This is a genomic window from Paenibacillus konkukensis (genome assembly GCF_023523925.1).
In the GTDB taxonomy this organism is placed as follows: domain Bacteria; phylum Bacillota; class Bacilli; order Paenibacillales; family NBRC-103111; genus Paenibacillus_S; species Paenibacillus_S doosanensis.
Window position 1 is genome coordinate 3,372,672 of record NZ_CP027059.1, and the last position, 115,343, is coordinate 3,488,014.

Genomic DNA, 115,343 nt, shown 5'->3' on the forward strand with positions numbered 1-115,343 from the left:
CGACCGTCTTTCCCGTCTCTCCATATATAATAATCCCGATAAGGATTGTCCTTGGACTTGCGGGACTCGGCGAACCATACATGCTCGTCGGAGCTGTGATTGACCACAAGGTCCATAATCAGCTTCATGCCGCGGCTGTGCAAGCCGGCGAGCAGCTGCTCCCAATCGTCCAGCGTGCCGAATTCGTCCATAATGCTTTGATAATTGCTGATGTCGTAGCCGTTATCGTCATTGGGGGATTCATACACCGGAGAGAGCCAGATGACGTCCACTCCGAGTTGTTTTAAATAATCCAGCCTCGAGATAATGCCGGGAATGTCTCCGACGCCGTCCCCGTTGCTGTCCTGAAAGCTGCGGGGATAGATCTGATAGACGACGCTTTCTTTCCACCAGGTTCGATTCATGTTGTTCATGCTTCAAGCTCCTATCCGCTTAATGTTGTTCTGCCCTTTTATTTCACAGCGCCCTGCGTAATGCCGTTAATAATCCATTTTTGCGCAATCAGGTAGACGATGACCATCGGAGCGAGCGCCAGCAAGTACGAGGCGAACGCCAGGTTAAAGTCGGTGCTGAATTGCCCTTGGAACACGTACTGCACCAGCGGAAGCGTGTAGGACTCCGGCTTGCCGAGGATAATCAGCGGCAGCATAAAATCGTTCCACGTCGACAAGCAGCTCAAAATGACGATCGTGGCGTTAATCGGCGCGAGCAGCGGGAAAATAATGCGCCAGAAGGTGCCGTAAGTCGAAGCGCCGTCTACCGTAGCGGCCTCCTCCAGCTCTATCGGTATCGTTCTGATATAGCCGACGTAGACAAAAATGTTGAACGCGAGTCCGTACACGATGTACAGCACGATCAATCCCGGCATGTTGTTCATATGCAGCGCCGTCGTCAGCTTGACGATCGGAAGCATAATAATCTGGAACGGAATGAACATCGCGCTGATGAAATAAAAATATAAGCCTTTAAAAAAGGGTTTGTTCATATTCCGCGCGATCGCATAGGATACGAGCGAATTGGTCAAAAGAATAAAAGCGACGGAACATACCGTAATGACCAAGCTGTTCCTGAACGCCGAGAAAAAGTCGGTCGCTTCGATGGCATTCGCGAAATTCTCGAAATGCAGTCCCGTCGGCAGCGAAAAGACCGATTCGGCCATCTCTTCCGGGTTTTTGAGAGCGATGGCGACAGCCATATATAAAGGGAACAAAATGAGCAGCGATCCCAGTGCGATCAATATTGTGACGACCCAGTTCGTGGATTGTTTGGTCATTAGGCACCCATCTCCCGTTTCTGCAAAAATTTAAGCTGTATGACGGAGATGACCACAATAACGATAAAATAAATCACGGCGTTCGCCGATTGGTAAGCAAATTCTCCGCCTTGGAAGCCGCCTTGATATATCAGGAACGCGATGGACTGAGTAGCGCGTCCGGGTCCGCCTCCCGTCAAAGCGACGATCTGGTCGAAAACCATCAAAGAGCTTTTCATAGCCAGCACCATATTGATCGTGAAAAAGGAGGAAATCATCGGAAACGTAATTTTCCAAAACGTCTGCCATTTGCCGGCTCCGTCCAAGTCGGACGCCTCGTAAATATCTTGAGGAATCGTCTGCAGTCCTGACAAATACAGAATCGTGTTAAAAGCGATCCCCTGCCATACCGCCACGATCACGATTCCGATCCATGCCCACTGCTCGTTGCCGAGAATGTTCGTTGACAGAAATTCGCTTCCCAGCTTCTCTCCCCACACAGGGATTACGTTGGAAAAAATATAATTGAAAATATAACCGACAATCAGAACGCCGAGCACGTTGGGAAGAAAATAAACGCCCCGAAAAAAGTTGCGGAATCTGATCCGCGAATTAAGCCCCAATGCGATGAGCAAACTGATCACATTGATAAGTATAGTAACGACGATAGCGTATTTGAATGTGAACGCATACGAATGGATCACATTGTCGTCTTGAAATAGGCCAATGAAGTTTTTGAAGCCGACGAAGTCGTAGCTTTCGCTGTATCCGTCCCAATTCGTAAAGGCGTAATAAACGCCCTGCAAGGCCGGAAACGTATGGAAGGCGAAAAACAACAGCAACGCCGGCACAGCCATACTGTAAAACGCCGCTTTTCTCGAAACCATGGTGATCCTCCTTTAATCCATAGGGAGAGGGCGCCTCGCGGCGCCCTGCATCTGCAAATTGCAGCGGCGCTTACTTGCGGCTGGCCACTTTGTCCCACTCGGTATCAAATTGCTTCACGTAAGCATCTACATCTTTTTTCTGCAAATAGCTTTGAATAATCGTATCGGCCTTCACAGCGCCCGGAATGTAGTGGTCGGAGAAATCTTCAATGGCGCCGCTCGCAAACGAGGCGTTCAAATCCTGCACGCTGTCATCGGTTTGATTCACATTTTTTACAGCGGAGAACGCTTTTTGCTCATCGATATAAGTTTGCACATTTTCCGGCTTCAGCATAAATTCGATGAATTTCTTGGCTTCTTCGGGATGCTTGCTGTTTTTGGAAATCGTCAGCAGCGTATCGACGCCGGAAATGACTTTATTTTTGGCCGGATCGTTCGTAGCCGGTAACGTGAATACGCCCAGATCGATGTTCGGATTCGCTTTCTTAATTTCCGGAATCGCCCATACGCCCTGCAAATACATGGCGGATTCGCCTTTGGCGAATGCGGTGTTGCCGTCGTTATAGCCTTTACCCATCATATCTTTCTGTCCGAAATCCAGCAGCTTGAGCTGCTTGTCGGCCACTTCGCGGAATTCCGCGCTGTCGAACTTGACGGCGCCTTGAGCGCGTTTCTCATAAAAATCGATGCCCAGGATGTCCGTCGACAAGGAGTTAAACGGCACCATCACGGTCCAGGAATCTTTAATTGTCAAATAAAACGGCGTTTTGCCGGCATCCTTAACCTTTTGCGCGGTTGCGATCAATTCATCCCATGTTTTCGGAATGGTGAGACCCAGTTCTTTAAACATCGTCTTGTTGTAAATGACGCCGCTCGCGTTGGCCGTAAACGGAATACCGTACAGCTGGTCGGTGCCCGTCAGCTTTTTCAGCATGTTAACATAGGAAGGCTGAATGTTCGAGACGAGAGCGTCGTTCGAAAAATCGGCGAACAAGCCGCTTTTGGACAGCTGCGCGAACGTATCCGTAGCTCCGAGACCGATAATATCGGGCACGTCCTTTTTGGCTACGCGCGTCTTGAGCACCGTTTCCGCATCCGGCGGATTGACCTGCGTAACGGTAATGTTCGGATTCGCATCGTTAAACTTTTTGATCAATTCATCGAAGGATGCCTTCGCTTCCGTCTTGTTCTGGAAAAACTCCAGCTTCACTTTTTCCCCTTTACCCGCGTCGGCCTGACTGGAAGAAGCTTCGTTGTTGGTCTTTGCGCCTCCGCAGCCTGCAATGACCGAAAGGGCAAGTACGCTGGAAACAATAGTCGTCGCTGTTTTTTTCATTTGAGGAGACCTCCATTTTTTATAAATAAAATCGCAATATTCGAGATTAGTAAACGTTTAATCAAAGAAAATAATGGAATAAGCCGCTATATCTTGCTCCGCATCACCGCCTTTATGAAGTAAACTGGGGGATTTCTCATAGATCAACTGCTATATTACGTTAAAAATGACCATCATGAGTTAAACGTTTACTATATTTGGAGAAAAAGAAGCCCTTTTCAAGGCTTGGATTTTACGGTTTGCCGTTCTACCAAATGATGACTGACAATGCTGCTCGCCACTTGCGTCGAACCTTCTTCGATGAGTGCGATTAATTTCTCCGACGCCATTCTGCCCATCATGGTCAAAGGCTGATGGATGGTCGTGAGCGGCGGATAGACCATTCTGGCGAATTTCAAATCGTCGTAGCCTATGATCGAGAGATCGTCCGGAATGCGCAGCCCCTGCTCGAAAGCGGCACGCATCGCGCCAATGGCCATCTCGTCGCTTGCCGCGAACAAAGCCGTAAAAGAAGGCGCTTCCGCAAGCAGCCGCCGCATCGCCAGCCGGCTCGCCTCCAGCTCGAATTCGCCGATCGCCACCAGCGATTCGTCGTACTCGATTCCATTGTCGGCCAATGCCTGACGGTACCCTTCAAAGCGCGGGTAGCCGGCTATCTGATCCTTCAGCGAACCGCTGAGCATCGCGATCTCCCGGTGCCCCTTCTGAATGAGATAGTCCGTTGCGTGATAAGCCGCTTGCCGGTCGTCGACCTTAACATAAGGAATCGTATATTTCTGAGACATGGTGTTGACAAGAATGACGGGAACCCGCATTTCCTTAATGACTTGAAAATATTCGTCCTTAAGCACTTCGCTCGTGAACACGATGCCGTCGACCTGCTTCTCCCGAAGCACCTGCAAGTACTTCATCGTCCGCTTGCCTTCTTCCGCGGTGTTGCATACAATGACGCTGAACCCCTTCTCTTGGGCGATTTCCTCGATACCGCGAAGAATATCCGATGAGAAGCTGCTCGATACGTCGGGAAACAGGACGCCGATCGTCTGGGTTCTCTTGTTCACAAGCCCTCTGGCAATCGCATTGGGCTGATACCCGAGCTCTTCGACCGCCTGCATCACCTTCTGCCTGGTCTTGTCGGAATAGCCCGCGAGGTTATGAAGCACTCGGGAAACCGTGGCGACGGAAACGTCCGCAGCCTTGGCCACATCTTTTATTGTCGGAGGATTCATAACGTAAATTACCTTCTTTACTAACGTCGTTTCAGTTGCGTAAACGTTTAAGTAATCTTAGCATAGACTTCCGCTCCGATTTTGTCAAATCCCTTTACAAAATTTTATCTTGACGGTTTCGTGGAATTCGTGGAAAATATACCCTGTAAGCGATTACTCAGTTGTGTAACGGGTAGAGTCCATGAGAAAACCCGGATGTTACATTCTCTCCTTGCGGGAATGATAACGTCCGGTTTTTTATTTTTAGCGGGTCCGTTACCGGCAGAAAGGAGGCCGCAGCGACAGCGTAAACCATTTTCCCTATGTTCTTTGTTGCCCCATGAAGCGAAAGCTAGAAACGAATTCCGTCTGCTTAACGGATTAACGGAACCTTCGCATGCCGCATAACCGACGTTAAGCGTTCGGGGCAGTCAAGCGATCATGAACTTATCCATTTGGAGGAGGTATTCTAATGTTCCCAAGTACAACGTCGAGATTGATGAAACGGCCGTTCAAACTGCTTTTATCCGTCATGCTCGCCATGCTTATGTCCGGTGTCGCCGTCCTGCCCGCCTTTGCGGCAACCCCCGCGAAAACCGTAAACGCTTCGGCCACGCTCGCCTATAATCTGAAGGGACTTAAGCATAATCTGGCCGTGCAAAAAGCTTATATCGCTTCAACGTATCTCTACGTCACCCAGCGTTCCGGGGGAACGGTCTATCTGTCCCGGCTGCTGATGAGCGGAAACAACGCTACGTATGTGGATGAAATGACCATCACCAATGCCGGCCACGGGCAAACGCTGGATATGTATACGTACAATGGCATAAACTATTTGTACTTCAGCTCCAAAGCCGACCCGGCCACATCGTATTACTGGTCGCTCCAGGTAGCAAGACTGGAATATAAAGCGGGCGCAACCTACGATTACACTGATCTTCATCGGTTCACCTATATGAATTACGCCGATAAAACCGGCGCGAGATTGGGCGACACGTACCGCGTCGATGCCGGCGGCAACAGCAATTACACGGTGTTCCGCGTGCAAACGGCAGACGGCGGCGTCACCTGGTCCATCTATGACACCGTAGCGTTAAACCAGCTTCTCGACAGCAACGAGCAGGTGCGCATGGACAGCGCGGCCGCAGTCAGCGCCTGCATCACCAGCTTCACGCAATCGGGCAGCGCTATTGTCCGGCCGAACGGATCGTTCCAGGGGGTCGATATGCTCGATAAAACGGAAATCTATACGTCCGGCGGCGCGGAAGGCGATACTCCGCAGATTGCCATGATGTCCAATACCGGAGCCTATAAAACCCTTGTCAACATTACGAACGTCGGAACCCACGAAATCGAGGGCGTGCAGACGAAAAACGGCAACGTGTACTTCAATATCGTGACCGACCCGACGAACAAGAAAGATACGCAGCAAATTTATTACGTTCCGGATAGCCTATTTTAAGGAAGAGCAAAGTTTGGAATTGCAAGAAACCAGCAAACTCAAGGGTTTGCTGGTTTCTTGGTGATTGTATAATTGACGACTATCGTTTATAAACCGTCTTGCCGTTTAGCACCGTTTCTCGAATATCCAGCTTTCCGCCGGAATCCGGATCATCGAACAATGTCAGGTTAGCGGTCATTCCTTCGGCAATCCTGCCCAGCCTGTCAAAGCCCATAACGGTCGCGGGGCGGATGGTTGACGCTTCGATTGCCTCTCCGAGGCTAATACCTGTTAGCTGAACCGCTGCCGCAATTCCCCAATCAAGAGCTTGTGCCGAACCGGCTAAAATATCGGGATTTGCCGCCGTAGTCAGCCTGCCGCTGGGATGCAGTTCTACTTCCGAGCCTATGCTGCTCTTGTAGCATCCTGCAGGCATGCCGCCGAATTTCACGCAGTCGCTGACGAAGATCGCTTTATCGCGTTTAGCCCGAATCATTGCCTTCAATACGTTAGGAGCAAGATGATGACCGTCCGGTATGAAGGTTGCCCACAATCCGTCGTTGGCAAGTTGATCCCAAATATAGTTCGGATGACGCGGCAGCATTGGATGAGAACCGTTCCCCAAATGAGTGGAGAGAACCGCGCCCGCTTGAACAGCCGCTTCAATCTGTTCCGTCGTCGCCTTCGTATGCCCCAAGCTGACAACAATGCCCGACTCGGCCAATTTGCTAATAAATGGAATCGCGCCGTCCCGTTCGGGTGCGATTGTAACGAGACGAATCCGGTTGCCCGATGCCGCCTGCCATTCAGCGAATTCCGCCCAATCCGGATTGCGGATATGCTTCTTGTCATGGGCTCCGCGCGGACCGTCTTCTTCGGACAAATAAGGGCCTTCGAGATGTATGCAGGGTACGCAGGCTCCGGCCATCTCCGATGATTCGCATGCTTCCGCTATGGCGGTTAATGCCTGACGGATGCGCTCGAAGCTGCCGGTTATTACGGTTGGCAGGTAGGTCGTCACTCCCCTTGCAAGCATAGCGTTAGTTACACCGATAACATCCTCGGCCGTTGTCACTTCCCCATTGAAATCAAACCCGGCGAAGCCGTTCACTTGCAAATCTATCCAGCCGGGGGATATCCACGGAGCATTCTCCTGTTCGCCGATCTCGGTCACAGACCGAATAACGCTCTTGTCCGCTGTAATTTCAACATACTTTCCCGTCCCCGCGAGTCTTCCTCTCCATTTCAACGTGTATGCACCTTCCCCTAACATAAATCCTTGCATCGTAATTTATTTAAACTGAGCTGGAGTAGAAAAATCGATAGTTTTCACCCGTTCGTCCGCATCAAGCGTTGCCCGCATGGCGGCTAAAATATCATCGGCACGCAGAATAGCTTCTTTGCCGTATACCCGATTTAAAAAGTCCTCGGTAATCTTCAAGGGGGGCATATCCGCCTCCACTCGGGTCGGCGGTTCCCCGTCTGTCACGTACATATAGATCGGTTGTTCGGAAACTAAAGGATCTCCTGCCAAACGAAGCTCGGCGCACCCTTCCGTACCTACAACGAAAATTCGGCAATCGCCCCATGTCCAGCTCTTAAGCGGGGTATGCCAATCTGCATAAAGCTGCGCAAATATCCCGCCCTCTAACAGTACCTGCAAACCAACGGCGTCGTAAAAAGCCGGATATTCCGGCAGCATGTTTTTGCTCATATAGCCTTCCGATCCGATGATCTCTCTTCCCGTCAGCCAGCGCAGGAGATCAAAGTCGTGAATGAGGAGATCAATCAAGATGCCGCCTGACTGCTCCTTTGAAAAAAACCACCGTGGCCTTTTATCCGCCATGAGGCGGTGCGGCTTGCGCATCCCGATGCTGACTATCCTTCCTAACGTCCCGCGATCGATTTGTTTTTTCAACGAATAGATCGGCGGGTTGAAGCGTTCCGTCAGCAGCATTCCGATCTGAATAATTCCTCTTCTGCTCACCGCTTCCAGACGGCGGTAACCGTCTCTGCTTATGACAACGGGCTTGTCGAGCATGATATGTTTGCCCGTTCGTTCGCATATTTCCACGATGTCTATTTTTTCACTGTTAATCGCAGCGCAGCCGACGATATCGATTTCAGCGGCAAGCATGTCGTCCATGCTGTTCGCGAGCGGAATGCCGAACTTATCGGCAATCGATCGTGCGATGCTGTCCTGATCCGGTTCATAAATACCGGCGCATTCGTGACCAAGCTCCAGCATTTCTTGAATAAACGTAGCGATATGAGCATGCTGGCATCCGATAACAGAAAACAGATGTTTGTTCACAGTTTATCTCTCCTCGGTTCGTTAGTGCATACCGCGACAACGGCGATCAGATTCGATTTCAATCCATTACGAGAAGTGAAAAAACAAACCCGCTTTGCAAGCGGGCCATTGGGGGTTCAGCATATCAGATAAGCTTGTTGCGGCTTATTTTTTGACTGCCACGGTGCTGCGCTCGATCAGCTTGGGCTGCAGCACAATGTCAATCTCCGCTTGCCCCCCTCCCATCAGCTCCATCAGCATGTTGTACGCCAGCTTCCCCATCTCGTAGCTCGGCTGATGAATGGTCGTCAAAGGCGGTGCAATCATTTGGCTGAAATCAATATTGTCGAAACCGACGACGGACATTTGCTCGGGTATTTTCACGCCATGGGCAGTCAGTTCATTGATAACCCCTAAAGCTGTCATGTCGTTGCAAGCGAATACGGCCGTTGGCAGCTCGTCAAGATCAAACAGCCGCCGCGTAAGCAGCTTCCCGTTTTCGAATTCGCCTCTCGTCTCATCTCCTTCGGCGGGCTCCGACACGTTCACCAGCCGTTCCTCTACGGCAATGCCCGCATCCTGCAGCGCGTCGCGGTATCCGTCAAAAATGCTTTGTCTGCTCGGACGGTCCAAAGGCGCGGTAATAAAAGCGATACGGCGATGGCCTTTGTCCAGCAAATATTGGGTCGCCATATATCCGCCTTTGCGGTAATCAAACTTGATTTGGAAAACGTCCTGCAAATCGATCGGCTGATCGATAGCGATAACCTTAAGTCCCAGCTTTATAAGCCTGGTCAATAATGCGCGGTTGAACGAAATCGACGAAAGGACGACGCCCTTCACCTGATTCTCAAACAATTTTTCCAGATACTCGTCTTCCTGCTTCGGATTTTGCAAGGAATTGCACAAGAAAACATGATAATTGTTTCTGCGCGCCATTTCTTCGATACCTAGGACGACCGAAGAATAAAACGGGTTGCTGATCGTCGGAACGATGACCCCGATCGTCATGTTCTTATGTGTTTTCAGCTGCTTTCCGACCATGTTCGGAATATAATCATGCTCTTCGGCAAGCCGCTCAATTTTTTTTCGCATATCACTGCTTACCGGATAGCTGCTTTTGCTTAATACTCTGGATACAGTAGCTGGAGAAACGCCGGCGATCCGGGCGATATCGTGAATGGTTACGCGCTTTTTCATGGAAGATCACACGATCCTTTAATTATAGTAATCGATTGCTTTTCAATGGCTTTACTATAACAAAAAAACCGGATCGTTGAAAGCAGCTCAGCCTCGGCGCATGTTCACTACTCTCCCTCAAAGGCCATGGCAACCTCCGATTTCAGCTCATGCGAGCGGTATATGCCCTCCAGAACTGCAATGACATCTCTGGAATATATCATCGAGCATTCCGGTTCGCGCTCCTCTTCGATGCTTGCAAGCAGCTCACGGAACTGAAGGACGAAGGGGGCCGCTGCGCGAGGCACCGGGATTTGTTCGTACGCACCATTGCGGCTGATCCACACACCTTGGCCAGGAATGACCTTCACCATCGCTTTCGTGAAAACAAGCTCAAGCTCGTTCCTCGGCACGCCGTCGTACCCCGATTGCACAATGGTGGAAGGCATGCCCCGCTCATTCTCAAGGAAGATCACCCCGCTGCCCTCTACGTCCCCTGCCGTTCCGTAATGGCTGAGCGAGGCACGGACCTTGACGATTTTCGCATTTCCGAGCCACATGATCCGATCGACGGAATGGGAGCCCAAATTAAACAGGATGCCGCCTCCCGAACGCTGCTTATCGAGAAACCACGCCGGCCGTTCCGTTGTGTAGTAGGCGGTGTGGCGCGTGTCATTCATCATGACGAGAGGTCCCCATCGCTGCGCTTCGTCTTCAATGAGCTTTTTCGCCAGCAAGTTTTCCGCAAGAAAATGCTGTGTATGGCCGACCATCAGTCGAACGCTGCTGCGCCGTACGGCATCGATGATATCGTTGCATTGCTGCGCATTCAGCGCCATCGGCTTCTCCAGAAGCACGTGGCAGCCCGCCTCCGCGCAAAAGACCGCCGCTTCCTTATGCAAATGATGCGGCAGCGTAATGACGACGATATCCGGCTTCTCCCTCAGCACCATTTCGCGGTAATCCGTATACGCGGTAATGCCGGACGCCTTGGACAGCAGCTCCGCCCGATCGATCCGGATATCCGCTACCGCGACAGGCTTCAATCGCTCCCGCAGCTCGCTCAGCGCCTTCAAATGGCCTTCGGCATTATGCCCGGCTCCTACAACCGCTACCCTATATGTCATTTGGTTCACCGCTTTCTTCTCTGTCGCGTTCCCGTGGTTACAGATTTTATACTTGAGAACTTTCTATCGACGCTTCGGCCGCTTGTTCATCACGCTTCTAACAGTCCGGCATCCACCGCCGAAGCGGATTCACGGTCGAGATAAAGCGTCCACTGCGGATGAGTTTTTAAAATCGTGGAAGGAATGTGATTCGTCAGCTCATTTTCCAGCGTAAGCTTGATCGCGTTCGCTTTCACCCGATACGGTACGCACGATAGGATGACGGCGCTTTTCAAAATTTGCCGGATGCTCATCGTAATGGCCTGCTTCGGAACGTCTTCGTTCGAAGGGAACCATCCTTCGCCCACCTGCTGCTGCTTGCAGGACTCGGCAAGATTGACGACCAGATACGGCTCCTCGGTATCGAAATCGGCCGGCGGATCGTTGAATGCCACGTGCGCGTTTTCCCCGATGCCGATCAAGGCGAGGTCGATCGGCGCTTCGGTCAATCGCGCGTTCAATTCTTCAATATTGCGGCGGATATCGCCCTCGCCGTTCACCAATGCATACCGCTCGACAGCGACGTGGGCCAAGAACCGCTCCTTCAAATATTTGCGGAAGCTGGCCGGATGCGTCTCCGGCAAATCGACGTATTCATCCAAATGAAACATCTCCACCTTGCTCCAATCCAAATCCGCTTCAACAAAATGCTTAAAAAAATCGAGCTGCGACGCTCCCGTGGAAAGCGTAAGCCGGGCTCTGCCGCGCTCCTTGATCGCAGCGCGCAGCACTTCCGCCGCATGGATAGCCGCAGTTTTTCCCAATTCATCCGAGGTGTTAAGCACTTTTACTTCCATCTTGTAATAGCCTCCCTTAGTTTTCCCGTGGTAAATCCCGGAGGACAACCGGTTCGATTTCATAGATATCGATTTCTTTTTTTGAACATAGCAAGCAAATAAATCGGTTTCATCGTTTCCATTCATCTTGATGTCGTAGAAAAAAATCACTGATGCGCCATGGTTACAAGCGCCTAGCCACCGGTTCCTACGATTGCATAGCTTTTCATGCCTCAATCCTTTCCTGTTGAAATGCGATAGAAATCGATTTCTATAAAAAGAGTAACATATTCTTCCTTCCATTGTCATCTAAAAATTTTCCGGCAAACCCGCCGCCACGAAAATCCTTCCAAGCTCGCCTCGCGGGTACGCCGTATAAAGGGTCCGCACCGGCGAATGCGGTGCGGATTTAAACCCGTTTAATTTCTGGTCACATTGAAATTATCGAAATACACATTGCCCGCCGACCGCTGGCTGTAGACGCGGAAGGCGCTAATCTTGGGACTCGCGGCCGTATAAGATTCCTGGGCCGTTTGCGTCAGCGTGCCGTTCTGCGGTCCCGTACGGAACGTTACGGTATCCGTGGCGAAATCGAAATCGATCTTCACCGTATACCAAGTGTTCAATTGGAAACCGGGCACAAGATTGCGATAAGTGCTGCTCGTGCCTAGCCGGTATTTCAGACCGTTCGCCGTATCCGTCTGAATCTCCAGGAAGTTCGAGCCGGTATAGAGCAGAATCTTGTCTCCATTGAAATTCGCTTCCCGCATGTAGTCGAAGCTGAAATGCGCGGTCGGCCCCTCGGCCATGAAGTCGTATACGAAGTTGCCCGTCGCACCGTTTGGAACGCTCAGGCTGCGGTTCGCTCCGCTTGGCACCGCCGCAACCAGCCATGGCGACGGCCATGCGGTAGGATAGGCGGAATACGGCTGTCCTACTATGCCATCATTGAAATCGACCAGCAAATCCGAGGACGGGCCGCCGACCGTCACTTGCACGGGAGCCGACAGCGGCGATTCGCCCTCCGCGTTAATGGCGCTGATCTTGTAATAATACGTCGTATCCGACAGCAGACCCTTATTCCGGTAGGAGGTGTCCGTGATGGCCCCGACCTCCAGCTTCCGGTACGGTCCGTCCAGGCTCTCCGCCCGGTAGATGGCGTAAGAATCGGCTCCGCTTGCCGGATTCCAGCTGAGCGCGACTTCGTTCCTTCTGGCGGTGGCGGTGACGTCAGACGGTTCTGCCGGCCCGTTCCAGGATGTCATGTTGTCGAAGTACACGTTGCCGCTCGTGCGCTGGTTATAGACGCGGAAGGCGCTGATTTTGGGGCTTGATCCCGTATACGATTCCTGTGCTTGCACCGTCAGCGGCCCGCCCTTGGGCCCCATGCGGAACGTCACCGTATTGGCGTCGAAATCGAGATCAATCGCTACCGTATACCAGTTGTTTAATTGGAATCCGGGAATAAGATTACGGTACTCGGTCGTCGTCCCTAGCCGATAGCGCAAGCCGTAGGCGGAATCAGACACCGTCTCAAGGAAGTTCGAACCCGTATAGAACAAGAGTTTATCCAGATCCGAGTTTTCCTCCCGCATGTAATCGAACCGGAGATGCGAGGTCGTTCCTGCAGACGTGAAATCGTACGTGAACGTCCCGATCGCATTCGGCGCAACGCTGAGGCTCTTGTCGGCCGAGCTCGGCGTAGGCGATACAAGCCAGGCAGCAGGCCATTCGGCCGGCGCGAAATAAGGCTCTCCGTTCGTTCCGTCGTTGAAATCGACGGAAATCGGCTGAAGCGGCGCTTTCGTCGTGGCGGCGGCATGCAGCGACAAATCGGATTCTCCGTAAGATGTAACGGCTGATACTTTGTACGCATATTCGGTCCCGGCGGTCAACCCGTCGTTGATGAATACCGGAGCCGTCAGCGCCGATGCCGTCAGCTTCGCGTACGCGCCGTTGGCGCTGGCCGCTCGGTAGACGTTATACCCGGTTGCTTCAGCCACGGGCGTCCAGTCCAGCCGGATCGAATCCCGGTCCAGCGCCTGCGCCCGTAAACCGCTGGGAGCTCCGTTCACGGCAACCTTCGGCACTGCGGGAACGGTCCCTTCCGGGAAGGTGCCTATCGTAAGCTCGTTCAAGTATTTCTCCAAATTGGTATACCCGTCGCCGCTAAAATCGGCTTTCCCGTCGAGAGCGTTATTCGGATTCAATCCGTGCTCCAGCTCCCATACATCCGGCATCCCGTCGCCATCCGTATCCGCAGGCACTTCGGTCGTTTGCAGTTCCGGCCATTGCAGCGTTACTTTCGTCGCATGCTTCCCGTCCAAGGTGGCTTGATCCTCGGCCGTTACGTTGTTCGCCGTATAGATGACGCTCCCCGTCCCGTTGATCACGTCGTTCACGAGGGTACGGTCGACTTCATCCCGCTTGAGGCTGGCGCCGGCGTAATTCAGCACCTTCCCGTAAGCGACGTCAGGACTGTCCTGCGGCGACGGATTCGGCATCGCGAACGGAGTGCTGACGAACATCTGCGGGTTTTTGTAGATGCCGCTGAAGTTGTTCGGGTGGCTGCTGGAGGACAAGCTGCCGTCCCGGCGAACACTCTTGTTGCCGGTGAGCGCGATATTGGAACTATGCGGCGGGTTCGCATCAACCACATCCGTCTCTGCCATCCGGTCTTCAACCTGGGTGCTGATTCCGGCCTTGTAGTAATTGTTGACCATGTTGCCCCGATCGTTCTGGCCGTACATGCTCTTATAGCCCCAGTCATAAATCACATTGTTGCGCACGTCCATCGATTTGCCGGAAAACCGCGGATTGCGGCTATCGTTGTGGGCGAGCAAATTGTAGTAGAATGAGGCATTGTCGCCGCCCCAGATTCCGCCGTAACCGTGAAACCCTTTGCCGGGCACGTTCGATTTCACGATCGTCGGGCCAATCGTGCTATATTGCAGCGTGAAGTCCACATTCTGATAAAAGGAAAACGACTCGTCGCTCCCCCAACTCGCCGAGATATGGTCGAAAATGAGCTGCGAGCGATGCCGCCCCGTGGTGCCGTCCATATCGACGCCCGCTTCGTCTCCCGTACGGAAGCGAAGATATCGGACAATCAGATTATCGCCTTGGAACACAACGGTATGCTTCTTGAATGTAATGCCGTCCCCAGGCGCGCTTTGCCCGGCAATGGTCAAATTGGAGGACGTTACGTACAGCATCGATTGCAGCTCGATAGTCCCGGACACCTTGAACAGGATCGTCCTGTTGCTCTGACTGACCGCGTCGCGGAACGAGCCGGGGCCGGAATCGTTCAAATTCGTAACGTAATACACGTCCTTGCCGCGCCCGCCTGTTGCGAATTTACCGCCCCCTTCAGCTCCGGGGAAAGCGGGAATCGTGCCAGGCACTACACTCGGCGGCAGCGGAGGCGGGTCCAGAGGCGTGCCGACCGCAGGACCGATCAGCACCGAATACATCCAGCCGAATCCGATATGCCCCGTGGCTTGGTTCCCGCCCAGGGAGACGGTCCCCGCCTTGTATGTGCGCGAGTAGACGCGATAGACGTTCGTTTCCGCGACGTTGCCATCCGCATCCTTGACTTCGGTTTCGATCGTATTCCCCGTAAACGTCCAACCGTATTGCGGGGCCAGCCAATAATCGGAGTTGAATGGGTCCGTTGAAGCGTTGCTGGAGTGCATTGCGACATAAATAGTGGCATCCTTGTCAATCTTGAACGTAAGGAAAGGATTGGTCGGTTCGTTCTTATGCTCACTTCCGCCGCCGGTTTGGATAAACGACATGCCGGCATAAGGGCCTATGTTGGAAAAAGTCGTAGACGGATCGTTGACGTACATTTGCTTGCCGGTTTGCAAATCGTCATACACGGCATAGGTAACCGGATCGTACCACAGGTCGTTCAGCGTAAGATTGCTGATGCCGATCGACGAAGCCATTGCCGGTATTGCGGGCAACAGCTGCATCGCAAGCAGGAGTATAATTAGTAAAGAAATCATTTTCTTCTTCATCTTGTTCCTCCTTTAAGTTTTATACCATCCTGAAACTAGCTCAACTCATTCACTTCCATCCAACGACCTCCTTTGTACCATTAGGAGCCGACTTGTAATCGCTTTCTTTTCGTGATGAGCTTCTATTCGCTCCCATTACTATCGATCATAACTCTCGTACGCCCATACAAACCACTTCCATCTGCTACGGGCACCGTACAATTTTTTAGAAAAAGGCGTTTTCCCTTCCGTAATCTAATGAATAGTACCCCTCTTATGAGATGTACCTTGTGCGCTGGAAGAGGGCTTTGTAATATGACTGTAAGCGTTGCCGGAAGCGCTGCCACAGATCGAAACGGCATGGCGGCCTCCAGTGCAATAAGCGCATCATCATGTGAAAGGAGATGAAGCAAGTGAATCATGTTGCGCCCCTTGTCAGTGATCCGGTGAAAAGACGGAACAGCTGGGCATCTGCGTTCAAGAAAGGGTGGGCACACTCAAAGTATCTTCATTTATTGGCATTGCCGGGGGTTCTGTATTATCTGATTTTCAATTATGTTCCGATGTATGGCATCCTGATCGCGTTTCAAGATTTTCAGCCTTTGAAAGGGGTATGGGGCAGCACTTGGGTCGGTTTCGATCAATTCAAGGCGTTTTTTCAGCATATGTACTTTTGGCGGGTCATCCGCAATACATTGCTGCTCAGCTTTCTCGAATTATTGTTCGTTTTTCCTTTGCAGATCTTGTTCGCCATCTTCCTGAACGAGATACGAAGCCATTTCTATAAGCGATTCGTGCAGACGGTGAGCTATTTGCCGCATTTCATCTCGTTGCCGGCGATCGTCGGGATGCTGTTCATGTTCCTCTCGCCCCAGGACGGCCCGCTCAATATGCTGCTCGTGAAACTATTCCATATGGAACCGATCAACTTCATGGGTTTGTCGGAATGGTTCCGGCCGTTGTACATTGCTTCCGACATTTGGACGACGCTCGGTTGGGGCGCGATCATCTACTTGGCCGCCTTGACGAACGTAAACCCCGATATGTATGAATCCGCCTCGCTTGACGGGGCAAGTCGCGTGAAGATGATCTGGCACATTACCTTACCCGCGATCCAGCCTACTATCATGATCATGCTGCTGCTCCAGATCGGAAAAATGATGTCGCTCGGCGCGGACAAGGTGTTGCTCATGCAATCTCCCGTTACGTACGAAGTATCGGATGTGATCAGCACGTTCGTGTACCGCCGCGGCTTTGAGTTCGGCGAATACAGCTTCGCTACGGCGGTTGGATTTTTTAACTCGCTGATTAATATTTTTCTGCTGCTGACCGCCAACTGGTTCGTTAAGAAGACGACCGACAACAGCTTGTTTTAAACCAAAGGAGGTGACTCTATGATCCGCGATCAATCGCTATCGTCAAAACTGTTGGATATTGTGGTGCATGCGGTCATCATTGTAGTCCTAATCGCGACGATATACCCGGTTCTTTACGTCTTATCCGCATCTCTCAGCAGTCCGACCGCTTACAACTTGGGCAAGGTATCCATTTTCCCGGTTGATGTTACAATAAAAGCATACCGTCTCATCTGGGAAGCCAAAACCGTCCCTCGCTCTTTCCTAAATTCGGTTATCTATACGACTCTCGGAACAGCGATAAGCATGCTGCTCACGACCTCGCTCGCTTACGCCATTTCGCGGAAAAAACTGACGCTGCGACGATTCTACATGGTGTTCGTATTGATCACGATGTATTTCAACGGCGGAATGATTACCAACTTCTTACTCGTGAAAAACTTGGGGCTGTACAACACAATCTGGGCCATCGTCTTGCCGACGGCAGTATCCACGTATTACTTGATCATCATGCGCTCTTACTTCCAAGCGGTTCCTGAAGAATTAAATGAATCCGCTTACTTGGACGGAGCCAACGATCTTGTCATTTTCATACGCATTACACTGCCTTTATCGATGGCGGCGCTCGTTACGATCGGTCTCTTCTACGCAGTGAACTATTGGAACGCCTGGTTCTCCTCGCTGCTTTACTTGAAAGATTCGGATAAATACCCGCTGCAGATGGTTTTGCGGCAGATCATCATCCGCTCGGAGCTGCTTATGCAATCGATCAAGGCCGGCGAGGCGTCAGCCAGCGAGATGGCCTCTACGGACGTAACGTCGATTAAATACGCGACGTTGTTCGTGTCCATCGGCCCAATGATGATTCTGTATCCGTTCATTCAGAAATATTTCGTCAAGGGCGTCATGATTGGTTCGTTAAAAGGTTGAGCTTACGAAAGATTACGAAACCAAGGGGGAATTAAACATGTTTAAAAAATCGCTTACGCTCGGGGTATCCATCATCTTGCCTCTCACACTCGTCATCGGTTGTTCCGAGAGCAGCGACACGCCGTCACCATCAACAGACGCAGTATCTTCCCCATCCAGCGGTAAATACGATAAGGAACTGACGATTACCGTGTCCAGAGCGATATTGGATGCCTCGACGGTTAAGGATGATTTGGAAGCGAAGATGCTGAAAGAGAAATTCAATCTTGTGTTCAAGGCGGAGGACTACAGCCGCAACGATTGGGCGACCAAGATGACGCTGATGTTCTCTACCGGAGACGGCCCCGAGTTCATCCCCTACTCCCGCGATCAATGGAAATCGGTCGAATGGATGTCGTCGGGCTACCTGCGCCCGTTTGAACTTGACGAGATCAAGCAAAAGCTGCCTAATTACCTGAAAATTTGGAGCGACGAGGAATGGGATACCGTACTCAAGTCGACGCGCTTCTCCGACGGCAAGCTGTACTTCTTGCCCAATAAGCGGACGATACCGGTACAGACGGCATGGCAATATCGCAAGGATCTATTTGACAAATATGGTCTGAAATTCCCGAAAACGCCGGATGAAATGATCGACACGCTCAAGACGATCAAGGACAAAACGGGTCTCATTCCGTTCGTGGTACCAGGAAACTCGTCGTCTCCGCTGTGGGCTGTCAGCACGTTCTTCCAAATGTTCGGTTTTCCTGACCTGCTGCTAACCTGGAACTCCTACGTGGACCCGGTCACCAAACAGTTCTATGCGTATCCGCTTGCTACCGACCAAAGCCGCGACATCCTTATTTTTCTGAACAAAATGTATAAGAACGGCCTGCTCATGAAAGATTTCGCCACCGCCACAGCCGACCAGACCAACAAACTGATTGCCCAAGGCAATCACGTCATTGCGCAGACGATCAACGACCCTTCCTATATGGACGGACAGCAAAAGGCTGCCGCTCCGGACGTCAAATGGGCGTGGGTCGACAATTTCGACCATCCGAGCAGCGATCCGAAAAAGACGATTTACAAGAAAGAATCGTACTATTCCTTCTGGGGTCCGGCAATCAAGAAGGGCACAAGCCAGGAGAAGGTCGACCGTCTGCTTGATTACTTGAACTGGGCCGTCTCGGATGAAGGTCAGCTCTGGTACACGTATGGCAAGGAAGGGGTTACGTACGAGCAGAAGGACGGCGTCCCTGCTTTCTTACCGACGATGAGCACGCCAACCCAGGCACAGGGCGACAAGCTGGCGAACTTCGGCATCAATATCGGGGTCATCGGATTAGGCGGCTTCATTACTCCTTACAAGTCGTTTGACGAAACCTTCAACAAAACGAAGCTGGAAATGAGCAAGGTCATCCCGTCCAAACCAGGCTACTACGGGCCGATCGAGCCGATCCTCCAATTGAGCGACGCCGACCGCAAGAAATTGGTCGGGCTTGAAACGACGCTGAACGGCGTACGCGATGAATACTGGCTGAAATTCATTATGGGTGCGCTCGACCCGTCCAACGATGCGGATTGGAAAAAGTTCATGGACGCTGCGAACAAAGCCGGTCTGCCGGAAGTCGTGAAGCTGCGGACGGACGCTTACGATAAAGCGAATAAAAGTTAGCCTTGTATTCCCTTGTAGGATGATGGTGACACTCCCATCGTCCTTTTAAAGGCGCGGCGGAACGAATGCGTGCTATTGTAGCCTGCCTGCACCGCGATACTGTCGATGGACGCCGAGCCTTGCATAATCAATCGGCATGCAAGCGAGATGCGGAGCTTTTCCAAATAGGAGCTGAAAGTTTCCCCCGATTGCTCTTTGAAAAACTGCGACAAGTACGATTCCGACAAATTAAAATGAGAAGCAACCGCATATAAGCTAAGATTTGGGTCCTGAAAATGATCGTTGATATATGCCGCTATTTTGTCCAGGAGATGAGTATTCCGGCTTTTCTTGTTTCTTTCGTTCGAGCGGCAAAGGTGAAGAAATTGAAGGAAGATCTCTCGCAAGATTGGCTCGGTGCCGGAGAAGTCCGGCATGACACCGGGGTCATTCTCCTCCGCGATAAAGTGATGTCCGAGCTCATCCTTCAGCTTAAGCTCCGTCGCCTGCAGCTCGCTGAACAGATGCTGCTTCATCCCGGCGGACAACGTCCGGGTCAAGAAGTTCTCGTTGTGCAGATGCTGCAAAATGTGAGCAAGCTCCGTGGAGTTCCCCGCCTTAATGACATTCATCAGGCGGATCTCCACTTCCGTCGGGTAATAATAGCCGGTCTGCTCTTTTGCCATTCGGGCATACCACACGATGGCCGACTTGTCGCTGTCTGCCACATGGCTGTCGGTGACGGCCAGCTTCGCTTCCTGGTAAGAATAGTGCACATCGAGCAGGTCTTCATAGATGCTGCCGATGCCAATCATCGGTACGATGACATACCGCTCCTTGATGTCCCGGTTAATTCGGAGGAAAAGGTCGTCCAAGTCACCGGCAAAGGTCCTCTTTTCCATAACGTCGGATCGAATCAAGATCGCGAGTTCATTCTCATGCATCGTGTGAACATATCCTCTTTCTTGAAGGTGATCACGAATGATCCCCTCTATCAATGCCCGGAGGATGTTCAATTCTTCCAAGCTCTCTGCATTGAGCACTTCGTTATGTTTATAAATACGGAGCACAGCAATGGCAAAGCCATTCCCGTGCATCTCGAGACCTGCATGAACCAGCATCGCATGCATTTGTGCGCGGTCCTCGAACTCGCCCTTGAACAGCCGTTCGATGAACACGTTTTTGAGCGTATCTGCCTGTCGCTGCAGCATTTGCTGCAGCGATTGATTGTTATCGATCAGCCGGGCAATGCTCGTCTGTAAATAATCGACTTCATTCGGCCTCTCGGACTGCTCCGGCTTGCTGCCGAGCGGGTCGTTGCCCCAGAACGCTTTGAGGACCGTGACAATATCTTTCCACGGCTTAGAGTGCCTGTAGGACATCCACAAGGAAATGATCGTGCCGACGACGAGCGTCCCTGCGGCGACGGACAGTGCAATCGTGCGAATGTAATTGACCTTGCCCATCACTTGTTCAATCGGCAAGGACACCACATATGTCAAGTTGTTGTAAGCCGAACGGGTGTAGACGAAAAGATGGTCTTCTCCCCCTATTTCAGCATGCATATAGCCGTGCTGCTCGGTCGCGCTGCGAATTTTCGCCGGGATGGGAACGTCCGCGCTTGCGGTGACGACTTCGCCCTTGTCATTCAGGATGGTGAACGTCTGACCGTCTGTTTCCTCTGTTCCGTCGATTCCGACAAGCTTCATAATATCCTTGTCCTCCATCGCGAATACGACCACGGCTTGTATCTCTTGGTTCATGCCAAGCGGCAGTGATGTCATGTATGTGATGCCCGACGTCTCTTTCCCTTCCACCCGTACATTCCGGGAAGGGAGCATATCGCGCAAATGCGGCTTATCGAACAGGAACGCATGCCACTCCTCGTACGGCATGCCTTCGTACTGAAACTCGTCTTGATAAAATGTGCTTGACGAGTCGGTCATTTGGACTTTGGAGAACACGAGGTCGCTGTTTTTTAGCACAACGAAAAATGTATTCGTGAATGCGCTTCCAGTTAAAGCCGAAGAATGAAAGTCTTTATAATAATTCCATATATCGAAGAGCTCCGGAGAGTTGCCGAGAGGCTTGCGTAAATGATACAGTCCCATTAAGCGTGAATCGTAGGATAGTTTAATCGCCGCTTCGTCCATATCCGTCCATTGCTTGTCGAGCATATCCCGCGCTTGTTCCAAAATGTACAGCTTGGCTTCGCGGGACTGAGTCTCCACGATTTGAACCGCTTCGTAATAGGTAAAGCTCGACAGCACGATCGGGATGATCAGCATGGATAAGAAGGAGATCATAAAGCGTTTGAACACATTGTTGTTACTGGACTTACCACGCAAGAGCATCCGAGCCACCCCATGATATGCAGTATTATCTGGTTATTTTACCATATCAGATAAACCTTTGTGAAAAAAAATGAGAAAATGACTTTGCGAATGGCGAAAGAAGCGGCTCCGATGACCTTTTGTAGAGGGATGGAGAAGGACGCCCACTGCGCATGCGAAAGCATCTTCCGATCGCTCTTGTTCCCGGATTTCTTGAATGGGTAAGCCCGTGTAACGGGGAAACCCGGAAAAAAGGCGAACGCTGACGCTTCTTCAGATTGCTCTCGCTTAGCGAAGTTTGCTTGTTCACCGCGCTTTTAGATTTACAATGAACTATTGCGTACGTTGGCAGCAAGCCAAATTCAATCCGTGGGAGGAGATTATCCTGATGTCTAACAACCATCGCCCAATAGGCGTCGACGCCGGCAAACTGGACAGCAACATGACGGTGCAAACTACTCACGACGATTCACTTCGTTGGCTATCCCCTCTGGAGCAGCCATTCCATATCGCGGGCTTCGCCTGGTTTGCGCTGGAGCGCAAGTACCGCCGCCTGCCCGTCGCTTCGGCGGACGCCATCCCGCCTGCCGTCGATAAGCTGGCGGACTGCACAACCGGCGGACAAATCCGCTTCCTTACGTATTCTTCCCGCTTGTCGATCAGAGTCAAGCTTGCCGCGCCGGCAAACATGTATCATATGCCTGCGACCGGGCAATGCGGATTCGACTGTTATGTAGGAGAACACGGAAACCAGCGTTATTTGAGCACAACCCGTTTCGATCACACGCAGCCGGAATACGAAGCTCCGCTGTTCGACTGGAATGAGAAGCGGGAAGTTCACGTCACGCTAAACTTTCCGCTCTACCAAGGCGTCGAAGAGGTATGGATAGGCGTCGACCCGGACGCCAAGGTCGGCGCGCCGGAGACTTATGCCAGTACCGGGCCGATCGTCGTTTACGGCACGTCCATCACGCAGGGCGGATGCGCTTCACGTCCAGGCATGGCCTATACGAACGTGCTGAGCCGCTCCCTCCCGTACGAGTTCATTAACCTTGGCTTTTCAGGAAACGGCCGTGGCGAGCCCGAGGTAGCCCGGATCATCGCAAGCATCGAGAACCCCGCTCTCTACGTGCTGGATTACGAAGCGAATACGGGCACCGTAGAAAGAATGGCAGATACGCTGCCTACGTTCATTCAGATTTTGCGCGAACGGCATCCTACGGTACCGATTCTCGTCGTATCGAAAATCAAATTTGCAAAGGAGCATTTCTTTCCCGACGATTTGAAGCTCCGGCTCGATCGGCTGAACGTACAGCGGTCGACAGTCGAGCGGCTGCAGGCCGCCGGCGACGCCAACGTGCATTTTCTCGACGGAGGGACGCTGCTCGGCGATTCGCTTTATGAGGAGTGCACCGTTGACGGCGTTCATCCGACCGATCTCGGCTTTTACCGAATGGCGGAATCGCTGGAGCCCGTCATTCGCAGTCTGCTCGAAGGTTGAAGAAAGCCTCTTGCCGTAATAGCTGAAGAGCAATCGAGCCCTGCCGCCGATGAGGGGAACTGCCGGCATGCGATTATCGGCCTATGGAAGCTCTAGGCAACGAATATATTAGCCGAATATATTGCGCTTTCTGCTATGATCATTTTATCGTTGGTGGGTTATTTTTCGTCTGCTTTTCAAAGTAAACAATTTCACCTAGTCGAATATGGTGCATTTTTTGATTAACTGTAAGAGCTACGTGGTCAATGAAAACATCATCTAGAGTACCTACCAGCTTGCCGACAGTTGTCGTAATGACGACCTTTAAACCTTTGTGCTGGATCAAATGCTCAGTAAATTTAGGTTCCACAGCAGTCGTGTACACAATATTTTTCGGCAATACTAAGTTTTCCTTGCGTTGTAGAACTTCGTTCCTAGAATATTGCGGAACCGGGTATGAGGCATAGGGTTGCGGATTGCCATAGTATACAAATCTATTCATGGGCTGAATACTCCTTCGTCATGAATTGAATAACACCTTTATAACTTATGGCAAATATCTATATGTGTTCCGATAAGTGACAAGTAACCATCTATTAGCTTCAGTTGGTCCGGTAATCGGCAATATTTTTGTCTTTCAACTCGATAATATTTTTATTGCCTGTCAGAGCCCAGGGTTCGTCGTCTACCAAGATAACTCTAAGCTTGATGTATTTAGGAAAAAGAGCAGAACACCTTTCCAGGTAAAATGTGACATACACACCATTTTAATCAGCGAAAACTTGACACTTGTCGAGGAAAAAAATGATATTTTCCGTTCCTTTGCCGGACTGCGTTCACTTCATTTTTTCTTACCGCAGTCGTTTAAAGCGACGGTTGTTTTAGCATGAAAAATTAAAAATGGCTGCCTTTAACAGCAGCCATCTTAGTCAACTTTCGCCATGCTTCTAACTCCCGCTTACCATTTCGGGTTTAAAGGAGAGGGGCAGCCTCCGTGCGTATAAGCCTCGCAGCTCATACGTAGAGATAGTCTCCTATTGCTGGTTTCTTCGTCGGCCAGCTCGATATTTCCCGACTTGATCAGCATCTGCAGCATTCCCTCGTGTAAACTCTTTTACAGTCTTTCTCCCAAGGGGGAAAATTCACTTTGTACCGACAATATGGTATAGGTATAGGCTCACTCACCCTTTGACAAATCCTCAATAACGTAATAAAATATTTTTACGTAAACATAATATTGTATGGAGGTTGTTCACAGTTGCAGCAGGACATTCTCGAAAGCTGTCTGATCCAATCGCCGGAGCAAGCGATGGCGCTGCTCAACCCGCTGCGGGCGGATATCGTCTCGCGTCTGGCGGAGCCGGCTTCGGCCGCCGAGCTGGCGCGGCAGCTTCAGGAGACGCCTCAGCGGATGAATTATCACCTGAAGGCGCTGGAGAAGACCGGGCTGATCCGCCGGGTCGGAACAAGACAGGTGCGCAATTTGGTAGAAGTGCTGTACCAATCGATCGCCAAAACCTTCGTGCTGGCCGAATCGCTCAGCCTGTCGGAGGAGACGATCGAACGGCTGAAGGAGCACGGCTCGCTGGCTCAGCTTATTACGACCGCAGAGCAGATGAAGAAGGATGCCGTGCATTTGATGGAGCATGCCGACAAAGGCGAGGACATTCCGAGCGCTACGATGCAGCTGCAAATTCCGCTGCAAGATCAAAATGCGCGGCAGGCGTTCATCGAGGATTACGTCGAGATGATGAAGGCGTTGACGCGTAAGTATGCGGGCGCGCTTGAGCAGGACGGCAAGACGGCGGCAATGTACCAGGTAATGCTGGCTATTTATCCGAAAACGGACAAAGGAGAGTGAACGGTAATGAACGGCAATGACAACCGCGGTGATAGCAGCGCCGATGAGCAATTTTTCGGCAAGGAACAGGAGAAGCCGGCGCCCGTCCCTATTCTGGTCACTAGGGGCACGGTGAACGGCCCGGCGAAAGAAAATGCGCCTGACGAAGCCCGAAGCAACGTGATCGATCTGGATACGTACCGTTCGGCGCCAAACACTCAATCCGTTGAGGAGGCGCTTGTGCAGGAATGGAACCTGAATCCGGGCGGCACAGGGCCGCTCGTGAAGCTCATTATGGTCTCATCCGGCTTCGGTTCGGTGAAGCGCAGCTCTGCCCGCAGCTCCGACATTCAATGCCTTGCCGCTTAATGAAGCGGATAGTCTAAGTTTTCCATTCGGCCTTGCCGAATCATCCACCATTCGAGGAGGGAAATTCGATGAATCATGTTCCTTACGTTATTGAGCAGGACGGCCGTTCGGAGCGGTCCTACGATATTTACTCGCGTTTGCTGAAGGACCGCATCGTATTCTTGGGATCGGAGGTTAACGATCAGGTCGCGAACAGCATTATCGCCCAACTGCTCTTCCTGGCGGCGGCCGATCCCCATAAAGATATTCATCTATACATCAACTCGCCCGGAGGCTCGACTACGGCCGGCTTGGCGATCTACGATACGATGCAGTTCATTCAGCCTGACGTATCGACGATTTGCGTCGGGTTCGCCGCATCGATGGGCGCTATTCTGCTGACAGGCGGAGCCAAGGGCAAACGGTTCGCCCTGCCGAATTCGGAAATTATGATCCATCAGCCATGGGGCGGGACGCAAGGGCAGGCGTCGGACATTCAAATTCGCGCCACGCATATTATGAAGACGCGCAAAGTGCTGTACAGCATCATCTCCGAGACGTCCGGCCAGCCGTTCGATAAAGTCGAGAAAGATTCGGACCGCGACTATTTTATGACCCCGGCCGAAGCCAAAGAATACGGCTTGATCGACCGGATCGTGGAACGCAGCGCCTCTTAACAAGAAAGACCTCATTTCCGCTTGTAACGGGAGTGAGGTCTTTCTTGTTTTAACCTTATCTAAAAGAAGCGCGGTGAACAAGTGGCCGGAGAGCCGATAGAAAATTGGAACGGCGCAATCGGCGCTTTTGGCGAAGGATTTTCCCCGTCGATCGCGGCCCGCCTTGATTAAAGGCGAACGCTGCGCTTCTCCAGCTAGCTCTCGCTGGCTCCATCTGCCGGTTCACCACGCTTGCAGATTTCTCCTACAAGGTGCCTTGCCGAATTCGTATTACAGCTTGATCAGCCCTTCGCGGGTGACGGTCAGCTTCTCGAAGCCGGTATCCGTAATCGCATAGCTGTTCTCGATCCCGACGACGCCACGCTGCGGAAACGTAAACTTCGGCTCAATGGCGACGACCATGCCCGGCTGCAGCGGGTAGCTGAAGCCTTTGGCCAACACCGGCAGCTCATCGATTTCGAGGCCGATGCCATGACCGAGAAACTTCACCTGATCGGCGCCGTAGCCCATATAATGGTCGCTCAGGCCTGCTTCATGAGCCATAAGCAGCGAATGCATGTACAGCTTCTCGCAGACGGTTCCCGGCTTCAGCATCTCCTCCACGCTGCGAATAATGCGCTCCGACGTGTCGTACGCCTGAGCCAAATCCTCAGGCAGCGAGCCGATAACGGCCGTACGCGTCTGGTCGATGACGTAGCCGTCGATGCAGCAGCCGACATCGAGCAGGATCGGCTCGCCCGACTGAATGACCCGGCGGCTCGCGCTCTGCGGGCTTGCCGCGCTAAGCCCTTGGCCTCCCGCGGGGCCGTCGAAGTACGAGGGCATCGCGGCGGCCTCCCCGGCCCCCACCATACCGGTGATCACCTCCTGGTTGTAGCCGCGCATACGCATCAAGCCGATATGGCCTTGCCGGCGGATAAACAGCTCGAAGCCGCTGATCAGCTCCAGCTCGGTCATTCCCGCCCGCAGCATGCCGAAAGCCTCTTGAAACGCCAAATCGATCACTCTCGCCGACTCCCGTATGAGAGCCAGCTCCGCCGCCGATTTGATCATCCGCAGCTCGCGGATCACCGTCGAGCCGTCGGCCCATTCCACGTCAGGCAGAACGGCTTCGAGACGCTGCAGCTGCTGCACGGGGAGCACGTCGAACTCGGCGGCGACCCGCAGCTTGCGGGAGCCGGCCTGCCTGAACAACGGCGCGAATACTTCAGCGAGACGCTGCCCGAAGGCGCGAAACGAACCGAGCGGCTCTACAGCGACCGCAGATTCGTCCTGTGCCCTTACCACACTGCGCCGCACGAAAAATACGGCTTCCCCTCCGCTTGGCACGAATAAATACCCGGTTTGCATCGATCCGGTAAAATAATACAAATCGACATTTTGCGTAATCATACAGCCGTCAAGCGCTTGCTGCCGCAGCCGCTCCTGCAGGCGCTCTATGCGCTTCGCATATTCCTTCATCTGTATCTCCTCCTAAATATTTGATCGCCGGCCTCTTGCAAAATGTACGCTCTTCGCAGGCCGACCGCTTCTTGTCAATACAGCGGCCGGGCAGCATGGGAGCAAGAGCCCCCGCGCGCTTCCGGCAGCTTCCGCTATGTATGGAACTTCACCTGATACTGCTAGAGTACTTCATCTTTCTCCCGCTTTCAACCCGTTAACCGGTGCATGCCCAAAAGCCCCGAAACGCGCACAAACGCGGATTTCGAGGCTAGTTAACTTCTATCTATATACCTATTTTCCTTCCTCTACTGCTCCTTTAAATGGAACGCATGCTGCAGACGCTGCAGAACGACTACGGCCTCGGCGCGCGTCGCCGTTTGCAGCGACAAGCTCCCGGCATCCTGCTCCCCGTCGAGGAGCCCTGCCGCCACCGCCTGCTCCCATTGCTTGTCCGCGTCGTCTTCTACGCCTTGCGGATCAAGCGACCGCAGCGCAAGCCGGATCATTTCCGACCGCTGCAGCTCCTGATCCAGCGCATCCGCCGAAAAGTCGCCGCCGATAATCCCGACATCGAGCAGCGATTTCAAATAAGCGTCCCTCTCGCTTACATCCGCAGCGTCCGCCGCCGGAGGAATATGCAGCCCGTGCGACAGCATGACGACGAACTCCCCACGGCTCACCGTTTGATCGGGGCGAAATGTGCCGTCGGCATAGCCCGATACGATTCCTTCGGCCACAGCCTCCTTCACAGGCTCTTCCGCCCAATGCCCTTCCAAATCGTGGAATGGTGCGTCTTCAGCGGCGACAGCGGTGGAATGCCCTGGTGCGAATAGGCTGAACGGTAAGCTTACGAGCGCCAGCACATACGCCGTGCGCTTAAGAATGACGATGGATGCGGCTGCGAACATAAGCTTGAATTTATTGCGTTGTCTTCGTAAGGACATGACAATCCCCTCTTTCTTTATTATGAATTAGCGTCATTCCGCTTCGTATGCCTTCATCGTCCGGCTGCTTTCGCGCCGGTCCTTGGAGGTTACGGTTACGTAAAGCTTGCCTCCGTCAGGCTTCAACTCCAGACGGTCCAGCGTAACGACGGTGGAGCCTTCCGCTACGACAGCGTCAGCCTGCTGGCCCAGCGCCGTCTGCATAGGCGTGCTCGACAGAGCGTCATCATAGAGACGAACCCGGTCTCCCGCTTTAAGCCCTGTGACGGTCACCTCGTCTCTGCCGCCGGCCTCCGTGTTATTGTCGACTTGTATATAGCTCGCCGCAATAGGCAGCGTCAGCGGCTCGGCCGGATAAATCTTGGGCGTGCGCGGGCTCTCTTCTCCGTCTGCCCGCGTCACCGTCACATATACGATCCCGTAACCGGTGCCGGGCAAAGTCGTCTTCACTTCAGCCGTTACGGCACCGCTGCCGACCGAGGCTTTGCCGATCGGTTCCGCGGCCGCCTCTTCCGCATACACCTTCACCATATCGCCCGGCTTAAGCCCGGTCACGGTCACCGTATCGTCCGGCCCGGCAATATTGCGGATTTGAATATCGGCCCTGTCGGCGGGAACGCTCGACTGCTCCGCGGCATAAGCTTTCACCGTTCGGCTGCTCTCTCCCTTGGATGGGGAAGTTAGCGTAATATAGACGTATCCCGCGCCTTTGCCGAGCTGAGCGATTTTAATCACGGCTCTGGACGAATCCGCGCCCACTGTTGTCGTAGCTATCGAAGTCGTTGCCGTTTCGCTGGAATAAACCTTAACGACGTCACCGGCGGACAGCCCGATCAATTCAATATGATCCTGAGTCCCTTCCTGCTCGTTCGTCACCGTGATCATGCCCGGATTGATCGGCGGCGTCTTGGGTTCCTCTCGATACCGCTTGGATACGCGGACGCTTTCCCGCAGCGGAGGCGTCGTCACCGAGACATAGATACTGTCGTCCCCGCCTGACGACGGCAGAGAGGCGGAGATCGTCACTTCGCTCTGCCCGGATGCCGCCGTCGCCTGCGCGAAAGGTGCGGCCGCCTTGTCGGAGGCGTACAGCTTGACGGTATCACCGGGCTTGATGCCGGAAACGGTGACGCGGTCGTTAGCGCCGCCCAGCTCGTTGACGATGCGGATTTGCTCCAGCCGCAGCTTCTCCGTTACCGGTTCGGCCTCATACGCCTTTTCCGTAGCCCGGCTCTCCCTTCGTCCCGGTTCCGTTACCGCAACGTAGAGCACTCCCGCCTCAGCCCCCAGAGAGCCTACCGAGACGACCGTTCCGTCCGTCGTCGACGCCGCCACCGTATTCGAGCCGAGCAGCTTCGTTTTGGAGGAATCGGCATAAATTCTGACGACGTCGCCTACCGCTAATCCCCTTACCGTCACCTCGTCCGACGAGGTTCCCGAACGGTTCGTGACGCGAATCGACGTAGCCGCCGGCGAAGCGGACAATGGCTCTTCCGCATACGATTTGACGATCCGCTTGCTCTCCGAATAAGACGGCTGGGTTACCGTCACATACACATGGCCGCTTTCTACGCCGAGCTGCCCGATCGTTACTACCGCGCTGGTCGAGCCGCTGCCGACCGTAGCGCTGCCGAGCGGCGAAGCCGCCCCCGCATCGCGGTACACTTTGACCATATCTCCCGGCGACAGACCGTTCACAGTAACCGAATCGCTGGTCCCGGTAACGCGGTTGTCTACACGGATCAAGCTCGGCGCCGGAGGCACAGAGGCCGCAGCCCATGCCGTGCCGTCGGGAATTTGCAATAATATAGCTCCTCCTATAAGCAAAGGGATCAGCTTGCCCTTGCCCCTTAATTGAAATTTCGCTGACACTCCGTTTCCCACCTCCATCAATTTCGGACGAACCGTCCGCAGCCGCTTTAATCAAGCGGATATTCATAAATAACGGTTTTGTACACATCGCCTTCATAGGAAAAACCGTTCGTTCTCGGCAGCTTGACTTTAACCTTGAAGATGACGGCCGGTCCCTTCAACGTTTTGGATATGCGCTGGTCCGTTCGGACATAGTTATAAGGAAATGTGACCTCCGGCATATCGTCGTCCACGTAATCCTCGAATACGATGACGGGCGCCGCTTGAAGCAGCGTCCGGGCGTAAGGAGTTCCATCCTCGTTCAACTGAAGATTGGCCTTCAAGCCGGCTTCGAACGCCTTTCTCGCAAGTCCCCGTTCAAACACGATTTGCCCTTCTGCAAGCCTGGATTTGACTACCTGCAAAGCGGCATCGTGCGCTCCGTGATTAAGGGCGAATTTTAAGCGGTTATGCGTCGTGCTTGTCACAAACCGGTCGGCTTGAAATCCGGTTGTGTATAAGAACATCAAGATGACGAACATGAGCAGCAGCGCGCGGTTCATAAGCCGTCACCTGACCAGCGCTTCGCTCATCTGCTTGGCATAACGCACGATTTCCGGAGGATCGCGGTCGACGCTTCCGAACATGCTGCGGAACAGCCACCTCGGCGTGCTTTTCACAGATAGCTTGCCTTCAATGTATTCGCCTCTCGGCGTAAGCGCCGTCGTCCCGCTGAAGCGGATATCCGATTCATCCAGCAGAAACGTATGCACCAGCGTCCCTCGCATCTCATCGATAATTTCGGGCGTGAATCGCCCGTTATCGGCATTGGACGCTTTTTGAATCGCACTGTCGAGCACCATCTCCACCGCATTGGCCCTCGTCGAGTAAATATCGTGAAGAATGGGCTGAAACAGCAGCAGCATAAGGATGTACACCGTCAGCATCTCCACCAATGCGGCCTTCATGCCGTTAGAGAAGGGGGCCGCAGCGTATCCGCTCCGCTCTTCGGACCTTGATCCGGGTCCGCCGGCGTTATTTGATAATGATACGATGTCGGGACGTTCGTATTATTGAACAGATCGTCCATTTGTGTTTTCTTCTCTTTGATGGAGCCCCATAAAGCGACAAAAATAAAAATGCCGATCGCAGCCAGCGTCGCCGCAATTAATAAAAATTTCTCCAAAGCCGGTTTCATAAATAGATCGCTCCTTGTTGGTCAAATGATAATATTACGCTCCGAAATGATTGGTGCTGCGCGCCAAATCGGTGACATATTGCTGGGCTATGTTCAGCGCGTTCCATAAGTAAATAAGCAGCGGGCTAAAGGCGGCGGCATAGGCCAAATTGCCGAAAAACTTGCGCTGTCTGCGCCGGTTCTCCCTAAGCATCTGCGTATAGCTCTCCTCCCGCGTATCCACCATGGCGGCGATGTCCTCCGGAGGCGTCAGCTCCAGATCGGCGAGCAGCTTGCACAGCTCCTTCGCTTCCCGCGTTCCTATATCTTCAGCGATCGTCTGCAGCGCAGCGTGCGCTCCGTCATCGAACATCCGCAGCCCTTTGTTCAGGGAAGGCTTGATTCTCACCGTATAATCGCGCAGCTTCGTCAAGAGCGTGTGCAGGTTCAGCTTGCGCTTGCCGCTGCCTTTCAGCTCGTCGGCAATCATGCTGTAGATCATGAAGAGCTCTCTGTTCTTCTCCCCTTCGTCGATTTCTTTCCATTTGCCGAGAAAATAGGTCAGCAGCGAAGCTTTCGTATTCGTTGCAAGCAGCAGCACGACAGGTCCCCACAGCTTGAGCAGCAGGCTCGTCCACGTGAAGCGATCCCAATGAAACGAAGCGTCGTACAGCGTATTTAACGTCCAGACGAGCGCCGTCCCGTAGCGCAGCGATTGAATTCTCCACGCATTCATCCGAAACGGATAACCGGTCTGCTCAAGCTGCCGTTCGAGTTCCGGGTGATGAAGCCACGCTCTGAGCCGCATATATTGAAGCCTTGTCATCCGCTTCAGCGAAATCGGCGCGCGCAGCTTGCGGTGCACCAAATACGCGGCGTAAACGTAAATCAAACAAACGGCCAGCCCAAGCAGCGCTCCCGCCAGCACATACAGCTTCCGCTGCAGCTCCATGATTCGCTCCCCTTCCCGTCAGATGCTAATAATCGTTTGGGGGCCTGCGGAACCAGACGGCCAGCAGCAGAGAGCCCCCTATAAAACAAAGCGTTACCGTAAACCAAAATCGTCCCTGCTCCGTCCCCAGCTGATAATGCATCGTGCTGTTATAACCCATGAAGACAATCATAATGACGATGAGCAGCGGAAATAAAATGACATGCAGCCAGCTAAGCTGCAGCACTTCGGTGCTCGAATCCCCTTCGTCGCGCAGCATGTCGATTTGTTTATGAATGTTTTTGTCGATAGCGTTCAGCGTGCTTTCGACATTTTCTCCGCGCAGCAATCCCTTCAGCACCGTTAAGCCGAGCTGCTTGGCAAAGGAGGTGTGAATGCTGTAAATAAATTCCTCCACCGCCTTCTCAAGCTCCTGCGAATCTACGTAATTCAGCTCCTCTCTAATCCAGTTCATAAAATGCCGGCGGATCGGCGCCGAAGCGATCTCCGGGCTGGCAAGCTGCAGGGCGGCGCGCATATTGCCGCGGCTCACCTTGTATTTACTGGACAGTATGCCGACCGCTTCCGCCAGGTCGTATCCGCCTTGAATTTGCATGTTCCTCAGCTTGATCCGGTAATAAGCGGCCGGCGCGGTCAAGATAAGGAGCCCGAGAAAAAGGCTGAACCTAATATCGTAAGTAATGAAATAAATGACGATGCACGCAGATAAAGACGTAGACACATTCATTAGGACGAATTTCTGTACGGTCGATTCGTTGAACTTCTCCCCTTGCGTCGCTTTGAGCAGAAGCTCCAGCTGACGGCGCAGCCGCAGCCATATCACGGTGATCCAACGCTGCTCATCCCGCTGCTTACGCTGCTGCAGCAGCTTCATATCCGCCCGGTGGCGGCGCTCGGTTCGAAGCAGCAAGCCCAGATTGCGCAGCAGCGGTTGAAGCAGCTTGTAAAGACCGAACGTGAACAGCCATGCGGATAAACAAAGATACGCTACGTTAAAGACCGGATAAGTCGCCATGAAGCGCTCCTCCTTCTCGATTCGGCCGTTTATCCGCGGCCGCATAAGCTGCGCCGTCGTAAGCCTGCTCACCCGCTAACGGTATACCGCACGCCCCGCTCATCCGTTCCAGGGAATTGCTGATGCGGTGAAGCGGATCGGCTTCGGCCGGATTGTAGACGACGACTCCTTCGTCCGGAGACATCGGCGCCGCCGAAGCGAGACGCCGAAGCGCCTGCTCGGTCCGTTCGGCCCATTCGGGGCTAACCTCCCGCATTTCCTTGCGTAGCCGCTCGCTCATATCGTAACGATACGTCCACGTATCGGTCCGCTCGTCCCAGCGCATCAGCTCATGCGTGCTGATCTCGCGGGTAAACCGATCATACCGCAGCTCCATCACGCTTTTGATTCGTTTGCGAATACGTCCCGGGTCCTGAGTTTGTACGATCAAAATGTCGATGTTTTCGGCGACACGCTTCTCTTCCTCCTCGAATCGGACGCCGGGGTTCAAGCTGCACAGCAGCCTGGCGAACTGCGACGGAACCGTCTCCGGCTTCCACGTGTGAAAGGTGCTGCCGAAGCCTTTGAGCAGCCGCTCGCAGGCAAGCATCGCCCCTTCGGCCTCAACCCTGCGCACCTCGCCGATGATCGCGTAATCGACGTCGAAGCGCAGCACCTGATCCATGGCGTGATGGAACGTATTTTCGTGCGTCACGCGTTCGATCAGCTTCTTTTCCGGAAAATCGCGGCTGGCCGCCAGCTCGTAATGCTTCTCAATGATCGCCCCCGTATAATCATTTTCCCGTTCGGCCAGCAGCGCCTTCAGCGTCGTCGATTTCCCCGTACCGGGAGGACCGACGATCAAAGCGTTGCAATGCGTTTTGGACAAGCCTTTGAGCAGGACGGCCGCTTCGGGAGGAATCGTGCGTCTTCGCTCGTCCGCCAAATCGTCGACGGTCACCCGTCCGATCAGAAACCGGCGAAACGTGATGACGTCGTGACGCACATCGGGCTTGACCGTGAGCGTCACCCGCTCCCCGGTATACAAGTCGACCTCCAGCGTCGTATGGTACAGATTGACGATGGCGTCCTCCTTTTGCCGGGTCAAGGCGCGTATAATTTTATCCACTTCCCGGGTCGAAGCGAATTGGAACGGCATCCGCCGGTGACGTCCGCCGGTATGAATCCAGATGGAGGTGCCGATAATTTGGGCGGCATAGCTGTCGGGATACTTTTGCCAGCACGCGAGCGCCTTGAAGCCGTATATTTCGTGAAACATAGCATGCGTAATATCCGAATAGCACTGCTGCTCCTCCCGCGCGTAGGCGCGTAGTCCGGCGTAATACTCCGGCAGTTCGACCTGATAAAGCCCCTGCTGATCGACATACGATTGGATCTGCTCCATAATGGCCGTTACCGTCTCCGGGACGCCGATAATCGCTTTATTCTCCAGCTCTACGAACGCCTGCGCCTCGTCGCTTCCCGCTCCTTCAGACTGCGTGCGTTCGGAAGCCCCTCGCTGCACGGCCCCGGCGAACCGTTCGCCGACAAGCTCCTTGTACGCTTTGCATGCCTGATCGAACGAAAGCTTGCCGCCCTTGGACGCCGGCGGATCGGAAGGCGGCTCGGCCTTCTCAGGGACAACAGGCTCGGGATTCCCCTCTCTATGAAAATAGCCGATATGAAACCGCTGTTGACGCTGGGCTTCCATCCCGTCAAGCCTCCCTGACCGGTTTCATCCAGCGCAGCCAGCCGCTCTTGGCCGGCTTCATAGCGTGAACGGACGCGCTTTCTTTCGCAGGCGAAACCACCGGCAGATCATAGTACTGCAATATCGCTTTGCAAACTTTGTTCAGCTCCTTATCGTATTCGGGCCAAGCCTGACTCAGCAGGCTCCGGTCCGATTCGCTGCGGCCGAAAGCATCGATATAAGGCAAGCTGCCGACATAAGGCATGTTCAGCTGGCGGGACAGCTGCTTCTCGTTCTCCATTTCAGGCGAATGGATCATCTTGTTGAAAAGAAGCATCGGCTGCCGCTGCTCCATATGGAAGATAGGCTGCAAAATATGCTCGCACATGCGCCGCCATTGCTCTTTCGCTTGACGGCTTTGTCCCATCTGAACCAGGATAAGATCCGCCGTATGAATGCTTTGCGCCGACAACGCATGGTCCGGGTAGCTGCCCGCGTCGAGCAGCACGATGTCGAAACATTCCCGCGCCTTGTCGATCAGCCAGGCGATGCCTTCAGTATGATAATAGTACAGCTTCTTCAAATCTCGGTTGCCCGCCAGGTAATAAACGCCGGGTGCGAGCTCCAGCATTTTCTCCTTCAGCTCGCCGGCTTGCAGCTGTTTGCCCTGCAGATTGCCCCATAATTCATCCAAATATTTGCCGGTATACGCAAGCCCGCTGTCGCCCGGGTTCCAGCCGTTCAAGCCAAGGATGCCTACACGGATGCCGGCCAGCTTGGCCAGCGCGATTCCGGTCCGCAGCAGGCTGGAAGTAAGCCCGAGCTGCGGGAGCGCGCCTACTAGCGCAATCACCTTGCTCGCCGACTGGTTCCTTGTAAAACATATCGCTGAAATTTCATCGGCCACCTGTTCCGTCGTCCGGTAAGGCGGCACATAATCCATCTCATGAGCGGCGCACAGACTCTGCATCGCCCGCATCGCATGGGCGTCTCCGTCGTTGCTCAACAAGTAAACGAACTTTCCGGCCGGATAGAGCGAGCGCAGAGCTACCGCTTCATAAATATCCAGCAGCCCGTCGCTGACGATCCATACGTCCGAAGCCGACATCGCCGAGTCGACCGGAGCCGGTACCATAATCGAAATGTCGTCCGTATAAGCTTCGATGCCGATATCGGCCGAAAGCCCGGCGGCATTCCGCCTCCCCGGCTGCTCTTGTCTTCCTTCCAGCTCCGCCAGCAGCACAGAAATCATTTCTTTCGATACAGGCAAAACGGCGCCGTATTCCCCGGTTTGCCTCAAAGCTTCCAACAACCTTCTGTCTGCGGAAACGACATATGCGTTCACCTTGATCTTCCTCCTTCATGACGGAAGGCTTTTGCCCCCTCCGCTGCTCTCGCTTGCTTCGTTTGCTTTTCCAAGCTTTTAGTGGTAAATAATTAAAAATTTATATCCCTGCATCCCATATTTGCGGATCAGCTCTTTTTGTTGTTCAGTGACAATCACTTCTACGGTATTTACGACCCCCGTCGTTTTCTTACGGTCCTCGGAGGAAGAAATTTCCTGGTTATTCGTTCCTTTGGCGAAGCTGACGACCATATCCGTGAGCCGCTGTTCTTCTTCGAACGGAATTTGCAGCTGCTCCATCTTCTCCCGGGTCATCTCCTCGCCCGATTTCTCTTCGGCTTTCTTCGCTTCTTCCTTCGGGATCAGCAGCAGGGAGATCCGATCGCCGCGAAGCAGGCTGCCGGGCGGCTTGCCGAACGTCCATTCCGCCGGAAGCGGCATATTCCACTCTCCGGGCCCCGGCAGCAGATGAGCGGTATTAAGCATAGCGTCCGTAATTTGCTCGTTGGGGCGGATTTCTCTAACCGTTTCCTGATGAAGAACCGCAGACAGCCGGCTTGCCGCCCCGCTGACAAGCAGCTCCTTCTTCACCTTCACGACCTTAAGATCGGCCTCGGACAAGCGGGCCCCGCGGTCGATGCCGCGCGCCGCCTGTACAACGTCTACGGTGCCCCAGCGCGGCTCTACGCCCCATTTCCAGCCTATCAAGAGCGCCGGCCCCGATAAACAAAGCCCGATCACCAGCACATAATACAAGCATTTATACCAAAAATTCATCGTGGCCCCTTCCCCCGTGTCATCCGTTTTTCCAAAGCTGAAGCAGCGTGCGAAGCGTGCCTCCGCCTATGCCGACCCGTTCGCCCGAGCCGCCGCCTTCCGCTGCCCCTTGCTGCAGCCAGCCGCGCAGCCAAGGCTGCAGAGCTCGGCCTAATTGCTGCTGGACGCCGGGAAGGTCGTGCACCAGTTGGCCGAACCAGTTGGCTTCCGCTACCTTGACGAAGTCGATCGCGGGCAGCAGACATGCCGGCCGCTCCGGAAGTACCTGCAGCCATTGCGAGGTATGGCCGGACGAGACGGCTTTATTGGCTAAGCCGTATACCCGCTTGCCCGCCTGCCTGAACATGCTCAGCAGCTCCAGTCGGTTTCGCACTGCAGGCAGATCCAGTTTATGAATCAGCGGGTCCACGACGTAGATAATGTCCTGGGCCTTGCCCAGCAGCTCGCGGACATCGGGGCGGTCCCACTCCGCGCCGATATCGACCAGCAGCAGCGGCGGCAGCTCCCGCTGAAGCAGCAGGCTCAGCCAGCGGCCGGCCGGCGCGTCGTCACGGGCCGCCGCCGGAGCGCGGGCGCGCTCGGCCGCGGCTGGCGCGGACGGCAGCCACAGCGTGCAGCCGTCCGCCCAGAGCGGCTCCGCCTGCCGCCGCTGCGCCGGGTCGGCCCCCGCTGCGTTGTAGCAGCGATAGCCCGCCGGCGCGTGCTTCTCGCCGAACAGCAGCGCGTACAGCTCCGCCTGCTGCGTCGGCGCCTCCGCCGCCGCGTGCGGCACGCCGAGCGCGTGCAGCGCGCGGGCCAGCGCCAGCGCGGCGAACGTCGCGCCGGCCCCGCCGTACAGCGCGCCTACGGCGACCAGCCGCGGCGGCTGCGCCGGGCGGGCGCTTCGGCCGCCCGCGGCATCGCTTGGGCGCCCGCCTTGCTCCGCCAGAGCGCGCTGCAGCGCGAGGCGCACTTCCGCCGCGTTCTGACAGCGCGCGTCCGGTTCCGACTGCAGCAGCTTCTCCACGAGCCCGGCGAGGCTCTCGGAGATGCCCGCGTCGTGCTCGCGCAAATCGCTGCAGGCGGCATGCCCGTATCGGCCGCCGCTGAGTAAAAAATACATGAGCGCCCCGAGCCCGTACCAATCGGTGCGCTCGTCCGTCTGACGCCCCTCGAACTGTTCCGGGGCGGCGAAGCCGACCGTGCCGATAGGCAACGTATCGGCCGATTGCCCGGGCTTGTAGTTGCGCGCAATGCCGAAATCGATCAGCCGCAGCCGCTCCTGTACGTCGATCATCAGATTAGCCGGCTTCAGATCGCGATAAATGATCGGCTCCGGCTTTTGCGAGTGCAAATACTCGAACAGCTCGCATAGTTGCAGCGCATAATCGATCACTTGATCGCTCGTCATGCGCCGCCCCTGCCGTTCAAATCGTTTCAGCAGCGTTTCCCCTTCGATATAATCCATCACAAGATAGCTGAAGCCGCCCTGCTCTTCCAGATAATAATCGACAATATCGGGAAGATTCGGATGATTGAGCCGGATCAGCATCTGCGCTTCCTCCAGCCCCGCGCCGACTTGCTCAGGATCGAGCCTTGATTCCTTAACCGCCCTCCGTTTGCCGGGCAGGCGCATATCTTCGGCCAAATACACCGTGCTCATGCCTCCTCGGCCGATTACGGCCGAAATCCGGTATCTGCCGCCAAGCACATCGCCTTCCTGCAAGCCTTCCCGATGGCGCATGACGAGTCACCTCCGTATTAGCGGAAACATCCCTTGATGAACGACGCAGCGCTGTCGCGCTTCCCGGCCTCATCAAGCGCAAGTCATCCTGCTGTTCCGCTTGCTTCGTCTTCTTGTTCATCATGATTTAAGCAACTACCTAAACAACAAAAGAACCGCCCCTGCCATGCCTAAGCATGGTAGAGGCGGTTCTTCCGCTCATGTTTACCAAATGTTGACTATAAATTACCACAAATTTCTTGAAAATGCAATAGCATTCGCGTTATACGCCTTCGATCATGATTTTCACCGGATCGCCCTGACGGATCATGCCTTCGCGTTCGACCGAGCAGACAATGCCCCGCATGCGGTAAGCCGCTTTAACGAAGGCCGTCTTGATCCCCGGAATGCCCTCCGCTTCGGCGATAGCTTGACCGGCATCGGTGCAGGGGGCATTTTCCCCTTCGCAGATCAGCCCCGCGCCGTCCGGAAACAGCAGTCTCGCTCCTTGCGGCAGCGACGTAAGCTCCTCGTAACCGCTCAATAGTATATTGGCGCCAAGCCATTCCGGCAGCAGTTCCGCAATGCCGAGCTTGGCCGCAACCCGGGCGCATTCTTCAACCGATACGATACTGATTTGCCTTCGGTTCGCCACCATCGTGCCGCGGGGATAGAACCGCTGTCTGGAATCGGCCGGACGGAGCAAGCCGTAATGCCGGTCGCCGGGAATTCCCGCCAGCTCGACATCCAGACCGGCCTCGCGCCGGGTTATGAAACTGCCCGGGACGCGGGCGATCAATACCGCTTCCGCGGTCGCTTCATACATTTTCACATCGATCAACTCCTCGTATTTATCATATCAATTTTACTCCCTGACTGGAATTGTCACGTGGTAAATAATTGGAAACCGGTTTACGGCTAATTTTATTTTGTGCGGGAAAACTATGGTACACTTTCATATTTACAAATGCAATAGGAGGCCATAGCGATATGCGAAGTCGTAACATCAAGGTGCTGGCGCTCACGAGCTGCATTCTTCTGCTGGGGTTCAGCACTACCTTGGCGGCAGCGCCGAGCAAGGGACGTCCCTACTACGAAAAGCGGGGAGAAGTCGTGTGGGAAGTGCCAACAGAAGAACAAGTCATTGCGCTGACCTTCGATGACGGCCCCGATCCGGAGGATACGCCGATCATCCTGGATTTGCTGAAGCAATACGGCGTCAAGGCCACTTTCTTTATTATCGGAAACAAGGCGGAAATGTACCCCGATTTGGTGAAACGAGAAGCGGATGAAGGCCATGAATTAGCGAATCATACCTACAAGCACTTGTATTTCAACAAGCGGGTCACCGAACGCCGGTTTAAAGAAGAACTCAGCAAAACCCAGGACGCCATCTTCAAGGCAAGCGGCCATAAGCCGCATCTGTTCCGTCCTCCGGGAGGCTACTACAATGAAACGCTCGTGCGGATCGCCAGAAAAGAGGGCTTTACGGTAGTAATGTGGTCATGGCATCAAAACACGATGGACTGGAACACGCCGGGCATAAACAAGATTACTTCCACCGTGCTGGACAACGCGCGCAACGGCGATATTGTTTTATTCCATGATTATGTGGAAGGAAAGACACAAACGATTGCGGCGCTCAAAAAAATATTGCCCGAGCTGAAAAACAGAGGATACCGTTTCGTCACGATATCCGAGCTGTTGACTTACAGCAAAATAAGCCCGGTCAAGCAGGAAAACGGCACTCCGTGAGCATATGCATCCGCAACCCGAACAAATAAAGAAGGAGCAGCCCTTATTAAAGGGACTGCTCCTGCTATTGTCTTATTTCGTTTTCAAATCCTCAATCGAATCGATGTCCATATAGGAAGGAACGACGAGCCCGATTTTCGTGCCGTTCAAGTTCGGACCGAGATCCTCGAATTTGCCTTTGTATTTCTCGTAATAATCTTTATGCGTCGTCGGCAGCCACGCGGCTACGATCGCATCGGCGTCTCCGTTCGACACGCCGGCCCACATCGGACCCGCTTCGACTTGCAGCATATCGACTTTATAGCCGAGCTTCGTTTCGAGCACATTTTTCACGACATTGGTGCTGGCAATTTCGGAATCCCAGGCAACGTAGGCAAGCTTCAATTTTTTCCCGTCAGCCTTAGGAATATCCTTGGACCATTCGTCGACTTTGGCCGCATTGTCCTTCACCCATTCGGCCGCCGCTTCTTCCGGCTTCTTCCCGTCCTGAATGGCAACCATCACTTTGGCCATATCTTCCGGGGTCCATTCGAATTTATCCAGCAGCGCGTAGGCGGAAGGCTCGTCTTGCTTCAGCCCGTTGCGGACGACAGTGTGAATCTGCTCATCTCCGCCGTAGACGTTCTTCGGGTCCTTCAAATATTTCAAGTCATATTTGCCGAACATCCAGTGAGGCGTCCAGCCGGTAATGATGATGGGCTTTTTATCTTTGTACGCTTTATCCAGCGCAGCCGTCATCGCCGCTCCGGAGCCTTCGACCAGCTTCCAGTCCTTCAGATCGTAATCCTTAAGCGCCTGATCCGTCGATTTCATAATGCCCGCGCCCGGGTCGATCCCGATGATCTCATGCTTGACTTGATCCCCGATCGTCTGCGTCGCTTCCGTTCCGGCTCCTCCCGATTGTTTGGCGCACCCCGTTACAATTACGAGCGCGGAAAGTCCCGCAAACAGAAACGATTTCATCAACTTATTCATTCGACTACCCTCTCCTTTTTCTTTTTACTAAATGCTGTGTCATCCTATCCAGAAAAATTGCCAAGATAACGATCGCCAGTCCCGCTTCAAAGCCTTGGCCGGTTTTGATTTGGGTAACGGCCCGGTACACGTCGGCCCCGATCCCCTGAGCCCCGATCATGGAGGCAATGACGACCATCGATAACGCAAGCATCAGCGTCTGATTGACCCCCGCCATGATGGAAGGCACCGCCAGCGGCAGCTGGACCTTGAACAACTTCTGTCCCGACGTCGATCCGAAAGCGTCCGACGCTTCCACCAAATCCTGCGGCACCTGCCGGATGCCGAGATTCGTCAAGCGAATCGTCGGCGGAACGGCGAAAATTACCGACGCGATAACGCCGGGTACGACGCCCAACCCGAAAAATGTGACGGCCGGAATCAAATACACGAAAGCCGGCATCGTCTGCATAAAGTCGAGAATCGGCGTCAATATGCTTTGCACGCGCTGGCTGCTGGCGCACCATATGCCAAGCGGAATGCCGAGCACAACCGAAATCAGCGCCGAGGTAAGCACAAGCGCAAGCGTATCCATCGTATGGTCCCAGTACCCGAGGTTATCGATTAAATACAAGCCGATGACTGTAAATAAAGCGAGCGGCAGACGGGCGAACCAATACGCAATCGCTCCGAGGATGATGATAAACAGAAGCGAAGGCACCAGATGAAGCACATCGGAAATTCCGTTTACAACGCCTTCGATAACCGCCGCTACGGGATCAAAGAAAAACGATAAGTGCGTTTCCAGCGCGTCTACACCGTGCTCCACCCATTCATCAAGAGGTAACTTCGGTATCGCCATGCTCTGTCACCTCCTTGGTCAGCAGTTGCCCTGCCAGCGCCCCAAGTACGGCGCCGCGCACAATGACGCCGACGATGCGGCCGCTGTCGTTTACTACGGCGACGGGGTATTTGGACGTGCCGCAAATTTCAAACAGCTCGTTCAGCAGCACATCCGGAGATACGGTCGGCACCTCGCGGATCAAAATATCGTCCAGCTTACGGCCTTCTTTCATTGCTTCGGAAGCGTCATAAGCCGTTATAACGCCCAACAGATGCTTCGAGCGGTCGACCACGAACAAGTTGGAAATCCCGCTTTCTCTCATCAGCTGCAGCGCTACCCGCGGCCCGCGATCCAAACCGATCGTTTCCGGACGGCGCATGACATGGGAGGCGGTAAGCACCTTGGACAGATCGACATCCTCGACGAACCGTTCCACGTATTCATTGGCCGGGTTGATCATAATTTCTTCCGGAGTCCCGATCTGTACGACCGCTCCGTCCTTCATAAGCGCGATCCGGTCTCCGATTCGCAGAGCCTCGTCCAGGTCATGCGTAATGAAGACGATCGTCTTCTTCATTTTCTCCTGCAGCTCCAGCAGCTCATCCTGCATATCCTTACGGATCAACGGGTCCAGCGCACTGAAGGCTTCGTCCATAAACAAAATATCCGGATCGTTGGCAAGCGCTCTGGCAAGTCCGACCCGCTGCTGCATACCGCCGCTTAACTGTTCGGGATAGCTGTTTTCCCAGCCTTTGAGACCGACCAGCTCCAGCGCTTCGGCTGCTTTCGGTTCCCTTTCCGCTTTGGCAACCCCCTGAACTTCGAGACCATATTCCGCATTTTGCAAAACGGTTCGATGCGGAAATAGGGCAAACTTTTGAAAAACCATACTGATTTGTTCGCGTCTCACCCGGCGCAGCTGTTCATGATTCATCTTGACGATATCTTTGCCGTGAACCTCCACCGTACCGGACGTAGGTTCGATCAGGCGGTTTAATAACCGGACTAATGTCGACTTTCCGCTTCCGGACAGTCCCATAATGACAAAAATTTCTCCGGGCTCGATAGAAAAACTAACCTTGTTAACCCCTACCGTGTGCTTCGTTTCTTTATATATTTTCTCTTTAGACCAGCCTTTGGATAGAAGCTCCACGGCGCTTTCGGGGTTTGGGCCAAACACCTTGGTAAGATCCTTTACTTCGATAATGGCCAAGGCTATCACCTCTTTTCATTGCTATTCGGCTACCAGCTCTCTCATACAAGTGTAAAGAACACATTCTAAGGAGTCAACAGTTTTTTTAGTTCATAACGTACGTACAGAAAAAACTGTACAATGTTTTAGTGGAGAATGCTCCGTTATGCTTTCATATCGACCCCCATCCATTGCTTTACATTCTGCAGTTTGTTTCTTACAATAAATCGTGAGTTCTGATAATGATGAAACAAGCATCTGAGTCTAGGACACCGACAGAGGAGTGGGTGCAGTATGAACGGGCTCGAAGGGCTTACGCCCGAGCAGGAGTTAGCAATTCAAAAGGCGCGCAAGCGGATCATCGAATCGATCGGTAAAAATATGGACTTGTATGGAATTACTCTGTCTCACGGACTCTTATACGGTTTAATGTTTTTCCAAAACGGACCGATGACGCTTGATGATATGGGCCAAGCCATGGAAATGAGCAAGACAAGCATGAGCACGGGAATCCGTACTTTGCTGGATATGAAGATGGTCAATCAAGTATGGGAAAAAGGATCGCGGAAAGACTTTTATGAGGTGGAATCGGACTGGTATCAAACCTTTGCCGATTTTTTCGGGATCAAGTGGCGCAAAGCGCTGGAAATCAATCTGCAGTCGCTGCGCAAATCGCTGGTCGAGCTGCAGGCATTAGCGGAACGGTTTCCGGAAGACGCGCAGCTGCAAGCCTGCTTGGAGATTGACATTACGAAAATTAAAGAAGCTATTGCATACTATAAATGGTTAGGCAAGCTCATCGATTCGCTGGAATCGGGCGAAATTTATCAGTTTATCCCCAAGGAACCTCCCGACAGCAAATAACGGCCAACTCATGACACGTCCCGAGGCAAGATCATTTTCGAAGCAATACAAAAAGCCGAGTGATGGATTCCATCACCCGGCTTTTTGCGTTGAACCGGCGAGGGCGATTGACGCCTGCCTGGTTGCATATTGCCGCTCCCTTGTAAACGGTCATTCGAAGCCTTCCGCTCCAAGCGCCCGCAGTACAAACTTACTGGCGTATTCCGCGGTCTGTTCGGCTGTGGCCTCTTGCTCGGAACACAGCGGCTGGAACACCGCGAATTTTTTCAAAGAAAATGCGGTGCTGACGATAAAAAGCAGCGTATGATCGAGCGATTCGTAGTGAAAGAGCCCCTGGCGCTTCCCGTTCTCCAACAGCTCTTTCATTTTAAGCCAAATCGGGAAGGTCAGTTCCTTGATGTGCAGGGCTCTCTGCGAATTTGAAGCGAATTCCTGCTGAATGATCGCCGCGAGCTCCATGTCGTTTATGCAGAACCAGACAACCTCCTTGATCAGCAGACGCAGTCCGCTTACCGGCTCTCTCAGCCGTTCCTCCAGCTCGTGCAAGCGGTGCCCTACGAAAAAATAATCGAATACGGCGTGAAACACTTTTTCCTTCCCGCCAAAATAATACGAAACAAGCGCTACATTCGCTCCGGCCTCTTCGCAGATTTGCCGGACGCTGGTGCCGTCGAAGCCTTGCTTCGAGAACAGTTTTTTAGCCGAAAGCAAAATGCGTATTTTCATTTCCGAATCCGCCTGTGCCATGTGCCTCTCCCTTACCCAAACCATTGTTGAACGAAATCCTAGATAACCGCTTCTTTCTTTATATTATGAAACTTTCTTTGTCGAATCGCAAGCGGATCGCGGCACGGCGGGAAATCCTGGACATGGGGCGATATTTTTCGGGGAAAACGGAAAGAATCCTATGTAACTCCTCCTACGTACAGGTGCACCGAAGCTGTGAAGCCACCCCGCGAAAGGCTCCCTACCCTCACCCGTTAAAGTAAGGAGCCTTCCCATCATGGCAGCAGTCCCGCGCTATCGCCGCAGGAGTCTACTGTGTCATTTGCAGGTGCCGCGCAAGATGATCACGAGCAGGATGTACAGTACGAGTATGGTGCCAACCGGTGTGGCCCATCCGCCCCCTGTTTGGCAGCAATGACCATGATGGTGTTTTTTCGGCTCGTAAATGTTGATTTCCTCGTAGGTGGCGTGCAGGTTGATCGGAGCGGCTTGCATTGGGTAGTTCATCGGCGGCATTGGCATTTGCATAGCAGGCGAAGTCATTGGCATTGACGGCATTGGCATTGGCATAGGTTTGAATTTATCCATGTGAGACACCTCCGTTAATGTAGGGCGTGTTCCTATCGAACACATCAACAGTCTATGGAGATTTACCCATTACGAACACGGTATTCACCCATATGCGCAAAATTGGACGTTAGCCCGGCAAAAAACCAGTACAAATGCAGTTTCGTACAAGCAACTTTTGGGAACGCAGTGCGTCAAAGTAATTGATAAATATTTCCACTAGCGAGGGATAGTTATTTTGTCCTTAGGAGGGAAGCTTAATGAACAACACTCAGCAGGATTCGCAGCAGCGCATGGCCGCCGAGCAGGAAGCCGATTATACAAACCCGCAGCCTAGCGGCGGACATCATAAAAAAACGGATCTCGGTTCCGTGCCTTCTCCTATCCGTTATTTCGGGTATTTCTTCTTTACTTCCGCCACTGTGATGCTGGTGATCGGCATCGTGATCCAATGGTTTAAATAATTTTCGGTTTAGTAAGCGCTGTCAAGCCAATAAGCCTTAGCCCTCCAACCCCCGGACTAAGGCTGCTCTTCAGCGCTGTGCCGGATCACCCTTTCACGGAGCCGACCAAAGCGCCTTTGGCGAAATATTTTTGCAGAAACGGATATACGATGAGAATTGGAATGGTCGAAACCATAATGACAGCCATTTTGATCGTTTGCTCCGGCGGCTTGACGAAATCGTCCCCGAAGCTGGAAGTATCGGCGCTGAACGCGCTCGCAACGATAACGATTTGACGAAGCAGCACCTGGATCGGCCACTTGTTCGCATCGTTCAAATACATAATGGCGTTGAAGTACGTGTTCCAGTAATTGACCGCGTAAAATAGCGAGATGGTCGCGATAGCCGGCAGCGAGAGCGGAATAACGATGCGCAGCAAAATGCCAAAGTCGTTGCATCCGTCGATTTTCGCCGACTCTTCGATCCCCTCGGGCAAATTCATAAAGAAGCTGCGCATAATAATCAGGTTGAACGCATTGACGGCCGTAGGCAAAATCAGCGCCCAATACGAATCGACCAGGCCCAGCTCCTTGACCACCAGAAACGTCGGGATTAGCCCTCCGTTAAACAGCATCGTGAAGACGACCAGGAACATCAGCACGCGGCGGCCGTCCATATCCCGGCGCGTTAAACCGTACGCCATAAGGCAGGTAAGAATCATGCTGACCAGCGTTCCAACCAGCGTCACGCCGATAGATACGCCGAGTGCTTTGTAAATCGCATTGGTGGACAAAATATATTGATACGCTTTGATGGTGAATTCCGTCGGAATCAAAACGAACGGTTTCCGCGCCATCTCCTCTTCCGTCGTGAAGGAAGCCATGACGACGTGCAGAAACGGGAGGAAGGTGATGAGCCCAATGACGGCCAGCAGAACGACGTTGCCGAGGTCGAACATTCTGCCGCCGAGCGTCTTATCTTTTACCATGGGAAGATATCTCCTTTTCTTCTGTTCTTAATAGATGCCTTCCTCGCCGAATTTCTTGGCCAGTTTGTTGGACATGATGACCAGGAACAAGCCCACGAACGATTTAAAGAAGCCTACCGCCGTACTGAAGCTGAATTGTCCTTGCTTCAAGCCGACCGTGTACACGTAAGTGTCCAAAATTTCCGCTATGGGACGGTTCATGGAATTGAGCAGCAAGTATACATGCTCGAAGCTGAGATCGAGAACGTTGCCTATTCTAAGAATGAGCAGGACGACAATAACACTGCGGATCGACGGCAGCGTAATATGCCAAATTTGCCTGAACCGTCCGGCTCCGTCCATTCTTGCCGCTTCGTACAGCTGCGGATCGATGGAGGCGATGGCAGCCAAATAGACAATCGTTCCCCAGCCCGCTTCCCTCCATACGACCTGGGCGATATACATCGGATGAAACCAGGCCGAATCGAGCAGGAAATTGACCTTCGACAAGCCAAAGTAGACGAGCAGCTCGTTAATGATCCCCCCGTCCATCGTCAGCATTACGTAAGAGATCGAGACGATAATAACCCATGACAAAAAATGCGGCACGTACACGATCGTCTGAACGAGCCGCTTGAAAAATTCACTGGCTACCTCATTGAGCATAACCGCCAAAATGATCGGGACCGGAAAATAGAAAACGATATTGTAGAGAAACAGCACCAGCGTATTGCGGAAAATGTTCCAAAACTCGCTATCGGTAAACAGCTTTTCGAAATGTTTAAGCCCGACCCAGTCGCTTCCCGTAATTCCTTTGTAGGGCATATAATCCTGGAATGAAATAATCAAGCCGTACATAGGCAAATATTTGAAAATCAGGAAATAAACCAAGCCTGGAACAACCATCATATACATATAGCGGTTGCGGATGAGCCTCTTGACCAGGTCGCTGTTCGTTTTGGCGGACTCCACCGCTTTAGGCCGAGCGGCAATATTGCTCATAGATTATGCCTTCCTCTCTTTCCTTAAAATCTGCGGATTCTTGCGATGGCTTATAATAGAGAAAGACTCCCGAACCTTCAAGGAGCCTTTCTCTTGCTGCCGTTTACTTGCCGCCGCTTGCTTTGTAAGATGCGTTATATTCTTCCATGATTTTGGCTCCGCCTTCATCCTGCCATTTCTTCACAGCCGCTTGGAAGCCGGCTTCGTCGATATTGCCCAGCATGAATTTGTACGTAGCGTCTTTAATGATATCCTGCAGCCTTGCGCCTTTTTCGTTAAACGTTTTGGAATCGAGCGGCACGGTAGGATCTTGCAGCGCGAATTTGACTGCGTCGTTGGACAGATTGACCGCTTTTTCTTGCGCTTTCAGCGTATATTGAGTCGGCAAAATGTTCGTCGTATCGGCCAAAGCTACCGTCAAATAAGGCTTCTGTTCTTTTTCCTTCAGCTTCTCGTCTGTGCCCGGCTGCACCTTGCCGTCAACCAGCGTGTAGTGAGAGCCTTCTACGCCGTATTTCAAGAGATTAGCGATTTCAGGGCTGAAGAATTTGTCAAAGAACGCCAAAATTTGTTTCAATTCTTGCTCCGATTTCACGGACGATTTCGGGAATACGACGAGCGTACCGAAGCCTGGAATGCCCCAAGTGGTCGGTTTGCTGTTGAATTCGCTCGTAAATTGGTTCAAGACGTCATACTGAGCTTCTTTCACGTTTTTCGACGTTTTATCCTGAATGGTCAATACGTCCTGCATGGAGCCGATATATACGCCCGCTCTGCCCGTGTACATCATGTTTTGCTGATCCGTTTTACTTGTAACCGGGAAGTCTTGGTTGATCAGACCTTCGTCGCGCAGCTTCTTGATGAATTTCATCGTGTCCATGTACCCTTTGGTCATGAATTCAGGCACCAGCTTGCCGTCGGCAACGCCCCAGCCGTTCGGAGTGTTGAAGTAGGAAGACAGCGTCTTGAAGGAGCCGTAGATCAGATCGTTGCGGTCGGCAAGGCCCAGCGTTTTACCGCCTCCGGCCAAATCCGCTTCTTTAAACTTTTTCATCATATTGTACAGATCGTCCACGGTTTTCGGCTCGGGCAGACCCAGCTTATCCGCCCAGTCTTTGCGGTAAATGACGCCTTGACGGGCAATCGGTCTTTCTTGGTACAAAGAATAAATTTTTCCTTCGACCGCTGTGTTTTTCAAAACGTCCGGGTTCAGCTTGCTCAGGTTCGGATAATCTTTCAGATAAGGCCCGATTTCCCAGAACTGTCCGTTCTTGATCGCATCGCGCAGCAGCACGAAAGAGGATTGGTTTTTCAAATAAGCCGCTTGCGGCAGCGAGCCCGTTGCAAAGGCCGCTTGGAATTTCTCATCGTAAGAACCGTCGGGAACCCATTGGAACTCGAGCTGGGTGTTCGTTTTCTCTTCCAGTATTTTCTCGATCCTATCCGAAGGAACTTCCGGCGTGCTCAAGTTCGCCATAATCGTCAGCTTGAGCGGCCCTTCGGTTTTAGCGGCTCCAGCGTCTTTGCCGGCCGTCTGGGCGGCTCCGCCGTTATCCGTTTTGCTGCCGCCGCATCCTGCTAAAATAGCCGTTGCCGCCAATACGGCCGCGCAGGCCATACTCGTTCTTTTCACGTACTTTGGATTCATGTTCAAATGCATTCGACCTCCGATTTATTTGTTTATGTTTTTTGTTTCTGGAGCTATCATATACCGCGAAACCGATTACAACTACAATCATTGACTCACAAGCATCGCCGAAGCCCGCTAGAATCAAGGCTTTATCCCTATCCCCCGACTAAGGTTAAATTCTGCATATCGCTAAATATAGCGCTTTCTTGACAAACGTCGTCATTCGACAACAAAAAAAACCGATGGACCCTGAGGTGCCTATCGGTTTGAGGTTTGTTTATATGCTTCGTTATATTCCTTAATGATGTCCGCGCCTCCCCGGCTCTCCCACGCGGCGACCTCGTTGTAAAATGCGGCCAGATCGATTTTGCCGAGGATGTAATTGAAGGTGGCGTTGGCGATAATATCGGACAGCTCCGCTCCCCTCATATCGTAGGTCGGCGACGATAAACCCTCCGTCCGATCGCGGATCAGCATACTCTCGTTATCCTTGGTCAACCGATTCACTTCAGCCACCAGCGGGGCTTCGAGCTCATCTTCCGGTTCCAACAGGTTTTCATTGTCCATCCCCGCAACAACCAGCGAGGTTAAAGGCAGCACATCCGTATCGTAACGCAGCTTCATTTCCTCCGTAACCGACACTTTGCCTTGCTTCAGCTCGTAATGCTTGCCTTCGATGCCGTACTGCAATAGATTGGCCGGCTCCTTGTTCAGACTCCGGTCGAAAAAGCCGAGAATGCTCCGCAGCTCCTCTTCGTTCTTAATCGCCTTTTTGGAAAACAGGAACACCCCGCTGTAGCCCGGATAGGACCAAATGCCCTCGCCTTTCGGCCCTTTGATCCGGTTGATCAGGACGAGCTCCGCCTGCGGCTCGAATTTGCGCAGCTCGCTGAGCAGCCTCGGAGCGTCCGCCAAATTGCCGATGAAACCGCCAGCTTTGCCGTTTATGATCATATAACGCTGAATTTGCTTGCTGGTCACGGCGAAATCTTTGTTTACGATCTGCTCGCTGACCAGCTTTTTCATGAAATTCATCGTGTCCGCGTATTCCTTGGTTTTGAAATCGGGCACCAAGGCGCCGTCCTGAAGCCCCCAGTTGTTAGGAGTGCCGAAATAAGAGCCCAACGTCTTGAACGCGCCGTACGTCAAATCGCCCCTGTCGGCGATACCCAGCGTATCCTGGACGCCGTTGCCGTCCGGATCGTCCGTCGCGAACCGCTTCAGCGCCTCGTACAGCTCGTCCGTCGTGCGCGGCGCCTGCAAATGCAGCCGGTCCAGCCAATCTTTGCGCAGGATGACGCCCTGCCGCGACGCCGGCCGCTCCGTGTACAGCGAGTAGATTTTACCCTCTACGCCGGTTTCGTTCAAAATCGACTTATTCAGCTTCTTCAGATTGGGATAAAATTGGAGATAGGGACCGATTTCCCAAAACATGCCCGAGCGGATCGCATTTTTCATATAAACGTAGTCCGATTGATTCACATAGGTAACCTGCTTGAGCGAATTGGTCTGCAAAGCGTTGATAATCTTGTCCCGGTAATTGTCGTCGGGAATCCAGTCGATCTCCAGCTTCGCCTGCACCGCCTGCTCGACGGCGCGGAGCATATCCGGCGGAGGCGCCTGATTCTGGTGCAAAGGGATCATGAGACCGATCGTCTTGAAATCGGAATCCCGGCCGTCCGCCCGCTCGTCCTTCTCCTTGCAGCCGCCCAGCAGCATCGCAACGAATAGCGCCATGAGAGCGATTGCCATGACCTTCGCGCTTATGCAATTCAACCGTCCTCTCACGCCCGATCCCCCTCCGGCTTCCACTTTTGACTCCATTATACATGAAAGCGGTTTTGTATGAAATCATTGCCCAGGCCGCATCCGATTGTTACAATAAAGCTGTCGTATGTCGAATACGCGTAAACGGAGGAAAGCGGATGCAAAAGTACAGTTATCTTACCAAGCTGATCATGTTCGGCTGCATCTTATGCACCGTTCCCGTGATTTTTTTCGGAATCTTATCCTATTTGCAATCCTCCAACGAAATTCAAAAGCAGGTGAACCGCGGGCAAATCCAACTTTTGACCCAGATGAACTCCAATGTCGAGCAAATCCTCCGAACGATCAATCATGCGTTCGATCAGCTGGTCAATTCCCCTGTGATGGCCAAAGTGTTAAGCGAGCCCTTCACAGCGGACGATTTTATGCTGTACAAGGATTTGCGCAAAGAAATCAGCAATACCCAGTCGTTCTATACGAAGGTCGAGGACGTCGTCATCGTTAATATTAAGCAGGACTGGATGATTAAAAATTCCGGTTTCTATACATTCAGCGATTATTTGCATCATTTTCAAATCGCCAATCAAATGCTGCTGCCAAGCTCGACTTCCTGGGTGCTCAATCCGAGCATTTGGTTTTACAGCGAGGAAAAGGCGAATGCGGCGGCGTGCCCGTATACGATCAGCCTTGTGAAGAAGCTGCCGGATCAAAGCCTGGACAAATACGGACTGGCGTTCACCAACCTGACCACCTGCAGCCTGGCCGAAATATTGAACTATACGCCGCGGGAATCGGAAACGATTATGATTCTTGACGATCAGGAGCGCATTTTGTTCCACTCCGATCCCGGAATGATCGGCAAATATGCGATCAACACCGAATTTATCAAAAATCCGTCCGTCCTGTCGCAATCATCCGGCCAATACCAGACGGAAGTCGACAAGCAAATGTATACGGTTACGTATTTGCGCTCCTCTTATAACAACTGGATCTACTTATCCGCTATTTCGATCGACAGCCTGACTCAGGATTCGAAGCAAATCGGGAGGAATACGCTCGTCGTCTGTCTTATCATCGTCGCCGTGTTCGTCATCATTTCCTGGCTTGGCTCCAGGCAAATGTACAACCCGATTGAGCGTTTAATGCGAGAGGTCGGAGGCAAATCGCCGGGCGGGGGCGGCAAGCGAAGCAATGAATTCGATATTATCAGCAGTCAGGTTCAGGATTTGTTCCAGTCCAAAAATAAGCTGGAGAAGGAAGCGCAGCAGCATTTGCAGCAGGCGCTGGCTTATTTTCTGATCAAAATGTTTCAGGGAAAAGTGCGCCGCGGCGATCTGATGGAAAAAATGGAACAGTTCGGCTTCAGCGGTATATTGTCGGAATGGAAGATTATCTCCGTCATTACGCTGCAGATCGATACGCTGGAGAATACGCGCTACGGCAAGGAAGATTTGGAGCTGCTCTTGTTCGCCATCAACAATATTATCGAAGAGATTATTCCTGCGGGCGTCCGTCTGCCTCCGGTCTTCATCGAGCAGACCCAGGTGACGATGATCGGCGGCGACCAGCCGTCCGAGGAGTTTAACGGCTTTATGTTCAAGCTGACCGAGTCGATTCAGCAAACCGTGCATAAGGTGCTCGGACTCGAAATCAGCATCGGTATCAGCCTGCCCTTCACCGACCCGAAGCTGGCCTCCGTCGCTTACCGCGAAGGATTGGAAGCGCTCAAGCAGCGCATTCATCTCGGCGGTCAGTTGATCATTTCTTATGCCAACATCAACGAAGGCAAGCATCAGTTGAATCTGGACTACCCGTACTTGACGGAAAGCGAGCTGCTGGACGCCATACTGCTTGCCGACGAGGACAACGCCAGACAATATTTAAGCAACTTTATGAAAATTATTTTCAAACACGAGATGCCGCCTCAGGAATACCAGATTTCGATGGTTCGTTTGTTTACGAGCCTGATGGTTTCGATGCAGGAATCCGGGGTGGCCCTAAACCAGCTCATGCCAAGAGGCAGCTCGTTGTACGAAGAGCTGAACGCGCTGCAAATGACGACCGAAATTGAGGAATGGTTCTGGGTGCGCGTTATTTCGCCTTTGATCTCCATCTACAGGGACCGCCAAAATTCGCAGTATCATAGCATTTCGGAGAAAATCATCGACATGATTCACAAGCATTACGATACCGATCTGACCATCGAGCAGTGCGCCGCCCAATTGCATTATAACGCGAATTATTTAAGCGGCATTTTCCGTAAAGAAACGAACACCACCTTCAGCGACTATTTATCGGCTTACCGGTTCAACATGGCGAAAAAATGGCTGACCGAAACGGATATGACTATCAAGGACATTGCGGAACGACTGCGGTACTTGAACTCGCAAAATTTTATCCGCTCCTTCCGCAAGCTCGAAGGCGTCACGCCGGGACAATACCGCGAATCGTTCCGCAAGCGCGGCCAATGACGCCCGCTCCCGCGGCCCAAGTCGCATGGCCGTAAACGGCGTTGAAGCTGCGGGTCCATCCATCCGCAGGCAGGCAACAACAATAAGCTTCCCTCCGGCCGCCATGAACAGGTTGGAGGGAACTTCATTTATTTCCCATTCTCAGAAGAAGCCCCGACCTTGAATTGACCGATTACTTTCTTCCCGTGCACATCGTACAGCGGAATTTGACGTTCACTGTCCGAATCCATAAGGGCGATTGCTTCCTCAGGTGTTCTTGGCATATCACCTCGCAAATCTGTGGATTTCACGTATCCCAAAGTTCCGTCCATGCCATAGGCTTTAATTAAATCCGGTTCCGTGTCTGAAAAAGCGGCGTCCAGTCCCGACCCGTATGATTGTCCGTTCTCATTCGTCGGGTATTCATGGGAGCTGTAATGGCTTGGAAAATCAGGGGCATATGTATGAATTTGATTATTAGCTGGCTTAGAGCCGTTTGCCATTGTTACGATCACGATGCCTGTAATAACAATGAAACAATAAATCCACATTGGTTTAATCCGCACAATGTTCACCTCTTCGTTTCTGAAGTTTGTTTGTTGCACAATTCTCTCCCCGTTACTGTAACATTAACATAAAATATCGTTTTGAGACGTAACAGGTCAGTGATACGTTACTGACATTAGCCTGAGGTGAGTCTAACGAGCAGGCGAAGGTACAAGGTTGATTATAAAAATCAACAGCTGAAATCGGCAACTGGCTTGAGGAGGGAAAGACAATCAAAATAAACATCAACTCCGATTCCGGCGAAGCTACCAAATAAATGTTCGGATTGAAATGAAGCGAAAAAAGGCCGAGTCAGAAATCTGAACTCGACCTTTCGTGATTCATTATATACAGGGTGCGTCAACGATTCATCAAGCAAGCGCTATCTGCCTAAACGTACGGGTTGTTCTCCTTCTCGTAGCCGATCGTCGTTCTGGCCCCATGCCCCGGGTAGACGATCGTCTCGTCCGGCAGCACGAAGAGCTTGTCATGGATCGAGTCCATCAGGTCTTCGCCTCTGCCTCCGGGAAGATCGGTGCGGCCGACGGATAAGCGGAACAGCACGTCGCCGCCGAACAGATGCGGTCCGATCAGGAAGCTGACGCTTCCCGGAGAATGGCCCGGCGTGTGCTTCACCTTGATCTCAAGATCAAGCAGCTTCAGCACTTGACCTTCGTCCAGCGCATATTCGGCCGGGTCCGTGACGATCGGCTCGCCCAGCTCCGGCCATTTGGCCGATCCGTTGTACTTCGGATTGGTCAGCCATTCGGCCTCCGCGTCATGCAAATAGACCGGACAGCCTTTCAGCTTGCGGATTTCGTCCACGCCTCCGATATGATCGAAGTGGGCATGCGTCAGCAAAATCGCTTCAACCTGCATTCCTTCGATCCGCTTCATCAGCGGCTTCGGATTCATCCCCGGATCTATAATAATCGCCCTATTCTCCTCCGGTCTCGACAGCAAATAGGCATTCGTGCCGAGCGGTCCAAGGGAGAACGATTCTATTTTCAGTCCTTCCAGGCTCATCTTCACTCCACCTTAAAACGTCGAAAGAAGGTCGCGCAGTTCTTTGACGATAACGGCCTGATAGCCGGTTCCTTCTCCGTACTGGCGTCCCATTTCCTGGCGAGCCGCCTTGATTTTTTCGTCGTAATCCGGCGCGCTGCGGTCCGGGTTCTCCTGCTTGAAACGGGTCATAACTTCCTGCACATGCTTCGGACGAGGACCCCAATGGCCGAGCACATGACCGCTGAAATCGGTGAAAATAACGATCGGAATCGCTTCGCCGCCGCCCGTCAGGAATTGAGCCATAACGTCGGGATGTTCTTCCTTGATCAGTACTTCTACCGGAATACCGGAGTTTTCCAGAGCGCGGAATACGGCAGGAACGTTGCGGACAACATCGCCGCACCAATCCGCCATCAAGATCAGGCAGCGCAGATCGTCGCGGTTGTTGAGCGAGTCGAAAAACTCCTTGTCATCCTCATTGTCCCAGGCAAAGCTGTCATACCATTCCACAAATTTCTCCTGGTTCTTCGTCATGCCGTCGATGAACTGCTGCGGCGTCAGGCCGGTGCGGAGCTTTTGAGCCAAATTGGTACTCATAATAGTAAGTCCTCCTTATGGGTTGGTATAATATTCATTTTATATAAAAAAGCAGAGCTAGGCAATGCAAGGATATACCGCGAGTATGCAGAAGCGCGGGGGAAAGGCAGCCGTCGCCAAGCGGGAACCGTCCGGAGCATTGCAGCGTTCGCCTTTGTCCCCGGGGACTACGGAGATCGGAAGGCATTTCCGCATGTGCATTTTGCGAATTTCACCCGGCTCCCCGGTGAACAAATCCGCCCAAAGTGACGTGATGCTCTGAAGCTTATTCCGTCCGCATCCAGCCTAAGCTGGATCGGCGTCTAACCATTCCTCTGGGATCGTTCTACTGGGTAGACTTTCCTTTCGGGGGTGCCCACGGATTTCCACAGGATATGGCTGCGCATCATTTCCTAAACAAACTAAAAAGCCCCGGCTCTAATTTAAGAGACGGGGCTTATGCTTCATTACCGGTTGCTGCGCTTGCTGCTGCGGCTGTTCTCCTTGATCAAGCCCTCGATCGCGGCCACTTCCGAAGCGGTAAGCTGCGGCTTTTTCGGTTTATAGGTTTTAATGAAATGCGCCAGACGATCCAGCTTCAGCGTGGTGAACGCCGGGCTTTTGCCGATAATATTGCTGCTCGGATGGGTAAAGCAGAGCACACCTACCAGCTCCGGGTTCAGCTTGGCCGAACGGAACAGCTCCTTAAGCACATGCTCATGACGGTACAGCTGCGCCGTCGGGTCGCCTTTATGCCCGTCCTTGCTGCGTTCGAGACCTTGCGAGGTGAACTCGATATCGCCCGACCAATGCTTGGAGTCGATATGGAATACGCCGTTCGGTCCGATGACGATATGGTCGAATTCCTGAGCGCCGCCGCCTGCGTGCACATAACGGCTGTTCAATACGCGATACTCGCTGCCGATGAACTTCAACTGATGGGCCGTGTTCTGCTCTCCCTCATCTCCGTAATGATTGCCGCCTTTGCCGCCTTTTCCGCTTTTACTTTTCCGCTTCACGAGCTTGAAGAGCACATACAGCACGGTCAAAGCGACCGAAGCAATGATGAACGGCTTCGTATACTGGGACGCGTAATCGTCGATATTTTCCCAATTCGAGCCCAGCTTGCGTCCCAAGTAGACGAATAGAACAGCCCACGGGATCGTCCCCAGAGCGGTGTAGAGCAGAAACTGCCAGATCGGCATCCGGGCCATCCCCGCGGGGATGGAGATCGCTTGTCTGACCACGGGGATGAACCGGGCGGTAAATACCATGCCGGCGCCGTACCTCTGAAACCAGCCTTCGGCTATATTAGTGTAACGTTTTTTCAGCAATATATATTTTCCGTATTTGTCTACGAACGGTCGTCCGCCGTAACGGCCGATCCAATACAAGATCATCTGCTGGATAATGCAGCCCAGCGTGCCGAAGACGACCGCGCTCAGGAAGGAGATGTTCCCTTGCGGCAGGGTGGTCAAGTATCCTCCATAAGAAAGCACAATTTCACTTGGAATGAATTCAAGCATTAAGCCGATCAATATTCCCCATACGCCCAAATCTTGAATAAAAGTCAACGCGCTGTGAATCAGATCCTTTAACATTCTTCTCCAGCCTCTTCCTCTCTCCCCGGGCAAGCCCGACTTGTCTTTATCTATCCTATTCTATCATAGATCCGTTCATTCCAACCAGCTTGCATGAAGAGACAAGCCGGAGCATACAGTAGTACAAACCCGGGCGCGTGAAAAAAGCCGACAGGCGCATCCGAAAGCATCTTCCGGTCGCTGTTGAAATCAGAACCGCCCTTGTAGAGAACCGAAAGGATGCTTCATGCTTCGGCAGCCTCCTATCCAGGAAAGGTGGAATACCATGAGCAAAATATTCGTAGTCAGCAAAAAGCAGCTTCGGCAGTGGGCGATCACCCTACTGGTTATTCTTGGAGCTTTGGGCACGGCTTGGTATTGGGGCTACAGCGAGCCCAGAACAGCCAGCAGCCCCACCCCCGCACAAGGGGAGGCGCGGACGATTCATATCGTCACGGGCGAGTTCAAATCGACCGGCCCCGACGGCAAAGAAATCGAAGCGTACCGCTGGGACCCCGGTACGATCCATGTACAGCGCGGCGAGCTTATCCGCCTTAGCCTCTACGGCGTCAACGGCGCCAGTCATCCGTTCATTATCGACGGCTTGAACATTAAGGGCGAAGTGAAGAAAGGCAAGGAAACGGTCGTCTTCTTCCAGACCGACACTCCCGGAACATACCGGATCGTCTGCCTGTCCCACCCGGACATCGCGCATAAAGGACCGATGGTCGGCTATATCGTCGTTGATGCTTAACTCTTGATTGCGCGGCTCCTGCCCGGCTTTATCTGCGCCGAGGCGGCATATGTGCACGCAGGTTTCCGGCCCTGTCGCTCGACGTGAAGAGCGCGGGGCTTTTTGCCGTTTGCCGCGGATTTATCCGCGGGCCGACAGGTTCCTCCCGCTCCGCTCCCGCATACCATACCATTAGGAAGGAGTAGGTGAACATCATGAATCCTGCAAATCAAGTCAAGCATAATCAGTCCTATCCCACGGCGCGAAAAATTCGGCGGGCTTGCGTCAAGGAATTGTATCGCGCCCGCAAAAAAATCGGCAAATGGATCGCTCCCGAGCTTGTGGAGCAAGCCGATGAGCTGTATTACAAAAAGGTGCTGCTGAATCTGCCATGGATCGTCGAACACAACAGCAACCGCAAGCTGCTCGCCGATTGGTGGGATGAGAACGTATGTCCCGAAATCGCTGAGCTGTGGTCGGTTGAGCCCGCCATCCTGGCCAAAGCGTTCCGCGACTCGTTCGGCGGCTGAGGTCTCAGACACAGCAGTCGAATCGGCGGGCACTTCCGGCTCGGGAGCGGAGACGCCGCTGCGCCGTGCGGATCATCCGCCCCGGGAGGCATCCGCGGTGGCCGTCCTGGCCGTTCCCCTGCATTTTCGCCTTTCGGCTGCTCCCGTTAAACCGCCTGCCCCTTTGCTTCCAGGCGATTTTACCGTCCGGCCATATTCCGTTTCCCGAAACTATATTACGTAATTGCCAGTGAAGGCGATGCAAAAAAAATCCAGACCTGCATCTATACGAACAAATCCCCCAAAAGCCATCCATGCCGCCGACGCGGCACCACAGACAATGGAAATGGGGTACCAAGAGTAATTTCCAGGGTAGTGACGTGATGCTCTGAAGCTTATTCCGTCCGCATCCAGCCTAAGCTGGATCGGCGTCTAACCATTCCTCTGGGATCGTTCTAGGGGTAGACTTTCCTTTCGGGGAGACCCCGGATATCCACAGGATATGGCTGCGCATCATTTCCTTAACAATAAAAAAGCCGCAGGAAGCCTCAGCTCCCGGCGGCTGTTTGCATCTTTACAACTCCTTGGTCCCTATCTACTTCGCGGCGGGCTGAAAAAACTCCAGACGCTCTCCGTCCGGACCGAAGAAGAAGGCGATCAGATCGCCGTCCAGAATGGTGCGCGGCTGCTCGTCCATCAGCTTGACGCCGAGTCCTTTCAAGCGATCGATTTCCGCTTGAATATCGCTGACGGTGAAGGCAATATGATGCACGATCCCGTTATCAGACTGCCCTTCTTGACCGCGGCCTACAAGCTCGATCTGAATATGCTCCGAACCCGGGAACGCAAGGAAACCGAGTTCCGCTCCGTCGGCCAGCGCAACCCGCTTCACCAGGTTCAAGCCGAGAACCTCCGTATAAAATCGGATAGAAGCATCCATGTCCTTAACCATAACGCCGATATGCTCCAGCTTATGAATCATCCTAATCGCACCTTTCCCTTCTTATAAGCAGATTAGTAATACGCTTGAAGAATATCACGGACAAGCCGATTAGGCAATCCGCCATCGGCATACGCCCCTCTTTTTGGCACGAAATGGGGATTGTAGAAACTTGTCGAATTATATATACTTGTCCTATTCTTACCCCGGATTGAAAGAATAGAAGGAGAATTTACTTCATGGACTGGCCCTCGCTGGATATGCTCTTGTTTTTAATTACGGCCGGATTTGTCGCAGCATTTATCGACTCGGTCGTCGGAGGAGGCGGGCTAGTTTCTTTGCCTGCCCTTCTGCTGACGGGTATGCCGCCGAGTCTCGTACTCGGTACGAATAAGCTTGGAGGCACGCTATCCTCCGTAACAAGCACCTTATCGTTCCTGATTTCCGGCAAAATTAACGGCAAACTGGTGCTCGCCTTATTTCCGCTATCCTTTGTCGGTTCCGCCCTGGGCACCTACGCAGTGCATTTACTGCCGTCCGAGTTCCTCAAGCCGCTCGTCGTCGGCCTGCTCGTCATCGTGCTGATTTATTCGCTGCTGAAGAAAAACTGGGGTGCCGAAGCCAAGCCGCGGCCGCTGACCGCCGCCACCCGGATTGCCTGCGCCGTGTGCGCGTTCGCGCTCGGCTTCTACGACGGATTCTTCGGTCCTGGGACAGGCTCGTTTCTGCTGTTCCTGTTCCTGCTGCTCGGCTTCGATTTCGTCGGCGCCTCGGCTAACGCCAAAGTGCTCAATATGGCCAGCAATATCGCAAGTCTGGCCTCCTTCTTCGCGCTCCGTTCGGTACATATCGGCTACGGGCTCCCGATGGGCATCGCGATGATAGCCGGCGCCGTGCTCGGCTCAAGGCTGGCCATCCGCCACGGTTCCCGTTATGTCAAACCTTTATTCGTCTTTGTAACGACTATACTGATCGGCAAGCAAATATGGGATTTGCTGCACTAAACCGCAAACGGCTTTCCGGCTTCTTTCTTACGTAAGAAAGAATATGCCGAAAAGCCGTTTTCTTTGGCATTGTATTCATCGCTTCCTCCATGGCCTCAAAGCTTCACCCTCCAGGCGTTAACCGCAAAATCCAATGATGGAGCTTACATAATGGCCGCCGACGTGGCGTATCTGATTTTTCAGAAACTCTCTCCTCGGATCATCGGCAATCCAAGGATCGTTTGCAGTGCGCGCATCTTCCCATAAGCATTCCACGCCTTTGCCCTCCGCGGTCCCCGCAAACATGCTGCAGCCCTTGCAAAACTTCTCCTTCTGCTGCTCGTCGAGCTTGACTACTTTATTGCGAAGACAGCAATAAATATGCCCGTCTTGATCCATGTAATTAATATGATTAATCATTCCCATCCGGTTCACTCCTTCAGTCGTACTATGAAATGTAATAATTATTATATAGATCGACTGTTAAATGTATGAACCCATTTTATTAAGCTTTTATGTGATTGCGCCGGTCGCCGAAAACCGGGCGCACCAGGCAGAGAGAGCGGGGCCGCTTGCCTTCCGGACGCGCAAAAGGCAGGCGCGGGTTCGCCCGGCCTGCCTTTTGCGTTTCATTCCGATAGAAGATAAGTCTAGCCAAGCGCTTTGGAAAACTGCGTCCGGTACAGCCGGGCGTACAATCCGTCCAGCTCCAGCAGCTCTTCGTGGCGGCCGTTCTCCATCACCTGCCCCGCCTCCATCACGATAATGCGGTTCGCGGACAATATCGTCGACAGCCTGTGGGCAATAACGAGCGTCGTGCGCCCGCGCATCAGTTCGTCAAGCGCCGATTGGACATAGGCCTCCGACTCGGAGTCAAGATGCGAGGTCGCTTCATCCAGCACGAGAATGCGCGGATTTTTCAGAATCGCGCGGGCAATCGCCAGTCTCTGACGCTCTCCCCCGGACAACCGGTGGCCCCGCTCGCCGACCATCGTATCGTAGCCTTCCGGCAGCGACATGATCATGTCGTGAATGTAGGCCTGTCTACAGGCGTCCTCCAGCTCCTCTTGCGTTGCGTTCTGGCGGGCGAACAGCAAATTCTCGCGAATCGACGCATGAAACAGGAACGATTCCTGCGTAACGAAAGCTACTTGCTCGCGCAACGACTTAAGCGTCACTCCTTTGATGTCGTGACCGTCCAGCTCGACCGATCCCGAGGTCGGATCGTACAGCCTGCCGAGCATCCCGATCAGCGTCGATTTGCCGGCCCCGCTCGGACCGACGATGGCGACGACTTCCCCCGGGAGCGCCTCGAACGAAACGTCGGTCAAAGCATATTTGCCGGGCTGGTAGCAGTATGTCACATGGCGGTACTCGACCCGCCCCTCTACCGCCGGCAGCGTCCGGGCGCCGGGCAAATTGTCGACCTCCGGCTCCATGTCCTGATACTCGAAGATGCGCTGGAACACGCCGAGCGCGGTCGCCACCTCGACATGCAGATTCAATAGCGTGCTGACCGGCCCGTACAGACGGCCGAGATAAGCGGTGAATGCGACGATGCCCCCGATCGTCATCGCCCCTTCCACGACGTTCCAGCCGCCGTACAAATAAATAAGCGCCGTGCCGATCGGTCCGAGAATGCCGAGCACCATCCCGTACCAGCGCCCGACCAGGTTCAGCTTCAGCTCCAAATCCATCACTTTCTGATTCAGCTCCGCGAACTGCTTCTCCTGACGCGGCTCCTGCTGAAAGATTCGGGTGAGCAGCGCTCCCGATACGCCGAATATTTCCCCGAGCTGGGCGGACATCTCTCCGCGTACCCGCTGCGTATCGCCTCGTAAACGCTTACGAACTTCGGAAACTTTACGCACCGGCAGGATGAACAGCGGCAAAATGATCGTTGCCAGCAGCGCAAGCCGCCAGTCCAAGGCGAACAATATGCAGACCGTCGTCAAGACGATGACGGTCTGCGTGACGGCGGAGACGACGATGGTCGTCACGACGTTTTGCACGGCGAGCACATCGCCGGTCAGCCGCTGAATGATTTCGCCCGATTTGGCGTCGGTGAAGAAGCCCATGGACTGCCGCTGCAAATTGGCGAACAGCGAACGCCGCAAGTCGCGCATTACGCCTTGCCCTACTTTCGTATTCTCATGGTTTTGCCATACGCCGAGCAGGCCGCTCAGCAGCGGCAGCAGCGCCATGAGCCCGACCATTTCGAGCATCAGCGCTTTATTCCCCTGCGGGATCGCTTTATCGATAATCGCCTTCATAACAAGCGGCGGAAACAAGCCGATGACGGCCGATAATAAGGCCAGCAGCAATATCGCCGACAACTGCCAGCGATAGCCGCGAAATAATCCGTAAATTCGTCTGACCGACACTTCCTTCAGCGTCGCCTTGCCCCTATTCTGCAATATTTGCCGGTTCCCGGCCTCCCATCGCATGGCTTCCTTCATCCTTCGTCCTCCCGTATAGTTAAGTTATTTTCCGTTCCTTGGCCGGCGAGAGCGGAAATACACGCTTAATCGCGCTTACGATCTCCTTCGCCATCGTCATGACCCGGTTCAGCGACGTGCTCTGCAGCGTCGAATACTTTTGCCCGCCGTCTACGTTCACGATGCCCGCTATCGAATAGTCGCCTACCGCCGGCAGCTGCTTGCCGAGCGACTTGCCCGGCTCCATCGGCTGGTTCGACACCTGATAGCTGGCTACCGAGGTCGGCTGCCCGAGACATGCGTCAATGGCCAACACCTTGAGACTCGGCGGAATTTCGGCCAGCCGCTCAATCATATTGCTCGCATCGAGCGGACGGGCGAGCGTTCCGATCACATGGGGGTAGCCGGCTTCCTCCAGCATCGTTCCTACCAACGGGCCGAGCGCGTCCCCCGTCGACCGGTCCGTCCCGATGCATAAGAACAGCATCGACTGCCCTTCAAACTCCGATCCTTTCCCGCGGATCGATTGCAAAAATTCGGCCAGTTCAGGTCCTTTGACTTTTTTGCGTATAAGCGGTGCTGCCTCCCCGTTCATGGCCGCGATCTCCTCCTTTTGCTTCCCAAACTGCGAAACTTTTCCTTATTGTAGCATTATTGTAACACAGCCAAGCGAAGATTTGTTGTACCAGCCGAGCCCATGTTATAATGCCAAAAAAATGATCTGCCAAGAGGACGGGATCAGACGTATGATGCTGATGAAGCTGCTTTCCATTATTACATTGTCCTATTGGATCGTTATGCTCTGGGACACGCTGCGCTCGCGCCGCCTCATGCTGCGCTTGCCGCATGCGCCTCCGGATGCGTTCCCCGGGGCGCCTCCGGACAAAGCGGCCGGCCCGCTGCACTTCGCCGCCAAGCAAGAGCTCCCGCTCGTCTCGGTCGTTATTGCCGCCAAGGAAGAGGAGGCTTCGATAACGGAGACGGTGCGGCACTTGCTGAACCAGACGTATCCGCGGCTGGAGATCATCGCCGTGAACGACCGTTCCCAGGACGGAACGGGCCGCAAGCTCGAGGAGCTGATAAGATGGTCCGAAGGCAAACGGCATATTGAAGTGCCGCTGACCGTCATTCATGTCACTACGCTGCCAGCGGGCTGGCTCGGCAAAAATCACGCGCTGTATCAAGGGTACAAGCAAGCGCGCGGCCAGTATGTGCTGTTTACCGATGCGGATGTCCTGTTCGCTCCCGAAACGGTAGCCGATGCCGTCCATTATATGAAAGCCGGCGGAATCGACCATCTGACCCTTGCGCCGGATATGGCCGTAAGCGGCTTCTGGCTGCGGGCGTTCGTATCCTATTTTTTCTTCACGCTAAGCCTGTATATCCGGCCTTGGAGAGCGAACGTCGACTCCCAGCATAAAAACGGCATGGGCGTGGGCGCCTTCAACATGCTGACGCGCCAAGCGTACGAGGCGATCGGCACGCATCAGGCGTTCGCCTTGCGTCCCGACGACGATCTCGTGCTCGGCAAGCGGGTGAAGGAAGCCGGGCTGCGCCAGCGGCTGGCTGCGGGAGGAGAGCATCTCGCCGTCGAATGGTATAGAAGCCTCGGCGAAGCGGTCAAGGGACTGGAGAAAAATTTGTTCTCCGGCTTTCACTACAAGCTCACGTTGGCTGCTGCGGCGGCAGCGGGTCAATTGCTGCTGTTCCTCTTTCCTTTCGCCGCCGTATGGTGGGCGGGAAGCTGGGCGGCTCCGGTCTATGCGGCTTCCGTTGCCGTCATGTTCGCGGTATACGCCCTGCTGCTTCGTTCCCTGACAGGGCGCGTCGGCGCTGAAGCGATTGCGCTGCCGCTCACCGTCTGCCTGCTGATCTACATCGTAATCCGCTCCGTCTGGCTGACGCTCCGCCAGCACGGCATTTATTGGCGCGGCACCTTCTATCCGCTGGACGAGCTGAGAAAGATGCGCCGGTAAAACCGGACGAAGAGGCGGCGGCGGCCTTGACGCTCCGTCCGCTGACCGCTCGAGGTTTTCGCTCGGCCGATTTTGTCCGCCTTAGTGAATTTGCAGGCTGTATTGTGGTAAAATGATAGAAAAAAGAACGTAAGAGGCTTTAAGAGAGCCGGGCGTTCGCTATACTAAGGAGAGCTGACCATGACCAATTTGACCAATAGGCAATTTACTTATGCAGCCGGCGTCGTGCTGCTGACGTTTTTACTTATCGTCGCCTATCAGCATATCCATTCCTAAGCATACGATTTCCCCCATCAGACCTCATATATTCTTTTTACGTATATACTATAAGTCGACACGGCAATCCGTGTCTTTTTTTGTGGCTATGCGCCGGATAAAGATGACAAAAACGAATCGGGCCGCGACGCATGACCTTTGCGGTCGTCTCGTCTCGGCCCTGAACCATTTCTTTTAAGCGTCAACCATACCGCCGCGCGGCCTCGGACGAAGCGGCAGCTCTCGGGCCATCGCTTCCGTCAGCGCCCCGAGCGGCTCGCCGATAACGGCTCCGCTCCGCTCCGCCGCCTGTCGGGCCGCCGCGGCCATAGACAGCTGAGCGGCCCATACACGCGATTCCCGGTGCCGCTCGGCAAGCCGCGCCAAGCCTTCGCTTACCGCTTTAAGATAAGCGTCCTTATCTCCCCGCATAAACAGCTCGAACGTTCCCTCCAGCAGCTCCGTCTTCAGCGGCCGATCGATCCCTCTCTGCCTCGCGTAGGCTTGCCAGCGCTCCGCGGTGCCCTGAACCGTAGCCGGATTGGTGAAGACGAGCAGCGGCGGCTGCGCGCTCTCCCCCATAGCGGCAAAAAGCGGATCATCGATCTTGATGACCGGGACGGGAAAACTGTACTGCTGCGGTATATGCGCGGTAAAGAAGGTGCAGGTAATCAAAATCGCATCTACGCGGCTTGAGCCGATCCAGTGAAGCATGCTTGCCACCTTCTCCGCCGACTGTTCCGGGGTCCAGCCGGGATCGGCTTTGCGCCGGTCCAGACCGGGATCGACGAAATGAACGAGCTCGGCGTCATAAGGCTCCAGCGCATTATGTATATAATCGATATTGGAATGATGAGCATGATAGCATCCTATCGTATAGGGCATAGAGCCGTTCCTCCTAATCGAAAGGCAAAGGATTTTGCGTTATGGTCCGGTACGGATTTGCAAAATCGGAAGCCGAAGTCGTTCCGTAGGTCGATCTGCTGACCGTCGATTTGCCCGAGCCGCTTCCCGCAGCCGGCTTGCTTCCGCTCACGCTCCCGTTCCCGCGCCCGCCGCCGTACGTGGAGCCGGTCACCGAATCGTCCTTGGCGCCTCTGTCCGTAAAGGACGGCACCGTCTCCCCAAGCTGCTGTTTGAGCAGCATGCTGGCCTTCTCAATGTCTTCGTCCTTCACTATGACATACGGACTTACCCACTCGCCTTCCAAATTCATATAGCTAATCTTGGAAGGGTCCATATGGAAATACGTGCTGATCAAATCGCGGATTTGCACGGCCGGTACATCCGTACGCAAGTGATTGCCCAGCGTTTCGATAATTTGCGAAAGCTTGCTGATCCCTCCGGCGCTCTTCAATGCGCCCAGCATTTCGCCCATCACCTGCTGCTGCCGCTGATTGCGTTCGAAATCGCTCGACTCCTGCGTATCGCGGTTCGACTTGCGGTACCGTACAAAGTCCAGCACCTGCTTGCCGTCCAGCTTGGCGATCCCTTTTTTCAAATTAATATTCGTCCCGTCTTCGTCGTCGACATAGCGCATATCCATATCCACATTGATGGTCAAGCCGCCGAGAATATCGACCGTTTGACGGAAGCCGTCAAAGTCTATGGTTGCCGCATAATCGATAGGAACATCCAGCAAATCGCCGAATAGCTGCTTCGTGTTGTCAAAGGCGGTATCCTTGTTCAGATTGTAAAAGTACGGATAATAATAATTCGCCTTCCGCTCGGGCAATCCTTCCGGACCCAGCTCCATATCTCTCGGAATCGATACGAGCGCCGCCGACTGATCGTTCGGATTAACGGTTACGACCATAATGACGTCCGAGTTCAAGCCGCCTGCATTTTCTCTGTGGTCAATGCCCATTAATAGAAATGTAAGCGGTTTAACTTTGGCCGACTGGGCCTCCGCTACCGGTTCGGGCGTCCCGATTTTATCGATGACTTCACTTGCATCCTTATAAAGAACGGCGGCATAGACTCCTACCGTCGCGACACCGACCAACAGACAGGACAAGGCAATTTTGACAATCTTTTTGTACATGGTGACTGCATCCCTCATTTCAGAACAGAGCCCCTGTTTGCCGCAGGGGCCGATTTCCATCATTTCTATGCATAAAAAAAGCCGACAATTACGATTATATACGTTCAACCTTAAAATAAGATGACAAAAAGGTTAAAATTTCGCTGCCGCTGTCAAAACTTGCGGTAAAAAGTCGGCTAATGCTTGTCGCGCTTGTGGCATGCGAACGGTGAAAAAGCCTGAACCGCCGGCTCTTGCGGCAATTCAGGCTGTTTGCGCACGCTGCTGGTCACTAGCTTACGCGGCGGTTAACGCATCTGCTTGGGCTGCTGGGTGTTGTCCCCCACGATTTCGACGCTTTGCAGCGACTGGTTCAGCTGCTCCTGAACCTGCTTCAGCTCCTGTTCATGCTGATGGTGATGAAATCCGAGCTGCGCATCGATCTGGCTTTGCGCCTGCTGCACGGCGCGCTGCGCCGTTTCCAACTGGGCAACGGCGCTGGCCAGCTTATTCGGGTTGGACTCCAATTGCGCATGACGGACGGCCATTTCGGCGTCTTTGGCGACTTGAATGGCTTTCTCGGCGTTATCGATGACATGACGCAGCGGCATTTGATGTTGGTTAACCTCTGTCATGGGGCACTTCCTCTCGGTTGAATTCTCAACCTTAAGATGCGCCGAAACGCCAAGCTTCATTCCTTGCTTCATTCCTTGAGCGCCAATTCCCGTTCAGCGCCGCCGCTCATAAACGACGAATTCGTAATCGTAAGGATTTTTCTCGTCCTTCGGCCCCTTTTCCCTGGAGACAACCGTCCACTCGGCCATATCGATGTCCCCGAAGAACGTATCGGCCGCAAACCGGTGAGCGATATGCGTCACATACATTTTATCCGCCACCGGCATCCAGCTGCGGAAGATGTCCGCGCCGCCGATGACGAACAATTCTCCTTCCGCTTCCCGGCCGCCGCATACTTGCAGCGCTTCTTCAACCGAATGAACGACCTCGCAGCCTTCCGCGGCAAACTTCGGGTCCCGGGTCATAATGACATTGCGCCTTTTGGGGAGCGGCCGCCCGATCGATTCGTAGGTTTTGCGTCCCATAAGGATCGTATGTCCGCTCGTTACTTTTTTGAAAAAAGCCAAGTCCGCCGGCAAGTGCCAAGGGAGCTGGTTGTCCACTCCGATTCCGCGTTCTTCGTCCATGGCCAAAATAAAAGAAATGATCATCCGTCTAGCCCCTATCCTTGAGGTATTTGAAAATGATGAAGCTATGATACCATAGGCGGGAATCGTTCCTCAATGCGGCAATGAGACGGCGCCGGCGGCTTGAGTCCCGCGTTGCAGGTTTTCCGCTAGCCTCGACTGGCTTCGGCTTCAAGCTGTTTAAATTTCTTATGAATATAATAATGTTTCGGACAGTAGCCCTTCGACACGGCATACTGCTTGCAGTTAATCCACCCGCATTGCTTCGGTTCTTTTTTGGACTTTTTGCGGACGATGAGCGGGCTGCCGTTGCGGAGCAAACGCTGATGATGGGTAGAGCACAGCTGTTTCGCTTTGACCGGACGGTCGCAGCCTTCAATTGAGCATGATTTCATGAAGAGCTTTTCCTCTCTTGCCGTTGAAATTAACCTCCCGGCTATGCAGCGCGGGACAAGACCATTTTGTATTATACGAGGAATCGGATGAACGTTAAAACCTTTTGATCGCCGAATCGCATCGCTGATGTTGACCGCAGTCATGATTTCGGCGGTTTGGGACCAAAATAGCAAGTGAGGTTAAACATTTAAACCGCGTCGGCTTAAACCGCGGCAGCCGTGCTTTTAACCGCAGGTGCCAATTTTAGGAGTTCTAACTCTATACAAGGAGGCCTCCATATTGCTGACCATCGAATCCCTCGTACGTATAGTGAAAAAACCGATGGGCATTATACGAATCGACGATACCAAGCTTTCATTCGTGGAAATCAATGAAGCGCTTTGTCTCATCTCAGGGTTCAGCAAAGCGGATTTGATGAAGCTCGACCCGTCCGTACTGCTGACCGAAGACCGTTCCGCTCCTCCCGCCTCCGAGCTGGCCCAGCTCCGGCAGCGCCAATATATACGAAAGGAAATATCCATTTTCTCCCAAAACAAGTCGGTCGTCTTTTTCGAAGTGGAAGCATATCGGATGGACGACGGCGACGAGCGGCTGCTCATTGTGTTCGCGGAAAATATTTGCGCTAAAAAATGGATCGAGAAGCAAATCGAGCGCAGTCCGGTTCTATGCTCCGGCATATTGAACAGCTCGAATTACGTGGAACGGTTCGATGTGTATTTCGACCCTCAACTGCGCTCCAAAGCCGGGTTCGAACACATGTCCGTATTCGAGCTGATCGCCGCCGAGGATCATCCGAAAATTCGCCAGGCGCTGGACGAGATTCGTCTTACCCGGCAAACCAAGGAGCTGGTGCTAAGGACCAGCAGGCTCGCTTATTTTCAACAGGAGCTGGAGCTTAAAATGACGATGTGCCCGTTTTTCGACGGTTTCGGCGCCATTCAAGAATACGGTTTTGTCGTCAGCCAACTGCAGCCTTACGAGGAAACCGCCGAGCCTTCCGTAAAGCTGAAGGTCATTATGGCGCAAAAAAATATTTCCGCGCAAAACCTGTCCGAGGCAACCGGCATATCCGCCCAGACTATCTCCAAGCTGCGCAACGGCAAAATCGCGCGGCCGCAGCTGCTGACGGCCCAGGTCATCGCCTCCGAACTCGGCGTCCACGTGGCCGACATTTGGACATCGACGAGAAAATGAAATTGGGCCTCGGGCGCGCCCCGTTCTCGGCAGTGCCTTCTCTGACCGGGCCCGCTGAAGCAACAAAAAAGCGGCCCCCCGGATGGTTAGGGAGGACCGCTAAGCTGACGCAGATTAAACGGAGATCGGAGCCTTTATACCGGGATGCGACTGATACCCTTCGATGACGAAATCTTCATAGCGATAGCCGAAGATCGAATCCGGCTTGCGGACGATGCGCAGCTTCGGCAGCGGGTACGGCTCGCGGCCAAGCTGCAGCTTCGCCTGCTCCAAATGGTTCAGGTACAAATGAACGTCCCCGCCCGTCCAGACCAAATCCCCAGGCTGCAAATCGCACTGCTGAGCAATCATATGCGTCAGCAGCGCGTAGCTGGCGAGATTGAACGGCAGGCCGAGGAACGTGTCTACCGAGCGCATCTGGAACATGCAAGATAGCTTCCCATCGGCTGCGTAAAACTGAAATGCATAATGGCAAGGAGGCAAAGCCATCTTGTCGACCTCCGCCGGATTCCAGGCTACGACCAGATGTCTGCGCGAATCCGGATTGCGCCGGATCTGCTCCACCACTTGGCCGATCTGGTCGATATGCCGCCCGTCCGGCGCTGGCCAGGAGCGCCATTGCGATCCGTAGACCGGCCCGAGATCGCCGTTCTCGTCGGCCCATTCATCCCAGATAGTGACCCCGTTCTCGCGCAAATACCCGATATTCGTATCCCCGCTCAAAAACCACAGCAGCTCGTGAAAGATCGATTTGACATGAAGCTTCTTCGTCGTCAACAGCGGAAACCCTTCCGCTAAATTCATTCTTAGTTGCCTTCCAAAAACAGAAATCGTCCCTGTGCCGGTTCGATCTTCCTTACGAACGCCATTCTCCAATATATCGCTAAGCAGATCCAAATACGCTCTCATCGTTCACCTCTAATGATATTTTCTTCGCCGCGGCGCATGAAGCTAGTACATATCATTATATAACGAGTCCAGGTTTTTAACTATAGTACACCTCGCCAAACTAAGGATGCGCTCAAAACGAGCTATTCATCACGTCGTTATAGCTCCTTTAACCCTTTGCCCATTCCTTTCAGAAATCGGATTCCAAACCCGATCGCGCGGTTGATGTCCGGATCGTTCATCACTTTCAGCAGGTCGAACATCCCGACTTTTTGGGGAGATTTCAGATGCTCCTTCGCTTCTTCCATACCGGAGGAAATGCTGCCAAGCAGCTTTTTCGTCACCTCGGGCTCCATCTCCGCCAAGACTCCCGCTGCCCCCATGACATTATTGATCATATTGGTGACGGGTTTCCGAGTCGCCTGTTCGACGGCGATTTGGGCGATGTCCGTTTTGGCTTTCAACATCGCATGTACCGCTTCGAGAATTCCGCTGTCATGCAGCTCCCGAACCAGCTCAAGCGTCTTTTTGAGTGCGGCGTCGTGATCGGCCAGCTCGGCGGCGAGCTGATCCAGCGATTCCTTTTTCTTTTCTTCTTCTGTGGGAATGTTCTTCTTAATTGTTGTAATAGGCTTTGCCATGCTTGACCCCCCTTATTCTTGATCTACCAAGGAAACATAACCGGGACGATTCCATTTCCGCTGCACTTCGACCCCGTTTTGCGGATGGCGTCTTTTATTTCGCGGGCTGGTTTTTGGCAGCGGATTGCTGCCCTCCAATTCCAGAATCTGCATCCGAACCTTGGTTTGCTTGTAAGCCGGGGTATGCGTTCGGATATCGACTGCTCCTCCGGTTAACAGGTTAACGGCGTTTTCATGGCTGGTCGAATGCATCGGAACGTAAATGCTCTTCCCCTCCACCCGGTCAGATACGACGGCTCGCAGCTTGATCGCTCCATAAGGCGACTCCAGACGCACCAAGGTGCCATCCTTGACACCGCGTTCACGCGCAAGCTTTGGCGATACTTCCACAAATACATCGGGCAGCTTACGCACAATCCCGTTGGACTTGTTGGTCAGATTTCCTTCGTGAAACTGTTCCAGCAGGCGGCCGTTATTTAGCGTCAAGTCGAATTCTTCGGGAAACTCCACCGGAGGAATATAGTCGAAGAGAGCCAGACGCGCTTTTTTATCCGGGAAGTTGAAGCCGCGGGTATGAAGAATAGGCGTGTTGCTGCCGTCGGGCGATCCCCAATGGAAGCTGTTCCAGCCCGCCAATACATCGTAGTCGCACTGAGAGAAGAACGGCGTGAGCGAAGCCATCTCTGCGAAAATTTCGCTTGGATGCGCATAATTCCAGGCAAATCCCATATGTCTGGCAACTTCTTGGAAGATCCGCCAGTCCGGCCTGCTTTCGCCTTGCGGCTCAAGCGCTTGATATAACCGCTGTACGCGCCGTTCGGTGTTTGTAAACGTTCCTTCCTTCTCCAGCGACGGCGCAGCGGGTAAAATAATATCGGCAAATTCCGCTGTCTTGCTAAAAAACACGTCCTGCACCACAAGGAAATCGAGCTTCGAGAGCATGTCCTGGGTATGTCTGGAATTCGCGTCCACCCACGCCATCTCTTCGCCGGCTATATACATGGCCTTAAGCTCGCCGCGATCGATCGCCTCCAGCATTTGAATATTGTCAAGACCAGGTTCGCCCGGGAGCGCAACGCCGTAGGCCGCTTCAAATTTGGCGCGAATACCGTTATCCGCAACCGGCTGGTACCCCGGAAAAATATTCGGCATCGTTCCCATGTCGGATGCGCCCTGCACGTTATTGTGGCCGCGCAGCGGAAACGCTCCTGCGCCGGTACGCATAAAGTTGCCGGTAACAAGAAGCAGATTCGCAATCGCGGCGGACGTATGAGAGCCTGCAACATTTTGCGTGACGCCCATTCCCCAGCAAATCGCCGTTCCGTCCGCATCGCGAATCATTGTCGCTATTTCAATCAAAGTTTCTTTAGCAATGCCGGTTTCCTTTTCGGCGAAATCGAGAGTGAATCGCTCCAGAAGCTTCACATATTCCGGATAAAAATTCACATGTTCTTCGATAAATTTCGGATGATGCCAGTTCTGATCGATCATGTATTTGGCGACGGCCGATAACCAGACGTAATCCGTTCCTTGCTTCGGACGAATGAACAAGTCGGCGCGGTCCGCCATTTCATGCCTGCGCAGGTCAACGGAAATCAGCTTTTGCCCATGCAATTTATGCGCTCGCTTGATGCGTGTGGCGAGCACGGGATGAGCTTCGGCCGGGGCGCATCCAATGAGGATGACGAGACCCGCCAGGCTAAGGTCCTTGATCGTACCGGAGTCGCCGCCGATGCCTCCGGTCTGCTGCAGGCCCCAGGAAGCCGGGGATTGACAGTAACGGGAACAGTTATCGACGTTGTTGGTTTGGAAAACTTGCCGCGCTAATTTCTGCATCAAATAGTTTTCTTCATTGGTGAACTTGGAAGAAGAAATAAATCCAAGCGCATTGCTTCCGTACGTTTCTTTGATCGCTCCCAGCTTGCTAGCCATAAGGCTTAACGCTTCTTCCCAGGTCGCTTCAACAAACTCTTCCCCTTGACGAATTAAAGGTTTCGTCAGACGTTTCTCGCTATTGACGAAATCCCACCCGAATTTCCCTTTCACACAGGTCGAAATCCCGTTCACAGGAGCTTCGGATACGGACTGAACCTTGAGAATGGTGCGCCCTTTGGTCCAAACCTCGAACGAGCAGCCTACGCCGCAAAACGTACATACGGTTTTCGTTTTCTTGGTGCGGGTTTTACGCATCGCGGCTTCCGCCTCGGAAATGGCGAAGATGCCGCTGTAACCGGGCTCCACTTCTTTGATCAAGCTAATCATCGGATTAAGCAGGTCGTCGTCGATTCCGCTCATAAATCCGGCTTCGCCCAGCATCGATTTTTCCATTAAAGCGTTGCATGGACAAACCGTTACGCATTGGCCGCAGCTGACACAAGAGGAATCGTTGATCGCGGCTCCGTCGTCCCAGATGACGCGAGGGCGTTCGGCTTCCCAATCGATGGATAGCGTTTCGTTAACCTGCAGATTTTGGCAAACCTCCACACATTGACCGCACGCGATACATTGATTGGGATCATAGCGGTAGAAGGGGTGAGACATATCGACTTCACTCGGATCGACCTTTGGTTTATAGGGATATTTTTGATGTTCGATTCCCATCATTTCCGCGGTGTTATGAAGCTTGCAGTTGCCGTTATTGTTATCGCAGACGGTACAGTACAATAGATGGTTCTCCAACAGCCGGTCCATCGCCTCGGTCTGTGCTTCTTTGGCGCGCTCCGTAGACAACTGAATGTTCATTCCGTCCAAAACGATCGTAGAACAGGAGCGCACAAGCTTGCCGTCTGCTTCCACAATACAGGTATCGCAGGTTCGAATAGGATCTACTTCCGGAACATAACATATTTGAGGATAAGGAATATCGTTTATGTTGATTGCCTCAAGTATAGTTGAGCCGGCTTGAACATCGTACTCCTTTCCGTTCAATGAAATTTTGACTGTGACCTCGCTCATGATAAATACTCCCTTCACATGGTATTGCATAAAAAAACTCCACCATAAGAACATGTGTCCGACGTTAAGGCACGTGTTTCTTATAGTGGAGTAGTCATTCAAGCATCTTCATACTTAAACGCCAATCCGACATCATAGAAAGGCATTAACGGCAAACAGATTCACTGCCTGCGCATCAATGAGATTGATAGATTGATGTTATTATAACTCCGATTTTCAAAAAATCCAACCATTTCTGCCTGTTAAATTTGAGACTTTTGCAATCCCTATGTTTTTAGTATCCTATTTAGTATCAAACCATTGATTTGGATTCGAAAGAAGGGAAGGACAAATGAAGAAGACAGCGGCATTCAACGAGCTTATCAGGAAAGTTCGAAAAGATTTGTTCAGCAAAGGACCCGAACGCATTCATACCACCTTCGTCGACAACATGGCCGTCACGATGCTTCATGGAAATATGACGCCTACAGAAAAATTTATCGCCAGCGATCCCGACGGCAAAGACATGGTTCATGCGGCTCGAACCAAAATGATTCAAAAAGCGTACACGACGGATTTCACGGAGCGGCTGGAGCAACTGATGGGAACGAAGCTGGTCCATCTCTTTTCGGATATGAAAGTGGAGGAAGACATCGCCATTTCCGTTTTTGTGTTCGAAGATAACATTCAAGAGCCGTAAAGCCTGCGCCGATCTTCCCCAAAAAGTTCCGATTTGTCATTTCAACCGAACCTTATTATAATAATACAAATGAATAAGTTTCCTAGACTGATTCCTAATCCGAATGAAGTGTTGCCGGTGGCCGGGAATGCTTTATACACGATACTTAGTGTTAGATTGATTTCCCTATACGTCATTGTAGGGGGATTAACCAGCATTGACAGACTCTTCCTAACGATGAGTTTGTTGATGCTGTTTTTAATTTCCAAAAGGGAAGTGGATAATGTGGATGTAGTCGAGAATAGGCGCGGAATCATCCGTTTTCATCATGGCGCCGTCGAGCGTGTGCAGGACAAGATCGTGACCGAATACCCTGTAACCATTAAAATCAACGGGGAAGAGTTTGCCACCATGGTCTGTTCGCCGGAACACATCGTAGATATGGCCATCGGCTTCCTGGCTTCTGAAGGTGTCATTCAACGTTACGATGATATTGATGATATTTGGTTTGAAGACAAAGCGGGCTTCGTTCATATCAAGACGAAAAAAATGAATGAGTTTTATCAAAAATTTCATTCGAAACGTTATATTACCTCCTGCTGCGGAAAAAGCCGTCAGGGCTTCTATTTTATCAACGACGCCAAAACGGCAAAAGTCATGGCGGCTATCAATGTGACTTTATCATTCGACGATTGCTTTCGTTTAATGGGGCTGATGCAAAGTTCGGCAGAGATTTTCCAGGAGACGGGAGGAGTCCATAATGCCGCGCTTTGCAATAAACACGACATTATTTTATCGAGAATGGATATCGGCAGGCATAATGCGCTGGATAAAATTTACGGATATTGTTTAATTCATAATGTTTCATTAACAGGGAAAATTATTGTATTTAGCGGGCGCATCTCATCCGAAATCTTATTGAAAGTTGCCAAGATCGGATGCGAGGTCGTTCTTTCGAAATCCGCCCCGACGGAGCTTGCTCTTCAACTGGCGGATGAACTGGGAATCACAACGGTCGGATTTATTCGCAATCATTGCTTAAATGTGTATACTCATCCTCAAAGGATTGAGGGAATTGCTTTGAATCAATGAGACATAACGATACATGGAGGTGACCACACGATGGAGCATCAATTGAAAGACTTACGGCATCGTACTCTGCGGGACTTGAGAATATCCGTTACCGATCGGTGCAATTTTCGCTGCCGCTATTGTATGCCTTCTGAAATTTTCGGACCGGACTATAAATTTTTACCTGGGGACAGCATATTGACCTACGAAGAGATGACCCGTTTGGCCCGGATTTTTGTCTCTTTGGGCGTCAAAAAATTGCGTATTACCGGCGGAGAACCGCTGATGAGAAAAGATGTCGCTTCGTTCATCCGCGCGCTAAGCCGGCTTGAAGGCGTTGAAGACATAGCCATGACCACCAATGGCGTGCTTCTTCCCAAATACGCTAAGGAGCTTCGGGCGGCCGGTTTGATGCGGGTTACCGTCAGTCTCGATTCCCTGGACGATCAACGATTCCGCTCGATGAACGGCGGGAAAAGCGGGGTTCAGCCTGTCTTGGATGGAATTGATTCGGCGGAGCAAGCAGGAATGAAAGTGAAAATTAATATGGTTGTTCAAAAGGGGGTCAATGATCAGGATATTTTGCCGATGGCAGCTTATTTCCGTGAAAAAAAGCAGACTCTTCGCTTTATCGAATTTATGGATGTCGGCAATACGAACGGCTGGAAGCCGGATAACGTTGTAACCAAAAAGGAAATCCTGGAAATCATTCATGAGAAGATGCCTCTTGAGCCTGTGGACGCCCTTTATCACGGCGAGGTCGCTTCACGGTACCGCTACAAGGGGAGCAATGAAGAGATCGGAATCATCTCGTCCGTCAGCGACGCTTTCTGCTCTACCTGCTCACGCGCAAGGATTTCCGCCGAAGGAAAGCTGTACACTTGCTTGTTTGCTTCCCGGGGCCACGATTTGCGTGCGCTTCTTCGATCGGATCAAACGGATAGCGAAATTGTCAGGTTCATTGAAGATATTTGGCAAGCGCGGTCGGACAGCTATTCGGAAGATCGAATGATCCATTCGCAGCAGCTGCCCAAAATAGAAATGTCGCATATTGGAGGATAGTCTCGTGCTTGTTATTCAATAATTCCATGATCCAGAATTTTCAAAGCCGGCGATACCGTAACGGCCGCCTTGGCAAATGCAGCCGGCCAGTTCTCCTCCACCGTCTTCCAATGCCGATATTGAAAGGCCCGTGCATAATCGCCGAATCCAAAAGGGTCGAGCTCCTGCTTCTGAATCTTTTGGATCAAACGATTGAGCTCGCCGGCGAGCTGCCCGGTAAGGACGGCAGATAAGTCATCCCCATTTTTCCCCATGTTCATATTAAAAGTACGTTCGGCAAGCGAAACGTCAAGCTTCAATTTGACATTAAACTGAAACTGATTATTCGTATACCGGGTTTCTATATCGCGTGCAGAAGCTGATGCGCAACTGTATCCGGACGCTCCGTTACAGAAAGAATGATATCTTTCCGGGATTCCGTTAAAGAGTGCGGACAAATGCTGCAAATTTACAGAAAGCGAAGAGGCAATAGTACCGTTAAGTACATCATCTGTCCACTGCTTTGTACGGTTATCCTGACTCCCTCTTAGCCAATGATGGAAAACCCCCATACTCCCACCCAGTTTCCGGTTAAATTATCTTAATTTAGTATGTAAAGTGAGTGGTGGGAATATACCGCAACGGTCAAATTTGCTCGATGACCGGCTGGTTGCCGAACGATTCGCTCATCAGCAGTGAGATCAGCTTGGATGCGGTATCGTCTGGAGTTGACAGCATTCCCTTGTCCTTGAATGAGGAAAACATGGCCGCGCTCGGAAACCGTACGGTATCCGCTCCTCTCGCTTCTTCCTGCAACTCCGTATCGATTATTCCCGGCCATACCGATGCAATGCGAACTCCGTCATCCCCTTGTTCCAAGCCGACGCTTCGAGCGAATGTGTCGAGCCCGGCTTTGGCTGCGGTGTAACAGCTCATCCCTGAAATGAGATGCTTCACGGAGGCTGAGGAAATATTCAATATTCGGCGGTCCGCCTTAGAGCTTCGCGTTCGCTCCATAAAGCTCGAAGTCAGAATCATCGGAGCAAGCAGATTGACTTGCATGTTATGCGCAATCGCTTCGGCGCTGCATTCTCCCATTCGAGATAGCGGGGCTATGACTGCCGCGTTATTAATCAAACAGACCATTTGAGCACGAGGGAAATCGATGCAGGCAAGCATTCGGTCCATCAACGCCTCCAACCCTTCCCACCGGCTGAGATCGTATTCGAAACCGTAGAATACTCCTCTCCCGTCGCCGTGCTCGCTTCGTGCCGGGCTTCTGGAAATGCCCAGAACCGTATGCCCCGAAGCCAGCAGCTGCCGGATTAAAGCCAAACCGATCCCGCGGGATGTTCCGGTTATAATAAAATATTTCATACCGCATATCTCCTCTCATTGATTTATAATCAGATATTATGATCTAGTGCTAATATCTAGTAACAAAATTATCCTTTATCCGAAATATTGTCAACATCCCGGCGCTAAACTAAGATATAATGAATAACTGTAGACAGATAAGAAAACGGGAGAGGATCATCATGTACAAAATGCTCGCTATCGATATCGACGATACGCTGATCAATGAAGCCAAACAAATTACCGAAGGCACTCGTCAGGCGCTTGAGGAGGCTATGGCCCGCGGCGTGACCGTAACGCTGGCGACGGGGCGCATGTACGCTTCGGCCAAGCAGCTCGCCGCCCAACTGGAGCTGAACGTGCCGCTCATTACGTATAACGGCTCGCTTGTCAAAAATTCCGGAGACGGCAGCATCCTGTATGAAAAAGCGGTGCCACGCGACGCCGCCAACATCATTTTCGAATATTGCGCAAACAACGGGCTTCATCTGCAAACGTATTACGACGATGTGCTCTATGTTCAAGAGGATAACGACAAAATTAAAGCGTACGCGGAATTATCGCGAATCCCTTATACGGTGTACCCGAATTTCGGCGAGCTTGCGGACAAGCCGGCTTCCAAGCTGCTCATTATCGACGATCCGGCCCGGCTGGACGAAGTAGCCAAAGAACTGCGCAGCTTAATTCCGGGTCAAATTCACATTACCAAATCGAAGCCGCATTTCCTGGAAATTATTAACTGCGAAGGCACGAAAGGCGATGCGCTGCGTTATTTGGCCGGGCAATTCGGCTACGATATGTCCGAGGTCATCGCCGTCGGTGACGGCTCCAACGACCGGGAAATGCTGGAGGCGGCTGGCCTTGGCGTCGCCATGGGCAATGCCGCGGCATCGCTGAAGCAAATCGCCGATTATGTCACCCTCAGCAACAATGAAGACGGAGTCAAGCATGTCGTCGACAAATTCATTTTGCAAACTGTCTCCTGATTGCCGTTCTTGTTGAATACAAAAGAAGCCGCCTTCCGTATGGGTACGGAAGGCGGCTTTTTCACTTAATAGCCGCAAGCGCGTATGCCTTGTACTGCTCCTGAGGGCTGGAGATGAGCACATTGCCGCCGTGGCATACGCTGACGAGCCTCGGATTCAGCTGAGCGACGACGGCCCCGCTCTCGACCGCTTGCTTCATGTCCGCCGTAAACATCGGCATCGGACGGTTCAGCCGGCCCCGCTTCTCGGTGAACAGATCGCCGGCCAGCAGCACCCCGTCTTGTTCATGATAATAGGCGACATGGCCCGGAGAATGGCCCGGCGTGTGAACGGCCCTGAGCCCCGCCGCGGCTGCGGCCCGATCGTCCAGCGGCTGCACCAAACCCGGCTCGGCCAGCTTCTCCGCCTTGCTGCGGCCCGGATAAGGGAGCCGGCCTTCCATATAAGGAATCTCCTCGGCTTGGGCATAGACCGGGACGGGGAACTTGCTGCGGATGCGAACGATGCCTCCGGAATGATCGGAATGCCCGTGGGTCAGCAAAATGCGCTGCAACGGGGCGTTCAATTGGCGAAAGCATTTTTCGATACCGCCTGCCATTAAAGAAATGCCGGTATCGACCAGCGTTAATCCATCCTCCGATTGCACCACCCATACGCTGACCGTAATGCCGACCCAAATGCTGCACTTCCAAATATGCTCTGAAATTTGAACGGTTTTCACAAAAAATTCCTCCCCGGTTTGAATTTGCTTTGGCCGCCTAGCCGCGCTGCTCCAGCTTTGCCTGCATGCCCAGCAGCAAAATATCGATCGCTTGATCCAGCAGCGGAAGAATCCGCGCCAGCAGCTGTTCCAGCGGCTCCTCGTTCTCCGTATACGTCGTGACCATCCCGTGCAGCATGTAATAATAAATCCGCGTATAGTTAATCTTCTCTTCGTCCGATGCCGGTCGGATGACCCGGTTCAATATCTGCGTGAAGCAGCCGAATATCCGGTTGCGGCGTCTGTTGATGTCGGCATCCGGATTGGCCTCGTCGACGCGCACCGATTTGACGTTAAGAATGATCGTTACCATGCTTTTATGCGACAGACAGAATCGCAGAAACTGCCGGCTGACTTCTTTCAAAGCCTCCGTGGAGGAGAGCTCCGGCCGATTCATGACGGCTTGCATCGTTTCCTCCAGCACCATCAGCGGAGGAAGCGCGAGCTGCTCCAGCAGCGCCTCCTTATCCTTGAAATACAAATAGATCGTCGTATGGGAGCAGCCGGCTTCCTTGGCAATCTCCCTCATCGTCACCGCATCGTAGCCTCTGGCCGTAAACAGCCTCCCCGCCGCATCTCGGATGCTGCTTTTCGTCTCCTCGGAACGAAGCTCCTGCCGCGTCTTCCTTCGCTGCTGTTCCATCAATTTAACCTCCGCATCATTTTATAACCAACGGTTACTAACCTATGGTTATATAATAACCAATGGTTACTTTGTTATCAAGTACCTTTTCAAAAAAATTTTTCCGTCTTCCTTTCCGGCAGCCGCTCATAATTATTTATCCGCTAAAAAAATTGCCGCACGCCCCCATCCGTCGTCACCAACCGGGCACAGGCGCATATCGTGTAGTATCGAAAGCTTGGGCTTTGGCCCGTGGAGGCGATTCTACATGGAAGTTGCCATTTTATCATTACACTGGGTTTACCTGCTGTTCATTATTCTCATTATCGGCTTCATGGTGTTCCGGCGCGATACGACTCTTCTTTGCATCGTCGGCATCTTTGTGCTCGGGATTTTGTCCACCCACTCGCTCAGCCAGTCCGTCAGCGGCGTGTTCAACAGCTTCATCTATGCCATCAAAGAATTGATGGGCACCATATTGATCATCTCCGTCATCGTCTCGATGAGCAAAGTGTTATCGCGGACCGGAATCAACGAAGCGATGATTTCGCCCTTCGCCCGCTTCATCCGCACTCCGGCGCTCGCCTTCTGGATCATCGGCGGCCTTATGATGGTCATCTCGTTCTTCTTCTGGCCCTCCCCTGCGGTCGCCCTGATGGGCGCCGTGCTGCTTCCGGTGGCGCTGCGGGTCGGTCTGCCGGCGCTCGGCGTCGCGGTCGCCATGAACTTGTTCGGCCACGGGATCGCCTTATCCGGCGATTTCGTCATTCAGGGCGCGCCGAAGCTGACGGCGGACGCCGCCGGCATTCCGGTAGGCAGTGTTATAGAGGCGAGCGTACCGCTAGTTATTGTGATGGGCGTCGTAACAACGGTAACCGCCTACTGGATGATGCGCCGCGATATGAAAAGCGGCAAGCTGACGGCCCGCACGGGCCTGTCCGCGGCGCCGGTCGATCCGCCTGTCCGGGAAGGCTCCGAGTCTTCCTTATCTCCGTCGGGCCGGATACTGTTCGCGATTCTGATCCCCGTGCTGTTCATCGCCGACGTAGCCGCGATGTTCCTGCTGAAGCTGCAGGGCGGGGACGCCACGGCTCTGGTCGGCGGAACCGCGCTGTTTATTATGCTCGCCATCTCCATGGCGGCGCACAAACAGCGCGGCCTGGAGAAGTCGGCCGATTATTTGGTCGAAGGACTGCAGTTCGGAATTAAAATTTTCGGCCCCGTCATTCCTATCGCCGCCTTCTTCTACTTGGGCGACTCGGCGTTCATCGACATCTTCGGCAAAGTGCTGCCGGCCGGATCGAACGGCCTTGTCAACGACCTCGGCGTCGCTTTGGCGCATGCGGTTCCGATCAACAAAACGGTCGGCGCGGTTACTTTAACGACAGTCGGCGCCATCACCGGACTCGACGGCTCCGGCTTCTCCGGAATTTCCCTTGCCGGCTCGATCGCCAAGCTATTCTCAACGGCTATCGGCTCCGGCATCGCCACCTTGACCGCCCTCGGGCAAATCGCCGCCATCTGGGTCGGCGGAGGCACGCTGATTCCCTGGGCGCTGATCCCGGCTGCGGCCATTTGCGGAGTCGATCCGTTCGAGGTCGCCAGACGCAACCTGAAGCCTGTTGTGATCGGTCTGGTCGTAACGACGATCGTCGCTATTTTTCTGCTGTAGCGCTAAAAGGGTGGTGAAAAAGTCCGCTGCGGCGTCCATTTGATCCTCCAATCGCTGATATGAACGAGACTGTCAATAGGCAGTTTGTAACTCCCCTTGGTTTTCCCTTGCCCCTTTTTATACAAGAGGGGTGAACAAGCTGAACTAGAAGGCAAAAGCTATCAACGGTGAGCAGTCTGATATTCGCGGGTTCGGATATACCGCATGTTTTCTCTCCGTCTATAGAGAGTGGCACCACGAACTGTTGTCGTGCATCTTTCCCTTTTAGGGTTGGCACATAGCGATTACGTGGATTCTCTCTTACGGCTTTTCCCTTTGCCTTCTAACTCAGCTTTTCATCTCCACTTGCATTGGAGGCATGGGATTACCTTGAATCAACAAAATTGAACTTTGATATAACAAGCGTCCTGTAAAACAGGCGATTCATCCATGTATTCTTTTTTCTTCAAGTTCTCTGGCAATCGACCAAATAAATCCACTTAATTCTCGCGCCACAGCCACAACTGCTTTGCCACTTGGCTTCCCCTTTGACAGCATTTTCGTATATTTTCGATGTAACCGATGCTGTGCCTTCCAGGATATGGCCTGTATTTCAGGTGTTTTTCCTTGTTGACGTTTCTTTAACTCTCCTTTCAACGCAGGTGTATAGCGATAACTCCAAGCGGATTCGACCAGCAAACGGCGAAGGTGGGTATTCCCTGATTTCGTAATACTTCCCTGCCATCGGCTTTGACCACTTGAGTATTCCCGCGGCACCAAACCTGTGTACCCCATAAAAGCCTTCGCATTTCCAAACCGGGTAAATGAACATACTTCGGCTACGATACCTGTTGCGGTCGTTTCAGCTACGCCACGTAAGGTTTGAAGGGCTTGTATTAATGGAGCGTGGTGCCCTTTCGTCGCTTCCTCGTGAATGGCTGCTTCTATACGTTTCAGACGTTCTTCATTTTCATCCATCTGATGCAGCATTTCCTGCAGAACCAAATGCTGAGTAGCAGACTCCAATGGAATACGTCCTAACCACAACCGATACTTTGCCGTCCAGCGGCGAAGCCGCTCTTTAGGTGCAATCTGATGACGAAGAAGAAACTTCCCGATCCGCTGCCGGATTCGAGCCCGATCTTCCTTGACATCTTCACGCATCCGTACCAGATCACGAAGTGCTTCTTCCTCTTGGCTAGGTACATGCACGCGGGTTAATTCACCTGCTCGAAGTAATTGTGCCAGACGCATCGAATCCCTGCGATCCGTTTTTACCCGTTCTCCTGGACGACTCGGCATGAGTGAAGGGGCGATAACTATACAGTCATATCCGTGTGCGGTTAGCAAACGAACTAAAGGATATCCTGTTGGTCCTGCCTCGTAACAAATGCTTAACTCATTGGGTTCGCCTAACTTTCTCAATGTTTTCAAGATGTGATACTCCGTATGAGGAATCGTACCCAAATACCGAGCGCCTTCTCTACCTGGATCTGCTACAGATACAGCAATTTTTTCCTTCGATACGTCTAAGCCTACGTATTTTATGGTATCCTTCATAGTACAGACTCTCCTTTGCAATTTAGCTCTGATTTTGGTTTTGGTTTAGCTTCTACTACACCATTATTCCCAAAATTAACCTAAGACGTTGCACTGACGGGGAGTCTGTCTCGTTCATGATAACTGTTGAAATCGGATTCTTTGGATTGTTTTTTCGTTTTTATGTGGAGAGAATCCGCTTTCAAAGGCGACCGCTTACGCTTTTCCAGATTCAAATGGCCCCTCCGCTCTTTTTTCACCAGGCTTCTAGGAGTCTGTCCGACGAAACAGGAAAAGCATAGTTTCGTCGCGAAACTTAACTGTAATCTGTTTATCTGGTAAAAAAGGGTGTGTGGTTTATGGCAAAATTTAAATCTTACTCCACGGAACAAGGTGAATTGTTTCCGATGTATTTGAGCGATTGGATCCCTGAAGATCATTTAGTGCGGCTTGTTAGCGACATCGTGGATCAGTTAGATCTCACGGTCATGACAAATCGGTATTCCCATCGCGGAGAAGAAGCCTATCACCCCGCCATGCTTTTGAAGTTATGGTTCTATGGCTATGCTACGGGTGTGTTCACCTCCCGGACCCTTCGTCAGGCTATGGATGAAAATATTCCTTTTCGTTGGCTATGTGGCGGCCATCGACCGGATTTCCGTACGCTCAGCGATTTTCGAAAGGATCACCTCGAATCATTACCGGGACTTTTCAAACAAGTGGTACACATCGCCATACAGCTAGGGTACGTGTCCCTCGGTCATGTCAGCATCGATGGTTCGAAGCTGAAAGCCCATGCATCGAAGCATAAGTCGATGTCGCGAGATCGGATGAACCAGGAAATCGAGCGTCTGGAAAAGGAAATCCGCGAAGCTCTCGAGCAAGCCGGCCAGATAGACGACCAAGAGAACGAAGAGCCCCTTTCGCTGTTGCCGGAATCGGTGACCAATCGCCAATCCCGACTTGAAAAAATCAGAGAGGCGCTCAGACAGTTGGAAGCTCGCAAACCGGTAGAGGAATCGAAGACACCGGACAAAGATCAATTTAACTTTACCGATCCAGATTCCCAAATCATGGATACGAAAACCCAAGGCGTCATCCAAGGATATAATCCGCAAATTGCCGTAGATGCGGATCAGGGATTCATCGTCGGACTGCAGATGAACCCTAGCAGCAGCGACCAACACCAATTCCAGCCGGTGCTCGGTTCCATCCGCAACATAACGGGAAAGGTGCCCGAGAAAGTGAGTGCGGACGCAGGGTACTTTAGTGCGGACAACATTCAGGCGGCGACGAAGGCCGAGACCGACGCCTACATCGCGGCAACCCGTGAAAACAAGCAGCACGGGAATCCGTACGATAAAACCAACTTTACGTATATCCCGGAAACGGATACCTATGTGTGCCCAGCGGGACAAACGCTGATCCACAAGTACACATACTATGAAAAGGATCCTCAAAAAGCGACTCAATGGGTGTATATGAGCGATGCCTGCCTGACCTGCCCGTTTCAAAAGGACTGCGTTAAGTCCGGATCCGGTAAACGAAGGGTCAAACGCAATGAAGGCGATCCGATCCGAGAAGCCATGAGAACCAAAGTGCAAAGCGATGCCGGTAAAGACATTTACCGGTTACGTAAAGCCATCGTGGAACCCGCGTGGGGGCAAATGAAAGAATGTCAGGGCTTTCGTCAGTTTCACCTCCGTGGCGAAGATAAGGTTGAGGGTGAGTTCGTCCTTTTGGCTTTAAGCTATAATTTAAGAAAGCTTCATTCTGCCAAATATCCCAAACCATCCACGGTGTATAAACGGGAGAGGTCTGCCCAAAAACGTAAAAAAGCGGCGTAACTCCCACAAAGGCAAAGAAAGACACAGTGATTATACTCAAATCGTGATGAAAAATCATTTGAAAACCGAGTCTTACTCCGAAGGGACCTACAAAAGTAACTCCGTCGGACAGACTCCTAAGAGCGCGGTAAAAAAACAAGCAGCCTTCGGTCGATAGAAGCTTCCACTCGCTCTTATAGCCGGATCTTTTTCATTTTGAACCGCTACAGTGGTGAAAATCCATCTACAAAGGCGACCGTTTACGCTGTTCCAGCTTCAAACGGCCCCTCCGCTCTTTTTCACCGGGCTTCTAAAAAAACAGCCGAAAATAGCGTTCACGGCCATGTTCCCGCTTGCTTTGACGTTCGAATTCATGTAAATTAATACTAACTTTAGTGTATAACTTCAAAACAAGCGATGACCAAGGATATAAGACGTCCATTCCGGTTGCTGCAGAGAGGGAGTCACCGGCTGCGAGCCTCCCCGACCGCGGACGCCTTCCCGCCTTGCAGCTGCAGCGGTGAACTGTTCAGTATCCGCCTGCCGGTGAAGCCGTTATCTTCTTGAGAGCGCCGCGTCTTATTCGCGGCGAACATAAGGGTGGTACCGCGACGCATTCGTCCCTGACGAATGCGTCTTTTTGTTTATAACTAACCATTATAAGGAGGCTGATCCCATGAGACAGCGCCACGCTTTAATCCCGACCCTGCGGGAAATTCCATCGGATGCGGAGGCCGCGAGCCACAAGCTGATGATCCGGGGCGGATTCATCCGTCCCCTCGCCGCCGGAGTTTACTCTTATTTGCCGCTGGGGAGAAAAGCGCTCCGCAAATTGGAATCGATCATCCGCGAAGAAATGGACCGCTGCGGCGCGCAGGAGCTGCTGCTGCCGGCCCTGCAGCCCGCCGAGCTGTGGCAGCAGTCGGGCCGTCACTCGCTCTACGGTCCCGAGCTGGTCCGGCTGCGCGACCGTCACGACCGCGAGTTCGTCCTGGGTCCCACTCACGAGGAGGTCGTCACGGCGCTCATGCGCGATTCGATAAGCTCCTACCGCGATCTGCCGATGACGCTCTATCAGCTGCAAACCAAATTCCGCGACGAACGCCGTCCCCGCTTCGGCCTGATGCGAGGGCGGGAATTTCTAATGAAGGACGCCTATTCCTTCGACATGGACTTGGGGAGCCTGGACCGTTCTTACCGGGCGATGTATGAAGCGTATCATCGCATATTCACCCGCTGCGGCCTGCGGTTCAAAGCGGTGGAAGCGGACGCCGGAGCTATCGGCGGCGAGGGAGAGACCCACGAATTTATGGCGCTGGCGGCCATCGGCGAAGATACCGTCGTCAGCTGCCTAAGCTGCAGCTATGCCGCCAATCTGGAGAAGGCCGAGGCTCAGCCGATTGCGGGTGCGGCGACGGCCGCATCCTCTGCCGTACCTGCTTGCGAAAGCTTCCCGACGCCCGGCTTGCATACGATAGATCAGCTCGTCGGCGCGCTGAACGTGAAGCCGGAAGAGCTGATCAAAACGCTCGTCTATGTCGCCGACGGAGTTCCCGTCGCCGTGGCCGTCCGCGGCGATCATGAAGTTAACGAAGTGAAGCTGAAGCAGTATTTGCAGGCCGAAGCCGTCAGCCTGGCCGACGACGACGTCATCGCGCGGGCCGGGGGCGGACCTGCCGGCTCCATCGGGCCGGTCGGCTTGTCCGTCAAGCTGCTCGTAGACCGCGACGCCGCCCGGATCGCCTCCGCTATCGCCGGAGCGAACAAGGCCGAGCGGCATCTGCGCTTTGTCGTGCCGGGAAGAGACTTCCCGCTCAATCATACGGGCGATTTCCGCAACGTGCAGGAACAAGACCGCTGTCCGCGCTGCGGAGGCGAGCTTGCCTTCTCCCGCGGCATTGAAATCGGCCACGTCTTCAAGCTGGGAACCAAATACAGCGACAAGCTCGGACTCCGGCTCCCCGACGCGTCGGGCAAGCCGTCGCCTGTCATCATGGGCTGTTACGGCATCGGCGTATCCAGACTGTTGGCCGCCATCGTCGAGCAGCATCATGACGAGCGGGGCATTCGCTGGCCGGCCGCCGTCGCTCCGTTTCACGTCCATCTTGTGCCGGTTGCCGCGCAGGACCGCGAGCAGATGAAGCTCGCCGAAAGCTTGTACGAACGGCTCAGCCTGATCGGCGTTGAAGTTCTTTTGGACGACCGCGAGGAACGGGCGGGAGTCAAATTCAAGGATGCCGATTTGATCGGCATTCCGATTCGAATCGTGATCGGCAAGGGAGCGGCGGCTGGACTTGTAGAATACAAAGAAAGAGATGGAGACAGCTCAGCAGAGCTGACGGCCGACGAAGCGGTGGAGCGAGTCATGGCCGCTTTAAAAGCGTGGTGAAAAAGTGGCCGGAGGGCGGGTTGCGAGTTGGAGCAGCAGTAAGCGGTCATCTTTGTATACGGATTCCCTCTGCTTGAGGGGCTCAAAATGAAAGAAATCCGGCTGCAACAGCGAGCGGAAACCTCTATCGTCCGCAGGAGGCTCGTTTTTTGCCGGTTCTTTTTAAAGTCGTGTTAATGCTCTAACGCATCCGTTTAGGCGTTGGCTTGACTGCAGGCCGGGTTTCTTATCGCGAAAATAGCGCCTTCAAACACTGCTCCCCCAAGCAGAACGGGTAAGCGCTCGAACGGCTTGGAAGAGCGCTACAGTATAGGAGGTGTAGCCCCCGGAACTGAAGGGCATCGAACCGTTTCTAAAGCTAACGGACGTCAGGGAGCTAAATTCGTCGCAAACAGACGCTTTTTAAACGTAACGGTCATGACGGCAGTTACATAGCTCCGAATTCTTTCTAAAGCGTATTTGGCAATAAATAGCTGCAGCCGTGTCCGTTAGAAATCCAAAATGGCCGATACGGTTGATATAACGGTCGCTGTGTCCGTCCCTCGTAATTAGGGGATAATCTCACGAATGCTCACTCATTCGCAGGATTTCTATTGTATTGGATGTCGGTGAAGTTTGGAATGTAGGGATTCTGGCCCATCTCATTGGCTAATCGGCATGCAGGAACAGAGGCAGCGTTCATAACGCTTCCAGTTTTACCCTATTGTGCACTACTCCACTTTGCCTCTGGAGGTTCACCCTCCCATGACTCAACGGGTCTTCGCCCTTACATTCCTTCGTTACACCTGTCCAAAGGTGTGGAGACCGATAGCGTTTACTTGACGGGTCATTGCCCTGACGGACACAGAATTCGGTTCACTGTGCATCCATGATTTGAAATCCTGCAAATGAGTCAATACTCGTTTCTGCTAGGAGACTTTAGGCTGCAGGGATGGCCGCTTCGTGTGCGGAACGGTATTCTTCTCCTCTTTGAACCATACCGATCGTGATGCGTGCCCATTTTCCAATTAACTTAAAGATTGATGCCTGCTTCTTCATCCCCTTCGCTACGTTGTGTTCATGCCATCGCTTGAAATCTTCATTGTATCGAACGAGATTGAGCACGCCCAGGAACAAATATTTACGCAGCATGCTGTCTCCGCGCTTGGAAAGCTTGATTTGTCCTTTGAACTTGCCGGAGGTGCACTCTGCCAGATTCAGACCGGCCCGCCTGAGCAACTGCCGACCATGCGAGTACAAGCGAAGGTCGCCTGCACAACCCAGGAGGGCTGCAAGGGTAATCGTCCCCAGCCCGCGAATACTTTGCAATTGCTGCGCCAACGGCATGTCACCCACGAGGGCCTCTATTTCCCGCTGGATTTCATCGAGTCTCTGAAGGGACTGTTTATACGCATCCAACAACCGCTTGATATCTCGACGCGCTTCTTCCGGCACTCGCTTGTCACCGATGCTGCGTGCGGCCAAAGATAACAGCTCCAGCGCCTTCGCTCTCCCGCTAACGCCTGAGGCCCGTTTCATGCCTTGTTCTTTCCAGCCTGCAATGACCTGCTCTACCGTTAGCCCTTGAAGGTCACCAGGTAGCGCAAACGCGCCGAGCGTCGCCAGCGCACGAGGGACGGTCCAATCTTTGAATACCAGTCTGAACTCAGGGAAGTACAAATCGATCCACCGGACGATGCGGTTACCTAAACGTGTGGCATCCTTCGACCAGAACTCGCGGTCGCTCATGATGGTTTTGATCCGTTCAAAGGCAGTCCCTCGGGGAAGGTAGTCCGTGTAGAAGCCCCGGCTCACCACATCAGCAATGGTGAGTGCATCTTTTGGATCGTTTTTGGAAGGACTGTTGTCCCGATTTTCCTTGTTGCGGTGCGTCGTGACGGGGTTGACCAGCACGACGTCAACGCTCTGCTCGAGCAGCCAGTTGGCAAGATTGAACCAATAGTGCCCCGTGGGCTCCATGCCGACGAGAAGCGAAGACAAGCCGTGTTTAGCTTGTGCTTCTTGAATCCACCGGAGAAATCGTTTAAACCCCTCCCGTGAGTTGGGAAACGACAGGTGACGTGAAGTCAGAGAGCGACCGCGAAAATCCGTCAATTGGGCTACGTGGCTATCTTTCGCGATGTCGACTCCCACCACCGCATGGTGTGGGGTTATACGGTCGATTCGTTGATTTATAGTGGCATTTCGGTTAAACTTCATAATAAGACGCCTCCTGATGGGTTTTTAGGGCCTTGACCCGTGACACCCCCATCATACGAGGCGTCCCTGTTTTTGTCCAAGGCCAAATATTAGCCTCTACAGGAATGTTTGCGAGTGTACTGCACTGTAGAAGCGCTAGCACTCGCCTTTAAAGAGAGCAACAAGGCCATGGATGGACGTTTTTCTTATCGATCAGGCTGAAGCCCATACCTGCTAGGCAGCTGCTACATATATTGAATCTTAGATAGGCACACGCTCAGCCATTCGATAAAAGGAGATGTTCCGTCATGTACCCATATCAACCGCAACACTCTCAGCAGCACCAACCAAGAAGCTTTGTTCCCGGACCGGGAGGAGGCTTCCCCGGAGGCCCGGGCGGATTTCCGCCTCCGCCGCCTCCGGGCGGCGGGGGGCCGGGACAGATCGGCGCGCCTCAGTCGCCGCCGCCCAGCTTCGTGCCGCCCATGCCTGCCGCAACGGCATTTGCAGTAGACCCGGGCAGCATTCGCCGCTGCATGTTCCGCAACGTCTATATTTGGCAAACGAACGGGGACCAGTACTGGATGTTCTTGACTCATGTCGGGCGCCGCTCGATTGCGGGCTTTCGCTGGTTCGGCGTCGGCTCCGCAGGCTTCTGGCTGTATTTCGGACTCGACCTGAACCGAATCAGCCAATTCACCTGCTTCTAATGCAAACTACATGACAGAAGACCCTCAGGCACAAGAAAGCGGCGCTCATACAGCCCGCTTCCTCCCGGCCTTCGGGTCTTCTTCCTGTCAATCGAGCTGGAGCAGCAGCTGCGCCATAAGCTGAGCATTATCCAGCTTGTTTTTCAAATAGTCGTAATCTACCCGATATTGATCCACCGCCACTTTAGCTCTCGTCAGCGTCCTTTGCAGCTCATGGGTATGCTGCCATATTTCCGCATCGCGGGCCTGCTCGTTTCTGCCCGAGATGAGCCCTTGGCTGAACAGCTCGCATTCTTTGGCGCGCAGAGCCAGCTTGGCGTCCTCCAGGCGGCTTAAGGCGGCATAATAATCCGCCTCCGCTTCCTTGAGCTGCTCCGGCAGCTGCTGAAGCTGCTGCAGCACTTCCTCTTTCGTCATGATTGCTTCCCTCCAAGCGTTCTTAAGCTTCTCTTCCTTTACCAGCGTATGCGCCTTTCTTGCCCGTTAAGCTAATTTTAAGGCTCGTCTCAGCTGATTTTCAGATTAAGGTCATACTTACGACATGTTTCTGTGGGATCATGAGAAGACATTTAGTCTAGGAACAAGGAGCCTAACCAATGGAGAAGCGAGTGACGATCCCGCTCATTCAGGCGGCGAGAGGCGTGGCCGTCATGCTGGTCATGCTGTTTCATACCGCGCAAATGGGAGAAAAATATTTTCAAATCAATTTCCTCGGCATCAGCGATATGGGGCGTTCCGGCGGTTACGCCTATTTTTTCGTGCTGACCGGGTTTCTTATGTATACCATATATCACAATCACTTCGGCAACGCGAAAATGTGGCTTCCTTTTATGACCAAACGATTGATGAGAATTTATCCGCTATATTGGCTGGTCAATGCCGCCGTCATTCCGGTCTACTTCCTCATGCCTTCCTTCGGGCTCGGCTTCGAGACCAAACCGGCGGAAATTTTCCGTTCTCTGCTGCTTATACCGGGGGATAACCCGCCGATTCTGGGGGTCGCCTGGTCGCTGATTTATATCGTTCTGTTCTACGCGGCGTTCTCTCTCTTGTTCGTCCTGGAACAAAAAGCGGCCCTTGCCGGTTTCGGCTTATGGATGGCAATCATCGGCATGAACACCGCCGGGTGGATTCATTTGAAGGAAAATCCGTGGGTCCATCTGCTGTTCGATCCGCTGAATTTGGAATTTGTGCTGGGAGCAGGCATCGCATACGGCATCGGCCGCGGCTTGATCCGCCAAAGCGGGTACTGGCTCATTGCAGGGGCGCTGATGTTTCCTGCGATTTGGCTGCTCCGCTCGGCCTTCCCGGCTTTGCCGTACGTCAATACGTTGTATACGATAGGATCGGGGCTCGTTCTCGCCGGCGTAGGCTCCATGAAGATCGGCATGCCGCGCGCGCTGAAGCCGCTGCAATTTCTGGGGGACGCTTCTTACTCCATTTTGCTGACCAGCCTCGCCTGCCTGTCGATTACGCTCAAGCTGGCCAAATCCGCACACCTGCCCGCGGAGATCGGAGCCTTCGGCACGACGGCGATATGCTTCGCGCTGTCGCTCGGCTTATGCTGCCTCGTCTACCTGTTGGTCGAAAAACCGCTCGTTCAGCGCATGCGCTCCAGACTTAATCGCAAGCCGCAGACGGCGGCGGCTTCCTGAACTTGCAGCAGCGAGGGGATGGATAAGCGGATTGCCGGGGAGGAGGCTTCCCTTGCCGATCGGTCCGTCCGCCTCGCATTCTGACCGGTTGTCGCCATAAGTCAGTCCTCGAACAGCCGGTGCAAATACTGCTCGCGATGGTTTAAGAAGCCTTTGGTAATTTCGTAATGCGGCGTATCCTCATACCGCACCGGACGGATCGGCAAGCTGTCGAATTCGTAAATTTGCGCGTCCGGGTAGCCCATCAGGATCGGCGAATGAGTGGCGATGATGAACTGGGAATACGGGGCGAGCTCATGAAGTCGCCGGAGAAAGGCAAGCTGGCGCGCGGGAGACAGGGCCGCCTCCGGTTCGTCGAGCAAGTAGACGCCCCTCTTGCCGAAGCGGTGCTGAAACAGCGCGAAGAACGATTCGCCGTGCGACTGCTCATGCAAGGAGCGGTTCCCGTAGGCGCGGTAAGCCTTGTAGCCCTCCAGCGGGTCTTTGGACAGCTCGTCCAAATGCGAGGCGAACTGATAGAACGACTCGGCCCGCAGAAAAAAGCCGTTCGACACTTTGGGCATCCACGATAACCTAAGGTACGGTCCGAGCACCGATCCGGAAGCCTCCACCTCATGCCGGTTGTTGACCCCTCCGCCCGCCGTGTTGAAGCCCGCTTGATAGGCGATCGCCTCCAACAGCGTCGACTTGCCCGAGCCGTTCTCCCCTACGAAGAAGGTTACCGGACTTTCGAACGACAGCCGATTCAGCGTACGAATGCTCGGAATCGAGAACGGGTACTGCTCCCGCTCCGTATCGGGCAGGCGCTCCCGCATCAGCGTAACGGTTTGAAGATACATCCTCACCGCCTCCTATGTTCCATTTATTTCCTATAGTATAACATAAAAATGGACAGACGCCCCCGCTTCCAGCCAGGCAGCTTCTGTCCGTTTTGTTCGCGCCGCGCTTACTCCTCCGGGGTCCGGTCCAGAAACAGCCGGGTTACCTCGGTCGATTCTCCCCGGCCGATTTCTTCCTCCGTGGCCTCTTCTTCCAGCGGATCATGCGTGTTCATGCCGGGCGCTATGCTGGGTTCATGCTCCTGCCGCCGCTCGCGCCCTTGCTCACGTTCCTGCCGGCTGTCAAATTCCGATGTCATCGCTGCCACACCTCCTTTTGCATCCGTTACGCCGTCTCGCTTGCATGAATTTGTCATTCTGAAATGCAAAAAAAGCCCGCAGCCTTCGGGTCCGTTGACCCAAAAACATGCTGCAGGCTTAGTATGCCCGCCGCTAATCCATCTCATAGATCGAGCCGGACTTGCTTGCGAACATTTCCGCATAAACTTTTTCCGCATAGGCGTCGGTCATCCCGGAAATATAATCGGCGACAAACCGCGGCCACGACCAACGGCTCTTATGCTGATCGTAGTTCTCGATCCAGTCCGGCGGAATGATCAGTCGGCCGGTTTCATATTCGATGAAGCTGGTCCACAGCCTCTGGATCATAATCTCGCTGCGCTTCTGCAGCCGCTGCACCCGAAAATCCTTGATCAGCGTCACCCAAGCGAGCTTCTTCAATACTTCCATCGTGCGCAGCAGCTGCACGTCCTCCTGTCCGTCTCGGACAAAGGTGACCCGCTTCCAGCCTTTCTTGGCATCGTCGATAATGCCGACCTGATGAGCGAACGCGCTGACCCAGCGCGCCTTAATTTCCCTGCGCGTGCGGGACGCCTCGTTGCCGCATTCGGCATAGATCGTCTCCCACTGCTCCAGGAAGGAGAACAGCACTTCCTTGACCATCGCCTTCATATCGACCTGATCCCAGCCCATATCCCCGTTACCGTGATCATCGACAATTTCCTGAATGACATTCTCGACGAGCCGCTCGTCCTCGAAAAACGTGCGGTTCATTTGAATTTTGCCCGCGCGAATGCCGTCCTCGATATCATGGGTCGAATAAGCGATGTCATCGCATAGATCCATCAGCTGCGCTTCCAGCGTCGAGCAGCCTTCCGGCATCCCCCACTTATGGCGCAGCGCGGCGATGTCCTGCCACTCCATTCCGTAGACGCCTTTAAGACGGTCCGGTTCATCCAGATTAAACGGATATTTGTTAATCGCGAGCAGCACCGCCGCCGTCAGATCCAGTCCGCTGCCGCTGCCGGCCCGTTTCTCCAAAAACATCAAGATGCGGAAATTTTGCGCGTTTCCCTCATAAGACAGTCCGTGAACGACGGACAGCAGCCGGTTCAGCACATCCTCCCCTTTATGCCCGAACGGAGGGTGTCCCAAATCATGGGCGAGCGAAGCGCATTCCACTACGGCTGGGTCCAGAACGAGTCCCGGATGCTCCTTCCGGCTCAGAAACGGATACAGCTTTCCGATCCGTCTGGCTACCTCCCGGGCAATTTGCGACACTTCCAGGGAATGCGTCAGCCGGGTGCGGTAATAGTCGCCGGACCCCGCCCCGAACACCTGCGATTTCCCCTGCAGCCTGCGGAAGGCGGGCGACTGAATGAGCCGCGCGTAATCTTTCTCGTATTCATCCCGCTCCTCGCTGGACTTGGTATGGGTCGTATCGTTCAATCTCAGCTTTCGCAAATCCATCGTTGTTCTCATCTCCAGTTCGCCGAACCCGATCGTTCTATCAGGTTTCTATATCGAAAAACGACGTTCCCGGGGAACGCCGCTTTCTTTATCTGTCATTTATTCTAACATGTTTATAGTCAAAATAAAACGGCTCGTTTCACGCGGCTTCCTACGCCCGAACCGTCTCCAGCTCGAACGTATCCGCGGCCTGTGCCGTAACGAACGGGCTCGGTTCGCCGAGCGCATAAATATGCAGCAGATGCATCGCCCGTGTGCAGGCGGTATAGAACAGCTTGCGCTCGCTTTCGCGATGGTACTGCTCCTGCGAGCCGTCATAGATGATGACGGCGTCGAACTCGACGCCTTTGGCCAAATATGCCGGGAGCACGAGCATCCCCTTCACGAATTCCGGCGTATTCTTCGTCACCAGCTGCAGCGGCAGCCGCTCCCGCAGCGCTTCGTACGCCGCGGCGCTTTCTCCCGCCGTCTTGCAGATGATCGCGACCGACTCGTAGCCGTCCGCGCGCAGCGCCTCCATATCGGCGACGATGTTGTCGTGCAGCTCCGAGCGGTCCGCCGCCTTCGTCACCTGCGGCTTGTCGCCGCCGCGGTTGAACGGCACGATCTCTTCGCCTCCCGGCACCATCCCGCGGGAGAACTCGACGATCTCGCGGGTCGAGCGGTAGCTGCGGGTCAAGCGGATCAGCTCCGTCTGCTCGGGGCCGTACAGCGCCGCGATCGGATCGAGCTCGCCGAGAGCCGAAGCGTGCGCGTAGATCGCCTGGTTCATATCGCCGAGCGCCGTCATCCGGCTGCGGGGAAACAGCCGCTTCAGAAATTCCAGCTGAAACGGCGAATAATCCTGCGCCTCGTCGACGATCACGTGGCGAACCGAATTGTTCGTCTGGAAGCCCAGCATCAGCTCGTTCAAATATAGCAGCGGCGTAGCGTCTTCATAGGGAATCTCCTTGCCGCTCAGCTTGCCGACCGTTTGGCGGCAGATGTCCTGCCAATGCTCCGGCACGCCGGATGCGCCCGCAGTCTGGGAGAACAGCGCTTTATTCTCGAACAGCTGACGATAGATGGCGAGCACGTGAACGAAGCGCAGGCGCTTGATTCGATGGCGGACCGGCTTCATCTCCTCCGCCACGACCATGCGGGCGAGCAAATCCTTCTCGACTTCATAATCGTCGAACGTCTCGGTCCGCCCCTGCTGCTTGCGGCGCATCTGGGAATAGGCGCGCTGATAATCCTCCGGTTCGAGCAAGTTAATGCGCTCTTCCACCCAATCCCGCTCCCGCTCCGCCTTCTCGAACTGCCGCAGCTGCTGCAGCAGCCAGTCCCGCAGCAGGATCAAACGGTTCGGCAGCCGGATGGACGAGTCGAAGGAGTAGAACTTTTCTCGAATCTGCTCCGCCGATACGACGCTTCTTCCCTGGAACCGGACAGACCCAAAGATCATGCCCTCCCGTTCCAGCACATCCTTATATGCCGTAATCGCATGCAAATAGTCTGCCGACGATTTGTAGCGAATGCCTTCGATTCTCGCCTCGTATCCGGGCTCATCGGCTGCCGAGAGCACGTATTCCAGCTGCGCGAACGGGTCCTCAAGCTCATATTGTTTGCCGAGGCGATGTTCCAGGTACTGCTGGAACGTCGTCTGCTGCATATTTTCCTCGCCGAGCTCGGGCAGCACGGTGGACACATAGCTGTTGAACATCGGGTTCGGCGAAAACAGCACCATCTGATCGGCCGACAGCGTCTCCCGGTGCTTATAGAGCAAATAGGCGACCCGCTGCAGCGCGGCCGACGTTTTGCCGCTGCCTGCGGCCCCTTGCACGATCAGCATCCGGCTGCGATCATTGCGGATGATCCGGTTCTGCTCCTTCTGGATCGTCGCGACAATACTCTTCATCTGCGCGTCGGAGCTGCGGCTCAGCACCTGCTTCAGCAGCTCGTCGCCGATCGTAACGCCGGTATCGAACATAAGAGCGATGCTTCCGTCGCGAATCACATACTGCCGCTTCAGCGACATCGTGCCGGCAACATCTCCTCCCGGCGTCTCATAGGAAGCCGGACCCGGCGGATAATCGTAATACAGGCTGGACACCGGAGCCCGCCAATCGTATACGAGGAACGTATTCTCATCGTCATCGTTAAACGAAGCGATGCCAAGATAGATGCTTTCGCCGCTCTTTGCTCCCTCCTCCGTGAAATCGATCCGTCCGAAATAAGGCGACCGCACCAGCCGGGTCAGCTTGCCGAGCGCCACGGAAGCGTTCCGGTGGCGCCGCTCCCGCTCGTCAAGGATTTCGACCTGCTGCTTCAAGCTGAAGTAAGTCTCCGTCAAATCTTCCATATTGCTTAAGTTAACCGTAACGTCATCCCAAAAATTTTTGCGGATATCCACGACATCCGATCGTACAATCCCGACTTCCCGCTCCAGCTGTTCAATGCGTCTGCCTATTTTGCCGATAACCATGTCGGCTCGCTGCTGCTCCTCGCGCCAATCTTGATCCGTGATACTCAAAGTCAAATCGCCTCTCTTCGATTGGTATACAAACGGTGGTTGACAACTGTGGTCACAAGATGCTATACTTGAATTAAAGAAATTCTTATGATGGTCTATCTTTGCTTAACTGAAAGATAGCAATCGTTTCTCATTGTATCATTTTACATTATTGAAATCAACATAATGAACAGTAGCTTCGACGCCGACAGGCGTTTTTTTTGTTATTACAGCCTATTATCATTCCGGCTCTCCCCTATAGCGTATCTGAACCCGCTGCGAAACTACGGTCCCCGCATGACGGTTTTTTTTGTTGCGGTTGTTTTGTTTCGGGTTGGTTTGTTGCGGTTGGTTTGTTTCCGGCTTGGCCGAATCCGCTGGCTGAACCATCGTGACGAACCGGGCCGCAACAGCCGCGAACGGACAGCAGCCGGTTCAACTTAACCCGCTGCCCGCCATCTATGCCAAAAACCGCCATCCCGCACCTGAATCAGGGCGCGTCAATGGCGGTTCGCCGGCGAGTTATCTACGATGAAAACGGAATGCCGTACAAGCGCCACGGCTTATTTGCGCCGAAGTAATTGCACAAACTGCGCTCCGCCTCGACGGGGGCGATGCGGAAATCGGCAGGAGGCTCGCCCGCATACAACAGCGCCTCCTCGCCCTGCCGCAGCTGCAGCTCGACGATGCCGCCCCCCGCCGCGCGCAGCGGGATGTCCTTGCCCTCTCCCGCCGAGATCGCGCGAATCGTCCGCTCCTCCGCTTCGCTCCAACCTGTCTTTAGCCGGCAAGGCTCGCCCGCCAGGCTCTTCACGCGGATGAATGCGGTGCGTCCGCCTTCCCGCTTCGCGCTGAGCAGAAACGCGCCTTCCGCTCGCAGGTTGTGGAAGCTCACATCCTGCCACTCGTCCGGCACGGCCGGAAAGACGCGAATCGTATCGCCCCAGCTTTGCAGCAGCAGATCATGAATCGACTCGGCGCAAGCGAGCGGCGATTCCATCACCGGTCCGGCTTCTCTGTACATCGTATTCGGCTTGATCAAGTGCATGAAGGCGCGAATATATTGCAGCGCTTCGCTGCCTTCCCCGATCGCCGCGGCAATCGAAGCCGCCCCGGTAAACGTGAAGCCGCGCATATCCCCTTCCATACCGGTCCAATACCGCAGCGAACGGCGGATCAGATCGCGCTCCTCAGGATCATCTCCGGCCATCAAGTGCAGCGGGAATACCGCCAGCAAATGGCTGAAATGGCGATGGCCGAATTCGATAGGCGCGTCCTTGCCGAGCATCAAGCCGTTCTCATCCATCGGAAACGGCGTCAAATGCTCCAGCACGTACGCCCAGCGTTCGGCGAGCGGGTCGCCGAGCTGCAGCCGCTCGTCGATGGCCAGCAGCGTCTCGCAGCCCCAGCGAATCAGCGCCAGATCGTAATGGCAGTCGGGCACGGTCATTTTCAGGAAGGAGCCGTACTCAGGCGAAACCGTCGGCCGCAAATGCAGCTTGCCGTCCTCGCCTTCCTCCAGAATATGCACAAAATATTGCACCGCCCGTTTGAGCAGCGGCAGCAGACCTTCGCGCAGCATCGTCTCGTCCATCGAATGGCGGTACTGCCGCCAATAGTTATGGCAAATCCAGAGCAAATTGCCGGTTTCGTCGCTTACCTTGCTGCTAAGATCGTAGCTGCAGCTTCGGCCAAGCCCCGCCGAATCGCTTCTGTACTCTTCCGGCACATTGTCGATCAAATTAGCGAAGTTTTCGTCCAGACCGCGGATCAGCGATTCCCCCAGCTCCAGCCGATTCGAGGTGTAGACCGGAGAATAGCTCATCTGCACATTCATGTTAAACCATACGCCGGGCCAAGGCGTCGGAGTCATCCACGGCCCTTGATTGTCAATGATCAGGTGCTCCCGGCGGGTTGCCGAAGCCAGCTTGTACATCTGTATCCAGTAAAATCCTTCCAGGCGGGTATCCGGCAGCGAAACAAAGCTTTGCGGATAATACGCGTGCCACCAGCTGCGGTGCGCTTCCACCTCTTGCTCCAGACTGGCCTCCGCCGTCTCTCGCACCAGAGCGGCTGCGGCATCCCCGGCCGCCTCGTCCGCTCCGCGCTGCACCGTCAAATAGCAAATACGGCGGCCGGGGGACGTCTCGCGCTCCTGCCAAGCCGTCGTGCAGCCGTCTCCGAGCGGATACGTTTGAACGCCGACGTTGACCTCCTGCTTCATATATTTGGTAACCCTAATTTCCGGAATATATTGATTGAGATTAAAGCCGTCGGCGTTCTTCAGAACCGGCGACACTTCCGGCTCGGCGTACCACTGCAGCTTGGCCTCGCGCTCTCCCTCGGAAGGCTCGAGCTCAATGACCAGCACCGCCTTCTCGCTGTGAACAAATGCGCGCAGCCCGATTTCTCCTTTGGTCGTCACCACCCTCGCCTTGATCTCGGCGTTCCATAGGTCCACCTTAATCTCGGTCGGCTGATAAATCCAGCCGGCGCATTCCAGGTCGATCTCGCCGATCGGAACCCGCGGGCTGTAGCCGCTCGGCCGCTTCGCCGTAATATCCGTGCGGCTGAGCACGAACCGCAGCACATTCCTCTTCTCCCGGTGCTCCTCCCCGAACATCATTGCGCCCATCAAGCCGTTGCCGATAAAAGCGCCTTCATTCCATGACATCGGGCGCGTCGTCCAGGTCATGTCGTGCCGGGACAAAAAACCGCTCCAATCCACCTCCGCTTCCAGCCGGCATGCTTGTCCGTTGTGTGCCGTCATCCCTTTTTTCCTCCTCAGCTGTCTCTCTATGCCGCCGCAGCCGCGCCGAAGCATAGCAGCGCAGCTCTTATCGATGGCCTGACTGTAATCATCCTCTCATTATAGAAAAAATCGCTCCCGCGGAACATGGCCTATATTCACCTTTTCCCGGCCAATGCTCATATCGGTTAAGTCGTCTTCGGCTCTATCGTCAAATCGAAGCCGATCTCAAACATGCGAACCCATGGGAAATGAATATTCGACAGCACCAGCCTGCCTTCTTCCGCATCCGGCAAATAGTACTCCATACACCGGCTTATTTTGGCGGCCGCAATCCGCTGCGCTTCCTCCAAACAATGCCCGATGTTGAAATAGCCCGCGTTCAGGCGGGGCAAATCGTGGACGAGCATGTCCTGCCGAACGATCGATTGATAGATGAAATCCTCAATAAGCCGGCCATAATAAAAAGTACGGCTTGCCCGCAGCACGGCGCTTCGTTCCGCCGCGTCCCCGAGCTTCATGCCGTAAGAAGCGATGATCAAATGCGCAATGACGGTGCCGAGCGTATTGCCCGACGTATTCCATCCGGCATAGGCCGTCAATGAAGCCAGCAGCCCTTGCTGCTTCAACAAATCCATCAGCACGGCGTCGCCGCCGTTGCAGACGGCGACATCGCCGAGGGCGACCCGCTTGCCCTTGCGCAAATAAGCCTGCAGCGCTTCGGCAAATTCCCGGTAATGAATTTCCGAGAAATACGAGCGGTGCCGCTGCGCATATGGGATTTGCTCGGCCATTTGCCCCTGGTCCGCCGCCGGGGAATTGACCAACAGGATCAGCTCCGTCTCCGCCGAGTTATCCGCCATCACCGCGCCCGCCGCCGTCAAATGCGCTTTGACGCTCTCATTCAAGCTGCGGTCCTCGTATTTCGGCTTGATCAGCGGGCCTTGGGTCGAGGAATACCTGACGTAAATTTCCGGCTTATAGCCCTTGCACCGGCAAAAAATATTCGCCAGCATCGTACAGCCGATTTCGTCCGCCCCGGGATACACCAGCACGCGGTCTAACAGCTTCAGTTCCTGTACTCTGCAGACAAGCCGCTGCTGCTCGCGGGAAGAGAAGCCGTACAGCGCATTATCGTCGAGCGGTATGATCAGCTGATCGATAACACCCTGTCCCGCCAATTCAATAACATGTTGGTTGACCTGCCGATTAACCCGCCGCCGCCCGATGAAATCCCGCAGTACGCCGTCCGGAATTTGCCGTTGTAGATGGTCCAGCTCCCGCTCTTCGGCATCGCTCAAGCCTTCGCGTTCCCGCTTATCGGTCAAATAGCCGTACCGGAAGATCGCTTTCCCGTACAATCGGTAATAATCCGGCTCCTCTTCGTCCGTATCGTTATCCGGCACCCTCATAATAAGATTGAAGGCGTGAATGCGAACGGATGGACGGCTTCGCTTGATTTCGCCTAGAACGGCAAGCCGCCGCAAGCATTCTTCCGCAGGCATACCGTGCAGGCGGGACGGAACGATTCCTCCGTAGACGAGCAGATCGACGGAAACGATAAGATAATCCGCATCCTGCGCTTCTTTGAGCAGCCACCGACTTAGGGCGGCCGTGTCCGCCGGCTTCTTTTTCCAGCCTAGCAGCGGCCGCTCGGGTGCGACTAGCTTCAGCTCGGTCATCGCCGCCAACTGCTGCGGGTAGCCGTAATTGCATGGCCTTTCATCCAAGGGCAAATATACGATTTTCGGCAAAGTGAACCCCCCATTTTGTAAATGTGAAAACGGCAAGCCCAAACGGAAATTTCTTCCTTAAACGAATTCTACACGCGCGCATCCGATCCTCCTGTTTAGAGAGAACCGCCCAGATACATGACGATGTATGGGCAGCCTGCGGCCGACAGGGTGGTTCGCTTGCCGGTTCGCCGCCGCTGTAACTGCTGCAGATTCGAACTTCCGCCATCCTTAGCCTTGGCGCTGCGGGAGCAAAGTCGATGGTTTCGATACGGCAAAAAAGCACGCCATATCCCCCTTGAACGGGAACGGCGTGCTGTAGTGAATAAGCCGGGCCAAATTTTTTTGAGGCCCGTTGAAACAAGGAGACAAGGCAAGCGGAAACGGCCTGCCTAAGCATGAGCGTTCGCCTTTATCCCGGATTTCAACCTATTTATCGGATGACCCGGCGTTTCTCCGGCAGTTCAAGCCTTTCGGATTGCGGGTCTCGGCCCCTATTAAGCCTCCTGCGCCTGCTTCGCTTCAGGTGCGGTCAGAATGACTTCGCCGGTAATAATTTGCGGATTCGCCAGCAGGTTAAGCACAGGGCATGCTTTCTCCACCGCTTCGTGGAGCTGGTCGATCGTCTCTTGCGGCTCCGGAGATACGATGGTCAGCTTATATTCGATGTTATGCGGATAAATCGGAATATCCTCATAGCCCGGTCTGCCTGCCAAAGGATGCTGCTGGCCGGTCACTTCGACCTCCAGAGATTCCAGCTTGACACCGCGCTCGGCCGCTTGAATCAAGGTGATATGCGTCAGGCAGCTGCCCAGCACGCCAAGCTGCAGCTCCGGGGAGCTAGGGCCCAGATCGTATCCGGCGAAATCGGCCGGACTGTCGCTGATAATTTGAAAATCGCGGATGCGGATTTCCCGCACGCCGCTGCGGCCTTTGGCTCTCACCTTGGCGCCGAACCGGTTCGGCTGCAGATTCGGATCGTTTTGCGCTTTTTCGCGTCTGGCGATGGAAGCTTCCCGCTTTTGCAGCAAATATTCGTTCAAAGTACTCATAACTATGCACGCTCCTTATATTTTAAGTTAATGTTCTATTTGTATTTCCGTCATCGGATAGCTTGTGCATCCGACCTTCCTGCCGTGCCCGGCCTGCGTTAAGCGCCGGCAGCCTCACCTCCTTCAATACGAATCGCTTCGTAATGAAGCCGTTCGATCCGGAACGTCCCGGCAGCGGCCCGCTCCGGCTGTCCGTCTTCGCCCGGCGGCTGCTCACTGATTCGCCAAAAGGAAGGAATCGCTGACCGAAGCCCGGACAACTGCGCTCCGGTTAACGGAACGCCCTCCAATGCGCCTTCAGACCTCGTATAGTCCGCCCCCTCCTTGAGGCCGAAACGGTAGAGCAAATAATGGATAAGCCCGCGAACGGTCAAAAAGGTGAACGCATATCCTTCGCGGATCGCCCGCTCCAGCTCTTCGCCCCGCTCTGCTCCATGCTCGATCAATATGTCCCACGGGAGCGACTCCGGCCCCGTCCGTCGCAGCGTCTCCGCATCCTTGCGGCGGATCAGCTCGATGATCGTTTCATCGGATAGCCCTGCGGCTCTGGCTATTTCAATGCGCAGCCCTACCGGCTGCGGCAATTTGACAACGCTCACGTTCGCTCCTCCTTTCTAAGAGTCTGTCCGACGGAGTTACTTTTGTGCATATTGAATGAATAATGACTGCCTATTTTGCCGCTAACGCCGCATTACTACTGTCATTTTGCATATATATACCTTCTACGCGGTTCATCGGACAGACTCGTAAAAGGGTGGTGAAAAAGTCCGCTGCGGTACCCATTCGATCTTCCAGTCGCTGTTGAAATCGGATCGTTTGGATTATTTTTCCTTTTTTTTCTGTGGAGAGCTCCGATTTCAAAGGCGAACGCTTCGCTTTTCCAGATTCAAATGGCCCGTGAAAACGGGCGAAATCCGGAAACAATGGCGAACGCTTCGCTGGCTTTTTCACCGAAGTTCTCATCCGGCCTTACTCTCCGATCAGGTGGCAGGCGGCGTAATGCCCCCCTCCCCAATCGCGGAATACCGGCGGCCGCTCCCGGCAGACCGCCGTCGCTTCCGGGCATCGCGTATGAAATTTGCAGCCCGCGGGAGGATTGGCCGGACTCGGGATGTCGCCCTTCAGCACGATCCGCTCCCGCTTCGCGGCCGGGTCGGGAATCGGCACGGCCGAAAGCAAAGCTTTCGTATATGGATGGAGGGGACTGCCGAACAATTCGTCCCTCGGCGCTACCTCGACGAGCGAGCCCAAATACAGCACGCCGATCGTAGAGCACAGATGCTCGACAACGCTCAAGTCATGCGAGATGAACAAATACGTCAGCTGCCGCCGCTCCTGCAAATCCTGCAGCAGATTGATGATCTGCGCCTGGATGGACACGTCCAATGCGGAGACCGGCTCGTCGGTGACGATAAATTCCGGATTCACAATGATCGCCCTGGCGATCCCGATCCGCTGCCGCTGTCCGCCGGAAAATTCATGCGGATAGCGATCGATATGATAAGACGCGAGGCCGCATAAGGCCAGCGTCTCCAGCACAAGCTCGCGCGCCTCGGCCTTGGAGGCGATGCCATGGTCGAGCAGTGCCTCGCCGATGGCGTCCCCGATCCGGATGCGCGGGTTCAAGGAGCCGTACGGGTCCTGGAACACCATCTGCATCCGCGGACGCAGCCCGCGCAGCTCCTTAGCCGGCAGCGAGAACAGATCGATGCCGGCGAATTTCACTTCGCCCTCGGTCTTCTCCGTCAGCCGCAGCAGCGTACGGCCGATCGTGCTCTTGCCGCTGCCGGATTCGCCGACGAGGCCGAACGTCTCGCCGCGCCGGATCGCGAGATCGACGCCGTCCACCGCTTTGACGTCGCCGGTTTTGCGGCCGAGAATGCCTTGATGCACCGGGAAATATTTTTTTAACCGTTTAACCTGTACCAGCGGTTCCGACAAGCTCGCTCTCCTCCTCATACAGCCAGCACGCAATCTGATGTTGGTTGCCGCCGTACCGAAGCGGCGGCTGCTTCGTGCGGCAGATGTCCGCAGCGTGGGGGCAGCGGCCCGCAAACCGGCAGCCTTCTCCTAGTCCGATAAGGCTCGGCACCTGCCCGGGGATCGAGTACAGCCGCTGCGACCGGCGGCCGATAACGGGCCGCGAGTTCAGCAGCCCTTGCGTATACGGATGCTTGGGCTGCCGGAACAATTCGAGCACCGGCGCCTGCTCGATCACTTTGCCGCAGTACATGACGACCACATGATCGGCCATTTCCGCTACGACGCCCAAATCATGCGTAATGAGCAGAATCGACATTTGGCGCTCCGCCTTGATCTCGCGCAGCAGATCGAGAATTTGCGCCTGGATCGTCACGTCCAGCGCCGTCGTCGGCTCGTCGGCGATCAATAGCTTCGGATCGCAGCTGAGCGCGACGGCGATCATAATCCGCTGCAGCATTCCCCCGCTTAGCTCATGAGGGTAAGCGCGCGCGATCGCTTCCGGCCGGGGAATGCCGACCCGCCCGATGAGCTCGACCGCCCGGAGCCGGGCGGCCTTCCTGCTCAGCTGCAGATGCTCGATCAGCGGCTCGGCGATCTGCTCGCCGATCGTCAGAACCGGGTTGTGCGAGGACATCGGCTCCTGGAAGATCATCGCGATCTCTTTTCCGCGCAGCCGGTGCACCGTCTTTTTTCCCGCTTGCAGCAGATCCTCGCCCTCGAACAAGATGCGGCCGCCCTGTATGCGGCCCGGCGGCTGCTCGATCAGCCCCATCATCGACAGCGCAGTCACGCTCTTGCCGCAGCCCGATTCGCCGACCAACGCCACCGTCTCCCCTTCGCGAATCCGAAAGCTCACGCCGCTAACCGATTGGACGACGCCCTCTTCCGTATGAAAATAAGTATGCAGATCGACAAATTCCGCCAGCGTCTTCCTCGTCATGCGTTTCACCTACCTTTTCATCCTTGGGTCGAGCGCATCGCGCAAGCCGTCGCCCAGCACGTTGATCGCTATAACGGTTAAGAAAATCGCCGTACCGGGAGGAATCCAAAGCCACGGCCGCGTCTGAAAATCGATCAGCGAATTGGCCGCAGCCATCATATTTCCCCATGACGGCGTCGGCGGAACGACGCCCAGACCAAGATAGCTTAATACCGTTTCGCTCAAGATCGCCCTCGCCACGCTCAGCGTCGCCACGACCAAAATGACCGGCACCGCATTGAGCAAGAGATGGACAAGCTTGCGGCGGTCCCGCAGCCCCAGCGCCTCGGCGGCCAGCATGAACGGGCGCTCCCGGAAGGACAATATTTGGCTGCGCACCAGCCGGGCGAGCGACGGCCACGCCATGAAGCTGATCATCAGCATGACCATATAGATGCGATATTCGGAAGGAACCTTCAGATCGGATAAAATCGCTCCGATGATGATCAGAATCGGGATTTCCGGCACAGCGAGCAAAATATCGGCGATCCGCATGATCAGATGATCCGCGAACCCCCGGTAAAAGCCCGCAATCGCCCCGAGCAGCGAGCCCAGCACGATCGACAGCACCATCGAGACGAGCCCGACCAATAACGAAATGCGTCCTGCTTGCATAAGTCGCGTCAGCACGTCTCGGCCCAAATTGTCGGTTCCCAGCCAGTGCGAGCCGCTCGGCGGCTTGTTGATCAGCGATACGCTCACTCTGCCTGCCGTATCGGAGGCGAACAACGGACCGACGAAGCAGAACAGCAGCATGGCCAGCAGGAACAAGAGTCCGGCGCAGGCCAGCTTATTTTTGCGCAGCCGCCGGTACGCGGCCTGCCACGGGGAAGAAGCGGCGGACGGACGCGCCCCGTCCGGCGTCCCCCTGCGTCGCAGCGCCTCCGGCTGCAGCAATTCACCGGAATCCATAGCCATGGCGGATACCTCCTTACTTTAAGCGGATACGCGGATCGGCTGCCGCATACAGCCAATCGGCGAGCAGATTGCCGATCACCGTCAGCACCGCCAGAAACATCGTAAATCCCATCAATATCGTATAATCGCGGTTCGATATAGCTTCCATATGAATGTAGCCGACGCCCGGCCAAGTAAAAATCCGCTCCGTAATAATCGCCCCGGAGAACAGCCCCGGCAGCTCCAGCCCGAGCAGCGTGATCGCCGGAAGCAGCGCGTTGCGAAGCGCATGCTTGTAGACGACCGTCCGCTCCTTTAAGCCTTTGGCCCGCGCCGTCCGGACAAAATCCTGCTTGATGACGTCGATCATATTCGCGCGGAAATGCCTTGTCAGCGAGCCGACGCTGAGCATGGTCAGCACCGTGGCCGGCAGCACCATATGCCGGGCGATTTCGAGCAGGTAAGCCGCCCCCGCAGATTGGCTGCCCGTATCGAGAATGCCCCCGATCGGCAGCCAGCCGAGATCGACGGCGAACCACTTGATCATCAGCAAACCGATGAAGAAGGAAGGAAACGACATGGCGGCGAATACGCCGAGCGTAATAAGCGAGTCGTACCACGAATACTGCCGCGTTGCCGAGAAAACGCCGATCATCACGGCGATGATCCACGTCAGGATCAGCGACACGCCTGCAATCAGGAACGAATTGAGCATATATTCCTTCAGCACCGTCATCACCGGCTGCTGGTATTGCAGCGAGTAGCCCAGGTCTCCCTTAAGCGCATTGCCCAGCCAGATGAAGTAGCGCTCCATCAGCGGCTTATCCAGCCCGTAGAGCGCCTTCAGCTCGGCCGCCCGCTCCGGAGTCAGCGTTATGTCCGAATCGATGAAATCGCCCGGCGCCAGCGCAAAGATGAAGAAGATGACGAGCGAGGCGCCCAGCAGCGTCGGAATGAGCTGCAGCAGCCTTTTTCCCATATAGACATGCATGGCTCCGATAGCCTCCTTCCCGACTAAAGCTCCGATCTCCGATGCCCGTTGTTATTGCTGCTGAATTTTCAGCTTCGGAATCGAACGGTTCAAGATGGATACCGGATCGGGATTTATCCCTTGAACCCGCGCATTATGAGCGGACAATATTTTCAAATACGAGAGCAGCAGCACCGGAGGATCGTCCTTCAGCTCTTTGTACAGCTCGTGATACAGCGGAATCCGCTTGTTCGTATCGAGAGTCTCCGTGCTCTGCTCGATCAGCCGGTCGACCGTAGGGTTCGAATAGCCGCTGACGCTGTATTTGCTGTGGAACCCTTTGACGCCCTCATACGGATCGGAGAAGTTCGTCGACGTGAAGGAAGCGATATCGAAGTCGCCCTTTTTCCGTTTGGCGAGCAGCGCGTTGAAGTCGAGAATTTCCGCTTCCACCCCGATGCCGATATCGTTCAAATTTTCCTTGGCCAGCGGAATCAGCACGTCGTCGATGTTGTAGCCTTTACGGCCCAAATATTGCAGCTTCAGCTTTTGCCCGTCCTTCTCGCGGATGCCGTCGGCGCCTACCTTCCAGCCGGCTTCGTCCAGCAGCCGCTTCGCTTTTTCCGGATCGAACGGGTACGCCGTCACGTCCTTCGTATAAGCCCACGACGCCGGAGACACCGGAACGTTCGCCACTTCGCCGAAGCCCTGGTACAAAATATCGGTGAATTTTTGCCGGTCCAGCCCGTAATACAGCGCTTGCCGCACCCGCTTATCCTTCAGAAGCTTGCCTCCGCTGTTAAAGTCGAGGTATACGTACGAAGTAGCCGTAAACGTATTGATATTGACGAAGCCGAGCGCCTTCAGCTGCTCGAAATTGTCGCGGTTGGCAGTGAACCGGTCGAAGTCGGTCTCCCCGACTTTTATGTACTGAAAGTTGGTGTCGTTGTTCGTAATTTTGAAAATAAAGTTGTCCACGGCCGGTTTGCCCGCATAGTAATTCGGATTCGCCGTAAACCGGACTTCCTGCCCCTTAATAAACTTGTCGAATTGATAAGGCCCCGTGCCGAGCGGCTTGTCATGCAGCGTTTTTATATAGTCCAGATTGCCCTGCTTGTAATCTTTGCCGTAATAAGCCTTGGACAGCACTTCTCCGCTGATAAGCGGCAGCGCGAGCGTCGATACCTTCTCCGTCGTAATCTGCACGGTCTGCGGATCGATCACCTTAATGCCTTCCACGCTATCCGCCTTGCCTTCCTTGTAAGCCTTGCCTCCCTTAATGCCCGCCTGCGCAATGTCGACCCGGCCGTCGTATGCGGGATCATGCAGCAGTGTCAGCGTGAAGGCCACGTCTTCGGCGGTCAGCGGGCTGCCGTCGCTAAACTTCAGGTTCGGACGCAAGCGGAAGGTGTACGTCAGCTGGTCCTCCGACGTTTCCCATGATTCGGCCAGCTCCGGGATCGGCTTGCCCGTCTCGTCCTTGGTCAGCAGCGAGGCAAAAAGCACGTTCGTCACATTGCCGTCCCAGCCGTTTTGATAAAAGTAAGGATTAAATATGCCCTCCGGCGTTTGCGTCCCGGAAATGAACGTATTCGTTCGTTTTTTGGCGGTTTCCGGAATTTTGGACAGATCCGACGCTTTGGTCAAACCGTCCTGAATATTGCTTAGCCCGGCGCTTTCCTGCGCTTGCGACCCTTCCTTCGCACCCGCTTGGGGCTGATCGGCGCCGGAGCCGGAAGGTCCGCCTCCGCACGCCGTAAGCAGCATCGTCAAAATGAGGGCCGGTAATGCTCGTTTCGTCCATTTGTTGTTCATTGTTGTGATCCCCGCCTTTTTATTTTAAACTATACTTACCTGCAAACTCGGAATTAATCCAGCGAAGTTCCCTTCATTCTTGCTCCGTTTCCATTGCCGGACTGGATCGGACTGAAAAGCAAGTCTCCGGTTGAAGCGGTAGACTGCTTATCGAAACGTCGAAGCGGCCTTGATCCAAAAAAACAAAAACGGAGACCAATAACAAGCATCGGTCTCCGTTCGTACGGTAGATAACAAAGTATTCTTATGTGATTTGTATGGTAACACCATCCGCTCAGCCTGTCAACGGATATTTTTTCGGCTTATCGCCTACTCCTTATTATAAATCTTGTACATCAGCACCGCCGTTTCCGCCCGAGTCGCATACCCTTGCGGATTCAGACCGTTCCCATCACCGGTCATAAGTCCTTCCTTCACCATGAAAATAGCGCTGTCCACAGCGTACGAAGCTACCTGAGCGCGATCGGCGAACGGCTGCAAATCGGCTGTCGATCCTTTTGCAGCGGCCGTTTTGGAGGCCAATTGCAGCGCCCTTGCGCTCAGCACCATCATATCCTGGCGCGAGATCGCTTCGTTCGGGTTAAATCGATTGCTGCCGACACCGTCGCTAATGCCGAGTTTTTTGGCGATGCCGACTTCCTCGTAGTAGTAATCCGACTTGCCGACATCCGCAAAGTTACTGTCCACCTCCGCCGACAAGCCCAACGTTCTGACGAGCAGCAAGAGGAAATCCGCCTTCGTAATCGTGTTTGCCGGAGCAAACATGTCTTTCGATATCCCGTTGATGATGCCTTTGGAAGCGAGCACTTCGATCGGCTGCTTCGCCCATCCGTAGGCGTCAATATCCGCGAAAGTCTTGTATTCGGCAGAAATGGCGTACAAGCTGAAATGCGTCGTGGTGAATGTAACTCTTCCCGTCGCCGGGTTGTATTTGCCGCTCGGCACCTTCGCCGCTTGGCCGTTGCCGTCGATATACCAGACAATCAGATGCTCGGGGTCTTTCCGCTCTTGTTCAGACGGCGTATACGGCACCGAAATCGTGACAGCTGCCAGCGGGTTGTTGAACTGCACGGCTTGACCGTCCACCTGCAAGCGAATGTCCAAAAGCGGTCTGTCGCCGATTTGGGTCCGCAGCGCGGCATCGCCAATCGCGTTCTTATCCGCGCTTTGCACCGTCAGTGTAACCGACGAGGACGCCGCAACGGAAGCGGAAGCGAGCATATTGCCCGGGAGCACGACCGTCGCCAAAGGAGTGGCGATCGCAATGTTCTCCTTCTTGGTCATGCTTGTAACGAAGCTTGCCGGGAACGTCAAATCGTAAGCTTTGGCCCCGGGCACTTCAGGCACTTGCACGGTCGCCGTCTTGACTCCATTCTGATCGGCGGTCGCCTTGCTCATCAGCTCATCCAGTGCGTCAGCCGAGATTTTCGTTGTCGTTGTGCCTGCGGCCGGCTCGGACGCCGTGTCGGTTCCCACGGCCGGCGCTGCAGACCCACTGGAATGCGATCGACGTTTCAAGCCGCCGGCAGTGCTCCCATTGTCGCCGTTATTGCCGTTCTCTCCGTTGTTGCCATTGCCGCCATCGCCGCCATTGTTTCCATTGTTTCCATTGTTGCCGTTATTCCCATTATCACCGTCGCTACCATTGTTACCGTTATTTCCGTTGTTTCCGTTGTTGCCATTGTCGCCGCCACCTTGCGCGGCAGCGGTCGTTACTGCAACCGCATTGCTGTCCGGCGAATACCCGCCGTCGGCGTCGATCGCCTTGACGGTAAAGCTGTAGAGCGTGCCCGCCGTCAGACCGCCGATCGTGGCGCTGTAAACCGAGCCCGTCACGCTATAAGTCGCTCCCGTCACACTGGTTCCGTCTTTATAAATGCCATACCCCGCCGCCCCGGCGGAGCCTTGCCAGCTCAAGCTGACCGTCGTTTGTGTAACATTCGCGGCTGTCAAGTTCGTCGGCGCCGCCAGGCGGCTTGGCGCCGGCGGCACGACGGCCAGCGTCCTGGCATCCTGGAACAAGCCGTAAGTCGCCGTAATGACGGTCGAGCCGGCGCCGACCGCGCGGATCGTGCCTGTGGAGTCGACCGCCGCGACGCCCGGATTGCTGCTGACGAAGCCGACGCCCTGCGTGAGCGGAACTTGCGATCCGTCGTCATGGACGGCACTCAGCACACCTGCCGCCGACTGCCCGACACTCAGGCTATCCGGCACGTCCAGCTGCACCGAGGCAACCGGGGACTGGCCTGCAATGACGATTTCGACGATATTGTTCCAGGCGTCCTTCGAGTTGCCATGTCCGTTGGATTTGATGTAGCGCGCCTCTGTCAACGGAATCTGGAACAGCTCCAGATTCGCGGTGGCGCGGCTGCTGTAACCGGAATAAACTTTGGTCCAATCGGCGTTATCGACGGACGTTTCGAGATCGAACGAGTATTGATCTTGATCTCCATTATAAAACGAAATGAGTACGTACTTCACCGGCTTCGCTTGGCCGAGATCGAATGTCGCCCATTGCTCGCCATTTGCGGCAAGACGGGTCGACATATTGTTGTCGTAGGCGTTCGCGGGCGAATAAGGCGACTTAAAATCGCTGGCAGCCGCCCCGACAATCGGGTAAGGCAGCAGCCGTTCGGGAATCGCGCCGTAAGTCGGCAGCCCCGACAGCGCCACCGTGTAATCGGTGGCCAGATAAGGATCGTCCAGATCTGTCACATGCACGACAGCCGTGCCGAACAGCGTCGGCGACTGCGTTACCTGCACCGCACCCGCGCTCGCAGCCGTCACGATCGGCACCCGCTGCGTGCCGACCGGCAATTGCACCGTGTAGCTATATTTTCCCGGAGCAAAATCAGGCAGCGAGATGCCGTTGACCCGAATGTCCGACGCTTTCGGCAGCGATGCCTCAATCGGCGGCTTGCTGCTCTTGGACAGCGCCAGCTTGTCAAGCTGAATGCCGCCCTGCTGCGGCTTCAGCACCAGATCGTGGATCCCCTCACTCAGCGTGAATGAAGCGGACGTGCTGCTCCAGCCCATTGCTCCGGCTGCCATGCTTACCGCCTCATCCGGGCCGCCGTCAACGGACACGAGAACCGTAGACGGGCCGGCTGCGCCGCTTCCAAGCAGATGAACGTAAAACGTTCCGTCGCTCGCCGCATCAAGCCGGTACATCAGGCTCGCAGCCGTCGCCCCTGCCGTGCCGCCCGCCTGTACAGACAGCCCCCGGAACAAGCGGGGCAAGCGACCGCAGCCAGATCGCCTTGCTTGAACGAATATTTCTCCGCTTCTATCTGCAGCGTAATCGCGGCTGCATCGAGCGAGATCGGATAACCTGCGTACGAAACCGGCTGTCTTTGCACCGCCGCAGTCGAATACTCGTCGGCGCCAATATCCGGCGCTGCGCTCCGCGGCTGTCCGTCCATGTCATCGCGCACATACGGATACGCATGGGTCGCCGCATCGATCGCCGCGCTGCCGGCTTGCAGCCGGTACAAGCCGTCGGCCTGCAAGGCAAGCTGCGGGTCGACATTCCGGATTTCCGCGCTCGTCCGGGCCGGATTGCTGCCAGGCTGCGCCGTGAATCCGATGTTGTCCCGATACACCGTATTGCTCGCAATCGTCTCGGGGAAAGCCTCGTTTGTCGTATTTTGCACCAGATTGTTAGCCACGATCGTGTCGACCGGCTCTTTGAAGTATTTCGGATTGACGCTGTACGACGGGTGTCCGACTGTAATGCCGTAGGCGCTGTTCACAATCGTGTTGTTCACGATTTGCGCCCGGTACACCGGCCAATGCTTGGAGAAATCGCCGGAATACGCCTTATAGGTCGAAATCGCCGGCCCGTGATCGACATCGCCGTTGTCAATCAGGATGCCTTCCACGGCAAGCCCCTGGAAGTAATTGTTATATATTTTATGATCGGCGCCGTATACTCGGATGCCGCCAACCCCTTGCTTCACCCCGTCGCCGATAAAATAGTTCCCGTACACTTCCGTCCCGTTGCCATGGCGAAGCGTCAGCTGCGATTGGGAGTTGCGGAACGTATTATAGCGAATCGTGTTGTTGCTGGTCTTAACCGAAATGCTCTCGGGATCGCCGTCGCAGTTGTCAAACTCGTTGTACTGCACGACCGCATAGCCGCTCAGCATCGATACGCCCGAGAGGCCGAGCCGGATCGACTCCATGCCGTTATCGATGCGCGGGCCGAAGTTGCGGAACAAATTGTATTCGATCGTGAGATACTGGGACATTACCGAGCTGCCGTTGCCGTCGATGCTCATGCCTTGGCCTTGCTGCGTCTTGTTCGCGAATACGTTGTGGTCGACCTGAATATAGTCGCTGTTCGCGCCGCGAATTTGCATATACGGAATGTTCGCGCTCGCATTGTTCGGATTTTCGATTTGTTCGAAGGAACACTCCGTTACCCGGATGCTGTTCGAGCTGTCCAGAAGCAAGGAGACATTATCCGTGTTCGTAAACCGCAGCCCCTGTACGTTGACGTACGCGGACGAGGTCGATACCTTCATATAGGCGGCGCCGCTAATGATCGCGCGGCCGGTATGAGCCGCCTTGATCGTAATGGGCGACGTCAGCGTGCCGACCTTGCCTTTCAATTCAAACGGACCGG

General features: G+C 53.9%; 100 protein-coding genes and 1 pseudogene (2 of these 101 cut by a window edge). 26 read left to right on the forward strand and 75 right to left on the reverse strand.

Going from position 1 to position 115,343, the window contains the following annotated elements:
- From SK3146_RS14440 to SK3146_RS14460, 5 genes are all read right to left on the reverse strand, one after another.
- Positions 1-404: the 5' portion of a glycoside hydrolase family 13 protein gene (locus tag SK3146_RS14440; protein ID WP_249866299.1), read on the reverse strand. 1,270 nt of this gene lie to the left of the window's left edge; only the first 404 of its 1,674 coding nucleotides appear in the window; its start codon is at positions 402-404; its stop codon lies beyond the left edge, outside the window.
- A gap of 47 nt (positions 405-451) precedes the next feature.
- Positions 452-1,273 (reverse strand): carbohydrate ABC transporter permease, encoded by an 822-nt coding sequence (locus SK3146_RS14445; RefSeq protein ID WP_249865684.1) that lies wholly within the window; start codon positions 1,271-1,273, stop codon positions 452-454.
- Entirely contained in the window at positions 1,273-2,139 is an 867-nt protein-coding gene (locus tag SK3146_RS14450) for a carbohydrate ABC transporter permease (protein WP_249865685.1), read from the reverse strand. The genes SK3146_RS14445 and SK3146_RS14450 overlap by 1 nt, the downstream gene beginning before the upstream one ends.
- A gap of 70 nt (positions 2,140-2,209) precedes the next feature.
- Complete coding sequence (locus tag SK3146_RS14455; protein ID WP_249865686.1) at positions 2,210-3,475, reverse strand: ABC transporter substrate-binding protein; 1,266 nt, start codon at positions 3,473-3,475, stop codon at positions 2,210-2,212.
- A gap of 218 nt (positions 3,476-3,693) precedes the next feature.
- The gene (locus tag SK3146_RS14460) at positions 3,694-4,704 is read right to left on the reverse strand and encodes a LacI family DNA-binding transcriptional regulator (RefSeq protein ID WP_249865687.1); all 1,011 of its coding nucleotides are present in this window, start codon (positions 4,702-4,704) and stop codon (positions 3,694-3,696) included.
- Between the two features lie 511 nt (positions 4,705-5,215).
- On the opposite strand from SK3146_RS14460, the gene SK3146_RS14465 reads away from it, so the two are divergent.
- Entirely contained in the window at positions 5,216-6,145 is a 930-nt protein-coding gene (locus SK3146_RS14465; protein ID WP_434006901.1) for a phage baseplate protein, read from the forward strand.
- A gap of 79 nt (positions 6,146-6,224) precedes the next feature.
- Here SK3146_RS14465 and SK3146_RS14470 read toward each other — a convergent pair whose 3' ends face one another.
- From SK3146_RS14470 to SK3146_RS14495, 6 genes are all read right to left on the reverse strand, one after another.
- The gene (locus SK3146_RS14470; RefSeq protein ID WP_249865689.1) at positions 6,225-7,373 is read right to left on the reverse strand and encodes an N-acetylglucosamine-6-phosphate deacetylase; all 1,149 of its coding nucleotides are present in this window, start codon (positions 7,371-7,373) and stop codon (positions 6,225-6,227) included.
- 42 nt (positions 7,374-7,415) lie between these two features.
- The gene (locus SK3146_RS14475) at positions 7,416-8,438 is read right to left on the reverse strand and encodes a Gfo/Idh/MocA family protein (RefSeq protein ID WP_249865690.1); all 1,023 of its coding nucleotides are present in this window, start codon (positions 8,436-8,438) and stop codon (positions 7,416-7,418) included.
- 144 nt (positions 8,439-8,582) lie between these two features.
- The gene (locus SK3146_RS14480; RefSeq protein ID WP_249865691.1) at positions 8,583-9,617 is read right to left on the reverse strand and encodes a LacI family DNA-binding transcriptional regulator; all 1,035 of its coding nucleotides are present in this window, start codon (positions 9,615-9,617) and stop codon (positions 8,583-8,585) included.
- A 107-nt stretch (positions 9,618-9,724) separates the two neighbouring features.
- Complete coding sequence (locus SK3146_RS14485) at positions 9,725-10,723, reverse strand: Gfo/Idh/MocA family protein (protein WP_249865692.1); 999 nt, start codon at positions 10,721-10,723, stop codon at positions 9,725-9,727.
- A gap of 89 nt (positions 10,724-10,812) precedes the next feature.
- Complete coding sequence (locus SK3146_RS14490; RefSeq protein WP_249865693.1) at positions 10,813-11,559, reverse strand: glucosamine-6-phosphate deaminase; 747 nt, start codon at positions 11,557-11,559, stop codon at positions 10,813-10,815.
- Positions 11,560-11,957: 398 nt separating this feature from the next.
- Complete coding sequence (locus SK3146_RS14495) at positions 11,958-15,560, reverse strand: fibronectin type III domain-containing protein (RefSeq protein ID WP_249865694.1); 3,603 nt, start codon at positions 15,558-15,560, stop codon at positions 11,958-11,960.
- Between the two features lie 494 nt (positions 15,561-16,054).
- Here SK3146_RS14495 and SK3146_RS14500 point away from each other — a divergent pair, with 494 nt between their 5' ends.
- From SK3146_RS14500 to SK3146_RS14510, 3 genes are read left to right on the forward strand one after another with little or no spacing between them, the layout of a single operon-like run.
- A complete protein-coding gene (locus tag SK3146_RS14500) occupies positions 16,055-16,915 on the forward strand; it encodes an ABC transporter permease (protein ID WP_249865695.1) in 861 nt (286 codons plus the stop codon).
- An 18-nt stretch (positions 16,916-16,933) separates the two neighbouring features.
- Positions 16,934-17,824 carry a carbohydrate ABC transporter permease gene (locus SK3146_RS14505; RefSeq protein WP_249865696.1) on the forward strand — a complete coding sequence of 297 codons (891 nt, stop codon included), beginning with the start codon at positions 16,934-16,936 and terminating at the stop codon, positions 17,822-17,824.
- A gap of 37 nt (positions 17,825-17,861) precedes the next feature.
- Positions 17,862-19,481: an extracellular solute-binding protein gene (locus tag SK3146_RS14510; RefSeq protein WP_249865697.1), complete on the forward strand. Its 1,620-nt coding sequence runs from the start codon at positions 17,862-17,864 to the stop codon at positions 19,479-19,481.
- Here SK3146_RS14510 and SK3146_RS14515 read toward each other — a convergent pair.
- Complete coding sequence (locus tag SK3146_RS14515; RefSeq protein ID WP_249865698.1) at positions 19,478-21,781, reverse strand: helix-turn-helix domain-containing protein; 2,304 nt, start codon at positions 21,779-21,781, stop codon at positions 19,478-19,480. The two genes, SK3146_RS14510 and SK3146_RS14515, sit on opposite strands and share 4 nt — an antisense overlap.
- A gap of 400 nt (positions 21,782-22,181) precedes the next feature.
- Here SK3146_RS14515 and SK3146_RS14520 point away from each other — a divergent pair, with 400 nt between their 5' ends.
- Positions 22,182-23,294 carry an SGNH/GDSL hydrolase family protein gene (locus tag SK3146_RS14520; protein WP_249865699.1) on the forward strand — a complete coding sequence of 371 codons (1,113 nt, stop codon included), beginning with the start codon at positions 22,182-22,184 and terminating at the stop codon, positions 23,292-23,294.
- Positions 23,295-23,433: 139 nt separating this feature from the next.
- Here the strand turns inward: SK3146_RS14520 and SK3146_RS14525 are convergent, their stop codons facing one another.
- Positions 23,434-23,775, reverse strand: coding sequence for a DUF2642 domain-containing protein (locus tag SK3146_RS14525; protein WP_249865700.1), 342 nt, complete (start codon positions 23,773-23,775; stop codon positions 23,434-23,436).
- 756 nt (positions 23,776-24,531) lie between these two features.
- Between SK3146_RS14525 and SK3146_RS14530 the strand changes: the two genes are divergently transcribed.
- The 3 genes from SK3146_RS14530 (at position 24,532) to clpP (ending at position 26,138) form a co-directional block, all read left to right on the forward strand.
- Complete coding sequence (locus SK3146_RS14530) at positions 24,532-25,134, forward strand: winged helix-turn-helix domain-containing protein (protein ID WP_249865701.1); 603 nt, start codon at positions 24,532-24,534, stop codon at positions 25,132-25,134.
- Between the two features lie 6 nt (positions 25,135-25,140).
- A complete protein-coding gene (locus tag SK3146_RS14535; RefSeq protein WP_249865702.1) occupies positions 25,141-25,482 on the forward strand; it encodes a hypothetical protein in 342 nt (113 codons plus the stop codon).
- Positions 25,483-25,550: 68 nt separating this feature from the next.
- Complete coding sequence (clpP, locus tag SK3146_RS14540; protein ID WP_249865703.1) at positions 25,551-26,138, forward strand: ATP-dependent Clp endopeptidase proteolytic subunit ClpP; 588 nt, start codon at positions 25,551-25,553, stop codon at positions 26,136-26,138.
- A 270-nt stretch (positions 26,139-26,408) separates the two neighbouring features.
- Here the strand turns inward: clpP and SK3146_RS14545 are convergent, their stop codons facing one another.
- The 13 genes from SK3146_RS14545 to SK3146_RS14605 form a co-directional block, all read right to left on the reverse strand.
- The gene (locus SK3146_RS14545; protein WP_249865704.1) at positions 26,409-27,599 is read right to left on the reverse strand and encodes a M24 family metallopeptidase; all 1,191 of its coding nucleotides are present in this window, start codon (positions 27,597-27,599) and stop codon (positions 26,409-26,411) included.
- A 287-nt stretch (positions 27,600-27,886) separates the two neighbouring features.
- On the reverse strand, positions 27,887-28,525 hold the full coding sequence (locus SK3146_RS14550) for an S-layer homology domain-containing protein (RefSeq protein WP_249865705.1): 639 nt from the start codon (positions 28,523-28,525) through the stop codon (positions 27,887-27,889).
- Positions 28,526-28,558: 33 nt separating this feature from the next.
- Positions 28,559-30,397: a hypothetical protein gene (locus SK3146_RS14555; RefSeq protein ID WP_249865706.1), complete on the reverse strand. Its 1,839-nt coding sequence runs from the start codon at positions 30,395-30,397 to the stop codon at positions 28,559-28,561.
- Between the two features lie 47 nt (positions 30,398-30,444).
- Complete coding sequence (locus tag SK3146_RS14560; protein ID WP_249865707.1) at positions 30,445-30,939, reverse strand: hypothetical protein; 495 nt, start codon at positions 30,937-30,939, stop codon at positions 30,445-30,447.
- Between the two features lie 6 nt (positions 30,940-30,945).
- The gene (locus SK3146_RS14565) at positions 30,946-31,344 is read right to left on the reverse strand and encodes a hypothetical protein (RefSeq protein ID WP_249865708.1); all 399 of its coding nucleotides are present in this window, start codon (positions 31,342-31,344) and stop codon (positions 30,946-30,948) included.
- Positions 31,341-31,574, reverse strand: coding sequence for a hypothetical protein (locus SK3146_RS14570; RefSeq protein ID WP_249865709.1), 234 nt, complete (start codon positions 31,572-31,574; stop codon positions 31,341-31,343). Before SK3146_RS14570 ends, SK3146_RS14565 begins: the two co-directional genes overlap by 4 nt.
- A gap of 34 nt (positions 31,575-31,608) precedes the next feature.
- Entirely contained in the window at positions 31,609-32,505 is an 897-nt protein-coding gene (locus SK3146_RS14575; RefSeq protein ID WP_249865710.1) for a hypothetical protein, read from the reverse strand.
- A gap of 25 nt (positions 32,506-32,530) precedes the next feature.
- Positions 32,531-33,520 (reverse strand): hypothetical protein, encoded by a 990-nt coding sequence (locus SK3146_RS14580; protein WP_249865711.1) that lies wholly within the window; start codon positions 33,518-33,520, stop codon positions 32,531-32,533.
- Positions 33,498-35,210, reverse strand: coding sequence for an ATPase, T2SS/T4P/T4SS family (locus SK3146_RS14585; protein ID WP_249865712.1), 1,713 nt, complete (start codon positions 35,208-35,210; stop codon positions 33,498-33,500). The genes SK3146_RS14580 and SK3146_RS14585 overlap by 23 nt, the downstream gene beginning before the upstream one ends.
- A 4-nt stretch (positions 35,211-35,214) precedes the next feature.
- Entirely contained in the window at positions 35,215-36,534 is a 1,320-nt protein-coding gene (locus SK3146_RS14590; RefSeq protein WP_249865713.1) for a P-loop NTPase family protein, read from the reverse strand.
- 78 nt (positions 36,535-36,612) lie between these two features.
- Positions 36,613-37,311 carry an SAF domain-containing protein gene (locus SK3146_RS14595; protein ID WP_249865714.1) on the reverse strand — a complete coding sequence of 233 codons (699 nt, stop codon included), beginning with the start codon at positions 37,309-37,311 and terminating at the stop codon, positions 36,613-36,615.
- 19 nt (positions 37,312-37,330) lie between these two features.
- Complete coding sequence (locus tag SK3146_RS14600; protein ID WP_249865715.1) at positions 37,331-39,034, reverse strand: serine/threonine protein kinase; 1,704 nt, start codon at positions 39,032-39,034, stop codon at positions 37,331-37,333.
- A gap of 262 nt (positions 39,035-39,296) precedes the next feature.
- Entirely contained in the window at positions 39,297-39,839 is a 543-nt protein-coding gene (locus SK3146_RS14605) for an MOSC domain-containing protein (RefSeq protein WP_249866300.1), read from the reverse strand.
- 164 nt (positions 39,840-40,003) lie between these two features.
- On the opposite strand from SK3146_RS14605, the gene SK3146_RS14610 reads away from it, so the two are divergent.
- A complete protein-coding gene (locus tag SK3146_RS14610) occupies positions 40,004-40,768 on the forward strand; it encodes a polysaccharide deacetylase family protein (RefSeq protein WP_249865716.1) in 765 nt (254 codons plus the stop codon).
- A 72-nt stretch (positions 40,769-40,840) separates the two neighbouring features.
- Here the strand turns inward: SK3146_RS14610 and SK3146_RS14615 are convergent, their stop codons facing one another.
- Genes SK3146_RS14615 through SK3146_RS14625 form a run of 3 tightly spaced genes read right to left on the reverse strand, consistent with a single transcriptional unit; the run spans position 40,841 to position 43,779 of the window.
- The gene (locus SK3146_RS14615) at positions 40,841-41,743 is read right to left on the reverse strand and encodes a glycine betaine ABC transporter substrate-binding protein (RefSeq protein ID WP_249865717.1); all 903 of its coding nucleotides are present in this window, start codon (positions 41,741-41,743) and stop codon (positions 40,841-40,843) included.
- Between the two features lie 4 nt (positions 41,744-41,747).
- Positions 41,748-42,578: an ABC transporter permease gene (locus SK3146_RS14620; RefSeq protein ID WP_375295582.1), complete on the reverse strand. Its 831-nt coding sequence runs from the start codon at positions 42,576-42,578 to the stop codon at positions 41,748-41,750.
- Positions 42,559-43,779, reverse strand: a complete 1,221-nt coding sequence (locus SK3146_RS14625; RefSeq protein WP_249865719.1) for a quaternary amine ABC transporter ATP-binding protein — start codon at positions 43,777-43,779, stop codon at positions 42,559-42,561. Before SK3146_RS14625 ends, SK3146_RS14620 begins: the two co-directional genes overlap by 20 nt.
- A 273-nt stretch (positions 43,780-44,052) precedes the next feature.
- On the opposite strand from SK3146_RS14625, the gene SK3146_RS14630 reads away from it, so the two are divergent.
- The gene (locus SK3146_RS14630; RefSeq protein ID WP_249865720.1) at positions 44,053-44,622 is read left to right on the forward strand and encodes a GbsR/MarR family transcriptional regulator; all 570 of its coding nucleotides are present in this window, start codon (positions 44,053-44,055) and stop codon (positions 44,620-44,622) included.
- 150 nt (positions 44,623-44,772) lie between these two features.
- Here SK3146_RS14630 and SK3146_RS14635 read toward each other — a convergent pair whose 3' ends face one another.
- Entirely contained in the window at positions 44,773-45,348 is a 576-nt protein-coding gene (locus SK3146_RS14635) for a TetR family transcriptional regulator (RefSeq protein WP_249865721.1), read from the reverse strand.
- 318 nt (positions 45,349-45,666) lie between these two features.
- On the reverse strand, positions 45,667-45,936 hold the full coding sequence (locus SK3146_RS14640) for a hypothetical protein (protein WP_249865722.1): 270 nt from the start codon (positions 45,934-45,936) through the stop codon (positions 45,667-45,669).
- A gap of 239 nt (positions 45,937-46,175) precedes the next feature.
- On the opposite strand from SK3146_RS14640, the gene SK3146_RS14645 reads away from it, so the two are divergent.
- A complete protein-coding gene (locus SK3146_RS14645) occupies positions 46,176-46,379 on the forward strand; it encodes a hypothetical protein (protein ID WP_249865723.1) in 204 nt (67 codons plus the stop codon).
- A gap of 85 nt (positions 46,380-46,464) precedes the next feature.
- On the opposite strand, the gene SK3146_RS14650 is transcribed toward SK3146_RS14645, so the two are convergent.
- From SK3146_RS14650 to SK3146_RS14665, 4 genes are all read right to left on the reverse strand, one after another.
- Positions 46,465-47,346, reverse strand: a complete 882-nt coding sequence (locus SK3146_RS14650) for a carbohydrate ABC transporter permease (RefSeq protein WP_249865724.1) — start codon at positions 47,344-47,346, stop codon at positions 46,465-46,467.
- 27 nt (positions 47,347-47,373) lie between these two features.
- Positions 47,374-48,327, reverse strand: a complete 954-nt coding sequence (locus tag SK3146_RS14655) for an ABC transporter permease (protein ID WP_249865725.1) — start codon at positions 48,325-48,327, stop codon at positions 47,374-47,376.
- A 103-nt stretch (positions 48,328-48,430) separates the two neighbouring features.
- Positions 48,431-49,975, reverse strand: a complete 1,545-nt coding sequence (locus SK3146_RS14660; protein WP_249866301.1) for an extracellular solute-binding protein — start codon at positions 49,973-49,975, stop codon at positions 48,431-48,433.
- 240 nt (positions 49,976-50,215) lie between these two features.
- On the reverse strand, positions 50,216-51,709 hold the full coding sequence (locus SK3146_RS14665) for an extracellular solute-binding protein (protein ID WP_249865726.1): 1,494 nt from the start codon (positions 51,707-51,709) through the stop codon (positions 50,216-50,218).
- 173 nt (positions 51,710-51,882) lie between these two features.
- Here SK3146_RS14665 and SK3146_RS14670 point away from each other — a divergent pair, with 173 nt between their 5' ends.
- Positions 51,883-54,195 carry an AraC family transcriptional regulator gene (locus tag SK3146_RS14670; protein ID WP_249865727.1) on the forward strand — a complete coding sequence of 771 codons (2,313 nt, stop codon included), beginning with the start codon at positions 51,883-51,885 and terminating at the stop codon, positions 54,193-54,195.
- A gap of 128 nt (positions 54,196-54,323) precedes the next feature.
- Here the strand turns inward: SK3146_RS14670 and SK3146_RS14675 are convergent, their stop codons facing one another.
- The 5 genes and pseudogenes from SK3146_RS14675 to SK3146_RS14695 all read right to left on the reverse strand — a co-directional run.
- Entirely contained in the window at positions 54,324-54,749 is a 426-nt protein-coding gene (locus tag SK3146_RS14675; protein ID WP_249865728.1) for a peptidase M56 BlaR1, read from the reverse strand.
- A 361-nt stretch (positions 54,750-55,110) separates the two neighbouring features.
- The gene (locus tag SK3146_RS14680; RefSeq protein WP_249865729.1) at positions 55,111-55,746 is read right to left on the reverse strand and encodes an MBL fold metallo-hydrolase; all 636 of its coding nucleotides are present in this window, start codon (positions 55,744-55,746) and stop codon (positions 55,111-55,113) included.
- A 12-nt stretch (positions 55,747-55,758) separates the two neighbouring features.
- A complete protein-coding gene (locus tag SK3146_RS14685) occupies positions 55,759-56,325 on the reverse strand; it encodes a thioredoxin family protein (protein ID WP_249865730.1) in 567 nt (188 codons plus the stop codon).
- Positions 56,326-56,771: 446 nt separating this feature from the next.
- Complete coding sequence (locus SK3146_RS14690; protein ID WP_249866302.1) at positions 56,772-57,323, reverse strand: nuclease-related domain-containing protein; 552 nt, start codon at positions 57,321-57,323, stop codon at positions 56,772-56,774.
- Positions 57,303-57,905: pseudogene (locus tag SK3146_RS14695) on the reverse strand (DedA family protein); the annotation flags it as partial. The pseudogene SK3146_RS14695 and the gene SK3146_RS14690, both read right to left, overlap by 21 nt.
- Positions 57,906-58,170: 265 nt before the next feature.
- Between SK3146_RS14695 and SK3146_RS14700 the strand changes: the two are divergent.
- Complete coding sequence (locus SK3146_RS14700) at positions 58,171-58,638, forward strand: cupredoxin domain-containing protein (protein ID WP_249865731.1); 468 nt, start codon at positions 58,171-58,173, stop codon at positions 58,636-58,638.
- Positions 58,639-58,832: 194 nt separating this feature from the next.
- Positions 58,833-59,147: a dehydrogenase gene (locus SK3146_RS14705; RefSeq protein WP_249865732.1), complete on the forward strand. Its 315-nt coding sequence runs from the start codon at positions 58,833-58,835 to the stop codon at positions 59,145-59,147.
- Between the two features lie 574 nt (positions 59,148-59,721).
- Here the strand turns inward: SK3146_RS14705 and SK3146_RS14710 are convergent.
- Complete coding sequence (locus tag SK3146_RS14710; protein WP_249865733.1) at positions 59,722-60,108, reverse strand: VOC family protein; 387 nt, start codon at positions 60,106-60,108, stop codon at positions 59,722-59,724.
- Between the two features lie 197 nt (positions 60,109-60,305).
- On the opposite strand from SK3146_RS14710, the gene SK3146_RS14715 reads away from it, so the two are divergent.
- Positions 60,306-61,070 (forward strand): sulfite exporter TauE/SafE family protein, encoded by a 765-nt coding sequence (locus SK3146_RS14715; RefSeq protein WP_249865734.1) that lies wholly within the window; start codon positions 60,306-60,308, stop codon positions 61,068-61,070.
- Positions 61,071-61,187: 117 nt separating this feature from the next.
- Here the strand turns inward: SK3146_RS14715 and SK3146_RS14720 are convergent, their stop codons facing one another.
- The 3 genes from SK3146_RS14720 to yyaC all read right to left on the reverse strand — a co-directional run bounded on the left by SK3146_RS14720 (position 61,188) and on the right by yyaC (position 64,082).
- Positions 61,188-61,475, reverse strand: a complete 288-nt coding sequence (locus tag SK3146_RS14720; protein ID WP_249865735.1) for a hypothetical protein — start codon at positions 61,473-61,475, stop codon at positions 61,188-61,190.
- A 224-nt stretch (positions 61,476-61,699) separates the two neighbouring features.
- Entirely contained in the window at positions 61,700-63,508 is a 1,809-nt protein-coding gene (locus SK3146_RS14725) for an ABC transporter ATP-binding protein (RefSeq protein ID WP_249865736.1), read from the reverse strand.
- Between the two features lie 19 nt (positions 63,509-63,527).
- Positions 63,528-64,082 (reverse strand): spore protease YyaC, encoded by a 555-nt coding sequence (gene yyaC / locus SK3146_RS14730; RefSeq protein ID WP_249865737.1) that lies wholly within the window; start codon positions 64,080-64,082, stop codon positions 63,528-63,530.
- Positions 64,083-64,233: 151 nt separating this feature from the next.
- Between yyaC and SK3146_RS14735 the strand changes: the two genes are divergently transcribed.
- Positions 64,234-65,463 (forward strand): glycosyltransferase family 2 protein, encoded by a 1,230-nt coding sequence (locus SK3146_RS14735; RefSeq protein WP_249865738.1) that lies wholly within the window; start codon positions 64,234-64,236, stop codon positions 65,461-65,463.
- A gap of 450 nt (positions 65,464-65,913) precedes the next feature.
- Here SK3146_RS14735 and SK3146_RS14740 read toward each other — a convergent pair whose 3' ends face one another.
- From SK3146_RS14740 to SK3146_RS14760, 5 genes are all read right to left on the reverse strand, one after another.
- Positions 65,914-66,603 carry an aspartate/glutamate racemase family protein gene (locus tag SK3146_RS14740; protein ID WP_249865739.1) on the reverse strand — a complete coding sequence of 230 codons (690 nt, stop codon included), beginning with the start codon at positions 66,601-66,603 and terminating at the stop codon, positions 65,914-65,916.
- 13 nt (positions 66,604-66,616) lie between these two features.
- A complete protein-coding gene (locus SK3146_RS14745) occupies positions 66,617-67,762 on the reverse strand; it encodes an LCP family protein (RefSeq protein WP_249865740.1) in 1,146 nt (381 codons plus the stop codon).
- Between the two features lie 287 nt (positions 67,763-68,049).
- Positions 68,050-68,376, reverse strand: a complete 327-nt coding sequence (locus tag SK3146_RS14750; protein ID WP_249865741.1) for a hypothetical protein — start codon at positions 68,374-68,376, stop codon at positions 68,050-68,052.
- 93 nt (positions 68,377-68,469) lie between these two features.
- Positions 68,470-68,964: a dihydrofolate reductase gene (locus SK3146_RS14755; protein ID WP_283942837.1), complete on the reverse strand. Its 495-nt coding sequence runs from the start codon at positions 68,962-68,964 to the stop codon at positions 68,470-68,472.
- Between the two features lie 128 nt (positions 68,965-69,092).
- Positions 69,093-69,338, reverse strand: coding sequence for a hypothetical protein (locus tag SK3146_RS14760; protein WP_249865743.1), 246 nt, complete (start codon positions 69,336-69,338; stop codon positions 69,093-69,095).
- 280 nt (positions 69,339-69,618) lie between these two features.
- On the opposite strand from SK3146_RS14760, the gene SK3146_RS14765 reads away from it, so the two are divergent.
- Positions 69,619-70,533 (forward strand): helix-turn-helix domain-containing protein, encoded by a 915-nt coding sequence (locus tag SK3146_RS14765; protein ID WP_249865744.1) that lies wholly within the window; start codon positions 69,619-69,621, stop codon positions 70,531-70,533.
- Between the two features lie 114 nt (positions 70,534-70,647).
- On the opposite strand, the gene thyA is transcribed toward SK3146_RS14765, so the two are convergent.
- The 3 genes from thyA to fdhF form a co-directional block, all read right to left on the reverse strand.
- A complete protein-coding gene (thyA, locus tag SK3146_RS14770; protein WP_249865745.1) occupies positions 70,648-71,442 on the reverse strand; it encodes a thymidylate synthase in 795 nt (264 codons plus the stop codon).
- Between the two features lie 137 nt (positions 71,443-71,579).
- Positions 71,580-72,062, reverse strand: a complete 483-nt coding sequence (locus SK3146_RS14775; protein ID WP_249865746.1) for a helical membrane plugin domain-containing protein — start codon at positions 72,060-72,062, stop codon at positions 71,580-71,582.
- A gap of 12 nt (positions 72,063-72,074) precedes the next feature.
- Complete coding sequence (gene fdhF / locus SK3146_RS14780) at positions 72,075-75,017, reverse strand: formate dehydrogenase subunit alpha (RefSeq protein ID WP_249865747.1); 2,943 nt, start codon at positions 75,015-75,017, stop codon at positions 72,075-72,077.
- Between the two features lie 331 nt (positions 75,018-75,348).
- Here fdhF and SK3146_RS14785 point away from each other — a divergent pair, with 331 nt between their 5' ends.
- The 3 genes from SK3146_RS14785 (at position 75,349) to moaA (ending at position 77,808) form a co-directional block, all read left to right on the forward strand.
- Positions 75,349-75,696, forward strand: coding sequence for a Na-translocating system protein MpsC family protein (locus SK3146_RS14785; RefSeq protein WP_249865748.1), 348 nt, complete (start codon positions 75,349-75,351; stop codon positions 75,694-75,696).
- A gap of 264 nt (positions 75,697-75,960) precedes the next feature.
- Positions 75,961-76,767 carry a formate dehydrogenase accessory sulfurtransferase FdhD gene (gene fdhD / locus SK3146_RS14790; protein ID WP_249866303.1) on the forward strand — a complete coding sequence of 269 codons (807 nt, stop codon included), beginning with the start codon at positions 75,961-75,963 and terminating at the stop codon, positions 76,765-76,767.
- 30 nt (positions 76,768-76,797) lie between these two features.
- Positions 76,798-77,808 (forward strand): GTP 3',8-cyclase MoaA, encoded by a 1,011-nt coding sequence (gene moaA, locus SK3146_RS14795; RefSeq protein ID WP_249865749.1) that lies wholly within the window; start codon positions 76,798-76,800, stop codon positions 77,806-77,808.
- An 11-nt stretch (positions 77,809-77,819) separates the two neighbouring features.
- Here moaA and SK3146_RS14800 read toward each other — a convergent pair whose 3' ends face one another.
- Positions 77,820-78,359, reverse strand: coding sequence for a Ger(x)C family spore germination C-terminal domain-containing protein (locus SK3146_RS14800; protein WP_249865750.1), 540 nt, complete (start codon positions 78,357-78,359; stop codon positions 77,820-77,822).
- 73 nt (positions 78,360-78,432) lie between these two features.
- Positions 78,433-79,164: an SDR family NAD(P)-dependent oxidoreductase gene (locus tag SK3146_RS14805; RefSeq protein WP_249865751.1), complete on the reverse strand. Its 732-nt coding sequence runs from the start codon at positions 79,162-79,164 to the stop codon at positions 78,433-78,435.
- 161 nt (positions 79,165-79,325) lie between these two features.
- Here SK3146_RS14805 and SK3146_RS14810 point away from each other — a divergent pair, with 161 nt between their 5' ends.
- Complete coding sequence (locus tag SK3146_RS14810; protein ID WP_249865752.1) at positions 79,326-80,129, forward strand: Cof-type HAD-IIB family hydrolase; 804 nt, start codon at positions 79,326-79,328, stop codon at positions 80,127-80,129.
- A 61-nt stretch (positions 80,130-80,190) separates the two neighbouring features.
- Here the strand turns inward: SK3146_RS14810 and SK3146_RS14815 are convergent, their stop codons facing one another.
- Positions 80,191-80,850, reverse strand: a complete 660-nt coding sequence (locus SK3146_RS14815; protein WP_249865753.1) for an MBL fold metallo-hydrolase — start codon at positions 80,848-80,850, stop codon at positions 80,191-80,193.
- A gap of 37 nt (positions 80,851-80,887) precedes the next feature.
- Positions 80,888-81,532 carry a TetR/AcrR family transcriptional regulator gene (locus SK3146_RS14820; RefSeq protein WP_249865754.1) on the reverse strand — a complete coding sequence of 215 codons (645 nt, stop codon included), beginning with the start codon at positions 81,530-81,532 and terminating at the stop codon, positions 80,888-80,890.
- A gap of 247 nt (positions 81,533-81,779) precedes the next feature.
- Here SK3146_RS14820 and SK3146_RS14825 point away from each other — a divergent pair, with 247 nt between their 5' ends.
- On the forward strand, positions 81,780-83,183 hold the full coding sequence (locus tag SK3146_RS14825; RefSeq protein ID WP_249865755.1) for a hypothetical protein: 1,404 nt from the start codon (positions 81,780-81,782) through the stop codon (positions 83,181-83,183).
- 423 nt (positions 83,184-83,606) lie between these two features.
- Here SK3146_RS14825 and SK3146_RS14830 read toward each other — a convergent pair whose 3' ends face one another.
- Positions 83,607-84,722 carry an IS110 family RNA-guided transposase gene (locus SK3146_RS14830; RefSeq protein ID WP_249865756.1) on the reverse strand — a complete coding sequence of 372 codons (1,116 nt, stop codon included), beginning with the start codon at positions 84,720-84,722 and terminating at the stop codon, positions 83,607-83,609.
- A gap of 338 nt (positions 84,723-85,060) precedes the next feature.
- On the opposite strand from SK3146_RS14830, the gene SK3146_RS14835 reads away from it, so the two are divergent.
- Together SK3146_RS14835 and SK3146_RS14840 are read left to right on the forward strand one after the other, a co-directional pair.
- Complete coding sequence (locus tag SK3146_RS14835) at positions 85,061-86,548, forward strand: IS1182 family transposase (protein ID WP_249860275.1); 1,488 nt, start codon at positions 85,061-85,063, stop codon at positions 86,546-86,548.
- A gap of 655 nt (positions 86,549-87,203) precedes the next feature.
- Positions 87,204-88,916 carry a proline--tRNA ligase gene (locus SK3146_RS14840; RefSeq protein ID WP_249865757.1) on the forward strand — a complete coding sequence of 571 codons (1,713 nt, stop codon included), beginning with the start codon at positions 87,204-87,206 and terminating at the stop codon, positions 88,914-88,916.
- A gap of 918 nt (positions 88,917-89,834) precedes the next feature.
- On the opposite strand, the gene SK3146_RS14845 is transcribed toward SK3146_RS14840, so the two are convergent.
- On the reverse strand, positions 89,835-91,115 hold the full coding sequence (locus tag SK3146_RS14845; RefSeq protein WP_249860577.1) for an IS110 family RNA-guided transposase: 1,281 nt from the start codon (positions 91,113-91,115) through the stop codon (positions 89,835-89,837).
- A 287-nt stretch (positions 91,116-91,402) separates the two neighbouring features.
- Between SK3146_RS14845 and SK3146_RS14850 the strand changes: the two genes are divergently transcribed.
- Positions 91,403-91,804, forward strand: a complete 402-nt coding sequence (locus SK3146_RS14850) for a collagen-like protein (RefSeq protein ID WP_249865758.1) — start codon at positions 91,403-91,405, stop codon at positions 91,802-91,804.
- An 87-nt stretch (positions 91,805-91,891) separates the two neighbouring features.
- On the opposite strand, the gene SK3146_RS14855 is transcribed toward SK3146_RS14850, so the two are convergent.
- On the reverse strand, positions 91,892-92,221 hold the full coding sequence (locus tag SK3146_RS14855; protein WP_249865759.1) for a hypothetical protein: 330 nt from the start codon (positions 92,219-92,221) through the stop codon (positions 91,892-91,894).
- A 179-nt stretch (positions 92,222-92,400) separates the two neighbouring features.
- Here SK3146_RS14855 and SK3146_RS14860 point away from each other — a divergent pair, with 179 nt between their 5' ends.
- Entirely contained in the window at positions 92,401-93,459 is a 1,059-nt protein-coding gene (locus tag SK3146_RS14860; protein ID WP_249865760.1) for an acyltransferase family protein, read from the forward strand.
- Positions 93,460-93,560: 101 nt separating this feature from the next.
- On the opposite strand, the gene SK3146_RS14865 is transcribed toward SK3146_RS14860, so the two are convergent.
- The 16 genes from SK3146_RS14865 to SK3146_RS14940 all read right to left on the reverse strand — a co-directional run.
- Complete coding sequence (locus SK3146_RS14865; protein ID WP_249865761.1) at positions 93,561-94,298, reverse strand: AAA family ATPase; 738 nt, start codon at positions 94,296-94,298, stop codon at positions 93,561-93,563.
- 107 nt (positions 94,299-94,405) lie between these two features.
- On the reverse strand, positions 94,406-94,597 hold the full coding sequence (locus tag SK3146_RS14870; RefSeq protein ID WP_249865762.1) for a hypothetical protein: 192 nt from the start codon (positions 94,595-94,597) through the stop codon (positions 94,406-94,408).
- 133 nt (positions 94,598-94,730) lie between these two features.
- Positions 94,731-96,047 carry a deoxyguanosinetriphosphate triphosphohydrolase family protein gene (locus tag SK3146_RS14875; protein ID WP_249866304.1) on the reverse strand — a complete coding sequence of 439 codons (1,317 nt, stop codon included), beginning with the start codon at positions 96,045-96,047 and terminating at the stop codon, positions 94,731-94,733.
- A 151-nt stretch (positions 96,048-96,198) separates the two neighbouring features.
- Positions 96,199-98,511: an RNA polymerase recycling motor HelD gene (gene helD, locus SK3146_RS14880; RefSeq protein WP_249866305.1), complete on the reverse strand. Its 2,313-nt coding sequence runs from the start codon at positions 98,509-98,511 to the stop codon at positions 96,199-96,201.
- 553 nt (positions 98,512-99,064) lie between these two features.
- On the reverse strand, positions 99,065-101,308 hold the full coding sequence (locus tag SK3146_RS14885; RefSeq protein WP_249865763.1) for a glycosyl hydrolase family 95 catalytic domain-containing protein: 2,244 nt from the start codon (positions 101,306-101,308) through the stop codon (positions 99,065-99,067).
- Positions 101,309-101,475: 167 nt separating this feature from the next.
- Complete coding sequence (locus tag SK3146_RS14890; RefSeq protein WP_249865764.1) at positions 101,476-103,041, reverse strand: DUF4127 family protein; 1,566 nt, start codon at positions 103,039-103,041, stop codon at positions 101,476-101,478.
- A gap of 476 nt (positions 103,042-103,517) precedes the next feature.
- Complete coding sequence (locus tag SK3146_RS14895; protein WP_249865765.1) at positions 103,518-104,072, reverse strand: OsmC family protein; 555 nt, start codon at positions 104,070-104,072, stop codon at positions 103,518-103,520.
- Between the two features lie 98 nt (positions 104,073-104,170).
- The gene (locus SK3146_RS14900) at positions 104,171-104,671 is read right to left on the reverse strand and encodes a hypothetical protein (protein ID WP_249865766.1); all 501 of its coding nucleotides are present in this window, start codon (positions 104,669-104,671) and stop codon (positions 104,171-104,173) included.
- Between the two features lie 70 nt (positions 104,672-104,741).
- Entirely contained in the window at positions 104,742-105,035 is a 294-nt protein-coding gene (locus SK3146_RS14905; RefSeq protein WP_249865767.1) for a hypothetical protein, read from the reverse strand.
- 6 nt (positions 105,036-105,041) lie between these two features.
- Positions 105,042-106,013 (reverse strand): ABC transporter ATP-binding protein, encoded by a 972-nt coding sequence (locus SK3146_RS14910; protein WP_283942825.1) that lies wholly within the window; start codon positions 106,011-106,013, stop codon positions 105,042-105,044.
- Positions 105,988-106,995, reverse strand: coding sequence for an ABC transporter ATP-binding protein (locus tag SK3146_RS14915; RefSeq protein ID WP_249866306.1), 1,008 nt, complete (start codon positions 106,993-106,995; stop codon positions 105,988-105,990). Before SK3146_RS14915 ends, SK3146_RS14910 begins: the two co-directional genes overlap by 26 nt.
- Positions 106,996-107,004: 9 nt before the next feature.
- Entirely contained in the window at positions 107,005-107,952 is a 948-nt protein-coding gene (opp4C, locus tag SK3146_RS14920) for an oligopeptide ABC transporter permease (RefSeq protein WP_249865769.1), read from the reverse strand.
- A 13-nt stretch (positions 107,953-107,965) separates the two neighbouring features.
- Positions 107,966-108,922, reverse strand: coding sequence for an ABC transporter permease (locus SK3146_RS14925; RefSeq protein WP_249865770.1), 957 nt, complete (start codon positions 108,920-108,922; stop codon positions 107,966-107,968).
- A gap of 51 nt (positions 108,923-108,973) precedes the next feature.
- On the reverse strand, positions 108,974-110,716 hold the full coding sequence (locus SK3146_RS14930) for an ABC transporter substrate-binding protein (RefSeq protein ID WP_249865771.1): 1,743 nt from the start codon (positions 110,714-110,716) through the stop codon (positions 108,974-108,976).
- A gap of 309 nt (positions 110,717-111,025) precedes the next feature.
- The gene (locus tag SK3146_RS14935; RefSeq protein ID WP_249865772.1) at positions 111,026-113,947 is read right to left on the reverse strand and encodes an S-layer homology domain-containing protein; all 2,922 of its coding nucleotides are present in this window, start codon (positions 113,945-113,947) and stop codon (positions 111,026-111,028) included.
- A protein-coding gene (locus tag SK3146_RS14940) for a chondroitinase-B domain-containing protein (protein WP_249865773.1) crosses the window boundary here: on the reverse strand, positions 113,887-115,343 show its final stretch. The gene runs 2,176 nt beyond the window's last position; only the last 1,457 of its 3,633 coding nucleotides appear in the window; the start codon falls outside the window, past its right edge; its stop codon occupies positions 113,887-113,889. Before SK3146_RS14940 ends, SK3146_RS14935 begins: the two co-directional genes overlap by 61 nt.

Bases quoted from the DNA above. Each gene is read 5' to 3' on its own strand.
- clpP (WP_249865703.1), top strand. From the start codon at position 25,551: ATGAATCATGTTCCTTACGTTATTGAGCAGGACGGCCGTTCGGAGCGG.
- SK3146_RS14720 (WP_249865735.1), bottom strand. From the start codon at position 61,475: ATGGGAATGATTAATCATATTAATTACATGGATCAAGACGGGCATATT.
- SK3146_RS14630 (WP_249865720.1), top strand. From the start codon at position 44,053: ATGAACGGGCTCGAAGGGCTTACGCCCGAGCAGGAGTTAGCAATTCAA.
- moaA (WP_249865749.1), top strand. From the start codon at position 76,798: ATGGAGCATCAATTGAAAGACTTACGGCATCGTACTCTGCGGGACTTG.
- SK3146_RS14575 (WP_249865710.1), bottom strand. From the start codon at position 32,505: ATGGAGCTGCAGCGGAAGCTGTATGTGCTGGCGGGAGCGCTGCTTGGG.
- SK3146_RS14505 (WP_249865696.1), top strand. From the start codon at position 16,934: ATGATCCGCGATCAATCGCTATCGTCAAAACTGTTGGATATTGTGGTG.
- SK3146_RS14480 (WP_249865691.1), bottom strand. From the start codon at position 9,617: ATGAAAAAGCGCGTAACCATTCACGATATCGCCCGGATCGCCGGCGTT.
- SK3146_RS14725 (WP_249865736.1), bottom strand. From the start codon at position 63,508: ATGAAGGAAGCCATGCGATGGGAGGCCGGGAACCGGCAAATATTGCAG.
- SK3146_RS14450 (WP_249865685.1), bottom strand. From the start codon at position 2,139: ATGGTTTCGAGAAAAGCGGCGTTTTACAGTATGGCTGTGCCGGCGTTG.
- SK3146_RS14835 (WP_249860275.1), top strand. From the start codon at position 85,061: ATGGCAAAATTTAAATCTTACTCCACGGAACAAGGTGAATTGTTTCCG.
- SK3146_RS14750 (WP_249865741.1), bottom strand. From the start codon at position 68,376: ATGACAGAGGTTAACCAACATCAAATGCCGCTGCGTCATGTCATCGAT.
- SK3146_RS14600 (WP_249865715.1), bottom strand. From the start codon at position 39,034: ATGCGCCATCGGGAAGGCTTGCAGGAAGGCGATGTGCTTGGCGGCAGA.
- SK3146_RS14825 (WP_249865755.1), top strand. From the start codon at position 81,780: ATGGAAGTTGCCATTTTATCATTACACTGGGTTTACCTGCTGTTCATT.
- SK3146_RS14545 (WP_249865704.1), bottom strand. From the start codon at position 27,599: ATGAAGGAATATGCGAAGCGCATAGAGCGCCTGCAGGAGCGGCTGCGG.
- SK3146_RS14800 (WP_249865750.1), bottom strand. From the start codon at position 78,359: ATGGGGGTTTTCCATCATTGGCTAAGAGGGAGTCAGGATAACCGTACA.
- SK3146_RS14810 (WP_249865752.1), top strand. From the start codon at position 79,326: ATGTACAAAATGCTCGCTATCGATATCGACGATACGCTGATCAATGAA.
- SK3146_RS14550 (WP_249865705.1), bottom strand. From the start codon at position 28,525: ATGTCCTTACGAAGACAACGCAATAAATTCAAGCTTATGTTCGCAGCC.
- thyA (WP_249865745.1), bottom strand. From the start codon at position 71,442: ATGAGAGCGTATTTGGATCTGCTTAGCGATATATTGGAGAATGGCGTT.
- SK3146_RS14655 (WP_249865725.1), bottom strand. From the start codon at position 48,327: ATGAGCAATATTGCCGCTCGGCCTAAAGCGGTGGAGTCCGCCAAAACG.
- SK3146_RS14665 (WP_249865726.1), bottom strand. From the start codon at position 51,709: ATGGCAATCGCTCTCATGGCGCTATTCGTTGCGATGCTGCTGGGCGGC.
- SK3146_RS14580 (WP_249865711.1), bottom strand. From the start codon at position 33,520: ATGGCGACTTATCCGGTCTTTAACGTAGCGTATCTTTGTTTATCCGCA.
- SK3146_RS14885 (WP_249865763.1), bottom strand. From the start codon at position 101,308: ATGACGGCACACAACGGACAAGCATGCCGGCTGGAAGCGGAGGTGGAT.
- SK3146_RS14805 (WP_249865751.1), bottom strand. From the start codon at position 79,164: ATGAAATATTTTATTATAACCGGAACATCCCGCGGGATCGGTTTGGCT.
- SK3146_RS14645 (WP_249865723.1), top strand. From the start codon at position 46,176: ATGAACAACACTCAGCAGGATTCGCAGCAGCGCATGGCCGCCGAGCAG.
- SK3146_RS14605 (WP_249866300.1), bottom strand. From the start codon at position 39,839: ATGTATGAAGCGACCGCGGAAGCGGTATTGATCGCCCGCGTCCCGGGC.
- SK3146_RS14875 (WP_249866304.1), bottom strand. From the start codon at position 96,047: ATGGATTTGCGAAAGCTGAGATTGAACGATACGACCCATACCAAGTCC.
- SK3146_RS14915 (WP_249866306.1), bottom strand. From the start codon at position 106,995: ATGACGAGGAAGACGCTGGCGGAATTTGTCGATCTGCATACTTATTTT.
- SK3146_RS14560 (WP_249865707.1), bottom strand. From the start codon at position 30,939: ATGAACCGCGCGCTGCTGCTCATGTTCGTCATCTTGATGTTCTTATAC.
- SK3146_RS14445 (WP_249865684.1), bottom strand. From the start codon at position 1,273: ATGACCAAACAATCCACGAACTGGGTCGTCACAATATTGATCGCACTG.
- SK3146_RS14735 (WP_249865738.1), top strand. From the start codon at position 64,234: ATGATGCTGATGAAGCTGCTTTCCATTATTACATTGTCCTATTGGATC.
- SK3146_RS14870 (WP_249865762.1), bottom strand. From the start codon at position 94,597: ATGACATCGGAATTTGACAGCCGGCAGGAACGTGAGCAAGGGCGCGAG.
- SK3146_RS14490 (WP_249865693.1), bottom strand. From the start codon at position 11,559: ATGGAAGTAAAAGTGCTTAACACCTCGGATGAATTGGGAAAAACTGCG.
- SK3146_RS14680 (WP_249865729.1), bottom strand. From the start codon at position 55,746: ATGAGCCTGGAAGGACTGAAAATAGAATCGTTCTCCCTTGGACCGCTC.
- SK3146_RS14685 (WP_249865730.1), bottom strand. From the start codon at position 56,325: ATGAGTACCAATTTGGCTCAAAAGCTCCGCACCGGCCTGACGCCGCAG.
- SK3146_RS14895 (WP_249865765.1), bottom strand. From the start codon at position 104,072: ATGAGTACTTTGAACGAATATTTGCTGCAAAAGCGGGAAGCTTCCATC.
- helD (WP_249866305.1), bottom strand. From the start codon at position 98,511: ATGGTTATCGGCAAAATAGGCAGACGCATTGAACAGCTGGAGCGGGAA.
- SK3146_RS14710 (WP_249865733.1), bottom strand. From the start codon at position 60,108: ATGATTCATAAGCTGGAGCATATCGGCGTTATGGTTAAGGACATGGAT.
- SK3146_RS14565 (WP_249865708.1), bottom strand. From the start codon at position 31,344: ATGAAGGCCGCATTGGTGGAGATGCTGACGGTGTACATCCTTATGCTG.
- SK3146_RS14465 (WP_434006901.1), top strand. From the start codon at position 5,216: ATGCTCGCCATGCTTATGTCCGGTGTCGCCGTCCTGCCCGCCTTTGCG.
- SK3146_RS14585 (WP_249865712.1), bottom strand. From the start codon at position 35,210: ATGGAAGCCCAGCGTCAACAGCGGTTTCATATCGGCTATTTTCATAGA.
- SK3146_RS14570 (WP_249865709.1), bottom strand. From the start codon at position 31,574: ATGAAACCGGCTTTGGAGAAATTTTTATTAATTGCGGCGACGCTGGCT.
- SK3146_RS14925 (WP_249865770.1), bottom strand. From the start codon at position 108,922: ATGCATGTCTATATGGGAAAAAGGCTGCTGCAGCTCATTCCGACGCTG.
- SK3146_RS14660 (WP_249866301.1), bottom strand. From the start codon at position 49,975: ATGAATCCAAAGTACGTGAAAAGAACGAGTATGGCCTGCGCGGCCGTA.
- SK3146_RS14785 (WP_249865748.1), top strand. From the start codon at position 75,349: ATGAAGAAGACAGCGGCATTCAACGAGCTTATCAGGAAAGTTCGAAAA.
- SK3146_RS14930 (WP_249865771.1), bottom strand. From the start codon at position 110,716: ATGAACAACAAATGGACGAAACGAGCATTACCGGCCCTCATTTTGACG.
- SK3146_RS14840 (WP_249865757.1), top strand. From the start codon at position 87,204: ATGAGACAGCGCCACGCTTTAATCCCGACCCTGCGGGAAATTCCATCG.
- SK3146_RS14525 (WP_249865700.1), bottom strand. From the start codon at position 23,775: ATGAATAGATTTGTATACTATGGCAATCCGCAACCCTATGCCTCATAC.
- SK3146_RS14705 (WP_249865732.1), top strand. From the start codon at position 58,833: ATGAATCCTGCAAATCAAGTCAAGCATAATCAGTCCTATCCCACGGCG.
- SK3146_RS14845 (WP_249860577.1), bottom strand. From the start codon at position 91,115: ATGAAGTTTAACCGAAATGCCACTATAAATCAACGAATCGACCGTATA.
- SK3146_RS14520 (WP_249865699.1), top strand. From the start codon at position 22,182: ATGTCTAACAACCATCGCCCAATAGGCGTCGACGCCGGCAAACTGGAC.
- SK3146_RS14860 (WP_249865760.1), top strand. From the start codon at position 92,401: ATGGAGAAGCGAGTGACGATCCCGCTCATTCAGGCGGCGAGAGGCGTG.
- SK3146_RS14615 (WP_249865717.1), bottom strand. From the start codon at position 41,743: ATGAATAAGTTGATGAAATCGTTTCTGTTTGCGGGACTTTCCGCGCTC.
- SK3146_RS14865 (WP_249865761.1), bottom strand. From the start codon at position 94,298: ATGTATCTTCAAACCGTTACGCTGATGCGGGAGCGCCTGCCCGATACG.
- SK3146_RS14460 (WP_249865687.1), bottom strand. From the start codon at position 4,704: ATGAATCCTCCGACAATAAAAGATGTGGCCAAGGCTGCGGACGTTTCC.
- SK3146_RS14855 (WP_249865759.1), bottom strand. From the start codon at position 92,221: ATGACGAAAGAGGAAGTGCTGCAGCAGCTTCAGCAGCTGCCGGAGCAG.
- SK3146_RS14495 (WP_249865694.1), bottom strand. From the start codon at position 15,560: ATGAAGAAGAAAATGATTTCTTTACTAATTATACTCCTGCTTGCGATG.
- SK3146_RS14820 (WP_249865754.1), bottom strand. From the start codon at position 81,532: ATGGAACAGCAGCGAAGGAAGACGCGGCAGGAGCTTCGTTCCGAGGAG.
- SK3146_RS14850 (WP_249865758.1), top strand. From the start codon at position 91,403: ATGTACCCATATCAACCGCAACACTCTCAGCAGCACCAACCAAGAAGC.
- SK3146_RS14905 (WP_249865767.1), bottom strand. From the start codon at position 105,035: ATGAGAACTTCGGTGAAAAAGCCAGCGAAGCGTTCGCCATTGTTTCCG.
- SK3146_RS14485 (WP_249865692.1), bottom strand. From the start codon at position 10,723: ATGACATATAGGGTAGCGGTTGTAGGAGCCGGGCATAATGCCGAAGGC.
- SK3146_RS14700 (WP_249865731.1), top strand. From the start codon at position 58,171: ATGAGCAAAATATTCGTAGTCAGCAAAAAGCAGCTTCGGCAGTGGGCG.
- SK3146_RS14760 (WP_249865743.1), bottom strand. From the start codon at position 69,338: ATGAAATCATGCTCAATTGAAGGCTGCGACCGTCCGGTCAAAGCGAAA.
- SK3146_RS14610 (WP_249865716.1), top strand. From the start codon at position 40,004: ATGCGAAGTCGTAACATCAAGGTGCTGGCGCTCACGAGCTGCATTCTT.
- opp4C (WP_249865769.1), bottom strand. From the start codon at position 107,952: ATGGCTATGGATTCCGGTGAATTGCTGCAGCCGGAGGCGCTGCGACGC.
- SK3146_RS14455 (WP_249865686.1), bottom strand. From the start codon at position 3,475: ATGAAAAAAACAGCGACGACTATTGTTTCCAGCGTACTTGCCCTTTCG.
- SK3146_RS14535 (WP_249865702.1), top strand. From the start codon at position 25,141: ATGAACGGCAATGACAACCGCGGTGATAGCAGCGCCGATGAGCAATTT.
- SK3146_RS14740 (WP_249865739.1), bottom strand. From the start codon at position 66,603: ATGCCCTATACGATAGGATGCTATCATGCTCATCATTCCAATATCGAT.
- SK3146_RS14510 (WP_249865697.1), top strand. From the start codon at position 17,862: ATGTTTAAAAAATCGCTTACGCTCGGGGTATCCATCATCTTGCCTCTC.
- SK3146_RS14640 (WP_249865722.1), bottom strand. From the start codon at position 45,936: ATGGATAAATTCAAACCTATGCCAATGCCAATGCCGTCAATGCCAATG.
- SK3146_RS14715 (WP_249865734.1), top strand. From the start codon at position 60,306: ATGGACTGGCCCTCGCTGGATATGCTCTTGTTTTTAATTACGGCCGGA.
- fdhF (WP_249865747.1), bottom strand. From the start codon at position 75,017: ATGAGCGAGGTCACAGTCAAAATTTCATTGAACGGAAAGGAGTACGAT.
- SK3146_RS14745 (WP_249865740.1), bottom strand. From the start codon at position 67,762: ATGTACAAAAAGATTGTCAAAATTGCCTTGTCCTGTCTGTTGGTCGGT.
- SK3146_RS14670 (WP_249865727.1), top strand. From the start codon at position 51,883: ATGCAAAAGTACAGTTATCTTACCAAGCTGATCATGTTCGGCTGCATC.
- SK3146_RS14595 (WP_249865714.1), bottom strand. From the start codon at position 37,311: ATGAATTTTTGGTATAAATGCTTGTATTATGTGCTGGTGATCGGGCTT.
- SK3146_RS14635 (WP_249865721.1), bottom strand. From the start codon at position 45,348: ATGAAAATACGCATTTTGCTTTCGGCTAAAAAACTGTTCTCGAAGCAA.
- SK3146_RS14775 (WP_249865746.1), bottom strand. From the start codon at position 72,062: ATGGCAAAGCCTATTACAACAATTAAGAAGAACATTCCCACAGAAGAA.
- yyaC (WP_249865737.1), bottom strand. From the start codon at position 64,082: ATGAACGGGGAGGCAGCACCGCTTATACGCAAAAAAGTCAAAGGACCT.
- SK3146_RS14830 (WP_249865756.1), bottom strand. From the start codon at position 84,722: ATGAAGGATACCATAAAATACGTAGGCTTAGACGTATCGAAGGAAAAA.
- SK3146_RS14650 (WP_249865724.1), bottom strand. From the start codon at position 47,346: ATGGTAAAAGATAAGACGCTCGGCGGCAGAATGTTCGACCTCGGCAAC.